The sequence below is a fragment of the Colwellia sp. SU-HH00943 genome, assembly GCF_057546125.1.
Map to the genome: position 1 here is coordinate 57,672 of NZ_BAAJLW010000001.1, position 115,343 is coordinate 173,014.

Below are 115,343 nucleotides of genomic sequence, written 5' to 3' on the forward strand. Positions count from 1 at the left end.
ACGACAATAGAGTTTCGGTTAAGCTTTAATAAGCTTTTCATTAATACAAAAAAATTCTTTATCTTATTCATTATTACTTACCTTAGTCTTTAATACCTGTTAGATATAATTCCTCATACTTAGAAATTACAATATTATGATCAAATGCTTGCTTAACTTTATCAATTGCTCCTAAGCCCAAATCAAGCCTAAGGCTTTGATCTTTTATTAAAGACTCTACTTTATTAGCAATTTCATCAGGTCTATTTTCAACTAAAAAACCTGATACTCCATCATCAATTAATTCAGGTATTCCGCCAACATTGGATGCAACTACGGGAAGGCCAGCTGCCATGGCTTCTAAAACAACAATTCCAAAAGTTTCAGTATCAGGAACATGAATAAAGATATCCGCTTTAGATAACAGTACTGGTACATCCCCCCTTTCCCCCAAGAAAGTAATTCTGTCCCTTAAACCTAATTTATCAACATATGAAATCAATTCGTTTTTTTTGATCCCATCCCCAATAAATTGCAATTTAACATTTTCATAGTCCATAAAAGTTCGACTTAAAGAATCTATTATCCTTTTGTGCCCTTTATAGCCAGTCATAACTCCTACACTTACGAGATTAATAACCTCAACTTTTTTGTTAATTTGTTTACTCTTCACTAAATTAGTAACTGGAGTTGTTTTTATATTCACAAAGCCATTATGAATAACTGTAACTTTATTTTCTTTAACCCCTGCTGAAACTAATATCCCTTTAACAAATTCAGATACAGCAATTAGTTTACCAGGAGCATATTTATAGTAATTTTCTTTACCACGACCATGTATTGTTGTATAAACAGCAACTTTTCTTCTACAAAACAATGCTGCACAATACATTAAAAGTGTTGTAATTAGATTATGCCCATGAACTACATCAATATTAAATTTATTGATTATTTTTCTTATTTGTAATACCACCCTCAGCATATTGATTACTCCTCTTTTCTCTATTAGAAGCTCCTCAATAACTATAGAAGGTATCCCAACCTCTTCAAAATTTCCATGTAACGCACCACCACCACTAACAGTATAAATTTGGTGGCCTTTTTCTTTCAAAGCCAAAGCACTTTTCAGCATTACAATGCCTGGCCCACCTAATTTAATATCTGACCGCCCATACAATATATTCATTTTTTAACCTTAAATGCTCATACCTTTTTCAACACAGGGGTAAGTCCAAACGAAAATGTAGAAATATTCATTTTAAAAAAACTATAACCCGCCATAAATAAATTCCAAAAAACTATCATTAACATAGAGAGCCATGCTGCACCTTCAAGCTTATATTCTGAAATAAATATACTGCCTAAAAGTAGAGCCATAAAACTAGCGCCCATAAAGCCAAATAAAACCACCATTTGTCTACCTGATATAATTAAAAAAATCGCACAGGGTCCACAGAAAGCGTTTATTAGTTGTCCAAATACCAATATTTTCAAAGTGCTTTTACCTACAATAAACTCTTCACCATATAGTGCTAAAATATATTCAGCTCCCCAATAAATCACAGTAAAAAAAATAAGTGAGATTGCAAAAGCTAACCTTGAGGATAATCTGATAAGATTTTGTGTTTCAGTAAGGTTTTTAGCAGCCCAAGCTTGTGCCAATTTAGGCTGTAAAGGACTATTTACAGCAGTTAATCCAATTACTAGAATATTTACTAAGTACAAACAAGATTGAAAAACACCTGCACTTTTAGTTCCTAGAATATTACTTGTAATATACAAAGGAATTTGAGGCTGTAAAATTGTAAATAAGCTTATTAAAAAAAAAACAGTAGATGTCTTTATTATTGCTTTAGAGCTTTTCTCACAATCATCATGATGATTTTTTTGTACCGAACCTTGAAGGTACTTTGACAATACAATAAAGGTCCAAAAATACGCAAAGAACTGAACAATAAAAGCTTCACTTACACTGAAAGAGCCACTAAAAAAAAGTAAGATTAAAGTTATTAACAGTATTGTGGAAGGTCTAATCAATAAATCAGGTAAGTCAGCTATTATTACTCTACCTAATCCCCTTAACAATGAAGCTCTTACAATATTTAATGAAATTAAAGGCACAACAAAAAAAGCGGTAAACCACCCTATTACTGTTAAATCCGTCCAAGTAACACCTAATAAATTACTTTGAATTAATCCCCAAAAAATTATTAAAGCCAAAAGAGTGATAAATAAAGTTAACCTATCTGCTCTTCTGTATAAACCACCAATCAAATTAAAACGAGAAGAAGCAGCTAAAATAGCAACTTCCTTAGTATAATAACTCCCCAATCCCAAACTAACTAAGGTCCCCATCAAAAAAACTAACGAGAAAACAATTGAATAGACACCAAAGTCAGATGCTCCCAACAGTCTAGCTATCAGGATCCCTACTAAAAAGTTAACACCTGCACCAATAAATTTTAAAAATAAACTTTTAAAGGCTATTATTATTAAAGCTTTCTGTTTAAACATTAAATCTAACTTTCTATTTATTTAATAACACAAGAGAAAAAGCCTGATTTAAGTAAACTTACAGACATAATAATCAATGAAAACATTAGCGACTAGTTGCTATATTAATTTCATGCCCATATTTTTGAAGAAGAGCATGCTGCTTTGCCTTTTCTAAATCACTTCTAACCATTTCTGAGCACATATCTTCAACAGTTATTTCAGGCTCCCAACCTAGATCCTTTTTAGCTTTTGAAGGGTCCCCTAATAAAGTTTCAACCTCTGCTGGTCTGAAATAATGAGGATCTACTGAAACAATAACATCTCCAACTTTTAACGCTGGCGCACTATCACCTTCAATAGCTGCTACAACTGCTATCTCATCAACACCTTTACCTTTAAAGTCAAGCGTCACACCAAGCTCTTTAGCTGATAACCGAACAAACTCTCTTACTGATATTTGTTTTCCTGTTGCGATTACATAATCTTCAGGTTTATCTTGTTGCAACATCATCCACTGCATTCGAACGTAATCCTTTGCGTGACCCCAATCACGCAAAGCATCCATATTTCCTAAATGCAAACAAGTCTCTAACCCTTGAGAAATATTGGCTAATGCTCGAGTTATTTTTCGAGTAACAAACGTCCCGCCTCGTCGAGGGGACTCATGGTTAAATAGAATTCCATTACAAGCATACATCCCATATGCTTCGCGATAATTCACCGCAATCCAATAAGCATACATTTTTGCTACAGCATATGGTGAGCGCGGATGGAAAGGAGTACTTTCTTTCTGTGGTATTTCCTGTACTAGACCATACAATTCTGATGTTGAGGCTTGATAAAATCGAGTCTTCTTTTCTAAACCTAAAAAACGAATAGCTTCTAACAACCTCAAAGTGCCTAAAGCATCTACATCTGCAGTATATTCTGGGGACTCAAATGAAACGGCAACATGTGACTGAGCACCTAAGTTATATATTTCATCAGGTTGAACTTCTCTAATGATACGAATTAAATTTGAACTATCAGATAAGTCTCCATAGTGAAGAAACAATTTTGTTTCATCGTTGTATCTGTCCTGTTCTATGTGATCTAGTCTTTCTGTATTGAAAGAAGATGAGCGGCGTTTAATACCATGGACTGTATAACCTTTATCTAACAAAAACTCAGCTAAGTAAGAACCATCTTGACCTGTAATTCCCGTAATTAACGCAACTTTACTCATTTAAAACTCTCTCAAACTTAATTTTTTAAAATAAAATAGGATTGTAAGGAAATCAAAATTGCTTAATCGATTTCCAGACTTCTTTTAGCCAGTATACTGGCAATATCAAAATCTAATCGCACATCAATATCAATTGAGCGCTCTGAAGGCATGATACTTGCCTTTATATTTTTTGTATAAACCCTTGCTTTGTGCTTTTTTAAAAATGTTACTCTATAAGCATAAACAGCACCATTTAAACGGTAGTGTCTAGGTAAATCTTGGCTACGAGTATTACTGAGCTTTTTATCGATAAAATTACCTAAATTAAAATCTTCAGGTAAAGTATTTGCCCATAATGGGCTATGCTCACACTCACATAACGTTACAGATCCATCTACCCCATCTTGGGCCAACAAACTGATTGCAGCATCTATATCATAAGAGCTTCTTAAAGGTGATGTTGGCTGTAACAAAACGATTATATCGGTATCTGACAACTGAAGTTCATTTATCGCGTGTAATAATACATCATCCGTCGAAGCTGTATGATGAGATAATTCTTTAGGCCTATAAAATGGAGCTTTAGCTCCAAAACTTACAGCTATATCCCTAATAACATCGCTATCAGTACTGACATAAACCTCATCAATGTATTGAGATTTTAAAGCTTCATCAACTGTCCAAGCAATAAGTGGTTTTCCGGCTAATTCAAGAATATTTTTATTTGGTAATCTTTGACTTCCAGCCCTAGCAGGAATTAAAGCAACAACCCTGTGCTGATTAAGCATTTTGTTCGATTTCCCTTAAATCAAGATTTGACTTAATGCAGCCTATTACTCTATTAGCTATATTTTTAACGTCATCTTCAGATAAATAAACAGAGGTCGGCAAACTTATTCCATTATTTGAAACTTTCTCACTCATTCCCTTTAAATTAGTGCTGTATTCTAGGAAGGGTGGCATTTTGGACATTGGATAGAATACAGGCCTGGAGTCAATACCTTGTTTTCCTAACTTTTCTATCAGCAAATCTCGATCTATAAAGCAAGATTTTTTTATCAAGGCTGTGAATAACCAATAGCTTGACTGATATTCATTCTTATAAAGTTGCACATTGAAATAACCTGATGATAGTAAGTATTTTTCATACCATGAAAAAAGTAACTTACGCTTTTCTCTAAAGCTTGGCAGCTGCTCAAATTGTGCGCATCCAACAGCGGCCTGTAAATTAGTCAACCGATAATTAAACCCAACAACATCATGCCAATATCGCTTCCCTGGAGTCATTCCATGATCCCGTAATATTTTGGCTCTTTTGTAACTTTCTTCATCATTAAAGGTTACAGCACCACCTTCGCCACAAGTAATAACTTTATTGCCAAAAAAAGAAAAAGTCCCTGCTTCACCAAAAGTACCAACATGTCTACCTTCTATACTTGAACCCAAAGCTTCGGCACAATCCTCAATAACCAGTAGATTATGCTTGTTTGCTATTTCCATAATTCCTCGCATTTCACAAGGAATACCATATATATGTACGGGCATGATAGCTTTTGTTTTATTAGTGATACTTTCCTTTATCCTTTCTAGAGATATATTCCAGCTTTGCTCATCAACATCAACAATTACAGGTATGGCTCCAGCTAGGACAACCGCATTTAAAGTAGCTCCAAAAGTAAGATCAGGAACAATAACTTCGTCCCCCTCCTTAATTCCTAAGGATACTAATGCTAAGTGAAGAGCAACAGTACCATTACTTACAGCAAGTGCATATTTTGCACCAGTGTATTTCATAATTTCATCTTCAAATTTTTGGACGTACTTACCCTGCGAAGATATCCAATTTGTTTTAATACATTCCGTTACATATTCTAATTCATTTCCACCAAGTAATGGTTCAAGGACAGAAATACGATGCAACCTATGGATGGAAGCAAAATCAACAACATAGCCTTTACTATCGATCAATGGAATGAGTTTGATTCGATCGCTCAAATGTGCCTGAATAGTCTCATTGGTTGCTTTATGATCTAACGCTATATACTGCTCGTTAAATATATTTTCTACGGGAGTATCAAGTGCAACCTTTCTAATTAATGAACGACGTATGTCACCATCTGTAATAATACCTTTTAGTTTTAGGTCTTCAACAACAAATAAAATTCCTTGAGCATTAGCATCAATTTTTTTAAGGGCACAATAAATTGACTCTTTTAAGTCAATGCAAAGGTCTTTAAGTTCTAACATTTGGTCTCCAAATATTTAGCAACAAGCTGATATTGATTATGTAACTTAGCAATATTTTTTTCATAAACTTCAATAGAGTAATAGTCAAGATCAAGCTTAATATGCTCAAAAAACCAAGCATCTTCTGTAAAACCTTCATTAGTGTCAGCTTCACCATTATTATCACTAAGGTGCACCCCTTTTATAATACTTTCAAAATTTTGAAGGTATTTTTTTGCACTAAATTTTAATGAATTAGCAGAGACCTTTAAATGCGCAACATCAGCAAGCAAGTGGACATTAGAGGCTGTCGAACTAAAGATGTATTCAGTTTCTTTTTCATCAACCATTAGTAATGGGTTCTCATTAAAGTTCTGCAGATTCTCAAGTGATAACACATTATTTTCAATGAGTAATGAGACATTTAAACTTCTTGCAAAATCGGCAAGCTCATTAACTTTGGCTAAAAAATTTTGAAGACCTAATTTACGCTTTATTAGCTTATTTAATTTTATATTTTTTCCTAACTCATTGACACTCGGATCAAGTAAATAGCCAGCATGAAAACTATAATACGAGCAGCCAAATTCTGCTGATAACTTTATTGCATTTTTAGCATGTTCCATACTCATTCGAGTTATTTCAGCATTGTTACTAGCTAAATTAAAAACAAACGGCTCTTTAGGAACAGGAAAATAATTATGTAAAGCTATATCAAACAAATTATTAACATTTCTTAAATCATTAATTAAATTTGCTGTGTATAAACCTGATGAGAGTTCAAGACCTTTAACAACATTTGAATCAAAAAATTTTGACACTTCAGTAAAAGATTTATTCGAAAAACCACCTGTTGATAAATAGAGCATTTTATTTAACCTTTGCGGGTGCACCGACTAGCACCTGATTTTCTAACTTTATTGATTTAGTAAGAACTGCACCAGCACCTATTGTGCAATATGAATTTATACTTATATTAGGTAAGACATTAGCTCCGCCACCTATAAAGCAATTATTAGCTATTCTAGTACTTCCGCACATAAGTGACATAGGGCCAAGGTGGTTATTGTCTCCTATGAAGGCATTGTGTTCAACAATTGAAGCTGTGTTAATTAAGTTATTATTCCCTAGTTCGACCATTGAGTTTAAAACAGTATTGTGTGCAACAATATTACCGTTGCCCATTTTAACAGTCCGATCAATAAAGGTATTTTTTGAAATAAAATTAGGTGTAGATAAGCCCATTTCATTTAATCTTTTATAAATACTTGCTCTTTCTTCATTATCACCAACTGCAATTGCAAAGTTATAGCTTTGATATTCATCTAATTGATCTTCAATTAAAGCCAAGTTTGCAATTACCGAATAATTACCTTTTGTTTCATTTGTATTAAAATCCAAACCTGTATCTATCAACCCGACAATTTCATACTCATCTCTAGATTCAATAATTGAGATTACTGAATAACAATGCGAGCCACACCCAACAATCAAACAAGGTTTATTCACTAAAAAAATCTCCATATGCTAACATAGAGCCAGCGTTGATCTGCTTCGTTGAACGGTTACCTATAATATTTTCAAGTTCTGATTCATATATGCCTGTTCCTGGCCTTTTTAAAGTAAAGTGTTCTTTTGTGAATCTCTCACCTTTAGCAATATCTCTTTTTAAAAATAAACTTTTTCGAGAAACACGCTTCATTTGCATTTCTTCACTTTGAACTTTCTTTTCGAAGTGACCGAGTGACTTTTCTGTTATACGTATTGCAGAAACAAGCTCTTCAAATTCTTTTGGGTTACTAGAAGCTTTATGGTCTGGGCCATCCATATTTTTATCTAAAGTAAAGTGCTTTTCTACTACTGTGGCCCCAAGTGCTACTGACGCTACAGCTGGTATAGGACCAACGGCATGATCAGAATACCCCACATCACAACAAAATGCATTTTTAAGAGTATTCATTACATTTAAATTTAAGCTTGAATATTGGCAAGGGTAGTTTGAAACACAGTGTAATAAAGTCAATTTACAATTATGCTGCTTATAAATATGAACCACTTTTTCAATTTCCCCTAGAGTCGCCATCCCCGTAGAAACAATGGCATGTTTTGCATTATTTGCAATATATTCCTGTAAACTCAAATCGACGATATCTGCAGACGCCGTTTTAAAAGTAGTTACCCCTATTGAAACGAGAAAGCTCGCACTTTCAATATCATAAGGGGTAGAAATAAACTCTATATCGTTTTCTATACAATATTTCAAAACAGGTATATGATCATCGTAAGAGAACTCTAATGATTTAATCATTTCGTAATGTGACTCGCCTTTCGAGGTAGTTGACTCTTGATAACTAACTTTAGGCGTTCCCGCACTAACTAGTTTCTCTGCTGTAAAAGTTTGAAACTTAACCGCATCTGCCCCTACTCTTTTTGCTTCATCAATCATTTCTTTTGCTAAAGTAACATCTCCAGCATGATTTACGCCTATTTCAGCAATAATTTTAACTACCATGACTTCCTCTACTTAAAACCTTTAGGTGATAATCTTTATTAAGTATAAATACTTACTTTAATACTAAATGACAAACTTTCAGCTAATAATTAACTAGCTTCTTCCATACTTATCTTCAAACCTTACAATATCATCTTCACCTAAATATGATCCTGTTTGCACTTCAACCAACTCTAAAGGTAATACGCCTGAATTTTCAAGTGCATGTACTTGGCCTATAGGTATATAGGTTGACTCATTTTCAGTCACTAAAAAGGATTTATCACCGATAGTCACTTTTGCCGTGCCTGAAACCACTATCCAGTGTTCTGATCTATGGTGGTGCATTTGCACTGACAATTTTGCACCTGGCTTTACTGTAATCCGTTTAACTTGATCTCGTTGACCAAAATCTAATGAATCGTATTTACCCCATGGTCTATAGACTTCACGTTGATGCTTATGTTCATATCGATTGTCAGCTTTTAATTGATTGACAATTTCTTTAATATCTTGCACTTTATCTTTATGAGAAACGAGTACTGCATCTTTAGTTTCAACAACTACTAAATCATCAACACCTACAGTAACTACTAATCGGCTTTGCGCATTAATATAACTGTTAATGGTACTATGAGAAATAGCATCGCCTTGAGTAACATTACCTTGTTGATCTTTTTCATGAACTTCCCATAACGAAGAAAATGAACCAATATCACTCCAACCAGCATTTAAAGTCACTACAACAGCATGTTCAGTATGCTCCATTACAGCATAGTCGATAGAGTCATCAGGGCATTTTTCAAAAATTTCTGAGTTAATACGAGTAAAATCTAAATCATGATTTTTATTACTATAGGCTTCTTTACATACAGTTAAAATTTCAGGAGAGAATCTTGCTAACTCTTCTAAATATCGCGATGCTTTAAACATAAACATACCGCTATTCCACAGGTACATACCAGAAGCTATATATTTTTCTGCAGTAGCTAAATCAGGCTTCTCAACAAAGCTTGCAACTGTATAGACTTCTTCTTTATGAGATTGAATACCACCATGTTTTATGTAGCCATAACCTGTTTCAGCCCGTGTAGGCACTATACCAAAAGTGACCAGTTTCCCCTGCTTTGCAAAAGCAGAAGCTGAAATAATTGATTTCTGAAAAGCATTATTATCAGTAATAACATGATCTGCAGCTAACACTAATAACAAAGGATCGTCACAATTTTCTATGGCCGAAAATGCTGCTAACGCGATAGCTGGAGCAGTATTACGCCCCATAGGCTCAAGAATAATATCACTCGCTTTTGTCTCATTCTCTCGTAATTGTTCAGCAACAATAAAACGGTGTTCGTTATTACAGATGATGATTGGCTCTCCGCAAGTATCATCTAAGCGATTAATGGTATCTTGTAATAGGGTATTTTCAGTTATTAATGAAAGGAACTGTTTAGGGTAGAGCGCACGTGACAATGGCCATAGTCGGCTTCCACTGCCACCAGACATAATTACTGGTAATATCATTTAGTTTATTTTTGGTAAAATACATTATTTTTTAAAGATTGTACTAGAGTCTTTGCTTTATTACAGTAATAATTATTAAAAAATATGTTTGGTTAGAAAATAAAATTTTCATTAATTGATTGTCAGTAAGAAATTCACTTACTTTTAATCCCTCTTTGAACAGATTATGGAAGTTCGACTCTCCCAATAGTTCTAAGTAAAAATAACGAGTAGCCTGAATTTACAAACTCATGATGAGTAGGTGCAACTACCAGCAATTTAATTATTATTCGAAAAATAACGAATAAGTACAATTAAGACTGACAGCATACCGCCAAGCATGGTACCTAATACCACTATTAAAGCTCGTTTAGGGCCAGACTTCTCATCTGGTACTTGGGGGGGATCTATGGTTTTCAGTACATATTCCGCTTTAACTTGTGTTAGCATCATGTTTTTTGTTTGTTCTTCAATAAGCTGATAAAAAACAGTTTCCATGCTAGCAACATTAGTGTTATCAAGTTGTTTGGTTAAGTAATCAATAGAATCTTGTGCTTCTTTTTGATCTTGTTCCCGCATATATTCATTAACATCGGCAATTAACCAAGTTAACCACTGCTGTGCCATAGCAGGTGAATAGTATTCTATCGTGATAGTCACCATTGAAGAGGTTTTATCTTGTGATACAGAGAGTAAATCAGAGAACTCTTTAAATGCTTCCCATGACGATGGTATCGTCTTTTTAGGAGCACTAACTTCACGAATCCATTTTTGACTGCTCTCATCATATAATTCATTATCTAAAATCAAGGTATCAGATGCCATATCCCATTTTTCAGCAGCCATTATGGGTACTAATAAATCATGTTTAATTATGAAATTCTCAATAAAAGAGCGCGATTTAATAATTTCTAACGCAAGTGCTGTTTTATCTCCACCGCCGCCACCTAGATTAATACCAGCCATACTTGCCAAACCACCAAATTGACCTGCTAGAGCAGCTAAACCACCAGCACCACCCTCAGCTGAAGCTGGAGCTAGTATTGCAGAAGCGTTGTAGACATTAGGTTTTGATAATGCGAAAAAGATAGAAGCGACAGCAAAAATAAAGCTGATTGCAATAATGGTAAATTTACCAGCCCAAATAGCACGCCATAATTCAGCTAAATCTATTTCATCATCTTGTGACTGGTTTTGTTGCATTTGGGATAAAAGCAATTGTTGTTGCAATATAGCGGTGTTATCTGAAGAAAACTGATTTTGATCGTGCGTTCTTTGTGACTTGTTATCCATATTATTTTGGTCGTTATTTTCTATTGTTTTAGACACTTATTTATTTCACCAATCAAAATTTTATGCGATTTGTTAAGGGGGATTTCGCTTTGCCTCCAGCCTTAACAAAAGATGTCGTATTATAGGGGAGTTATCTGGTTGATGTAAAGGGGAATAGGGTTTTACTCACCCTTCGACAAGCTCAGGGCAAACGGCTACGCGCTAATGAAAGTAATAACTTAAAATATTCTGCCTTTCCGTTCATCCTGACCATAAGAAACGAATAGTCGAAGAACAACAAACTCAGGGCAAACGGATATGCGTTAATGGAAACTATGATTTAAAAAATCATATCTTGCTCTGCCGCTCATCCTGAGCATGAGGAACGAATAGTCGAAGGGCGACAAGCTCAGGGTGAACGGTATATATTCTATTTGAGTAAGTTTTAGATTCTTGTTTTTGGTAAACAAAACCACGATTTGCCAAAAAGAAAAGTTAATAAGCAAATTATAGAAACCATAAAGATATAACTAGGCTCTGGTATTTTCATAGCGTCAGAGTTATTACTAAGGAAACTTTGTCCAACATTTACACTACCAAAAGTACTTACTTGTGGAGCGGTCCATGAGAAGTTTTGATTTAAGCCTGTAAGTTGTAATGAAAAGCCAATAGGCGTGTTACTTGGCTCAAATGCACCAATGTCAGTACTTATCAATCCATCAGCAATCCCTGAACTGGCAGTAAAAGCCCCTTCATAAGAGATAAATTCGATAATATTTTGATCTGAATCCGCCAGTACAATGCCATCAGGTGAGCCATTTTGAATACCAGTAATATTCACTGCAGCAAAACCAAAGCCACCAGAAGAGTCATTTAATAACCAATCAGAAAAAGTATGAACTTTATATTCCTCACCATTGCTACCATTATAAAAGTGCAATGACCAACCAGCTAAATTTAAACCTGCAACACCAGCGACTTCGACAAATTCGCCTTGATCGCCACCACTATTATCATAGTGTATTTCATTAATAAAAGCGTTAGACAGCGGGCTTGCTTCAACCAATATTGGTGCAAAAACGTGAATAAATAAACCAAGAAAAATAATAAAAACAATTGCGTGATATATACGAGAAAACCATTTGTATAGCATAGTAAATTCCTTTTATTTAATTTACGCTCACTCCATGTGAGTACGTTTCATCACTAAAGTTAGCAAAGGATTTTTAAAATGCTAATTTATTTTTAAATTTTTTGTAGAAGGTAAAGAATTAGTTTGTAAATTATAAGTAGAGAGGCTCAGGGCGAACGGTTAAGCGTTGATGAAAGCAATGACTTAAAAAATCACCTCCAACTCTGCCGCTCATCCTGAGCATGAGGAACGAATAGTCGAAGGACGACAGGCTCAGGGTGAACGATTCAGAACACCCTTAACCTAATACAAAACCTTAACTTTTATCTATATAAAGTTTAACTTAAGTTAAATACCGCTGATAGCTGCAATAGCTACTGCCGTGTTATACATAATGGTTGTTGCGCTAGTCCATAAAGTTAAGTTATTCATGTACTCTGAATCTAACGGTACAACAACGGTATCACCAGGTTTCATACTTGAGCCATTATTGCTCGAAAACCAGTTGCCACTTTCAACCATTCTAATACTACCATTGGCAGCAATAATATATATTCTGTCTTCATCCGCACGTTTTTTACTGCCACCACTTTGTGCTAGATAGTCCTCAGCGGTTAAGTTTGCATCATAAATATGCGATGAAGTCACTTGTACTTGCCCAATAACATTCACTGAATTTTTCAGTGTTGGTACATAAAGTACATCACCATTTTCCAGTAGTACATCATAGTCTTTTTCTTTGATGACCTTGGGTAGGTCTAACACTAAACGGCCAACAGGTTGCAACTTGGTTAAGTCACTCAGCATTGTTTGTACTTCGGCATACGACTGTGAATAATTTTCATCAGATAAAGATTTAGACGCCATTTCAACGCGTAGATCACCAGCTAACTTTATGAGATTTTGCTGCTCTAACTCTTTTAACTTAACTCGTGTAAACACTGAGCCTTCTTGATGAGCGAAACTGGTAAAGCCACCAGCTTTAGCAATTAAGTCGGATAAACTTTCACCGCGACGAATAGTATATTTACCAGGAAAAACAAACTCGCCACGCAACTCAACTACATGGTTTTCGCTCCAAGCAGGAATTTGATGAACATTCAATCTATCTTTACTTTGCAATAAAATATTTTCTTCTTCATTACCCTGCAATGCTTTTGCTAAATCAACGGATAAAGATCGTTTATTAACTAGTTGACTATTCACTTCATTGCGCGTTATTTCTGCTCGGGCTAAATAAGCAGATTCATCCAAGCCGCCAGCCGCTAAAATCAAGTCATTTACACGAGCATTAACAGCTAACGGATAAACCCCTGGAAACTTCACTGAGCCATCAATTTCAATCAATTGAATAGCATTACCTTTACCACCTTGACGTTTAAGCTTTTGAATAATAGGTAATAACAATCGTTGACGAGAGAAAATAGTTAATTCTTTTACATCTACCTTTTCTTGAAGATTTCCTCCGGTCATCTGAATAATCGATTGATTAACTAAATCAGCATTTTGCTGCTCTTGCATTTGTAATTCAGATAACTTTTCTTTTCCGCCGTATTTTTTCCAGAACTGCTTAGTTTTAAATTTATCTTTTGCTAACTGTTGTTCTTTCTTCATAAGTTCTTCTTGCGTATAGGCAAGCATATCAAGACCAACTTTGCTTTCGCTAAGTTTCTCCACTTGTGAAAAAATCAATATTTTATCATTAGCCTGTAACTCAATATTGTCTGATGATTCAGGATTGGCAATAGCTTTTGCAAGTTCAAACTGAAGTACTTCAATATTACGGGCAAGATCAACTTCACGAATAATGAGGGTGTAATGTAAATCAGCATTAGCTAACAGATGAGAATTTACATCAGGCAATAAATCCGTCACTCGTTGACCTTTCTGCCATTGATACTTACCTGGACGAGTTATCGCACCAATCAAAGTAACAGATTGTGTAAACATATCTGCGGCTTTCATCACTCTAATTGCATCACCAGCCTGTGCTTTTGTAGCAAGCTGTTTGCTATCAGAAAAATCTACATTTTTGACACTACGTAAATTGTTAACATTATAACGTTCAATAATGGTTGATTTTGCATAGGCACTTGGTAATAAACCACCTGCCATAGTTACAACATCTTCAAAACTATCATTGTTAACTAATTCATAAATTGCTGGACGACGCACTTCACCTTCAATAGAAACGGTATCACCTACAGGCGCAATAAACACAACATCGCCAGACTGCAATAAAACATCATCACTTGAATCACCTTCAATCAGTAAATCATACAAATCTAAGGTTTTAATCAGCTTTCCTGCACGTTTTAATTGAATATTACGTAGGCTACCGATATCGCTAATCCCACCAGCAGCAAAAATTGCATGAGTAATACTTGAAAGGGAACTTAAATTATAAGGGCCTGGCTTATAGGCATCGCCTAATACAAATACGCGCATAGAACGTAAAGACGCCATTCCTACAACAACATCAACACCAATAATCTTTTCTTTAATTCGAGCAATCAACAAACGTTTCATTTCAGCAAAAGATAGCCCAACCACTGAAAAAGGGCCGTGCTGAGGAAAAACTATATTTCCTTCTCTGTTAACTTCTAACTCAAGTTCATTACTTTCTTTACCGAAAATTTGAATAGAAATTCTGTCACCTGGTGCAACGACATAATCAGCCGGAATAGCAATATCCATGGTTGGTGCAAACGTTTGTGGTGCATTGGCAAACACCTCATAACCAAACGGTTTTAATACTTGTACCTGTCCAAAATCTGCATCTTCTTCAGATTTTCCTTGTTGAATCGCATTACCCTGCCCATCAAATTGCGTGCCTCTTGGGTAACTTGCCGTGTTTGTCTGTTGTGTTGTTGAGCCAGAAGATGAAATTTGTGACTGTATGGCGCTAATATCAACACCCATACTTTTAGCAAGCGCTCGTTGTTGAGATTGAGGTAATTTTTTAAATTGCTCTATTTGCGCTTGGCTCACTTGTGCCGAAACAGAAAAAGAAAGCACAAATGAAATAAAGATAAAACAAGAGAATCTTGACAAGGACGTGAATTTTTTCAGGGAATTTTTTATAGAGTTAATCATTTGCGCAAAGAAGTTCCTATCATGCGTTATCATTATTAACCTTGACATCAGAGTCAAAGTGCTAGTGAGATATAAATTAGCAACGCAGGAGTTTATCAGTATATTTATACGCAAACAATAGTATTTCACGGGTTCTGGTTAATCAGATATATTCAACGAGCTTCTTCGTCTGGGCTAGGTTTACTATCCTTCGACAAGCTCAGGACGAACGGCTCAACTTAGAAACTAATTGCACTGTGCCTGTTTACTCTTAGCCTGCCGAAATGCTATTTCCTTCAACCGTTTATTTTGAGCCTGTCGAAGAGCCACTCACTTCGCCCGTTTGCTCTGAGCCTGTCGAAGAGTCCTCATAAAAAATATAGGCTGGGTAAATAACACAAAAAAATTACAACGATGTAATAGAAAGGGAAAGATTTCGCTACACATAACAAAATCGTCACAAGTTTGATCGTCATTCGAACTTGCCTTTAAAAGCCAGCACAGGTATAACACCACATTGTATACATTTTTTATCTGTTCGTTAGCATTGTTATTAAATGATAACGACCACATAAAAAATACGAATTAACGCAATTATGTCTTCATAATATAATAAAGAAATTAGGATAAATTTTTATGACTCAACCTAATGCAGGTACATTTTTTGGTCAACCCGAAGGACTAAAAACCTTATTCTTCACAGAAATGTGGGAGCGCATGAGCTATTACGGCATGCGTATGTTATTAGTTTTATTTATGACCGCAACACTTCAAGAAGGTGGTTTAGGTTTAACTGTAGCTTCTGCCGCAGCAATTTATGGTCTTTACACTGGTAGCGTCTATTTTATGGGCTTACCTGGTGGCTGGATTGCTGATAGATTAATTGGTGGTCAAAAAGCCGTTTGGTATGGCGGTTTAATCATCATGATTGGCCACATTATTCTTGCTATTCCAAATGAGCACACATTTTTTATAGGTTTAGTGTTTGTTATTTTAGGTACTGGATTACTTAAACCAAATATTGGCGCGCTAGTTGGCCAACTCTACACAGACGAAGATAAAAGAAGAGATAGTGGCTATGCTATCTACTATATGGGTATCAATATTGGCTCTGTTATTGGTTACACAGTTTGTGGCTATTTAATGGAAGATCAAGAAAACTTTGGCTGGCACTGGGCTTTTGGTGCTGCTGCAGTTGGTATGGCTATTGGCTTAATTCAATATCGCAGAACAATTGGTAACTTAAACTCTGCTGGTGCCGCACCTACTTCTCCAATGACACCTAAAGGTCAAAAAACTAGCTGGTTAGTAATCACAACCCTATTAATTACCCTTGTTGCTGTAATGAGCATGATAATGACTGGCGCTTTAACGGTTGATCCTATCGCTATAGCACAATACGTAGCAGTTACTTTTACCTTAATGTTCTTTTTATATTACGGTGCTATTTATTTCGGTGGTAATTTAACCGGTAGTGAAAAGAAACGTTTATGGGCATTATTATTAGTTTGTGTCGCATCTGCATGTTTCTGGTCTGGCTTTGAACAAGCTGGTTCTTCTATGAACTTATTTGCACGTGATTACACAGATCGCTTTGTCGGTAGTTTTGAAGTTCCAACAGGTTGGTTCCAATCACTTAATGCTATTTTTATTGTGTTACTTTCACCATTCTTTGCTGCGCTTTGGATTAACCTAGGTAAACGATTAGTGAGCCCTTCATACGGTATTAAATGTGCCGTTGGTTTAATCATTATGGCAAGTGGCTTTATTGTAATGTTTTTCGCTGCTCAGTATGCTGCTTCAGGTATGAAAGTTGCGCCTTATTGGTTAGTGGCAACCTACTTTTTACATACTGTGGGTGAATTATGTTTAAGCCCAGTAGCATTAAGTGCTGTAAGTAAGTTATCTCCACGTCGTTTTGCCGGTCAAATGATGGGTGTATTTGTATTAACCTACTCAATTGGTAACATTATTTCAGGCTTATTAGCGGGTAATTTTGATCCTAACCGTATTGATCAATTACCTAATTTATACATACAAATTAGTTTATTCAGCATCGGCATCGGTATAGTCATTCTACTTATTGCTTTTAGAAGTCGTTTTTGGGAAAACTTAGCTGAAGAAGAAGAGAAGGAAGCAAAAGAGTCTACGGCTCCTGCTTCAGCATAATATTTAAGCCTAAGTTTAATAAAATAAGATAAGCGGTGAATTACTCACCGCTTTTATTTTGGCTTTAAGATTAAATGCATAACCGATAAAGTATGACGAACAATACATAACCGACAAAACAAGCAAACATGGACAACTCAACTATTAGCCGTAAAGACCTTCGTCATCATGTACGAAATCAACGCGCCTTATTAACGCCTCAATTTCAGCAAACATCAGCTCAACAGTTAGTTGCTCAACTCAACCCTCACCCTTTATTAAACAGTGCTAAAAAAGTTGCCCTTTATCTAGCTAATGACCATGAACTTGATCCACAAGCGTTAATCAACTGGTGCTGGCAAAACAATATTAAAACCTATTTACCTGTTATCCATCCTTTCAACAAAGGTCAGTTACTGTTTCTTCATTATCATCATGAAAGTCAATTAATGGCAAATCGCTACAACATTTTAGAGCCTAAATTGAATGTTAATGATGTTGCGCCAACTACCGATATAGATATCATATTCACACCTCTGGTTGCTTTTACTAAATCAGGAGAGCGTTTAGGCATGGGTGGTGGTTATTATGATAGAACCTTATCTTCTTGGTATAAACAAATTAAACAATCAAGCCATAGCTCAAACACTAGCGAAACTAGCATTAAACCCTACCCTATAGGCTTAGCTCACGATTGCCAGTTAGTTGAAAACATACCTACGCAGGCTTGGGATATTCCATTACCTGAAATAGTTACCCCGACACAAATTTTTAAATTTTAGCCTCTTAGTATTACTCTCAAAATCATCTAACCATCTTCTTTTATTAACTGCTATAATTCTGTCCAATTTAATTACTTCTATGACTAATAATCTGGTAACGATTAGTCAACTTCTCCGTTAAGGTAAATTTAATGACTCAAGATGAAATGAAAAAAGCCGCTGCAATAAAGGCATTAGAATTTGTTAAAGATGACACCATTGTTGGTGTAGGTACAGGTTCAACCGTAAACCACTTTATTGATGCTTTAGCAACAATCAAAGACAAAATTACCGGTGCGGTATCAAGTTCAGAAGAGTCTACTAAACGTCTAGAAGCCCATGGAATAGAAGTATTTGATCTTAACAGTGTTGATGATCTCGATGTATACATTGACGGCGCTGATGAAATTACTAAACACATGAGTATGATCAAAGGTGGAGGCGCCGCTTTAACTCGTGAAAAGATTGTTGCTGCGGTCGCCAAAAAGTTTATTTGTATTGCAGACAGTTCAAAACAAGTTGAACTACTAGGTGAATTTCCTTTACCTGTTGAAGTCATTCCTATGGCGCGCAGTTATGTTGCGCGTGAGTTAGTCAAACTTGGTGGTGATCCTGAATATCGTCAAGGTGTCATTACTGACAATGGCAATGTAATTCTTGATGTTCATAATTTACAAATCCTTGATCCTAAAAAACTAGAAACCGATATAAATGCCATTGTTGGCGTAGTGACTAATGGTTTATTTGCCCAACGTGGCGCAGATATCTTGATTTTAGGCAGTGAAAGTGGCGCAACAGTTATTCAATAAAACATATGCCGTTAGCTACTTAACAATCTAAAGTAGAACAATTAATACTTTAGAGTTGTTACACTATATGTTATCTTAGCCAAATTATAGATATCTAGCCGTCTAAACTGATTTACATTTTAGACTAAAATGACGAATTAACTTTATAAGCGAAGCCAAACCTTATGAGCACAAATCAAAATTCATTAGCAAAAGACAAAATTAAAATTTTACTTCTTGAAGGCGTTCATCAAAGTGCCCTTGAAGAATTAAGATCGCAAGGTTATTCAAATATTGAGTACCTAAAAACGTCATTATCAGAGAGCGATTTAATTGAAAAAATTGCCGACGTACACTTTATTGGCATTCGTTCACGTACACAATTAACAGAACACGTTTTGAGCCATGCAAAAAAATTAGTGGCTATTGGTTGTTTCTGTATTGGCACCAACCAAGTTGACATCACTGCTGCACAAGAGCTAGGTGTTCCAGTATTTAATGCACCGTTTTCAAACACACGTTCTGTAGCTGAATTAGTGTTAGGTGAAACCTTATTACTATTACGTGGCATCCCAGAAAAAAGCGCCAAAGCTCACCGTGGTGAATGGTTCAAATCTGCCCTCGGCTCAGTCGAGGCAAGAGGTAAAACTCTTGGTATTATCGGCTATGGTCACATTGGCACACAATTAGGCATTTTGGCTGAAACCTTAGGCATGCGTGTTCGCTTTTACGATATAGAGACAAAACTTCCTTTAGGCAACGCTAGCCAAGCTCCTTCATTAAGTGCTTTATTAGGTGAAGCCGATGTGGTGAGTTTACACGTACCAGAAACACCGCAAACTCAAGATATGATTGGCGCAGCTGAATTTGCCGCAATGAAATCAGGCGCAATTTTTATTAACGCTTCACGCGGTACAGTTGTTGACATTGAAGCGCTTGCTGAAGCATTAGCAGAGAAAAAAGTTGGCGGTGCCGCTATTGATGTATTCCCTGTTGAGCCAAAAGGTAATGACGAGGAATTTGTATCAGCACTGCGTGGTTTTGATAATGTTATTTTAACGCCACATATTGGTGGTAGTACAAAAGAAGCCCAAGAAAACATTGGTTTAGAAGTAGCTAGCAAGCTAGCCAAATACTCAGATAATGGTTCAAGTTTATCAGCAGTAAACTTCCCTGAGGTTTCACTGCCTGAACATATCAATACAAGTCGTTTACTACATATTCACCACAACCAACCAGGAATATTAACGCAAATTAACCAAGCGTTTGCTGAACATAGCATTAATATTGCTGCTCAATATTTACAAACTGATGATAAAATTGGTTATGTGGTTATTGATATTGAAACAGAAAATAGCGAACAAGCGTTAAAATCGTTAAAAGCCATCGATGGTACAATCCGCGCTAGAATTTTACACTAGTTAGATTATCCCTATTGATAAAGGGAGTTTATTTCAGCTGTACTCATAGCATGAGTAAGAGCATTATCAAGCGAATAAACTTCCCTTTTACTGCTGAGCGTCAGGTTGATTCTCAGGTAATGCCAACTGAAATGCCTCTAATTTATTGCAATTATCAACCACTCTATTGATATAAGGATATGCACTCATATCCACTTCAAATCGATGAGCATTATACACCTGTGCTGTTAGGCATATATCAGCAACAGTAAGCTGATCTTGAAAGCTATAACAGCCTGCACTTTTCACCAATTGTTTTTCAATAGCATGAAAGCCAACGGTCATCCAATGATCGAGCCAAACATTTTTTTCTTGCGCATCTAACTTTAAGTCTGAAGTTAAGTACTGTTGAACACGTAAATTGTTTAAAGGATGAATTTCACACGCAATATCTAAACAGAACGCTTGTACTAAAGCCCGTTCTTTCGCATCAAAAGGATATAAGGACAAGCCAGAATAATTCTCTTCTAAGTAATCAATAATGGCTAAAGATTGGTGTAATTTCAGTGAACCATCAACTAGGGTTGGCACTAAATGGTTTGGATTGATAGCACTGTATTCGCAGCTATGTTGTTCACCACCATTTTTCACTAAATGCACAAACTCATTATCAAATTCAATCCCTTTTAGGTGTAGAGCAATTCTGACTCGATACGCTGCAGTAGAGCGCCAGTACCCGTATAGTTTCATGTGTAAAACCTTTTTATAATTTTATTACTGAACAGTTTTATAAGGCAACCTCAGAGAAAATAAAGCTATACTGCTCTTCCTATTTAAAAGCAAGAACAGTACAAATACAGTACGTTTATCTATTAATTTTAAACGGCTTTATATTCAACAACTTCTTGGTCAATGGCACCGAAAATACTCAAGCCATCATTGTCAAACATTTCAATGCGTACGGTATCTCCAAAGCTCATAAATTCAGTGCTTGGTTTTCCATCTGCAATAATTTCCAACATCCTTTTTTCTGCTAAACAACTTGATCCCACAGAACGATCATAATTAGAAATAGTACCGGAACCAACAATACAACCGGCTGATAAAGGACGCGTTTTTGCTGCGTGAGCAACAATAGTTGGAAAATCAAAGGTCATATCAACACCACAGTTGGGTTGACCAAATAACTGGTCATTTAGGTGTGTCGTTAAAGGTAAATGTAATTTAGCGCCATCCCATGCTTGCTCAAGTTCATCAGGCGTTACAGCAACCGGAGAAAAAGCACTTGAAGGTTTAGAAGCAAAAAAGCCAAAGCCTTTCGCTAACTCGCCTGGAATTAAGTTACGTAAGGAAACATCATTCACTAACATTATCAGTTTAATGTGCTTAGCGGCTTTTTCTACTGAAACCCCCATAGGAACATCATCAGTGATCACTGCCACTTCAGATTCGAAATCAATACCAAAATCAGTTGAGGCCACATTAATATTATCGCGAGGGCCAATAAATGCGTCAGAGCCTCCTTGGTACATTAAAGGATCTGTCCAAAAAGTTTCTGGCATTTCAGCATTTCTTGCTTTACGTACTAATTCAACATGATTGACATAAGCACTACCATCAGCCCACTGGTAGGCACGCGGCAGTGGCGACTCACAACGACTTTGTTCAAATTCGAATGTATTGATGATATCCCCAGCATTTAAAGCTTGATAAACTTCTGTTAATTGCGGGGATACTTCATTCCAGTTATCCAGTGCTTGCTGCAATGTTTCAGCGATATCAGAGACAAAAACTGCCTTATCAAGCGCTTTGCTTACCACAACCAATTGCCCATCACGGGTATTATTCTTTAACGTAGCTAACTTCATGAAATAACCTTAATTTCTTCTACTCATAGCTCATATAAGCATATTTATTTTCTCTAAATCAGAGTTTACGAGTAAGTCAGTCGATGTCACAAGTTATGGATAAATAGAATTAAGAAAAGCGCGGAAAATTATCTTTACATACTTTTTTCCACTTTGATTAACGGTCAGTTGTATAGCTATGAAGAAGTTTTATAAAGTGCCCTGAACTAGTGAATAGCACACTTTGAAAAAAATATTATGAAAAGTTGAACTATTTTAGAAAAGCACACTCTTACTTAACAGTATTGTTTTCCCTTAGTGTTTCATGTTTTTATGCGCTTATTTTTTAAGCGCATTTTTTTTGCCTGAGTTTTAGTTAAATTCGTTAAAGCGAATAAACATTAAATAAAGTTGAACTATTCCAGAAAAGCACACTCTTACTTAACAGTATTGTTATTCCCTTAGTGTTTCATGTTTTTTTATGTGCTCATTATTGAGCGCATTTTTTTGTCTGAATTTTAGGTAAAGTTACCATGCGTTTTATCACTTATCTGTAAAGCAAATAAAAATAAAATAAAGTTGAACTATTCCTGAAAACCACACTCTTACTTAACAGTATTGTTATTCCCTTAGTGTTTCATGTTTTTTTATGCGCTTATTATTAAGCGCATTTTTTTTGCCTGAGTTTTAGTTAAATTATTTAAAGCAAATAAAAATAAAATAAAGTTGAACTAATTCTGAAAACCACACTCTTACTTAACAGTATTGTTATTCCCTTAGTGTTTCATGTTTTTTATGCGCTTATGTTTAAGCGCATTTTTTTTGCCTGAATTTTGAGTTTTAGGTGCTAGTTTTTATGAGCTTTACCATGAAACACGGGAATGGTTATTCCCTCTCTCTTTAAGTCACGTTTCATGTTTTTTTACGCTTATTATTAAGCGCATTTTTTTGCCTGAATTTTAGTTAAATTATTTAAAGCAAATAAAAATAAAATAAAATAAAGTTGAACTAATCCAGAAAACAACACTCTTACTTAATAGTATTGTTATTCCCTTAGTGTTTCATGTTTTTTATGCGCTTATGTTTAAGCGCATTTTTTTTGCCTGAATTTTGAGTTTTAGGTGCTAGTTTTTATGAGCTTTACCATGAAACACGGGAATAATTATTCCCTCTCTCTATAAGTCACGTTTCATGTTTTTTATGCGCTTATTATTAAGCGCATTTTTTTTGCCTGAGTTTTGAGTTTTAGGTGCTAGTTCTCATGAGCTTTACCATGAAACACGGGAATAGTTATTCCCTCTCTCTATAAGTCACGTTTCATGTTTTTTTATGCGCTTATGTTTAAGCGCATTTTTTGCCTGTTTTTTCCTGATTTTAGGAAAAGAGCTGTGTAAGTGAAAATTAAGATTGGAAATAATCGGCTAAAAAGTCGTCGAAACTCAGCTTATCATTTGCTTCAATTTCAACTTGAGCTTGACGAGATCTTTCAGTTTCGTCGATAAAGAATTGCTCTGAATAATACTGATAACCTCTAGCTAATGCTTGTTGGCGATATTCAATAGCCTTATCTAAGGAGTATTGAGAAAGACTTTGTTCTTGCTCAAGAATAATATTTAGAATTTTTGCAGACGGTGTTAAAGATGCGTCGTTAACTTTAGCGCGTTCTCTAGCTAGAGCTGTACTGTATTGCTCACTCTGATACGCCTTATCTAGCAACTCAGCAACCGATTGCATATCATCAAACAGTTCATTTCCCCACTGTTTAACTGATTTTTGAGTCACTACTCCTTGGCAATTTGCATCAGATAGCAAGAGCTCAGGATCTCGACCTCGCATCACAACATCATTCATATTATTCTCAAGATGTTGCTGCGCATTACAATCCAACTCTTCATTGTCCACAAAGGCACAGTAAGTTAAAAAGATATCTAAAAAATAAATCTGTTCAATGCTAATACCTGTATCTGTAAAAGGGTTCACATCCAGCGCACGTACCTCTATATATTCAACACCACGTTCACGCAAAGCTTGTGATGGCTTTTCACCAGACTTGATGACTTGCTTGGGCCTTATAGGCGCATATAGCTCATTTTCTATTTGTAATACATTGCTATTTAGTTGTTGGTATTCGCCGTTTACTTTCACCCCTATATCCGCGAATTTATTAGATTTTAGAGCAATGGCATTTTGCACACCGTCAACATAATCATGTAAATTATTATAGCAAATACGTAAATTTGATTGTTCACTACTGGTATAGCCTAAATCGCTCATACGTAGTGATGTAGCATGCTCTAAGTATAAGGCGCCACTGGGTGATTTTTTAAAAGGTAACTTGTGCTCTTTCCCTTGTAAAAATGAACCACACAGGGCTGGCGAGCTGCCATATAAATACGGTATTAGCCAGCAAAAGCGCTTATAGTTTCGTAATAGCGAAAAGTAACGTTCAGAAATAAAGTCTTTTATCGGCGCTTCATTTTCATGCAATACTTGTTGTACTTGCCAAAAATCTTTTGAAAATGAAAAATTGAAATGAATACCTGCAATCACTTGCATCATTGAGCCATAACGATTTTTTAATCCCTGTCGATAAACCGTCTTCATTTTACCGATATTTGACTCACCATAGTACGCTAAGGGAATTTTATTATCGTCGTCAACAAAGCACGGCATGCTCATTGGCCATAATAGTTCGCCATCAATATTAGCAAAGGTAAACTTATGAATATCTTGCAATTGAGCAATAGCCTGCTCAGGAGAGTGACTTACGGGCGTAATAAATTCTAATAATGTTTCTGAGTAATCTGTGGTGATGTAGTTATGTGTCAACGCTGAACCAAGCGATTCATAATGAGTTTGTTCTGACAATTTTCCTTCAGTAAGAACGCGTAATGTTTCACGTTCAATTCCACGGCCAATGCCTGCTAAGGCGCTTATATTACTCTCTTGATTATATGCTGCGATGTAATCGTTTAATGATAATGTCAAAATTAGCCCTGCGCTTAGGATAAAAGAAGATAAAATCCCCTTATTTATAATGTTTTATAAATGAGGGGCTTTTATTGATTTTCAATAGCTAAGTAAATTAATTTTACTTAGCCTGAACTCGGTTTAAGAGATATTTTACCACTTGAAATATAGCAAAAAATACTCTATTAACTTTCTAGCTTGATAGTTTTATTTAATTCAAGGCAAATTACGCGTCAATAGCAGGTCTATTGCAAGTAAATTTAACGCCGAAGTAAAGAAAATAGCTGCTAGAAAAACATTTATTAAGCCGAATTCAGGTTACTTAGCAAGTTGTAGCTCAACAATGTCTAATTTCAGTTTATCTAACTGCGGTCTCACAACATTAGCATCACCAACAACAATCCATTGCATAGGTTTACTTAATTGCGTTTTAGCGATGTTATTTAACTGCTCAAGTGAAATGTCTTGAATGATCTCACTTTGTTGTTCACCATAATTTTCTGGTAAATCAAATTGTAATAACTGTCTTAAAAAACCGCTTTTTTGGCTTGGTGTTTCATAGCTTAATGCCTCATTTTGTGAAATAGCTTGACGCATAAAAGTGACTTCAGCTTCAGTTAACCCCTGTTGCTGATAGTTATTAAGTTCATTCATTATTTCAACCATAGCATCAAAAGTATGTTCTTTTTTCACACTAGCACCGGCTTGGAAAGTCCCTAAGGTTTTTCCTGCTGAAAAGTAACTAGACGCACCATAAGTGTAGCCTTTATCTTCTCGTAAGTTTAAATTTATACGACTATTAAAAGCGCTACCTAATGGGTAGTTCATTAACGTTGCTTTAAAGTAATCTCCTGTCGCATCGTAAGTCATTGCTCGGCGTGAATACTTAATGACGGACTGACTGGCCTTCGGTAAATGAACAAAGTAAAGTTTATCCGGTGTTACCGCAGGAAAACTCGAAGTAGTAGGAATAGTATAATCATTACCTTGCCACTCCTTTAGATAACTCAATTTTGGCAATATTTCACTTTTGCTAATATCCCCCACAATCACTAAAGACGCATGCTTTGGTGAAAAGTATTGCTGATAAAAACCTTTAATATCATCAAGTGTAATTGCCGAAACAGTCGCTTTTGTACCATTACCTGGTAAGCCTACACGATTATTTTCGCCATAGGTTACTTGTTTTAAAGCTCTATAGGCCAAAGTACTAGCATCTTTATTCCCCAGCTCAATACTTTGAATTAATTGGTTTTTGACGCGGTTAAAGTCAGCTTCTTCAAAAGCAGGGTTTAACATCATATCCAACATTAACAATAAAGTAGCATCAAGGTTTTTAACCAGTGATTTAACTTTTACATAAGTATTGCGCCCTGATGCACCTATAGATATATCACTACCTAACTTTGCTAGCTCATTTGAAAGCTCTTCTTTAATATAATTAGTCGTTCCTTCATTCATTAAGGAAGCAGTCAGTGATGCTAGTCCTGCTTTTTCGATAGGATCAAGCAGGGTACCACCTTCAATACTTAACAATAAACTTACCGTAGGAGTTTCACTGTTTTTGGTGGCAATAACTTCAATGCCATTATTAAAACTTTCACGCCATAATTGAGGTACTTCAATGACTGGATTAGCCCCTGCTTTTGGCATTACAGAGCGATCAAAACTGCTGGTATTTTTCATGATAGGGGTATCAAGTACCGCTAATTCAGGTGGGTTACTGGTATCAGGCAGCTTAAAATTATTCTCTTTAGCGGCTAACTGCTGCTGCCCAGGTGGGTAAATGGATAATACTGCCGCTCCTTTACCTTTAATGTACTTGTGATAAACACGCATAACATCGGCTTTAGTGACTTTATTGTAGCGAGTCACTTGTGCTTCAGTGTAATCGGCATTACCTAAAATAGTTTGAAAATGCGCTAGAGTTGATACTTTGCCTGACACACTTTGTAAGCCATAAATCGTATCAGTTTCAATATTTACTTTAGTTTTCAATAAGTCATCATCATTAACACCACGTGCTTCAAATTCAAGTAAGGTGTCATTAATCACCTGCTCAATGTTAGCCAACGCCAGCCCTTGTTGTGGGTTTGGCAAGGCATAAAAGCTCATTTGACAACTTAACTCTTTACACGGGTGGCTAGCACCAGCTTGCACTGCCACACCTGACTTCACCAAGTTCTTATAAAGTAGGGATGTTGGGCCATTACCGATAATATTAGAAAACACATCAAGTGCGGCTTCATCTTCATGCATGCCATACACAGTAGGGAAACTAATATAAAGTAAAGGTAAAGAAACATTATCTTCAAATGAGTAATAACGATTTTCTGCCAGTGTCGTAAATTGTTTTTCGATATTTTTAACTTCAGGGCCTGATTTTAACTCGCCAAAATATTTATTGATCCAAGTAAGTGTTTGCGCCTCATCAATATCACCACCAATGGTTAGTACCGCATTATTAGGTCCATACCAACGACTAAAAAATGCTTTTAAATCCGCTAGTGTTCCACGATCTAAATCAGACATATAACCGATAACAGGCCAAGAATAAGGATGCTCTCTTGGGTACATCATTTGATTAATGGTTTCGCCTAAACGGCCATATGGGCGATTATCAACATTTTGCCCTCGCTCATTTTTTACCGTAGCTCGTTGAATCTCAAATTTTTCAGCAGTAATGGTTTCTAATAAAAAGCCCATTCTGTCTGATTCAAGCCACAGCATTTTCTCTAATTGGTTTCTCGGTACCGTTTGATAATAATTAGTTCTATCCGTATTAGTTGTCCCATTTAACGTGCCACCACTTTGAGTGACAATTTTAAAGTGTTGCTCATCAGCAACGTTTTTAGAGCCTTGAAACATCATGTGTTCAAAAAAATGAGCAAAACCTGACTTCCCTAATTGCTCTCGGGCTGAACCTACATGGTATGTAACGTCTACATGTACCAAGGGATCTGAATTATCTTGATGCAAAATAACAGTTAAGCCATTAGCTAATTTATATTTTTTAAAAGGAATCGTTAAACGCTCTTCTGAAGCTTCTACCGTTTTAACTAGTGTTACACCAGCAGGTAAGGTAACAGAATCAACTGCTGGGCTTTCACTTTGCTGACTTGTACAAGAAAATAATAATGTGGTAACAGCCACAACACTTAGGCTGGAGATTAAATGAGATATTTTTTTCAAAATAACATCCTGTAAGTAGAGTAAAAAAATTGGGATTAAATTATCATAGCACGTAAAAAGTCACTAAGTAGAACTAATAAATGTTTAAAATTATTACACAAACAGCAGATTTTGTGGTGGTAGCTAAAAACGCTAATGTCAATTTTCATGACGAAGGTGAGCTTGGCACAGGCTTGTTTTCACAAGTCAAAGCATACCTTAAAGAACACCACAAAATCACCGAGCTGTATCCCGTGCATCGCTTAGACAAAATGACTTCTGGACTCATTATTTTTGCCACTTCACAGCAAAGTGCACAAGTATTTTCAACATTGTTTGAACAACATTTAGTTGAGAAGTACTACCTTGCCATTAGTGATAAAAAACCTAATAAAAAACAAGGTTTAATCAAAGGTGATATGAAAAAAAGCCGACGAGGCATGTATAAGTTAATGCGCAGTATAGAAAACCCTGCCATCACACAATTTTTCTCATACCCCCTTGAGCAGGGAAAGCGGTTATATCTATTAAAGCCGCATTCAGGAAAAACTCATCAGTTAAGAGTAGCGCTAAGTAGTATTGGTGCGCCGATAATTGGTGACAGCCTTTATTACTCAAACGCACAAAAACAAACATTATTAGAGACTGACAGGGGTTATTTACACGCTTTTGCTCTACGGTTTGAGTTTTTAGGAAAACATTACCATTTTATCTTACCGCCAGCTGAAGGGGCGTTATTTTCAGCCGGTATCTCAGTCAATAAAATTAAGGAAATTAGTCAGCCTTGGCTATTGAATTGGCCAAAGCTATAACTAACCTGAGATTTGCATAAGCAAAGCGTTTCAAGCGGTTATTTTTACTGTCTTCTTCGTTAAATTTACTTGCAATAGACCAGCTATTGACGCGCAAATTTGCCTTGAATACAGCAAAAATTCCTCTCTAGAAATGTCAAACAAGCCTAAGCGTTTGATTTAATAGGCGTTGCTCAATTTCTTATACAAACCTCAGGTTAACTAATACTTTACTATCATCAACGAAATTTTATAGCGAATGCCAAAACACCAATGCGATGGCACTTGGGCAAACAAACTTAGTATACCAAGGCCAAATTTTCCAGAACAAGCGATGCTCTACAGCTTCATTCCCTTGTTTGAGTTCTTTTAATACTTCATTACACTGCCATATCCAACCGACAAAAATACAACATAACATCGCAATCAGTGGCTGTCCGTAAACCGTTGAAATGGAAATAACCAAACCAAAAAGCACGTCAAAATTAAAAATAATAACGGTACTTAACAGAAAAATTCCCAAACCAATTAAAGTGGTCGCTTTTTTGCGCTCTACTTGGTGACGCTCAACAACAAAAGAGACAGGCCCTTCTAGCATTGAAATAGATGAGGTTAATGCGGCAATAGACATCAGCACAAAAAAACCAAACGCGACAAATAAACCAATAGCCCCCATACCAGAAAATAAACTCGGTAAAACATCAAACACCAAACCGGGACCAGAAATCAAACTACCGTCAGCAGCAAAAATAGCCACACCTTGTGATTGAGCTACATACATTGATGGAATAATTAATAGACCCGCTAAGAAAGCGATAGACACATCTATGATGGTAACTTGTGCACCTAGGCTAACGAGGTTTTCTTTTTTAGAGATGTAAGAGCCATATATGACCATGACACTCGTTCCTAACGATAAGGAGAAGAATGCTTGCCCTAAAGCACTGATCAACAAGTCAGGATCGAAGACACGAGAAATATCAGGACTTAAATAAGCAACAAAGCCCTCTCTTGAGCCATCTAAAGTAAAAACATAAATAATTAATAAGATTAACAAACTGATCAACATGGGCATCAAGCGTTTTGACCACTTTTCAATACCTTGTTCAACACCACGGCGAATAATTGAAATGGTTAACAGCATAAATAGCGCAGTAAACACGATATCACGTGCAACCGTTTGTGCGGTTAGCCAAGTAGAGGCTTCACTATAACCCAATAATTGTGTCACAGGCTCTACGGCATAAGACATCATCCAGCCAGCTAAAATGCCATAGAAACTTAAAATTAATGCTGCACATACAATGCCACCAAAACCGACAACAAAAGCGAAGCGTTTTTGCAGCATATTACGTGATATTTTCTCCATCGATGTCACAGCATTCGCTTGCCCAAAACGACCGATTAATAATTCAGCCATAAATGCAGGGTAAGCTAAACAAAATGCTAAAACCAAATAAACCAATACAAAAGCAGCCCCACCATTACTGGCTGTTTGTGTTGGAAAGCCCCAAATATTACCTAAGCCAACGGCGGAGCCCGCTGCCGCTAAAATAAATCCCATGCGCGAGCTGAAGCCGCCTCTTACTTTATTCATTAATTAATCTCATTAAATAGTTCTTTTAATTATAGTTTTGTACGAACATTAATTTTCTAGCTTGATAATTTTATTTAATATCTGGCAAATTTCTCGTCAATAGAGAGCTATTGTTAGTAAATTTAACGCCGATCTAAGTAGAACCAGTTGCTAGAGAAACACTTGTTAAGTAAAGCTCAGGGTAATTTACTTAAAAGTTGGTAAAAATAATAGAGTATGGTTAATATATTTAGCTTAAAAATAAAAATAACCTCAAAACAAATACATGGAAAAGTAATGTTTAAAAAATCGATCTCGAAAAAATTCACCTCAAGAATACAATTAAACCTTTTATGCTTACTCATTTTCACTTGTTTTACTAGCAACTTTGCTAAAGCGAACAAAGAGGAAACGTTAACACCTTTACCTATAGAAGCCTATGGCAGCTTACCTAGAATGAGCAGAGTAAAGCTTTCTCCAAGTGGCGACGCTATGGCTATGATAGAAAATCACGGCGGCACCCTTATTTTATCGGTATACGACTTTACTACCGATATTAAAAGATCGGTATTACGCGCTGACAATATTGATGTGCGACTTAACTGGTATGCATGGGGTAACGATGATATTTTACTTGTCAGTGCTGCCTACCCTACTAGAATTCGCCAGACAAAATTTACCTCTACCCGATTATTAAAATATGACTTAACAAATGATAAGGGAGTTAAAGTATTAGTTAAGCCCAAAGCTGATAGGAAAGAGCGAGCTGCACAATTTCAAGACAATATTGTCAGTTTTCTCCCCGATGAACCTGATAAAATTTTAATGGCGATAGATTTTGAATATGCTAATAGACCTACCCTTTATAAAGTTAATATTCGCACAAACAAGCGCTCTAGAATAAAGCAATCAAGAAGTTATGTTGTAGACTGGGTAGCCGATCAGCAAGGTAAGCCAAGAATAAGCTATGGAAGAGATGAAACAAAAATTTTCTACCGCTTATATGATAAAAAAGGCAAAAAACTTCGTGATCTATGGTCTTATGAAGTGTTTGAAAAAAATGTAGTGCATGTTTTAGGTTTTGATTTAGATCCTAATATTCTCTATATTCGGGCCCTACATGAAGGACGTTACGCAATATTCAAAGTAGACCTACAAGATTCTTTATTAACCCGTGAGTTGGTTTATGCCGATCCAAAATATGATGTGGATGGCTCATTAATATATTCTCCCAAAACAGGCGAAGTCGTAGGTTTTGATCATGGCAGTGAAGGTGACAATAAAACCTACTGGGATAAAGGGTATATTGCATTGAAGAGGGGGTTAAATAAAGCTATTCCCGATTCAAAAAATACTATTATTAGTATGTCTAAAGACCTTAACAAGTACATTTTATTTTCTACCTCAAACACAACCGCAGGTGATTACTATTATGGTGACAGAAAAGCAAAACAACTCAACTACATAGCCAGTTTATATCCTGAGATTAATGAAACCAATTATGCCACTAAAAACTTAGTTAAGTACAAAGCAAGAGATGGCCTTGAAATTGAAGCTTATTTAACCAAACCTGTCGGTAGTGATAGCAATACTAAACTGCCCGCCATTATATTGCCTCATGGTGGCCCTATGGCAAGAGACTATGGTGGTTTTGATTATTGGTCAGAGCTTTTTGCAAATCGAGGCTACATAGTATTTCAACCAAATTTTAGAGGCTCATCAGGTTATGGTTATGAGTTTGAAATGGCTTCTGTTCAAGGCTGGGGAAAAGCAATGCAAGACGACTTACAAGATGCCGTGCATTGGTTAACCGAACAGAACATCATAGATAAAGATAAAGTCTGCATCGCTGGGGCAAGTTATGGAGGTTATGCCGCATTAATGGCCGCCGTCAAACACGGTGAAAATTTTAAATGTGCAGCCAGTTTTGCAGGTGTGTCTGATATTGAGTTAATTGTCGATAATTCTCGTCGTTTCACCAATAATGAAATAGTAGAAAAACAGTTTGGCACTGATGACGATGAGCTAGAGAAGGTTTCCCCTGTGAACTTTGCCCAAGGTATTAATATTCCAATATTATTAGTACATGGAACAGATGATAGGATTGTTCCAGTTCAACACAGTAGGGACATGTATGACGAACTTGAAGACTATGATAAAAACGTTAAATACGTGGAAATTGAAGATGCAAATCACTATTTAAGTGTGCAAAAGCATAGAATTCAAACTTTAGAAGCCATGGTTGAATTCTTTGACGAGCATTTACAGTAATTTATAGCAATACAACAAACCCAAAAAAAAGCCCAAGCTAATAGTTAGTTTGGGCTTTTATTTTTACTAATTATACAACTGTGAGTTATTCAACTTCCGGACGCATATGCGGGAATAAAATAACATCTTTGATGGTTGGCGAGTCGGTAAATAACATCACTAAACGATCAATACCTATTCCCTCACCCGCTGTCGGTGGTAAGCCATGTTCAAGCGCGCGGATATAATCTTCATCAAAATGCATAGCTTCATCATCACCAGCATCTTTCTCTTCAACTTGTTTCTTAAAACGTGCTGCTTGGTCTTCAGCATCATTTAACTCAGAGAAGCCATTGGCTAATTCACGGCCGCCCACGAAGAACTCAAATCTGTCAGTGATAAATGGGTTGTCATCATTACGACGCGCTAATGGAGAAACTTCCCATGGGTATTCTGTGATAAATGTTGGTTGCTCTAATAAATGCTCTGCAACTTCTTCAAAGATTTCGCAAATATATTTACCTGCCCCCCAAACTTTAGCAGCATCACCTTCTTTAACACCCACTTGTTTCGCCATCGCTTTTATAGCGTCGAAATTGTTTTCAGGATCACGCAATGCTGCTTCATCTAGATGCGGTGCATATTTTAAAATAGCATCTACCATAGACAAACGCGCAAAAGGCTGACCAAACTCATAGAAAATTTCTTTGGTCACTTCACCATCACTGTTTTTAACCGTATTTCTAACTTGCGTTGTACCTAATACATCTTGAGCTATTGTACGTAACATATCTTCGGTGAGGTTCATCAAATCATTGTAGTCTGCGTAAGCTTGATAAAACTCGATCATAGTAAATTCTGGGTTATGACGAGTCGATAAGCCTTCATTTCTGAAGTTTCTATTAATCTCAAATACACGCTCAAAACCACCTACAACCAAGCGTTTTAAATAAAGCTCTGGCGCTATGCGCAAGTACATGTCGATATCAAGAGCGTTATGATACGTTTGAAATGGTTTAGCGGTAGCACCACCAGGAATCACCTGTAACATAGGTGTTTCCACTTCAACAAAATCACGTGTTGTTAAGAAGTTACGAATACCATTCACAATTTGAGAGCGCATTTTGAAAGTATTACGGGTATCTTCATTAGTAATCAAATCGACATAACGTTGACGATATTTTGTTTCTTGATCGGATAAACCATGAAACTTCTCAGGTAATGGACGCAATGACTTGGTTAATAGTTGATACTCATCCATATTGACATAAAGATCACCTTTGCCAGATTTATGCAAAGTACCTGTGACACCAATAATGTCGCCAATATCTAACATGCCCCAACGCGCTTTAATGTCTTTTTGAACATCTTTGGCGGCATATGATTGAATACGACCAGTCATGTCTTGAAGCACTAAAAAAGGACCACGCTTTGCCATGATACGACCGGCGATACTATAGGTTTGCGTTTCTGCCTCTAATGTTTCTTTATCTTTATCACCATGAGCAGCTTGAATATCACCAGCATAATCTTTACGCTCAAAGTCATTTGGGTGACCATTAGCAGGACAGTTTTCACGGATTTTATCTAACTTACCGCGTCGCTCTGCAATCAGCTTATTTTCATCTTGAGCCGCAGGCACTGGTTGAACTTTATCATTCATGGGTTTTATCTACCTTAATCTTAAATTTTTATAAACCAGACTTTAAGCTGGCTTCAATAAACTTGTCTAAATCACCGTCGAGTACCGCTTGAGTATTGCGATTTTCAACGCCGGTTCTTAAATCTTTTATTCGGCTATCATCTAATACGTAAGAGCGAATTTGACTGCCCCACCCTATATCTGATTTACCATCTTCTAAATCTTGCTTATCTTGATTTTGCTTTTGAATCTCTAACTCAAATAACTTAGCTTTGAGCATTTTCATCGCACTTGCACGGTTTTTATGTTGTGATCTATCACTTTGACATTGAACAACCACACCGGTTGGCTCATGGGTAATTCTAATTGCCGAATCTGTTTTATTTACGTGTTGCCCACCTGCGCCTGATGCCCTAAAGGTATCGGTACGCAAATCGGCTGGGTTAATATCAATATCAATATTGTCATCAATTTCAGGGTAAATAAACGCCGATGCAAATGAAGTATGGCGTCTTCCTGAAGAATCAAAAGGTGACTTTCTCACTAACCTATGTACGCCCGTTTCAGTTCTAAGCCAACCATAGGCGTATTCACCCGTATACTTAATGGTACAACCTTTGATCCCTGCTACATCACCTGGAGTAGTTTCGACCACTTCAGTTTTAAAGCCATGCGCTTCACCCCAGCGTAAATACATACGCATCAGCATTTCTGCCCAATCTTGTGCCTCGGTGCCACCTGAGCCAGATTGTATATCCAAATAACAGTTATTACTGTCTTGTTCACCTGAAAACATACGGCGAAATTCTAACTTCACCAATAGCGCATCTAAATCTTCAACTTCAGCTTGTGCGTCATCAAAGGTATCTTGATCTTCTTCTTCAACCGCTAACTCAACTAAGCCTTCTATGTCGTCGCACCCAGTTTCTAAATCTACAATGGTGTTAACAACCGCTTCTAAATCACTGCGTTCTTTACCCAGTGCTTGTGCTCGCTCTGGCTCATTCCATACATCGGGTAATTCTAATTCACGCGATACTTCAACTAAACGTTCGGCTTTAACATCATAGTCAAAGGTACCCCCGAAGTAAGTCGGCACGTTCACGAATTTCTTTTAATTTATTTAAGATAGGGTTTATTTCAAACATAAGCCTTCGAGCATTTGCCTTTAAATATAGTCTTGGAATAAAGCCATTTAAGGCGTAAATATTCCAGCTAAAAAATAGTCGGGCATTGTAGCTTAATTGGGCGGGCAAATAAATGCTTTTTTGGGGTGTTAGCGGTTGCTTTTAATCACTTAATTGACAAGTACAATGTGCTTAACCATTAATTGCACATTACGTTTACCGCGAAATTCATTAATGTCGATATGATAAGCCAATTGTACACGTTTAGCTGCTGTATTTGGCCAAGCGTGGGTATCGATATTAAAAGCAATACCATCAAATACTTGTTCGCCTTTTTGAACCACTAGTTTTAAGTGCTTTTCGCCAACAATGCGTTGCTGAATAAGGGTAAATTCATCATCAAATAATGGCTCTGGAAAGAGTTGTCCCCATGGACCTGCATTTCGCAGCTGTTCAGCAAACGACAATGTCATGTTTTCAATGGGCAGTTCACCATCACTTAACAGCACTGACGTTAAATGCTCTTTCGTTAGCCACTGCTCAGCTACATCATTAAAAATTTGCTGAAATTTAGCAAAATCTTTAGCATAAATTGATAATCCTGCGGCCATTGCATGGCCACCAAATTTTAAAATGAGCGTAGGGTGCTGACTGGCGATATGCTCCAGTAAGTCTCTAATATGTAAACCTGGAATTGAACGGGCTGAGCCTTTAATCTCCATAGTTTCACTTGTGTCATCATTACCGTTGGCAAAGACAATACAGGGGCGATGAAATTTTTCTTTTAAGCGTCCAGCAACAATCCCAATAACACCTTGATGCCAATCTTTTTGATATAGGGCGATAGCACTTGGTAATGTTTTGTCATCAAAGTTGAGTGACTTGAAAATGCTTTCAGCCTCAACTTGCATACCTTGTTCAATTTCACGGCGAGCTTTGTTCAAATCATCTAAATCGCGCGCCATTTGTCTAGCGCTGGCTAAATCGTCTGCAAGCAAGCAGTTTATACCGTAAGCCATGTCATCTAAACGGCCAGCAGCATTAATACGTGGTCCTAATGCAAAACCAAAATCACTAGCAACCAACTGACTTTGATCGCGATTAGCAATATCAATTAATGCTTGTATACCTGGACGAGTTTGACCAGCTCGAATACGTTTCAACCCTTGGGCAACTAAAATGCGGTTATTAGCATCAAGGGGAACAACATCTGCAACCGTGCCAAGCGCCACCAAATCAAGTAATTGTGCAATATTAGGCTCAGCTATTTTTTGTTGGGAAAAATAATCCTGTTCACGACAATATTTTCTCAAGGCCAGCATTAAATAAAATGCCACACCAACTCCAGCTAATGCTTTACTTTCAAAAGGACAATCATCTTGGTTAGGATTAACAATTGCATCAGCTTTAGGTGTGCTTTGCCCAGGTAAATGGTGATCAGTAATAACCACTTTCAAGCCAAGCGTTTTAGCACGGTCAACACCAGCTATACAGCTAATACCGTTATCAACAGTCACCAATAATTGAGCCCCTTGCTGAGCTGCAATATCAACAATTTCAGGTGTAAGGCCGTAACCGTATTCAAAGCGGTTAGGGACTATGAAGTGATGATTTTGACTGCCAAACATAGTCAGTGCTGACATCATTAACGCCGTACTTGTAGCGCCATCCGCATCAAAATCGCCGACTATAACAATATTATGGTTTTGCTTTATTGCAGAAAATAATACTTCACAAGCCGGAATTAAGCCTTTTAATTGTGCGCTTTCACTCTGTACACCCAATAAATTTTTAACTTGATGATCAAGCTCTTGAGCACTTTGAACACCACGACTGGCATAAATTTGCTTTATAACCTTCGGTAAATGTTCAGGTAAGTGAGCATCACTAACAACCGGCCGCCGAGATATTGTTATGGTCATTACAGCAAACTTGTCTTAAAGGCTCATTAACAATTGCTTTAATTTTTCCGGCGGTTGATACCCCGGTATCATCATGCCATTTGATAACATCATTGCAGGCGTACCATTGACACCGACTTGACGGCCAAATAAAAACTGTTCTTCTATAGAAACATCACAAATTCGATAAGCGATATTCTGACTATTTTTGGCAGCGGTCATTGCCGCTTTAGGATCTTCTGCACACCAAACTGAGCGTAAATCTTTATAGCCATCTGTTAAGCCGCCCGTACGACTTCTGATCCCTGAACGTGGGTAAGCTAGATAACGAAAAGTAATACCAAGATCATTGTATTCAGCCATTTCCTTATGCATTTTTCGACAATAGCCACAGGTAATATCAGTAAAAACAGTAACCACATGTTGCTCATTTTCAGCAGCAAAAACAATCATATCATCTTCAAATTTCGCCATACTTTCGACACGCATCTTTGCCAAACTTTCTTCGGCTAAATCAGTGACCTCTGTAGCTATAGCGTAAACTTTACCCTGAATAAAGTAATCACCATCATAGCTTGAATAAAACAATCCTTGATTAGTTATCAATAACGCAATACCGGGGACTGGAGTCTTTTCCACTTTTTCAACTTCAAGGCCTAGTCTGTCTTTAATTTTTTCTTTTAAAAAATCACTATTGAGTTGTGTTTGATCGGGGGCTTGCAACTTCTCAGAACGATTTTGTTCAGTTTCATTATTTGCTACAGCAGTATTATTCTTAACAAAGAAAGCTCCTGCTAAAATTGCGGCTATTGCAGCAGTAATGAATACTTTATTAAACATATTTTACTTCCTAAACTTACGTCAATTATTGGCCGAAAATTATCGTTGTTATTTTTTAGACCGTTTGAATGGCAATGAAATTACAGACCTTGCCATGACTTTGCAAGATTAACTTTGCAACATTAAATTGAATTGTACTAAATGCTTTTGCTAAAATCGCCACAATCTCACCTTATAATGAAAATTAGGTTAAAATTTAATGAAAATAGGTTTATTTTACGGCTCGACTACGTGTTACACCGAAATAGCGGCAGAAAAAATTCAAGCGTTTATCGGCGAAGAGCTTGTTGAATTACACAACATAAAAGATGAACCACTCTCCAATTGCCTTGCTTATGACTTAATAATTCTTGGCATTTCTACTTGGGACTATGGCGAATTACAAGAAGATTGGGAGTCTTGTTGGCAAGATATATCAACTCTTGATTTAAGCAATAAAACCGTTGCCTTATATGGCATGGGGGATCAAATCGGTTATAGCGAATGGTTTCAAGATGCCTTAGGTATGTTACATGAGCAAGTAATAGCACAAGGAGCAACATTGATAGGTTATTGGCCAAATCAAGGTTATGAGTTTACCGCCTCAAAAGCACTTAATGAAGATGAAAGTCAGTTTGTTGGATTGTCACTAGATGAAGACAATCAATACACGTTAAGTGAACAACGTATCGAACAATGGTGTGAGCAAGTATTAGTCGAGTACTCCGAATTATAAGTTTCGAGATAAAAGCTACACGTTATCAAGAAAAAACACTATAATTGCCACATTATTGATATTCCCCAACTTTAGTGACCCCTTGTATGTTTGAGCAATTTGATCTCGACTCTGAATTATTAGCCGCAGTAAAAGCATTAGGCTACAAAAAACCAACTTCTATTCAAGACTTGGTCATTCCACATGCTATGACAGGTAAAGATGTATTAGCCTCTGCCCCTACAGGTACAGGTAAAACTGCTGCATTTTTATTACCTGCCGCTCAACACTTATTAGATTACCCTCGTACAAAACCAGGCTTCCCAAGAGTACTAATTTTAACGCCAACCCGTGAATTAGCAATTCAAATAGGTGATGACAGTGAAAAAATCACTGAGTTAACAAACCTTAAAACAGGGGTGATCACAGGTGGTGTAAATTATGGTAGCCATAGCGACATCCTAAATAGCACCACAGATATCCTTGTAGCAACACCAGGTCGGTTATTAGAATACATAGACAATGAGCAATTTGATGTACGTGATATTGAAGTGCTGATACTTGATGAAGCCGATCGTATGTTGGATATGGGCTTTCGTGACACCATCAATCGCATCGTTGCAGAAGCTCGGTGGCGTAAACAAACCATGCTATTTTCAGCAACGCTAGAAGGTGCTGGAGTTATTCGTTTTGCCAAAGATGTACTTACGGATCCCGCATTTGTTGAATCAAATCCGTCACGAAAAGAAAAAGCTAAAATTCATCAATGGCTACACCTTGCTGATAACGCCAATCATAAACTTAAATTATTGGTAAACATACTTAAGCAAGAGGGTGTTGAGCGTACGGTCGTTTTTGCCAACAAACGAGAAACGGTTCAATACTTATCAGGCAAATTATACGCAGAAGAGTTACCTTGTGTTTGGCTTGAAGGAAAAATGCCTCAAGACAAGCGTAACAAAGCCATTGAACGCTTTAAAAGTGGTGAAATCAAAGTATTAATCGCTACAGATGTTGCTGCGCGAGGGTTAGATATCAATGATATTAGCCATGTTATTAACTTTGATATGCCGCGCAAAGTAGATATTCATATTCACCGTATTGGCCGCACAGGTCGTGCTGGCGCTAAAGGAACAGCTATATCTTTAGTTGAAGCACATGATATGGCTGTAATAGGTAAAATTGAGCGCTACCAAAATGAACGACTACAACGTCGTGTGATAGAAGAACTTCGTCCTCAACACAAAGAAGCTCGAGTAGCCAATAAAAAAGCAAAAGTTAAGTTAACTACCGCTCAGAAAAAAGCAAAAGCTAAAAAACAAGCAAAGAAAAAATTAAAGAAAGCCAAATCATAACGGTTACCCTGTGAGTGTCACTAAAGTTATTAAATAATCTATTAACCTAGTTTCACTCACCTATAAAGGCCAAGAGTGCTTATCACCCTAAAGAAAATCAACGTAAAATTAAATAATTAAACATTAACTATCACTCCTCTCTATACTAACGCAAAATAATAATTTTACCTATTAAAAAACAAATACTTAGCAACCTTAAACTCTTTTCTTGAGATTAATACTTAGACTTTAGTGATAAAATAAGTTTACACTGAGTTACTGATTGTTTTTTATAAAAGAAAAATGACTAAAAAAAGTAGCAATAATAAAAATAAACTTTCTACTATCTTTATCAACTATCAAAAAACCATTAGGGGCTTTGTAAGTCGCATCGTTAAACCTGATGAAATAGACGATATTGTACAAGAAACTTTTGTACGAAGTTATGAAGCTAACCTTAAACAAGAAATTAAATATGCTCGTAGCTATATGCTTAAAACGGCTAAAAATTTAGCTTATAACCATAACGCTAAATGGGATAATAAATTTAATGATTCTATTGATGACTTTTTAGACCCTCCCACTGAATTAACCAGCTCCAATTTTGAAGATGATTATGAATCAAAAGAACGGTTTTTATCATTCTGTAAAGCAACAGATAATTTATCAGGTACAGTTCGTAAGTGCTTTATTTTAAAAAAGGTTTATGGTTTGAGCCAAAAAGAGATAGCTCAATACTTACAACTTAGTGAGAGCACAGTTGAAAAGCATGTAGCAAAAGGCTTGCTAAAAAGTGTACAATATATGAATAAGTTGAACTATCCCATAGAAGAAAGTTCTAACATAAAAATCAACTGCGTCAAAAAGAAATCTAATGAAAAATAAAGCAATAAGTTAGAAACAACTTATTGCACTAATGAGTAAGTAAATTAAGTATGCGAACCAATAATGTCCGTCAATTTCAATCTAAGGAACAAATCCAAGAGCAAGCATGCCTTTGGATTAGTCGTATGGATCGTGGCTTAAGCAGAAACGAGCAGCAAGAATTAGTGGCCTGGTGCAATCAAAATACAATTCACCACAGCACATTACTTGAAATGGCATCTTATTGGGACGATGTTTCTGTATTGAATGAGTTAAGCGGTTTATTTCCTCTAGAAAAAGTAAAACGTAAAAATACTTTTGCTTCTATTGCGGTTGCAGCAAGTATAGCTATAGTGTCTTTACTTGGCACTAATGCATTAATGAACCAGTCATTTTTGCCTTTTCTACCTTCATTTAATGAACAATCTCTAACTCAACTTAAAACACTCAGTAGTCCAATTGGTGAACAGAACAGCTTTACCATGAGTGATGGTACACACATTCAATTAAACACTGACAGTATAGTTGAGGTAAATTACACCGCATCATATCGCCAACTTACGCTAATAAAAGGTGAAGCGAGGTTTGATGTTGCTAAAGATAAATCACGCCCATTCACAGTAACTTCTGGTAAAAAATCATTTACCGCTTTAGGTACCATTTTTAATGTACAAAAAGATGACGATCAAGAAATGGAGCTAATGGTTACTGAAGGTCGAGTGTTAATAACTAAAGCAAATGAAGCTATTGAGATCATTAGAAAAGCACTTTTATCCTCTGACAAAATGGTAGAGCAACAACTACCTGGCATTATTGTTACCTCAGGTGAAAAAGCAATTATTGAACAAAACATTGCCGCACCTGTACAGAAGGTATCATTAGATCAAGTTCAACGAGATCTTGCTTGGCAACAAGGTATGTTAATCTTTGATGGTGAGTCTTTAGCTAATGCTTTAACAGAAGTGAGTCGGTACACATCAAATCAATTCGAAATATTGAATCCTCAAATAGCAGATATTAAGGTCTCTGGTTATTTTAAAGCTAATGATGTAGATGGTTTACTTTCATCGCTAAATAGTAACTTTAAAATTAGTTTCACTAAGAGTCCTAACAACACAATTTTATTAGATATAGCCCAATAAATTAGGGCTACTCACTTAAAACATTCTATTTTTTTTCTTATAAATAGCGAGCAATAATTGCTGGCTATTTACCCTCAATTAGCTTAATTTAGATACTTAAAAATAAATAAAAAAAATATAGAGGATTTCTCCTGCTCACTTGTTTATTAATACTGCGCAGTTGGCGAAAGCAGTTTCGTCTGTTTCAAAACGCAGCTAGATCAAAAAGCATTTTTTACATTTTCATTAGCGTGTTTATGATAAATGCTTCACCTGTCTATGCTGAAGATTTGATCCGCTTTGATATTGACAAACAACGAGCTGACAAAGCTTTAATTGCATTCGCTCAAAAGGCAAATCAAACGATAATATTTTCTTTTGATTTAACTAAAAAGCACCAAGCTAATGCATTAAAAGGATACCATTCAGTTTCGACAGGCCTAAAAAAATTATTAAAGGGCTCTGGCTTAATCGCTGTTGTTAATAACTCTGGTCAACTGAGCATTCAAGTTGATAAAAACAATAGAGGAATTACAACAATGAAAAATAAAACAGTAAAAGCTGCGTTAGTACCAATAGTATTAGGCGCTTCAAGTCAAACAGCTCTAGCTCAAGAGCCTGCTCAAGTAGAAGAACAAGAAGTTGAAAAAATATCCATAATAGGTAGCCGTGTTGCTGGGCGTTCTGCAGACGATCTTCCAGTACCCGTTGATATACTTTCAGCTGAAGCGTTAGCGAATACTGGTCAAACTGAAGTAGGTAGAATGCTACAAGCAATTGCCCCTTCTTTTAACTTTTCTAGTTCATCTATTAGTGATGGTACCGATGCGCTTCGCCCTGCAACGTTACGTGGCTTAGGTCCGGATCAAACACTAGTACTTATCAATGGTAAACGTCGTCACCAAGCAAGTTTAATACATATTAACACCTCGGTTGGTCGTGGTACCGCAGGTACAGATATGAATGCTATTCCTGCTGCTTCGATAAAGCGTATTGAAGTATTACGTGATGGTGCTGCAGCGCAATATGGTTCAGATGCAATTGCAGGGGTTATAAATATTGTATTAAATGATGCTGAAGATGGCGGTAAAGCGGCAGTATCTTATGGTGAATATTCTGAAGGTGATGGTGCAACCACTAACATAGACCTTTCTAAAGGCTTTGCTTTAGGTGATAGCGGTTATTTAAATACAACATTGAATTTCCGTGATAGAGGGTTTACAAATAGGGCGGGATTACATGGTTCTTGTCAGTTCTCTGGTTGTACTGAACTAGCTGATGGCAGTATGTTATTAGGTGATCCTCGTGAAGCGACAGCAACCCGAAATACATTTAGAATTGGTGATGCAGAATCGAGTCAATTTGGACTAACAGTTAATACTGGTTATCAACTGGGTGATGGTGAGCTTTATGGTTTTATCACATACTCTAATCGTGATAATGAATCAGCTGCTTTTTTCCGCCACAATGCCAACAATGGCGGTAATGCGCCGTTACAAGACGGTGATGCGACGATTCCCGCAGGCTTTTTACCTAAGATAAACTCAGATATTAAAGATGTATCATACAATTTTGGTTATCAAACTGATTTCGATAATGGAGCTAGTTTAGATTTATCTTATACCTACGGTCAAAACAATATTGACTACACAACTGGCGATACCATAAACTCATCTTATGCAAATTCATTGCAATATAATGCTGATGGTTCACTTGCGGCTATTACTCCTGATGAGATAAGAAACGCGGTTCCTCGTGAAGCATTTGCATACGGGTTAGAGTTGGCTTTATCAACATTAAACCTCGATTATACTCAAGACTTTGATTTATTTTCATTAGCTATGGGGGCAGAAATACGTACAGACTTCTATAAAGTGACTCCTGGTGATGAATATTCTTATCGTGATTATGATACTGTGCTGGGTTCAAGTTTATATCCAACAGACCGTAGTGCTGGTACTCAAGGGTTTGGTGGTATAGGTCCGATTTCAGAAGTTGATGAAACACGTAATGTTATTTCTTTTTATGCTGATGCTGAAGTGGAAGTTACCGAAGACTTTATCGTAAGTGGTGCAGCTAGGTATGATGATTATGATGGCTTTGGTGATAGTACTAACTTTAAGTTAGCAGCTAATTGGTCTATCACAGAAGATATTGCTATTCGTGGTGCAATGAGTACAGGTTTTAGAGCACCATCAATGCAGCAGTTATATTTCAATAATATCAGTACTCAATTTGTAACGAATCCAGATGATCCTACTGGCGATCAAATTGCCGTACAGGTAGGTACATTTAGAAATGATTCGAATCTAGCACAAGCTATTGGTATACCTGAGCTTAAAGAAGAAGAAGCAACTAACTTCAGTTTAGGTACTGTTATTCAAGTGAGCGATAACATTAACATTACTATCGATTGGTATTCAATTGATATTGATGATCGTATTGTGATTAGTAATAAGTTAGGGCAAGGGTTATCTCCTGCTCTAGATGCTGCCTTAACTGCCTCTGGCGCTGGCGCTGGGCAGTTCTTCCTCAATGGAGCTGATACCGAAACCTCTGGGGTAGATATTATTGCCACATGGAATACTGAGTTGCTTGGTGGTGATTTAGATTTAACTTTCGCAGCTAACTTTACTGAAACAGAAGTAGTCAGTATTTTTGCACCTGAAGATAGCGGCTTAGGTGATATTCCTCCTGAAGAAATTTTTTCAGAACAAGATATCTCTATTATTGAAGAATGGCAGCCTCAAGATCGCATTAGCTTAAGTGGCTTATACAATATTGGTGACTTTACCGTTAATTTAGCGTTTAACCGTTACGGTGAGTACACTATTACAGACGGTGGAAGACAAACTTATGGTGCTGAAGTCTTGACTGATTTACGTGTTAGTTATCAGCTAACTGAAAGCTTGTCTTTTAATGTTGGCGGTAATAATATTTTTGATGTCTATCCTGATAAAAATGAAATTGGTAACTCTCGTACTGGTACCATTGTTGATGGTAATGGCAACGTAATTGTAAATAGTCCTGGAGTATTTACGTATTCACGTCGCTCTGCACCATTTGGATTTAACGGCGCATATTTCTATGCGGGTGCTGAATACAAGTTTTAGTTAACGAAAACGAAAATCACAATTATAGCCGCTACTAACTTTAGCGGCTTTTTTATTTCTAAGATCTAGTAACTACCGCAAGCTTTGCTAGAATTGATATTAAACCACACTTATATTTAATGCTCTTATAATGCACCCCAAATACTCACGTGTACTTCGCCTGTTAACCGTATTATTTTCTCTTTTAACTATTTTTCCTGTCAAAAGCGATTCGTATAAAGAGCTTTGGAAAGCGGCAGAGATAGTTAAATCGCCAAATGATAATTATGTAAAACTCTCAGGACGATTACAGGCTGATTCAGCATGGTTTGACGGCAATAAAGGGAATTATAATGATATTACTTGGCGTCGTTTTCGATTTGGCTTCAAAGGGAAATATCAAAACTTTACCAGCACCATTGAAGCGGACATCAAGCTAGATGAGCCTATAGATAATTGGTACAACCGCTTAACAGATGCCAACATAAAATATAAAGCCAGTGATGAATTAACGCTGACTTTTTTAAAACATTCTGCAGGCTTTACCTTAGATGGTAAAACATCATCTAAAAGGCTACTCACGCCGCAACGAAATAATGTCACTAATAATATTTGGTTCACGGATGAGTATTTTTCAGGCGTTAGTGCCAAAGGTAATATTTCAGAAAACCTAACATACAACGCTGGTGTTTTTGCAAGTGATGATTCCGATGAAATAGGCTTTAACGACGCTAGCTATTTTACGTTATTAACATTAAATAAAACCTTTTCCAGCTCCACTTGGTGGGATGGTGGTGATATCAGTATTGACTATGTTTATAACGATACTCACCAAAATGCTGGCACAGCTAAACTTTCTGCCATTTATAATATTTCGGGCCACTTCAACCTAAACAACTGGGTACTTGCCCATGACTTTTCTTATGCTCAAGGAGATTTAGGACAAAGTGATATGCATGGCATAGTTATTATGCCTTCTTACCAACAATCTGAGTTAATACAATGGGTAATACGTTACACTTATTTAAACAGTACTGATGAGAATGGCTTAAAACTTGGTCGATATGAGAATAAAATTGTTAACGATAAAGGCGATAAGTATCAAGAATTATATGCAGGCGTAAACTGGCTTTTATATCAGCATAAGTTAAAGCTGCAACTTGGTTTGCAATATGCTGACATGCAAGATAAAGCTAATGATGGCGGTGAATATCAAGGTTGGGGAGTGACGTTAGCCTTTAGAAGTTATTGGTAGTATTTTTTAGTCACCACTAAAAAATACTACCGTTTTAAAACAGGTTTCAGTTACTTTTCTGTGGCAACAAAACGATAAATTTTTGCACCAAGAAAACCACCAATAAGAGGTGCAACCCAAAACAACCAAAGCTGAGTTGTCGCCCAATCTCCAACAAATAACGCCACGCCAGTGCTACGTGCAGGGTTAACAGAAGTATTCGTCACTGGAATACTAATCAAATGAATTAGTGTCAAACATAAGCCAATAGCAATAGGGGCTAAACCTTTTGGTGCTCGCTCATCTGTCGCGCCCATAATGACAAAAATAAACATCATAGTCAGAACCACTTCCGCCACTAAGGCAGCCGTCATTGAATAGCCACCAGGGGAGTGTTCACCAAAACCATTAGAAGCAAAACCAGACGATAAATCAAAGCCAGACTGACCACTCGCAATAAGATATAAAACACCCGCTGCAACTATCGCTCCCACCACTTGAGCAATAATATAAGGCATCAATTCATTTGCAGGAAAACGTCCCCCAGCCCACAAACCAACAGAAACTGCGGGGTTTAAATGGCAACCAGAAATATGCCCTATAGCATAAGCCATCGTAAGCACGGTCAAGCCAAATGCTAATGATACTCCTAATAAACCAATACCAACCTCTGGAAAACCTGCAGCTAAAACCGCACTACCACAACCACCTAATACTAACCAAAAAGTGCCAATACACTCAGCCATATACTTTTTCATTTTTCCTTCCTTAGTTCATTTTGCGTTAATTGGGGTAAACGTTCTAAAGTGCGATTTAAACTAGATTATTTTTATTGTGCCGCTTTTAACGTTTTGTAATATAACTATTTATTAACCAAATAAGTCACCTAACTTACCTTTTAACTTATCAGTAGCCTTGTCCTTTAACTTTTTCTTCTGCTGCTTAACAACATCTGAATTTTTTAAGGCATCTAGAGCACTGTCAGTGTCATTTAATAAAGCCTCAAAATTAATCAGCTCTTCTTTTCCTTGGCTTTTCATTTTTAAACTTTCTGAAAGTTTTTCATTTAAGCCAGCATTTACTTTGCCTTTGAACTCACCTAGTTTATCAGCAATTTGTTGTTCAAAAGCGCCTGCTAATGCATTATCTAAAGAAGATGACATGGAAATATCAGGATCACTTATCTCGCCGTTTATATTGATATCTGCAGTTAAATTATTCATTGACTTAAAAGTATCAAGTAACATGTTGGCGAAGGTACTTTTAGCTTGCCCTTGATACGTTGCATTTTTCAACGATAAGTGGTTTACACTCTCAATATGATTAGATTGCGCATTTTGGCTAAGGTTAAAACTCCCTTGACCCGATAAGTCCCCCTGGCTTAGTGTTAACGCTAATGACTCACTTTCGTTAAGTGTGAAGTTTTCTAATGCTAACTGTGTAAAATTCCAGTCGCCTTCCCCCGTCATGTCACCTGATTTAGTCATTTCAAACTGACTATTAATTTCCATTTTACCTGTTGAAAGTAAGTTGCTTGACGTAAATACCAATAAACTAGGTTTAGCTCTATACCAATGTTGATGGGTTAATTCGCTGCCATTGATAACAAAATCACCTTGCGCTAGCACAATGGAAAGTTTGGCTTTTTTAATGAGAAATTCCGGCAAAGGGTTTTCTTCATCAAAATGTATAAAACGACCTGTTGAGCGACTTTGCTCTACGTGCACCGCCTCATCATCAGAGCTAGATAACATTGGCGCGATACGTTGATACATACCTTCAGCTTTTTGGTAATAGCCACGTGCTTTATCGCCAAAAAGAATATGAGCAAAATCTTCTGTATTGACGCTATCAAGCTGATATTTACTTTCAATATTTTTCCAATCAGCGTTAGGGGCGTTTTTCAATGTTGCCACTTGCTTAGTTAGGCGCTCTTTTGAAGCAGCTAATTGAACCTTAGCTTTTTTCACCGTTGCTTTATCAGCATTAAATGATTTTTTCAAAGCATCAAACTCAGCTTTTACTTTGTTAAAATCAGCTAAGCTTTTCACTTTCATTTTACCAATAGCTTTTATTTTCTCTTGATAAGCTTGAAGTTTCGCTTTGCTTGGCAGGTTACTTTTTAATTGTGCTAGTTTCTCACTTTCTTCTTGATAACTTTGCTGTAACGCTTTTGCCGCTTTAACCGTTAATAAATCATCGGTGGCTAATAAGGTCTTTACGTCAGGTAACTGTAAATCAACAGCAGGTAATAATGATGTTTCCGTGTCATCAGTTTGTTTATTTTCTTCATTGTCTTGACGGTAAACTTCACCTGCATTTTCACGTTTAGTCATAAATTCAAGCGAACTGACTTCAAGTTGCTCAATAATGGTTTTTCCTAACAAATATTGCCATAAATCAACGCCAGCACTCGCTTGTTTAAAGCTAAATAAGTTATGGCTTGGTTGCTCGACATCCGTCGCTTGAAAACCATTTATCGTTACCATCAGTGGTGAATAAGCTAAATCAACAGAGTCAACATTAACTTCAGCACCCAGTAACATCCCTCCCCCTTGTTCTATACCTTTTTTAACCAGTGTTTCAGCGAAAAGGTATAGCAAAGTGATGATGATTGCCATGACGACAACAAAACCAATTAATCCCTTGAAGCGAATAAACTTTTTAACTCCTTTATTATTTACTGTTGAGCTCATAGCGCACCTCCAAATGAGCTATCTTGCCCTGAAAATTGTAAATATAGTCGATAAAACTTAGATGCTTTTAGCGCTTTAACAATGCGGAATTTTTCGAAAAAAGTCATGATATGAGTTCGGTATTTTTCAATAATAAATGTCGAAAAGAAATATAAAGGCACAGCTAAAATCACACCTAATACTAATGCCCCGAGCGTGTAAGTATTATGCCAATGAGCGAGCTTGAAAAAGGTTGATTGGTAAAGTGTAGTGAATAACCCCGACAAACCATTGGCTGTTAGTAAAGACTCACCTACAGAAACAATAACAGGAGAAAGCAAGTAACTTACTCCAGAGAAGAAGCCCATTGATAAAATAAAGCTACCTAAATGAACTCTTATCAACATCACAAGAAAGAGAATAATAACATTGTGTAAAGTTAATAAGGGCGACAAGCCCACGATAAAGCCCAATGAAATCGCCAAGGCAATTTGTCTGATTGAGCTTTCAGAATTGAGTGCTGAAAATAGTTTTGCTAATAGCGTTAACATTGAAGTTCCTTTTATTCATTGGTGATAAAGCATTAGTTATCACACACTGGTTATCACTTAACTAAAAAATAGCGTAACCCGTCATTACTGCATAGTGCTTAACGGGCTAGTGTTACTAGACTTCCTTACGGGTAAAAACCAGATCATTACCTTGGGTTAAATCAGCATTAAAACCATAACCAGCCAAATCAAACTCTTTTAATTGCTCAACATCAGTTAATTGATTTTGAATGATATACCTTGCCATTAAGCCACGTGCTTTTTTGGCAAAAAAGCTGATCATTTTATATTGACCATTCTTCCAATCTTTAAATTGCGGTGTGATCACTTCAGCATTTAATGACTTTTTCTTCACTGCTTTAAAATACTCATTAGAAGCAAGGTTAATCAACACTTCATCATCCTGCTCACTTAAGGCTTGGTTCAATTCCTTAGTGATGATATCCCCCCAAAATTGATACAAATTACTTCCTCTAACATTATCAAGTTTGGTGCCCATCTCTAAACGATATGCTTGCATCAAGTCTAACGGTTTTAATAAGCCGTATAAGCCAGATAAAATACGAAAATGCTTTTGTGCAAAGGTGAAATCTTCTTGTGAGAAAGTATTCGCGTCTAGACCTGCATATACATCTCCGTTAAACGCTAATATGGCTTGGCGAGCATTATCTGGTGTAAAGGGTAAAGACCACTCCCCAAAACGTGCAGCATTTAAACCGGCTAATTTGTCGCTTAATTTCATTAGAGAAGCTATTTGATCAGGTGTTAGCTTTGCACAACGCTCGATTAAGATTTCACTTTCAGATAATAACGTTGGCTGACTGTATTCTTCAGTTGCCAAAGGGGTGTCAAAATCAAGTTTTTTAGCTGGGGAAACAACAAGTAACATAGTATTTTTCGATATTTAAAAAAGAGATTAAAGATAATGTATTTATACCACCAGTATAACACAGGGTAAATGTAAAATTGTTTTTAACTGAATGAGGGGTTTGGAACTATTTACTTATAAATAATTCTGCGAATTAATAAGAAATAAAGGACAAATAACGTACATTGATTACTATATGTAGTAGTATGCAACCAATAAAATTCAACTATTTAAAATTTCTAGTATTATTTAAGGTATTGTCATGACAAACACCCCTTCTCAACTTGAGCAATTGAAGCAAATGACTACTGTAGTTGCCGATACAGGTGATATTGAAGCCATTGCAAAATTTCAACCGCAAGATGCTACAACCAACCCGTCATTGCTATTAAAAGCAGCTGCTTTACCTGCATACCAAACATTACTTAATGATGCGGTTGCATGGGCAAAGCAGCAATCAAACGATGCTAAGCAACAAGTTATTGATGCAGCAGATAAACTATCAGTATTAATTGGTTTAGAGATATTAAAAATTGTCCCTGGACGTATTTCAACAGAAGTTGATGCTCGATTATCATTTGACACGCAAGCTTCAATCACTAAAGCGCACAAGCTCATGGCAATGTATAACGAAGCTGGTGTGACAAATGATCGTATTTTAATCAAGCTTGCATCAACATGGGAAGGTATTAAAGCAGCCGAACAACTTGAAAAAGAAGGTGTAAACTGTAACTTAACACTACTTTTCAGTTTTGCCCAAGCAAGGGCTTGTGCTGAAGCAGGTACTTACCTTATTTCACCTTTTGTTGGTCGAATTCTTGATTGGTTCAAAAAAGATACTGGTCGTTCTGAGTACGCAAGTGATGAAGATCCAGGCGTTGTTTCTGTAACCAGCATTTATAATTACTACAAAGCGCAAGGTTACAATACGGTGGTTATGGGTGCTAGTTTTAGAAATAAAGGTGAAATTCTCGCTTTAGCCGGTTGTGATAGATTAACCATTAGCCCTCAGTTAATGGACGAGCTAGCGCAAAGCACAGAAACAATTGAGCAAAAATTATCCCCAGGTAATGTTCAAGCAAACAATGATGCGCCATTAACTGAAGCAGAGTTTCGCTGGCAAATGAATGATGATGCGATGGCAACAGAAAAACTTAGTGAAGGTATTCGCAATTTTGCTATCGACCAAGTGAAACTTGAAAAGCAATTAGCAGAGCTTTTATAACAATTAGTTCCCAAAGGTTGCGCCATTAATTGGTAGTAAACAATCACACTTCAAAACGTACAATTTTTAACTAAATTGTGCGTTTTTTATTTGCATCGTTTAAAAAATGTGATATTAAAAAGGGGCAGTTGATTTGTGTTTACCATTTAAGGGGTGTTTTATGGATAATTTAAACCAAGTATTAGAATCAATTAGTCAGCCAGCAAAAGGAAAAACATCGTCCAATAAAAAAAGAAAATGGCGTGAAATAGAGCAACTTAGAGATAAGTTTCAACTAGAAAAAGAACTGAAAGCATATGACGACTCACTAGAGCACATGTTAGAAGAATTTTAGTTAACACCAAGTACTTATACTCTACCACTTAAAACCCAGCTTGCTGGGTTTTTTAATGCCTAAGTCACAGTGTTATGCTTCAAGCAGCTATACATTGACAACATTAAAACACCCGTTTAAATTAGCTGTATTATTCTTTTACACATGACTTAAGCATGCCTGACACTATCATAAACTTTGTACATGCCAACGGCTTTCCTGTTTCCAGTTATCAAACTCTCTTTAACTACTTACCAGTACAATACAAAGTTATTGGTCATGAAAAGTACGGTCATAATCAAAAATACCCTGTTAAAGATAACTTCCAACCTCTGGTTGATGAGTTAATTGACTATGTAAAGCAGCAATTAAGTAAGCATAACCAAAAACAAGTTATTAATGTTGGGCATTCCTTTGGTGGCGTAATCTCATTTATCGCAGCATGTCAGCAACCGCAACTATTTAAAGGAGTGGTAATGCTTGATCCACCCGTTATCACAGGCACTACAGCCATTGCGATGAAATATATTAAGAAAACTAAACTGATTGATAAATTTAGCCCCGCTGGTAAAGCAAAGAATAGGCGAACACATTGGCCTTTAGGCACAGATATAGCCAAGTTATATGCAAGGCGAAATCTATTTAAAAACTTTGATAAACGTTGTCTCAATGATTACGTACAACACGGTATTGTCGAGCGAAACAACCAACTTGAACTCGCTTTTGATGCACAAGTTGAAGCGGATATCTTTCGCAATCTCCCTGAAAACTTATCTAGTTACAAAAATAAGCTCACCGTACCAACCACTTTGCTATATGCGGACAAAACAGATGTTTGCCCGCATATTTTCTTTAAGAAGTTCGCTAAATTAAATGAAAAAGTAACTTTAACAACAACACATGGTGGACACATGTTCCCTTTGGAGCGACCTGAAGACACTGCAAAGCTGATCACTAACATAATTAGTCAGTGGTAAGTTGCTTAATAATTAAGTTAAGTTAACCTGAGCCCAGCTTAGTGTAATGTTACTTATACTCTAAGATTAAACAACAAGCAGAATACCCTGCGCCGAATGAGCACAGTACAGCTTTATCACCTGGATTTAAGCCGTCATGATGTTTGTGTAGCGCAATGATACAACCTGCAGAGCTGGTATTGGCATATTCGTCTAGAATAATTGGCGCTTCACCAGCTTTAGGATCACGTTCTAACACTTTCTTGGCGATAAAATTATTCATATTGATATTAGCTTGATGTAAATAAAGACGCTTAATATCACTCGGAGCAACTTGAGCTTGCTTCATTTGTGAAGCAATTAAACTAGACACCATAGGAAGCACTTCTTTAAATACTTTACGACCTTGCTGTATAAAGTATTTATCATCTGCAAATTGAGATTCAGGACTACATGGATTCATATAGCCGATATTACTGCGAATATTATTTGAAAACTGCGTTATTGGCTGCTCACCAATGATTTTAAAAATATGCTCACTTGTCGCTGTTGACTCATGCTCAATAATTGAGGCCGTAGCCACATCACCAAAGATAAAATGGCTGTCTCTATCACGATAATTAACTTGCGGTGAAAGAATTTCAGGATTAATCACTAATACGGTTTTCGCAGTGCCACTTCGAATAGCATTAGCCGCATTAATAATACCAAAAGTTGCTGCCGAGCAGGCAACTAACATATCAAATGCCCAACCACCACAACCAAGAGCATGTTGTATTTCAATCGCCATGGCAGGATATGAGCGCTGTGTATACGCACAAGCAACAATCACTAAATCAATATCTTCTGGTGTTTTATTGGCTGCAGCCATAGCCTGCTTAGCAGCTGCCACACCAATTTCAGCCTGAAGAGAAAGTAATTCATTGGCTCTCTCTGTGAAAGTGGGGCGCATGATATCAACATTTAAAATATCATCTTTCGCCATGACATAACGACTTTTAATACCCGATGCTTTTTCTATAAAAGCACTGCTAGAATAAGATAACGCTGTTACATCACCTTGTTCAATGCCTGAGGCATTTTCAGCATTAAACTTATCAACATAGGCATTAAAACACGCAACCAACTCATCATTTGAAATGCTTTCAGCCGGGGTAAATAAACCGGTACCACTAATCACTACAGACATGTAATTTCTCAACTAAATCGCTTTTCCAACCCTTTATAACAAGACATCAAAATAGCTATATGAGGGTTGAGAACATTTTAAAAGGTATGACCACTAGTGTATTAGATTAACGCAGTTTTGTCGATTAACGTTCAGTGTTCCAACTAAAAAGGTATGCCCCAAGTGCTAAGAAAACAATACTCATCATCAGCAAAATATTAACATGATAGCTAATATCCCCCAATGACGCGCCTTCAGTTATCACTTTTCTTGCACCCGCAACCAAATGCGTTAGCGGTAGAAAATCAGCGAAAAACTTTAATGCTGGCGGCGCACCTTCTAAGCTAAACCATACACCTGAAAGCATCATCATAGGCCATGAGGTTAAGTTTAATAAACCGCCTATAAGCTCTTCACTTTTACTTCGACACGCCACTAACAAACCTAAACTGATTAAGCAAAATGCCCCTAACATACCAATAATAATAAGATCGAAATAACTGCCTAACATATAAAAATCAAACAGAAAATTACAACCGCTATAAACAACAACAGACATAAACATCACAATAAATAAGCGTGATAATAACTGTGCAGACACAAACTCAAATGCTGATAAAGGTGTTGCTTTTAAACGCTTAAGTACCGCATTTTTACGATAGCGAACAATAACGTAGCCAACACCAAATAGGCAGCTGAACATCATATTCATCCCTAAAATTCCGGGTAACACCCAGTCAACATAACGAATTTTTTTTCCCGATGTTACCAAACGAGTATAATTATTTAGCTGATCATCAAATATTTTTTCTACTAAATAACTTTTTGATGATTCTTCATTCACCCAATATTGTTTAGATTGACTGCTTATCACTATATCTAGCGTATGCCTTGATAGTTTTTCTTTGGCAACATCAACACTTTCATAGTCCACAAAATCAATAAAACGCGTTTCCCTTAATCCTGTTTTAGCTATTTCACCCTCTGCCAGAGATTCTTGGCTAACAATACCCACTTTATAGGCTGAGCGCCCATCGCCTGAAAATATGAATGAAAAACCAACCAGTAATAAAATAGGAAAAGCTAGGTTCCAACCTAAAGAGGATTTATCCCGAAAAAACTCAATATTACGGGCTTTAAATACAGCAAAAAATCGTTTTATGTTCATTTGTCTGCCCTCAATGAATGCCCTGTTAAATGTAAAAACAAATCATCTAAATTTGCAGACTTTACATGCAAGCCATCAAGAGAGACATTTTTCTCCATAAGTAAGGCTAAGGTTTGTTCAACATTGTTAGTGGTTATTTCAATGCGTTCCCCCTGTGTTTGCCAAGCATATTCATTGGCTAGCGCTTCGGGTATTTGCTGTTTTGGTAAATAAATAAACACTTCAGTAAAGTGCTTACTTAACAGTTCATGCGGTGTGCCTGATTCGATAATTTTGCCTTGATCCATAATCACAATATCATCACAAAGTTGCTCAGCTTCATCCATATAATGCGTAGTTAGAATAATCGTTTTATCCCGGGCTTTTATATTTTTTATGAGTTGCCAAAAGTTTCTTCTCGCATGAGGATCTAGCCCCGTTGTCGGCTCATCTAAAAAAATAATGTCAGGATCATTGATCAAGGCTAACGCTAATAATAAACGTTGCCTTTGCCCACCTGATAGCAGGCGATTATCTCGATCAAGAAAATCGGCCAGATCACAAAGCTCAATCAAACTTTCTTGCTCAAGGGTATGTTGATAAAACGATGAGAATAACGTTAAAGTTTCTTTTACCGTTAAAAAGTCTTGTAGTGCAGTATGTTGAAATTGAATACCTATTTGCTGTGAAATACTGGCATCAACCGCTTTACCTTGATATAAAACTTGGCCAGCACTGGCGGCAATTATACCTTCCATTATTTCAATAGTGGTGGTCTTCCCTGCTCCATTTGGACCTAATAAACCAAAGCAATGTCCCTTTTTAACGCTAAAGCTTATATCATCAACCGCCTTAACATCTTTATATTGCTTGACTAAATTCTCGACACAAATAGCAATATTCACGCATTAAACTCTCTTACAAATAGTCCATAAAGAATATTGTACTTAAATAATTATTAATGGCACTTTATTTTCTCTACTTATTACTCATACAAATGATAACAATTCTTATTTGCATTTAATTGGTAATTGTTTTATCTTTGTTAAAACCTTAAAAAAGGAGAATAATAATGGCTACTCATACTTTAAATTTGGCTGAAGAAAGTAAAGTGCAAGTAGAGTTATCTGCTGACTTACTGATGCAACTTTTTAACTCAGGATTATTACATTGCAGTGATTGCAAGTGCTTAAATACTGATGCCAAAAAGGTTTTATGGCAGGCGGCACTAGCAAGCAGTGCTAATTCTGCATTAACACATGAGGATAAATTATGTGCTTAAAAGCATCTCAAGAGTTTTCACAGTTGGAGACTTGGTTATCAATATTAATCTCAACCTATAAAGAACACCCAAGCCTTAGCTTAGCAAAAACAATTAATTACTATCTTAACCGACTATTACATCATGACGATATCGCACACTGTGGTAGCAAGCGATGTGATTATTTAATTATGCAAAAATTCTGGTCATGGCAAAGTTATCATTCATCAGTAAATGGATTTAACACTTGCAATTAACTGCTGCTCTAACGCTTTTTTTCCAGTGAGGTGATGCAGCTGACAAAGCTCTGCAACAGATTTTTTTTGTAGAATACGTTGAATCAATAAAGCGAAGCTACTTCCCTCAAACTTTATTTGCTTTGTCTCCCCTTGATTCACTAGTTGAGTTTTCAACCAAACATATAAACTAAACGAACAATATGCGTATTGCCGGTAACCTTTGGTATAGGCAATAACATTTTGTTTATCCTGTTCAGATAGACTGAGTAACATCTCATTAGGGCAATGACTTAAAATTAATGCCACTAAGTCAGCCGCTAACTCTTGATAATCATCCGTTAATAAAAAATCAAAACTTCGATAAAACTCATTATTTACTCTAGTTTCTAATGTTGGCGATTTATCGCTTATGGCTTTTAAAACTAAAACTGAGTGTTCGCCGCTGGCTTTATCTTTAGTAAAACCTAATCGCGCAATGTGGTAGTTATCTTGTAGCCAAAAAGCCAATAAATTTTTAGTGGCGCCAAAACTTGAAGCTAAAAAGTCAACTTGTTGTGATTGAGCAAATTCAGAGATTTTCCTGAGAAAGTATTTCCCTATCCCTTGCTGCTGTAATTGCACATGTACTGCAATGCGTATTACACGTAAATAGTGAAATTCAAAAGCGTTTTCTACACCACATTGGGTTAGTAAAGATTGAGGAGCAAAGTGATTAGTTAACCTTTTTTGACCACGTTTAACAGCTGTTATATCTTCTGCTTTGACGTTGTTTTTAAAGTAAGTTCCCTCGTTTATTAGCATGGCCACTGCCACAACACATCGTTTATTATTCTGATTCGTAAATAAGGCAACCAATTGTACATGCGGGTTATCAAGCAACATTTTCACATCGCTAGGTTTTGTTTGATAGTGAGCAGTTACCAACACTGAAACCACTTGTGACAGAAGCGCTTCATCTTCACATAGAGTTTTTGGGCTAAGGTGCGCAAAGGTTAAATTATCCTGTATCAGATCTTGCTTAATTAAATTCTCTTCATCAGTACTCAAGACTTCAAGCTCGGCATTAAGCAAACAGGTATCAAATATCAATTGTTCCAGCGGATCATCAATGCTATAGCGAATAGGTTGATGAATATGCATGCTTCGCCATTGAGGGCATAAACGTTCAAGGCTTTTTAAAAACTTCAAAGTAAAGCCTCTGCCTGCCCCTTCATAACCATGTACTGTACTGGCAAAAACAACGCGGTGGTAACTAAGTACTAGTTGCTCAAGAAGATAAACAGGAATCGAGGCTGCTTCATCAACCAATAACAAGCTTGCTTTAAGGTTATGCTTAATTAATTGATCAACAGCAACAAACTCAACGCGGCCATGGAGATAGTCAAAGCCACTTTCATAACTTTGCCCTGATGGTAAGCTCACAGCAAGCTGATCAAAAAACACCTGTAAAGCGTCAACACTAGCAGCGGTCACAATAATATGTAGTGGGTTATCTTTTTGGGCATTTTTTAAGAGTTGTGCACTTGCTAGCGCTAAGGCAGATGACTTACCTCGCCCTCGATCAGCGGTTAAAACTAATGGTCTTTTTCGTTTACCATTAAGAACTTTTAAAATAGCGTCAACCGCCTTAACCTGCTCATGTGTCACACAGGCATAATCTAGCAGCTTTTCTGAAGTTTTCGTTTTTGAAACAGGCGTTTGTATACTTGACTTATCTAGGAGTGGAAGCTCAGGTAAAACCATCACTTGCTGCTTTACTATCACATGCGATGACTTAGCATTTATCAAGTTTAAAAAGCGTTTTAAAAAAAGGCTTTCTGTAAACGCTTCATCGTCTCTAAAAATTAAAAACAGCACACCACCGGCAACAATTGTGCCTGAGAGTGCCGCTAAGGCATCAATAGGGAACTTATCATGACTAAACACAACATAATCACTCTCTCGCCCAAGTTGATCGCCAAAGCGCTGTAAGGAAATGTTTGGCGCAATCAGATGGCTATCAGCATATATTAAACTGCGCTTTTCTGTGGTTTGCGAAATTTCTACAATTTTAGCAGCAGACAACAATGAGTGAGCCCATATTTCATCACCAACAAGCACAACTACTCGACGTTCATTTAACGCCAAGGCTTGCTGCTGAAAATCTTGCAACCAGGTAATGAAGACTTCATCTTTCATAATAATGTCTGCTAATACTTTAATGCTATATAAGACAACAGTTTAACAAGCAATCTTAAGAGAAAGTAGAAAAATCTATTGAAAATATTTTATTACTTGCCTATGTTGATTAGTATCTACACTGACAACATTTCATATTTTTAGTGAGTAAAGCTGATGGTAAGTGATGACGATTTTTTAGATGATATTGATGCTAGCGATGATGACAGCGAACAAATAGCGGATATTGAAACCAATGAGTTTGCTGAGAAAGAGGCAAAAGAGCAGGCACAAAAAAATTTGTTAGCGAGAAAACGCATTGATGAACTGATGGAGAAAAAAAGGCTTAAAGAGTTACTTGATGATGAGGACGATTGGTAACGCTCAACATACCAAAAACTAACATTCGTGTTTTTTGAACAAATGCAGTATGGTCTAACTACGTTCAATAACAATAAAGCCTTATTATGATCAAAACTAGCAAAGCAAAATTAAGTAAAAACCTCCTTCTACTCCCTTTATTATTGGCTTGTACTTGTCAACAGATACAAGCCAACACCCTTACTCATGGCGATGAAGTAAACAGCTTAGCAACGAAAGTGGAAGCCGATGTTATTAAATGGCGCCGTCATTTCCATCAGTATCCTGAGCTCTCAAATAGAGAGTTTGAAACGGCTAAAACAATTACAAAATTTCTAAAATCTCTAGGGCTTGAAGTGCAAACAGGTGTAGCAAAAACAGGCGTTGTGGCTGTATTAGACTCAGGAAAACCAGGGCCAGTTGTAGCATTACGGGCAGATATAGACGGTTTGCCTGTAACAGAGAATGTTAACTTACCCTTTGCCTCAAAAGTTAAATCTACCTTTAACGGACAAGAAGTCGGTGTTATGCACGCGTGCGGACATGATACGCATATTGCTATGTTAATGGGGGCAGCAAAAATATTGACCTCAATGAAAGATAAATTACACGGTAAAGTTAAATTTATCTTTCAACCCGCCGAGGAAGGAGCACCCGCAGGTGAAGTAGGCGGCGCAGAAATCATGGTCAAAGAAGGCGTATTATCTTCTCCTGATGTAGACGTGATTTTTGGTTTGCACATTAGCTCAAATAAAGATGTTGGTACTGTGCATTATCGCGCTGGTGGTATTATGGCAGCAGTTGATCCCTTTAAGATTGTTGTTCATGGCAAACAATCTCACGGTGCTTACCCGTGGAATAGTGTCGATCCTATTGTAACCTCAGCCCAAATAATCATGGGATTACAAACAATCGTTAGTCGTGAAGTAGAACTAATAGATAGCGCTGCCGTTGTTTCTGTAGGCAAGATACAAGGTGGTAATCGCTCAAATATTATTCCTAATGAAGTAGAGCTTATTGGTACTATCCGCACCTTGAATCCAGACATTAGAAAACATATACATAAATCTGTGCATAACAAGGCCTCTAGCATCGCAAAAAGTATGAATGCTCAAGCGACAGTAACCTTGCCACTGGATTACAGCTATCCAATCACTTATAACGATGAAAAGTTAATGGCTGATATGCTGCCAGTATTACAAGCCACGGCTGGAGTAGAAAACACCAAAGTAACCAACCCAGTAACGGGTGCTGAAGATTTCTCTTTCTTCCAAGAAAAAGTGCCTGGCTTATACTTATTTGTTGGTGGAAAATCAAAGAGTACACCAGCAGAAAAAGCTCCTGATCACCATACCCCTGAATTTGAAATAGATGAAAGCGGTATGAAGCTAGGCGTTAAATTACTCACTAATTTAACGCTAGATTATATGGGTAATCATCATTAAACTAGAGGCATAAAAATGGCTAGATAGTATTATCTAGCCATAAAAGTCAATTCTAGAGCTCTCATTCACCATGACATTATTTGAAAAGCTACGTTGTTTATTTACCTTTGGACAAGGTGTTGCATTACCCTTACCTGAAATTCCTACTGATTCCACCCCATTTCCATTATTTAATCAATGGTTTGAAGATGCTAATAAAGCCGGCATTCTATTGCCAGAAGCGATGTCAGTAAGCAGCTGTAGTCCTGACGGACAACCAAGCAGTAGAATGGTGTTGTTAAAAGCCTTTGATGACGAGGGTTTTGTTTTTTTTACTAATTATAACAGTCGAAAAAGCCATGAATTAGCAGATAACAGTAAAGTAGCCCTATTATTTCATTGGAATGTTTTACAGCGACAAATACGTATTGAAGGGTGTGTTGAAAAAGTGACAGCACAAGAATCAGCTGATTACTTTCATAGCCGTGATAGAGGCAGCCAAGTGGGTGCTTGGGCGTCAAAACAAAGCCAAAAGTTATCTCATCAAAATGAACTTAAAGATCGAATGCAGCACTTTAGTGAAAAGTATGCTGAAGGTGAAGTACCCCACCCCGAATTTTGGGGTGGCTGGAGGGTTAAACCAAGCTATATTGAGTTCTGGCAAGGCCGTGCAAATCGCTTACATGATAGAGTATGCTTTGAGAAAAAAGACAATAGCTGGCAAAACTTCAAGTTACACCCTTAAAAACGTACAAATAACAAACTCAGGGGGTATCTCGCATTGTGCTATGTTAGCCTCTCAATCAGCTCTCCTTACCGCTAGTCACCATTTCAGGCTTAGGGCATTGAGGTAAATTACCCTGCTCTTTTTTCGTAATATAAAGCTTCTCAGAAACACGTAAATGTTCACTGAGCTGTTTAATGCGCGTTTCGTTTGCAGGGTGAGTAGACATAAACTCAGGCGGTGAGCTTTTACTTAACTTAGCCATATTTTGCCATAAGTGAATGCTTGCTTTGGGGTCAAAGCCAGCACGTGCCATAAGCTCTTGGCCAACAATATCAGCTTCACTTTCATGGGCTCTACTATAGGGCATCACCAAGCCATATTGAACACCAATACCTAATCCTGCAACCCATAATCCTTTGTTGTCTACATCACTCGCCCCTAAGGCTATAGCTGCCACCATCATACCAACGTTTGATAATTTATTAGCTGACAAACGCTCATTTGAATGATGTTCAAGCACATGCCCTACTTCATGGCCAATGATGGCCGCAAGTTGATCTTGATTTTCAGTAACATGCAAAATACCTGTATAAACACCAATTTTACCACCAGGTAAAGCAAAGGCATTTACTTGCTCAGAGTCGAAAACCACAACTTCCCACTCTCCTTGATGAGCTGAGGCAGGTACATAAGCGGTTACAGAACTGGCAACACATTGAACAAAGTGATTGATATCTATATCACTACTAATAGGTGTTTCTTTTTTCATTTGCTCAAAAGAAACAGTGCCCATATGATTGAGCTCGGATTCAGAGTACAGCGATACTTGTTTGCGACCTGTTGATGAGGTAGAGCAAGCATTTAAAAATAATAAACAAAAGCAGAAGGTTAACAGAGGTTTCATACACATAAGAAGAAGCTAAATACGAATAAGGCATTGTACTTTATTTGTCACGTTAAAATACAGTGAGAAATTGTTCAAAGTAAGTTTATGCTGAGAATTGAACAATAAAAAACCGAGCATAGCTCGGTTTTTTATTTAGTAAGGAACTTACCTTACTATAATCAAATATTGCTTTATTAAACTTTACGTTTACGACTTGCTGCTAAACCTAATAAACCAAGGCCTAATACTGCGATCGTTGAAGGCTCAGGTACCTGAGTAAGGGTTAAATTTCTAAAACGAACATCTGATCCACCACAACCATTTGCTGCATCACAATCATTGATAAAGGTGATTGTAGAAAATGAATTAACACTGGTTAATTCATCTAGGTTGATTTCAAAATGCTGCCATTGGTTACTGTTAGCAGTATATTGAACAGCATCACTTCCCCAACTCTGAGAGCCAAATAAGTTGAAAGCATCATCAGAAGAAACACCATTAACTGATAAGCCAGCAATTTCAGGCATAAATTCACTAGCACGGAAATCAAAAGAAAGAATAATATTACTATCTAGCTCAGCTAAGCTTAAACTTGTTTCACCAATTGCATCTGCTAAGTCAATTGAAAACCAAGCATTTTCATTTAGTTTAAGAACAGAGCCGTTCCACATCCAAGTATTCATTGTTGACTGATTTTGACCTGCAACTTCAGTAATATTGCCGTTCAGTCTAAGATCATGTAAATCAATATCCCATGACTCAATTACACCAGCGTTTGCTGCCGACATCCCCAAAACTAACGAAAGAGAAATCCCTTTTACAACTTTGATTAAATTCATTTTTAAACCCTTATAAAAACTTTGCTCTGATTAAGCAATACAACTATATGTTACAACAATAAAAGCAAAATACAGGCCAAAACAAAAAACTTCTTACTTTTCTTGTGATTAGAAGGTTAAACAGTTATAAAATTGAACAAGTGTAAAACAATCCGACAAAAGACTTTGAAATGATTACATTTTATTAACATCAAAAAAAACGCTAAGACAAGCTTAGCGTTTTCATTATCCGTTTATCAGGTAAAAGTTATTAACCAACTAAAGCTAATAAAATACCTGCTGCTACTGCTGAGCCTAATACACCCGCAACATTCGGTCCCATAGCATGCATCAACAAGAAGTTATGTGGGTTAGCTTCTAAACCTACTTTATTAGCAACCCTAGCAGCCATAGGTACAGCAGAAACCCCTGCTGCTCCAATTAGTGGGTTGATTGGAGTTTTAGAAACCTTATTCATAATTTTGGCCATAAGAACACCAGAGGCGGTACCAATTGAGAAAGCCACAGCACCTAGCCCTAATATGCCTAACGTTTCTACATTAAGGAAAGCTTCTGCACTTAACTTTGAGCCAACACCTAAACCTAAGAAGATGGTAACGATATTTATTAACTCATTTTGAGCCGTTGAACTCAAACGGTCTACCACTCCACACTCACGCATCAAGTTACCTAAACAGAACATACCAACTAATGGTGTTGCTGCCGGTAAGAAGAAAATTGTCATTAACAATACACCAAGTGGAAATATAACTTTCTCAATTTTAGTCACTGGGCGTAATTGTGCCATTTCAATTTTACGCTCTTCTTCAGTCGTGAACGCTTTCATAATCGGTGGCTGAATAATAGGTACTAACGCCATATAAGAGTAGGCAGCAACCGCTATTGCCCCTAGTAGTTCAGGCGCTAATTTAGACGCCAAAAATATAGCAGTAGGACCATCGGCACCACCAATAATAGCAATCGCAGAGGCATCCTTTAACGTAAACTCAATCCCCGGTACGGCATTAAGTACAATAGCGCCAAATAAAGTAGCAAAAATACCAAACTGAGCGGCAGCACCTAGCAGTAATGTTTTAGGATTAGCAATTAAGGCACCAAAGTCTGTCATGGCTCCTACGCCCATAAAGATTAATAGTGGGAAGATACCCGTATCAATCCCAGCATAATAAATATAGTGAAGTAAGCCACCCACTTCTGAAAATCCAGCCACAGGGATATTCGTTAAAATTGAACCAAAACCCATAGGTAAAAGTAAAAGCGGTTCAAAATTACGAGCAATAGCAAGATACAATAAGCCACAGCCAACCAGCATCATGATTACTTGGCCTAACTCAAAATTTGCTAAACCTGTAGATAACCACAGTCTATGTAACGATTCCATGCTATCCCCTATGAAAAGCTTAGTAAGGCTTCACCAACTGCAACGGCATCACCTTCTTTAATATGTAAGCTAGTAATAACACCTGCATTGGCTGCGCGTACTTCAGTTTCCATTTTCATCGCTTCCATAATAATCACGACATCACCCGCTTCAACACTATCACCTTCAGACACTAAAACTTTGAAGATATTACCCGCTAGAGGCGCATTTAATGTTTCTTCTGCAGAAATAGAAGCTGACTGCTTTATGGCGTCATCACCAGCTGGATGAGTGATTGATTCAATTGAGCCACCTGGGGCAACAACTACATCATATACTTTACCATCAACACTTACTGCGTAACTTTCAGGATCAGTTGCAGACACGGCTTGCGCTGCACTTTCTACTTTCGGTGTTGCTTTTGTTGGTACAGGCTCAAACGCATCAGGATTATTTCGATTTTCTAAGAACTTCAACCCTATTTGTGGGAATAAAGCATAAGTCAAAACGTCATCAATAGTATCATCAGCCAGTGCAATACCTTTCTCAGAAGCTACACCTTGCAGCTCATCTGAAAGTTTATCCATTTCAGGATCAAGCAAGTCTGCCGGACGACAAGTAATAGCTTCTTGACCATCTAATACACGGTTTTGTAGCTCTGAGTTTACTTCAGCAGCTGTTGAGCCATATTCACCTTTTAATACACCAGCAGTTTCTTTAGTAATTGACTTATAACGCTCACCAGTTAGTACATTAAGCACTGCCTGAGTACCAACAATTTGAGAGGTTGGTGTTACTAGTGGAATATAACCTAGATCTTTACGTACTTTTGGAATTTCCGTTAATACTTCATCAAACTTATCTGAAGCACCTTGTTCTTTTAACTGGTTCTCCATGTTGGTTAACATGCCACCAGGTACTTGCGCCGTAAGAATACGCGCATCAACACCTTTTAAGCTTCCTTCAAATTGCTCATATTTTTCTCTAACTCCTCTAAAATAAGCTGCAACTTCAGCCATTTTCTCAATATTAAGGCCAGAGTCACGCTCCGTTCCCTCAACAATTGAAGCAATCGTTTCCGTTGGAGAATGACCATAAGTCATACTCAACGATGAAATAGAAGTATCAATTACGTCAACACCACTATCGATACCCTTCATTTGTGTTGCCACACTTAAACCTGTCGTTGCATGACAATGTAAAGCGATAGGCAAAGAAACGGTTTCTTTTAATTTAGAGATTAATTCAGCAGCATCATAAGGTTTTAATAACCCTGACATATCTTTGATACATAATGAGTGAGCACCCATATCTTCAAGCTGCTTAGCCATAGTTAACCAACCTTCAAGCGTATGCACTGGACTTTCGGTATAACTTAAAGTTCCTTGAGCGTGTGCACCTACTTTTACTGCAGCTTTAATAGAAGTTTGTAAGTTACGCACGTCGTTCATTGCATCAAAAATACGGAACACATCCACACCATTAACATGAGCGCGCTCAACAAATTTTTCTACTACGTCATCAGCATAATGGCGGTAACCTAAAATGTTTTGACCACGAAATAACATCTGTTGCTTAGTATTTGGCATAGCTTTTTTCAAAGCTCTAATGCGCTCCCACGGATCTTCACCAAGGTAACGAATACAAGAATCAAAGGTTGCTCCACCCCATGACTCAATTGACCAATAACCTACTTCATCTAATGTTTTTGCGATAGGTAACATATCTTCTAAACGAAGACGTGTTGCTAAAATTGACTGATGCCCATCCCTTAAGACAACTTCGGTAATACCTAATGGCTTGCTCATGACTATGCCCTTATTTTATATTTTAAATTCTATTGAGAGTTTTTTTGGCGATAGCGAGTTACCGCTCCGCTGATTGCAGCAACAACAGCAGGTGAAACTTCACCACTGGCTACTTTCTTTATTTGTTTCGCTGAGCGATTACGACTTGGCGCTACAGGATCGGGAAACGTAATGGCCAGCTTTGCTAATACAGTATTAATAAAAAGTATTAATATACTTAAAAAAGCAAATACAAAAACCATACCGGCAAGCATAAGTGTACCAGCCTCTATAAATTGCTGTTGCATTTCGTTCATTATTTGTTCTCATTTTTAAATTTCAGAAATTAGAATAATCACTCCAATAATTAAAAACAAACATTTTTTCGCAGTTTCATAAAAATAATTTCACGTCAAGAGGTAAAAGAAGAAATATTCAGCCTTTTTTGCTTGTTATTCATTTCAAATTGCATAAAAGACATATTGTATACAATCCTAATTCAATAATTATCAGGGATAGAGATAAGTTATAGCAAACAATATACAATATATGATTTGGTTTTTTATTCATTTAAGGTGAATAATAGTGATAACCATGGAACTACTTACCCGGCTGATAAGTGTTACACCGCTGACTTTAGATGCTTGTTCATATTATTTATAGAGCATGTTTATAATATCATCAAGCGCTCTAAGGCTTAGTTTAGTGAGTTCTTGTCGAAGCCGTAAATCGCCCCACTTATGCTCATAAATTCGATTAACTACTTGACGATAAAAACTAACCAATACCTAGAAAGTTTGATGTGATTTCAATAATCACACTCTATAAATAATTCAAACAAGACTGGCTAACTTTGAAGGGTTTCCAACAAAAAACCAATAACAAGATTAGAATAAAGCCGACCTAGAATGAGAGTTTATGGAAATAAAGGTTTAACTAAGATTCGAGACTGAGTTCGTTAAATAATCAGTATAGTTTTTCAGCTTATACAGATAAGCGAGTTGAGCTATATCATTCATCGATAGATTTGCACCGACAGAATAGCTAATAGATAGAACACAAATTTAGGGCATAAAAAAACCTAGCATAGCTAGGTTTTTTTATAATCAAAGTGGCGGACGCGGCAGGAGTCGAACCTGCGACCGCCTGGTTCGTAGCCAGGTACTCTATCCAGCTGAGCTACGCGTCCGCGGTCTAAAAATTTCTTTATACAGCTTTAATAGTAGCTGTTATTACTAACTTAACCACTTTATTAAATTAATAAAGTGGCGGACGCGGCAGGAGTCGAACCTGCGACCGCCTGGTTCGTAGCCAGGTACTCTATCCAGCTGAGCTACGCGTCCGCAATAAACTATTTTTTCAATCTTAGTTAAAAGATTTGCCATTGATTACCTAGGTAAATAATGGCGGAGAGGGAGGGATTCGAACCCTCGATCCGGGATAAACCAGATACTCCCTTAGCAGGGGAGCGCCTTCGGCCACTCGGCCACCTCTCCAGTGGGTGCGAATATTAATGGATCTTAAAAATAAGTCAAACATTTTTGCTAATTTATTTAGCTTTTTATACTGTTTGTTGACAATTCAAACAAAAACATCAATTTTCAAGCATTTCCTTTTCTTAGGGGAATAAAAAAGCACCATATCTAATGGTGCTTTTTAATGAACATATAAATTAATTTATTGATAATTATACGTTGCCTGATGCCTCACTATCGTCCTTCTCAGCTTGAATACGCATATAAATTTCTTCACGATGCACTGAGATTTCTTTGGGCGCATTAACACCTATTCGTACCTGATTTCCTTTAACGCCTAGGACAGTTACGGTAACTTCGTCACCTATCATTAATGTCTCACCTACACGCCGTGTTAATATTAACATATACATCTTCCTTTTTTCTAAAGTTAAGAATCACTAAATAAATATATATAAGCTAGTAATATATGAAATTAGTATGTTTTTCCTTCATACCTCTTAAGTAATAGTAAATATTCAGGAAAAAGCCATTTTTTTGATGAACTTAAGCTCCTGTGCTTAGAGCTCACCAAATGTAGTAAGTATTCTAACAAGCTTATCTTAACCTTGAATAGAGTTAGGAAGTGTTTTTTTATGTTATTTTAAGTTTTAATATGTACGGTTAACACACTGTTAACATTAGTTTTTAAAACGTTCTGATTTAAGTACAAACATAGAGAGTATTTATTCATTTGATAAAAAAATAGCCAATGAATTACTTCTATTGGCTATTTTTAAAAATGATTATTTAGATTTAAGCTAATTTTTCAGTTAACCAAGGTTTAACGGAAGCTAAAGCGTCAGTAATATTTTCAGGTTGACTACCACCCGCTTGTGCCATATCAGGTCGGCCACCACCTTTACCACCTACTTGTTGAGCTACCATATTAACAAGTTCTCCAGCTTTTACCTTTCCAACTAAATCTTTTGTCACACCGGCAATTAAACCAACTTTTGAACCATTAGCTGTTGCAAGCATGATAATTCCTGATTGCATTTTATTTTTCAGCTCATCAACCATTCCACGTAATGCTTTACTTTCTACGCCATCTAAGTCAGCAATTAGTACCTTAATACCATTTATTTCAATAGCGCTATTGATTAAGTCTGAGCCAGCTTGTGCCGCTAATTCCTGCTTAAGAGAAGCTACTTCTTTTTCAAGTGTTTTTGAGCGAGATAATAATTGCTCTACTTTTGCATCCACACTAGCTACATCAGACTTAACTAAGCTTGCTACTTTATTTAAAGTTTCACTCTGATCATTGATATAAGCCAAGGCTGTTGTCGCCGTAACAGCTTCAACACGTCTAACACCAGCAGCAATACCTGATTCAGAAACTATTTTTAATAAACCGATGTCACCTGTGCGTTCAACATGAACACCACCACATAACTCAATAGAAAAATCACCTAAAGTAACCACTCGAACTTCATCGTCATATTTCTCACCAAACAGCGCCATTGCGCCTTTGGCTTTCGCTTCTTCAATATACATTGATTCAGTTTCTTTAACGTGATTTCGGCGAATCTCATCATTAACCAATTGCTCTACCTGATAAAGCTCTTCTGCTGTCACGGCTTCAAAATGAGAGAAATCAAAACGAAGCTTTTCTTCATCACATAACGAGCCTTTTTGAGCAACATGATCACCTAATACTGTACGTAAAGCTGCATGAATTAAATGCGTTGCCGTATGGTTTTTTACAATGGCTGCCCTGCGGTCTACATCAATTTCAGCTTTAACACGTCGGTTAAGGCCCATATCTGTTTTAGCAACCCCTTTGTGCGCAAAAGCGTTACCTAATTTAATTGTATCTTCAACTTCAAATACACCGCCATCAAGGTGTAATAAACCGCTATCACCTACCTGACCACCAGATTCAGCATAAAACGGTGTACGATCTAAAATAACTAAACCATGTTCACCAGCTTTTAATTGCGCAACCGCTTCTTGATCTTCATTATTGAAAAGTTCAACAATGGTCGAAGAATAAGCATTATTATCATAACCTTTAAAATCAGTTTTATGATCAGATTTCAACTGTTGGTTGTAATCAGTGCCGAAGTTACTCGCTTGCTGTGCGCGTTCTCGCTGTTGAGCCATTGCAGCATCAAAGCCACTATGATCAATATTTAATTGACGCTCACGCGCTATATCTGCAGTTAAGTCCGCTGGAAAGCCATAAGTGTCATACAATTTGAAGACATCATCACCGTTAATCGTGTCGCCCTCTAAATTATCGAGTATTTCTTCAAGTAACAACATACCGCGATCCAATGTGCGGCCAAATTGCTCTTCCTCAATACGTAACAGCTTTTCAATCGTTGCTTGATGCTGAAGTAACTCAGGATACGCTTCACCCATTTGTTCAACTAACGAGTTCACAAGCTTATAGAAAAAGTGCTCTTTCGCTTCTAATTTATGGCCATGACGAATTGCGCGACGGATAATACGACGTAATACATAACCTCGACCTTCGTTTGAAGGTACAACGCCATCAACAATTAAAAAGCTACATGAACGAATATGATCACTGATAACACGCAATGATTTATTATCGAGATCAGTACAAGACAATAATTTGGCCGTATCTTTAATCAACGCTTGGAAAAGATCTATTTCATAATTGCTATGCACATCTTGCATAATAGCGGAAATACGCTCTAACCCCATGCCAGTATCAATAGACGGGTTTGGTAGTGGCTCCATATCACCATTAGCTTGGCGATTAAACTGCATGAAAACGATATTCCAGATCTCAATAAAACGATCACCATCTTCTTCTGGAGAGCCTGGAGGACCACCCCAAATATGTTCGCCATGGTCATAAAATATCTCTGAACATGGACCACAAGGGCCAGTATCACCCATAGACCAAAAGTTATCAGACTCATATTTTTTATCTGGAGACTTATCGCCAATACGAATAATTTTCTCTACTGGCACCCCTATCTCATCTTTCCAGTACGTAAATGCTTCTTCATCACTTTCATAGACAGTCACCAAGAGTTTTTCTTTAGGTAAGCCTAAAACTTGTGTGAGAAATTCCCATGCATAACTGATGGCATTTTCTTTGAAGTAGTCACCAAAACTAAAGTTACCCATCATCTCAAAGAAAGTGTGATGACGAGCAGTGTAACCAACATTCTCTAAATCGTTATGTTTACCACCCGCGCGAACACAACGTTGTGCTGAGGTTGCACGAGTATAGCTTCGCTTTTCTGCACCCAAAAAAACGTCTTTAAAAGGAACCATGCCTGCATTGGTAAACAATAACGTTGCGTCATTTCCAGGTACAAGCGAACTACTTTTAACGATTTGGTGTTGTTTCGTGGCAAAATAATCTAAGAATGCCTGACGTACTTCAGCGGTGCTTTTAATCATGGGAACCTTAATTAATCTATCTATTTATTCAGTTAGTACTTACTAATGTTTATGCTATCTATCGCAAAAATTTCATCGCTAGAAAAGCCGCGATACTGTAAAAAACGAATTCTTTTCGCTTTCTCTTTTTGTGCGCTTTGAGGGTCTTTTGCCTCAAATTCATTAAAGCGCTTATTATACGCAAGCTCGGCTTGAAGATACCAATCAATTTCGCAATTTTTCTGCAATTGTTGAATAATTGTTGTACTAACCCCTTTTTGGGTTAACTCATTGGCAATATAACGCCAACCATAACCTCGATTTACGCGATATCGACAGGTACTTTCTGCAAAACGTAAGTCAGATAAGTAATCTTTTTCAAGCAAGAACTCAATTGCCATATCAATTTCATCTTGTTCAAACTCTCGCGTCGATAATTTTTGCCTTAATTCATTCTCTGAATGTTCTCGACGAGCAAGTAAGCCAACGCCACATTGTAATGCGGTTTGCTTTTGATATTTTTGCTTTGTTGATTTTTGCTTTTCTTCTGTCATCACTTTGACTGGCTATTTGAACTATTAAACCGTGAATTTTTAAATTCTGTTCACTTAAACTCTAACCGCTTAAACCTTAATCGTTATAGCAAAGTCAATTGCTTGTCGAGATACGCTTCTATTGCTTGATCTTCTTCAGCAAAACCTAAGGTTAACCCAACTAATCGAATACCTCGGTTTTTAGCGCGCTCAAGTGCTTTTGGCAATAAGGCCTTAAAAACTTCCTGCTCGGCAGTTAAGCTTTGTTGCTCTACAGTTGTCTGGTTAAAATCATTAAACTTTAATTTGATACCCTGACGAACTATTTTCCTGCCTTTAACTTTCTCAAGCCTGACGAGTAACTTAGGATAAAGCTGCTCAATAACGGCTAAGCAATCTACTTCAGAAAAAATGTCAATCGCTAAAGTTGTTTCAATCGCTAATGACTTTCGCTGTCGACTAACCACCAATTCACGGTTATCTATACCATGTGCTTTCTGATATAAACTGCTAGCAAACTTGCCAACAATGGTCGATAACTTAGCGACAGAAGAAGCTCTGACATCGGCACAGGTGGAAAAACCAAACGATTCTAATTTTTGAAATGTCTTTGGCCCTATTCCTGGAATTTTCTTAAGTGATAAATGTTTCACAAAATCTGTTACTTTATCGGGTGAAACGACACACTGACCATTTGGCTTATTCTCATCGCTGGCAATTTTAGCAATAAATTTATTCGGTGCAACACCCGCTGATGCCGTTAAATTCAATTCATTGAAAATATCTGCCCTTATTTGCTCAGCTATTAAGGTAGCACTTCCTTGGCATTGTGGTGAGTTAGTGACATCAAGAAACGCTTCATCAAGTGACAGCGGCTCAATAATACTGGTATAACGCAAAAAAATTTCACGAATCTGTGCTGACACTTCTTTATACACCGACATACGGCCATGTACTATGGTCAACTCAGGACATAACTGTTTGGCCTTCAGCGCAGACATAGCCGAGCGAACACCAAATTTTCTTGCTTGATAATTACAGGTACAAAGAACACTGCGGGGGCCGTCGCCCCCAACCGCTAGTGGGATATTTCGATATTCAGGAAAGTCACGCATTTCAACGGCTGCATAAAAGCAGTCCATATCAATGTGAATTATTTTCTTAGTAGCAATCTGTTCCATAAAGACAGTGTACTGAGTTTTTATACAGTGTCAATATGGCGTGATTATAATTACTTATGCGCTTTTTATTTAGCTAAGATGCTTTAGGTTATTTAGCGTTCTCTGCAAATGCTTCTACTTGTTGCCAAACACGCATTAAGTTACCCGACAATAGCTTTTCAATATCTTGCTCACTGTAACCGCGCTCTAATAAACCTGCAATTAAATTAGGGTAAGTCGCTACATCTTTTAATGTTTCAGGAAGAATTCCGCTAACGCCATCAAAGTCTGAGCCTATGCCTACATAATCTATACCCACAAGTTTAATCACGTGATCATAATGATCCAGCACTTGCTCTAAAGCGCCTAAGTCATAAGGGTTAGCCAATTTATACTCTTCTTCAAAAGCATCTATTTTAGCGATATCAGCTTCAAGTTCTTCATTTAAGTTATGCTGTTTAATAAAGTCAGCTTTTGCCACTTTAAACGCTGCACTTTGCTCTCGATATTTTTGCGAGGTAAAAATACCACTGAAAGTCATTTGAATAACACCACCATTTTTGGCTAGCAATTTAATCATGTCATCAGACATATTTCGCTCAAAACCAGGGGTAAAGAAGCGTGCTGAAGAGTGTGATGCGATCACAGGTGCTTTACTGATTTCCATGACTTGATAAAAAGCCTGATCTGAAATGTGTGAAACATCTACCATGATGCCAATATTATTCATTTCAACAATCAGTTGTTTACCAAACTCAGTTAAACCTTGTGCAGGACGGTTTTCATCATAAGAAGAGTCAGAGATGTGATTTGCTTTGGCATGAGCTAAAGTTATATAACGAACACCGCGATCGTAAAAATGTTGTAGGTTTGCTAAATCCCCTTCAATCGGGCTGCCATTTTCTATACCTAAAGGAAGTGAAATTATCCCCTTATCAAAGTTCTCTTGCACTTGCTTGGTTGAGTAAGCTAAAGCAAATTTATCAGGTGATTGCTTAACAATAGCTTCAATATCGTCAATTAATTTATCGGCAAGGGCTTTGCTACCACCTGTTTCTTGCAGTTTTGATGGAATATAAATAGACATAAATGCAGCATTTAAACCACCTTCAACAGCTCTTGGGTAATCAAACTCCCCTTTTGCAGTCGCGTGACTCACATCTTCATACTCATGATCTAACCGATAAGGCACGTCAATATGTGTATCTACAATCAATGTTTCTTTGGCAATTTTTTTAGCTATTTCCGCTGTAGTTGGTGCGGTAATTTTTTCAGCTTTCTCTGCAACTGGCGTTTTATCTTCACAAGCGGTCAGTACTAACGTAGAGCATAATGCAACGAGCGCTATTTTATTGAACGAGAATAATTTCATATCTTGCCTTTTTATCATTGTTTTAAGGGGGGAAGTGCCATGTGTGATAGTGTTCAAAAAAGATCAAACTCACATGGCTATACTGTGATGATAGTTTTTTTATCTAACGCTAGTCAATGACTGATTAGTGAATAAAAAAGCCATTATATTTGAATATAGTGAAGCAAACTTTACTTCAAGGACTCTTTACTTTAAAGACTCAAGTGTTGGCGCCAATACGTTTATCAGCGAATCAATATGATCATCACGATCATTTAATGCGGCGATATAATGATACTCCTCACCCCCTGCTTGCATAAAAACTTCACGGTTTTCATGCTCAAGTTCTTCAAGAGTTTCTAGGCAGTCAGCACTAAAAGCTGGGCTAATAATAGCAACATGCTTATGACCGCTTTTCGCCAAGTTTTCTAGGCTTTCATCGGTATAAGGCTGCAACCATTTCGCTTTACCGAAACGAGATTGAAACGCCATAACGACATCATCTTTTGATAAACCTAATGGTCTTATAGCTAGTTCATCAATCAGTAAGTCTGTGGTCTGCTGACAATAATCATAATAAGGATCACCCCACTGATAAAATAACTCTGGCATCCCATGATATGACAACACTAATTTATCAGGCTTGCCATGAACATTTAAGTGTTCGCTAATGGTATTCGCTAAGGCATTAATATAAAGATGATTATTATGATACGTGTTAATAAAATGCAGGCTGGGCACATAACGCCATTTTTGTAATTCTTTACTCATCGCATCGAATGCTGAAGCAGTAGTTGGACCCGCATATTGAGGGTATAACGGCAGTACTATCAGGTTATCAACACCCGCTTGTTGAAACTTTTGCAAAACCCGACTCATAGATGGCTCACCGTAGCGCATAGCAATATCAACCATGACACTGTCACCATATTGTTGCGCTATTTTTTCTGCCACTTTTTCTTTCTGTGCTTGGCTAATGACAATTAAAGGAGCGCCTTCTTCAGTCCATACACTTTGATAGAGTTTTGCTGATTTCTTCGGACGTACACGTAAAATAATACCGTGTAGGATAATCAACCAAATTAACCTCGGAATTTCAACAACACGAGGATCGGATAAAAACTCTTGTAAATAGCGACGAACTGCACTCGTTGTTGGCTGTGAAGGCGAACCTAAATTCGTTAACAATATCCCTGTTTTTATAGCGTTTTGCTCAGTCGACTTTTGTTTAGCACTAAAACGTGACTTCATTTTATCTTTCCATTACTCAACTAGGTCATTAATAACTAATTCAATAGTCTCTTGCTCATCTACAGCAATATTGAGGGTTTCACCTTTAAAATCTCCAGGTTTAATACCCACATCACCTCGTTGAGAAATTATTGCAAAAATATGGACTTGCTCGACACTGCTTAAATTATTTTGTGGTGTCATTGCTTGACTATTATTTAATGTCACTACTTTAGGTAAGTCACTTGCCATCAATTTAACCGCAGCAAGCGGCATACGTTGACCATTAGTTGGTAAAGCGTAAACGAATACAACTTTATCTTCCCCTTGAGCAAGCTGCTCAGTAATTTCAGCAGATAACCTCACATTAATTTGTAAATTAGGGCCTGCGACTTCAGCAACTTCTGGGGTTTCTATCGGTAAAGATAAACGATTTTTCGCTTCATTCACCGCTTCTTGTATTGCTTCAATGTTGACACCTTGTCTATTACTATCAAGCACTCGCTGCCAATAATCTATAGCCTGTTGGTAATTTTGGCCAATAAAGTTGTGCATACCAAGCAATATATTGGTTGAAGGGTCGTTAATGTCGAGTGCTAAGGCTCGATCAATATATTCTTGTACATTGGCATCGATTTTCTGATTATTTTTATAATAATATGCTTGTGCAATGGCACCTATTAAATCCGCATGTTCCCCTTCTATGCGAATAACTTGCTCATACGCTTTAACGGCTAAGTCAAATTCGCCAGCACCAACAAACGTTTGGCCAAGGTTATACCAAGCTTCACCATCATCAGGGTTTTCTTCAAGGTGTTGCTGCATTTTTGCAATATAGTCGAGTATTTGCTGTTGACGTGTTTGCTCTTGCTGTTCAGCCGACATACCCTGCTGAGCCTCATGAGCTGGCACAGGTGTGCTTACTAAATTATTAAAAGAATCTTGTTTTAAGTACAAAGCTACGCTAAAAGCCACAATAAAAATAGATAAACTAATAGGCCAAATCGCGCTAAATGATTTAACCTCTGCTGTGGTTTCTGAGTTTTGCTCCGCAGATGCTATATCCTGTAATAAACTATTATCTAATTCAGCAAGCAAGTATTGATAATTTTCTTCATCAATGCCGCCTTCGGCGAAATCTTTTTCAATTTCGGCTTTATGCTCATGATATAAGCTAATGTTAGTTTGTGCGCGTACTCCTTGTTGAATAGAAGTAACAATATTTGCTTGTTGTTGTGTCTTGTTTTGTTTAATAAAAGGTACCCAAATCACCCACAACAATAAGGCAATAAAAACAAAAAGGATTAATACAATTTCCATAATACTGACTTACTCTTGATCTTTACTTTGTGGTGAAGGGTTAGTTATTTCATCTGGACTTTCAGCCAATAACTGCTTTAATTTTGCTTGCTGTTCGCTATTTAAAGCCAAGTCTGCTTTGCTTGCCGGCTTTTTGCGTAATATGACAATGACAACAATCACACCGATAAGAATTAACAAAGCAGGACCAAACCAAAGTACATAAGTAACCGCTGAAACACGTGGACGGTATAAAACAAACTCGCCATAACGACCGACCATAAGGTCGACAATTTCAGCATCAGATCTACCTTCAATCAACAAGTTATATAAATCGAGTCTTAAGGCTGAGGCAACCGTTGAATTTGAATCTGCTAAGTTTTGATTTTGACACTTAGGGCAACGTAACTCTTTACTTAATGCTTGAAATCGAATTTTGGTCACTTCATCTTGAAACTCAAAAGTTTCAACGGGGCTAGCCTGACCATTATTTACAACAAAAAAGCTGGTAAAAATCACGGTAAGTATTATTAAAACTTTATTAAACATTATTACTTACCTTGTTGTTTTTCAGCGACTATTTGTTTAATTAATGGCTCAAACTCTTTACGCCACACACGTGTATCTATTGGACCTGCAAAACGTTTTCGAATGATGCCGTTATGATCAATCACAAAAGTTTCAGGCGCGCCAAACACACCCAATTTAACCCCGAGTAAACCCTCGTCATCATAGATAGAAAACTGATATGGATCTTTATAATGCGTTAACCATTTTATAGCTTCTTCACGCTCATCTTTATAATTTAAACCATAGAGTTTCACATAGGTATTAAGCTGCGGGTTATTCGCTATTTCCAATAAGTAAGGATGTTCATGCTTACATGCTGGGCACCAAGTCGCCCAAACATTTAGCAAAACAATATCACCAGCTAAGTCAGCTTGAGTAACTACCTTATTCTCATCTGTTAACGTCGACATAGAAAAATCAGGCATGGTTTTACCAATTAACACCGAAGGAAGCTCTTGAGGGTTTAATGATAAACCACGATATAATACAGCCCCCAAAGCAATCACTAAAATAAGGGGTAAAAAACGAATAATCTTATTCATTTATGAACTCTCCGATACAGCTTGAATACTCGGTTTTGCCTTCGCAAGGTTAGGCGTTTGTTGATGATTCTTTTTAACTTTCGCACTTTGCTTAGCACGATAGCGTTTATCCAACATAGTTAAAATACCACCTAAAGCCATAAATATCGCGCCCAGCCATATCCAGCGTACAAAAGGTTTATAATGTACGCGAATAGCCCATGCGCCCCCCTCTAACGGATCGCCAAGTGCAACATAGATATCACGGAATAAGCCAGGATCAATACCTGCTTCTGTCATCCCCATAGTTTGTACTCGATACGCGCGACGCTCAGGTTTTAACAAGGCAATAAAATCACCCTTTTTATAAACATTAATTTGCCCTTGCTCAGCACTATAGTTAGGGCCTTCTACATGCTTAATGCCATTAAACTCAATTTCATAACCAGACACTTCAACACGTTCATGCACTGACATTCTGACATTAGTTTCGTTTTCATAACTCGACACTATGGTAACACCAACAATAGTCACAGCAATACCCGCATGCGCAATGGTCATACCCCAATGGCTTCGTGAAGGTTTGAGGTTATTACTATACTGGTTAACAAGTTCTTTGACGACGACAAGAAAAACCCACATTGCTAATGTCATGCCCATAGCAACTAAAGCATCGAATTCACCACCGTATATAACAGGGAATAACAAACCAAAAACAATACTAATAACTGACGGTTTAACTATTTGTTTACGGAGTTCTCCTTGCTTTGCTTTTTTCCAACGAATAAGCGGGCCAATCCCCATGATAATAAACAAAACACTCATGATGGGTACGAACACAGCATTGAAATAAGGAGGTCCAACCGAGATTTTTCCATACCCTAACGCATCAACAAATAATGGATATAAAGTACCTAACAGTACGGTTACTGCAGCAATAACTAAAATAATATTACACAGTAGCAGTGCTGTTTCACGTGAATAAAGGGCAAATCGACTAAAGCTTGCCACATTGCTTGCTCTCAACGCATATAAAGTCAATGATCCACCAACAGCAATGGCTAATAGCATTAAAATAAAGACACCACGCGTTGGATCAGCAGCAAATGAATGCACTGATGTTATCACACCAGAGCGTACTAAAAATGTGCCTAGCAAGCTCAAACTAAAGGCAAATATAGCTAAAAGTACTGTCCAGTTTCTAAAAGTACCGCGCTTTTCAGTTACCGCCAAAGAGTGAATTAATGCAGTACCCACAAGCCAAGGCATAAAAGACGCATTTTCTACTGGATCCCAAAACCACCAGCCACCCCAGCCAAGTTCGTAATAAGCCCACCAACTACCTAAAGCAATCCCTAAGGTAAGAAACATCCACGCACCAACCGTCCAAGGACGAGACCAACGTGCCCAAGCAGCATCCATTTTGCCAGACATTAACGCCGCTACAGCAAAAGCAAAAGCAACAGCAAAACCTACATAACCTAAATACAGTAGTGGCGGATGAATAATCAAACCAACATCTTGCAACAATGGATTAAGATCACGTCCTTCCATTGGCACATTTGGCCATAAACGATCAAATGGATTAGAGGTTAACAACGTAAAAGCAATAAAACCTACCGCTATCATACCCATAACGGCTAACACTCGGGCAATAAACTCTTGCTCTATATCTTTAGAAAACTTAGCGACAGCCATAGTCCATGCTGTTAGTGAAAATACCCATAATAATAAGGAGCCTTCATGACCGCCCCAAACAGCACTAATTTTAAAATAATATGGTAAGTGGGTATTGGAGTGACTGGCGATATACTTAACGGAAAAGTCATCTATAACAAAACTATATCCCAAAATAACAATGCTAATGGCAGTAAAAATAAACATACCAAAGGTAAGCGGCTTAGCATAAGACATTAACTTTTGTTGAGAACTATGGACGCCTACTAAAGGAATGATGCTTAAACACAATGCAAATGCTAAGGAAATTACCAAAGCAAGGTGCCCTAATTCAGGGATAAGATGAGGTATTATTTGCGGTACCGTATCAGGTATCATTTACTTCTCCGAAAACTTATTTATCGCGGTTACTCTGCATAGTTTGCCATGAGTATTTTAGTTCAGTTAAATTATTTTTAAATAGAGCTGATATAGTGCTACACAATTACATGGCTGCGCAATTCTAGCATACTTTTTTTAATGAAAAGCTTAATATATCGTTTCATGTCACTGTGTTATTTGTTTCTTAATGTTACAATTTTGCTCACGTTATTTGTTATTCGCTTTAAAGGACACTATGGTATGATATTGTCCTTTATAAGAACACGATCTAAATCAAAAACGATATAAGTCAAAAGCGATCTAAGTCAACAAATCGTTGACTAGCATCAGTTAGAATTTGTCGAGTATCAACATTAAATGAGTATTTGTTCCTTTGTCAGCCAGTAATACAAACATCAATACCGAAGTTACGCAACCCGCTTTACTCAGTACTTGTAACCTAACGTGTATTCGTGAGGAACGTCTCTTATTCGATCAACTAAGCACTACCATTAATGCTGGTGACATTGTTCAAGTAGAAGGTCCTAATGGCTCAGGAAAAACCAGTTTATTGCGCATATTAGCCGGCTTATCACAACCTTATGAAGGTGAGGTTTTTTATAATGGCAACGCCATAAATTCACATCGTGAAGAGTTTTATCAAAACTTACTTTATCTCGGACATTTACCTGGCGTAAAAGGCGAAATGTCGGCACAGGAAAACTTGAAATTTAACCTAGCTCTTCATGGTTTCCATGAAAGCGAAGCGGAAATAGAAGACACTTTATCACAAGTGAACTTAACAGGTTTTGAAGACAGCTTAGCCTCTCACTTGAGTGCAGGCCAACATCGACGTATCTCATTAGCACGCTTATACAAATCATCTGCAAAAATTTGGATTTTAGACGAACCTTTTACCGCGATTGATAAGCAAGGTGTACAAGCGTTGGAAGCACGCTTTAAAAATCATATCGCACAAGGTGGGTGTATCGTGTTAACCACCCATCAAGACTTACTTACCTTTGAGCCATCTCAAATAAAAAAAATCACCTTAGACTATGCTTTTGATGCATATACAGAGTAAAGGGAAATAACTCCTCTTATGGCAACAACAGATTTAACTTATCGTGCAGTATTTTCGTTAGTTCTTAAGCGTGACTTAACTATTGCCATGCGCCATAAAGACGACATTATTAATCCGTTACTTTTTTTTGTGATTGTTATTACGTTATTTCCATTAGGTATCGGCCCTGAAATACAAACATTAAGCCGTATTGCTCCGGGCATTATTTGGGTTGCAGCCTTACTATCTACATTACTGTCTTTAGATAGGCTTTTTAAGTCTGATCACCGTGATGGCTCACTAGAGCAAATGCTATTAAGCCCACAACCAATATTTATTTTAGTGCTAGCGAAAATATTTGCTCATTGGCTTATTACCGGCCTGCCACTTATTTTAATGTCGCCCCTACTCGCAGTACTGTTACATTTAAATGAGCAAAGTTATGGTGCATTAATGTTAACATTATTATTAGGAACACCTATTTTAAGCTTACTCGGCGCTATTGGGGTTGCACTTACTGTAGGTATTAAAAAAGGTGGCGTACTACTGAGTTTATTAGTTTTACCCCTTTATATCCCAGTATTGATTTTTGCAACCAGTGCTATCGATACAGCAGCGCTTGGCTTACCCTATAGTGGTCAACTTGCTATAATTGCCGCACTATTTGTAGGTTCATTAACGCTTGCCCCATTCGCTGTTGGGGCAGCATTAAAAGTCAGTACTAATTAACTATTGATATTAAAAACATATTAGAGAAGAGCATAGTTTATGTGGAAATGGTTACATCCCTTTGCAAACCCAGAAGTGAGTTATCACTTTGCAGGAAAGATACTCCCCTGGTTAAGTGGCATAGCAGCATTGTTATTGTCTATAGGCCTTGTTTGGGCGCTAGCCTTTGCTCCTGCCGATTATCAACAAGGTGATAGCTTTCGAATTTTTTACATACATGTGCCGGCTGCATCACTCTCTATGGGGATTTATGTGGGTATGGCAATAGCAGCTTTCACCTCTATGGTGTGGCAATACAAATTAGCAGACGCTTCAGCAGCAGCAATGGCCCCTGTTGGTGCTGTGTTCACTGCCATTGCATTGATTACCGGTGCTGCATGGGGTAAACCTATGTGGGGAACATGGTGGATATGGGATGCTAGACTGACGTCTGAATTGATTTTACTGTTTTTATATTTAGGCGTGATTGCACTGCACAGCGCCTTTGAAGATAAAAATTTAGCTGGCAAAGCCGCAGGCATTCTAACCTTAGTAGGAGTAATTAATATTCCTATCATCAAGTACTCTGTAGATTGGTGGAATACCTTGCATCAAGGCTCAACTGTAAGCAAGTTAGGTAAACCTTCCATGTCTATAGATATGCTTTGGCCATTCATCTTTTGCTTTTTAGGCTTTGTTTTACTCGTTTCTGTCATCATTTGTATTCGATTTCGAAGTGAGATTTTAGCCCGTAATAGTATTCGCCCTTGGGTGAGAAATTTAGTCCTTGAACAAACCACGGCTATGGAGCGTAAATAATGCAATTTGACAGTTTTAGCGCATTTCTTGATATGGGTGGCTATGGCTTTTATGTATGGCTATCTTTTGGTATCTCGGCATTACTCATTACACTGCTACTTGTTAGCTCAATTGCTGAACACAAAAAAGTCATTAAAAATATAGCTGCTCGTCAAAAACGAGAAGACAAGTTACGCCAAGTTCGTAAACAAGCAAAAAGTGCCAATACCATGAACACAGTATCAACCGAAGAGGTATCTCCATGAATCCCCGCCGTAAAAAACGTTTAACCATAGTCGCTTCAATTCTGATCGGCATAGGTGTTGTTGCAGGTTTAGTGCTTTACGCATTAAGTCAAAATATTGATTTATTTTATACCCCTTCTGAAATTACCCAAGGCAAGAAAGACTCAGGATTAAAGCCAAGTATTGGCCAACGTATTCGTATTGGTGGTTTAGTGGTGCCAGGCAGCGTTAAGCGCGACCCAAACAATTTAAAAGTAACCTTTAAATTAGCTGACATGAAAATGCCTATTGTTTTCAGTGAAGATGACCCAATGATTTCAGTGTATTACGAAGGTATTTTGCCGGATTTATTTCGCGAAGGACAAGGGATTGTTGCCAATGGTACGTTAACAAAAGGTGATTCAGGTGCTTTACACGTAGATGCCAGTGAAGTCTTAGCCAAGCATGATGAAAACTATATGCCTGCTGAGCTAGCTGATGAGAAAGGCCAACATTATGACAAGCTTGAATACAGTGAAAAACAACTAAAAAGTCAGAACTAAGAATAAATTAAGAACCCGTTTGCCTACCGACAGCAATCAATTAAAGCGTTATTGATAACTTGTGGTAAACGGGTAAACCCTTCACTATCTGCAATGAGCGTCTAGCTTCATACAAGCATTAAGCTTCAGGCTTACCAGAAAAATAGATTCTTTATAGAGGCAAGAAAAGGTGACTTTAGGTAAGCCACCTTGGACTAGGCTACATAGTTAACCGATAAAATACGATCTCCTACTTTATTGAGTATTTGGATCTCACCATCACATACCGCAATAATTGACTTACCCTCTTTAAATTCTTGGGGAATAACAACCCTACCATCTTCATTCTGCTTGAAGGTTTTAACCTTGTGATGCAACTCTAGGCCGTCATCACGATAATATATTATTGTTACTTTGCGTTTCATATAGGTATACCACTTTGATTTTTATAATTCGAGGGCATATCCGAAATATACACCAATACCTAAAAGAGTAAATAAAAACATCACTAAACAGACCAGATTTATATAATCAGGTTATTTAATGAGCTACCACACTGATTTCAGATAAAAAAAACAATTATTTAGGGCATAAAAAAACCCTGAGTCAATAATTAACTCAGGGTCGATCAAATGACCGTTTAACGCACCCTCAACTTTCAGAGTTAACAGCTCTTTAAATAAAGCTACAACTCAGACCGCAGAGCTTTTTTACGTAACCAAGTATAGGGGACAACTTAGCTACATAATAAGGTCGTTAGAAATAACGTTTAAGTTATTTCCAACTTTTCATTGTGCAGCCTTTCACTGCATAAAATAAAATAAATAAATAACAAGGGAATAACACTAAGTAGCCACCTTGCTCAGCCAAACCTGTTGACGTTGAAGCAATACTCCAAAACATTGGACCAAAGGCGCCACCGGCGATACCCATAATAAGTAATGCTGAGCCAACACTGGTCAGTTTACCCATACCAGATAACGCTAATGGAAAAACAGCAGGCCAAACAATAGCGTTAGCAAACCCTAAGAAGGCAATAAGAAGTAATGTATCAGGCAACTCAATACCACCTAATAAGGTATTAGCGATAGCAAATGAGTTGTTATCACCAAACACAATACCTGCCGTTAATAACAAACCAATAATTGCAGAAACCATTAAGGCTTTTTGCTGAGAAATCACACGAGGAATAAGTGCAATACCTAATATATAACCTGCCACCATACAAAGCATGGTGTAAGACGTCATCATAGTGTAATTCTGAACGCCTAGTGACAACGCGAAAGTACCTATGGTATCGCCGGCAATTACTTCTGCTGCAACATAGAAGAATAAAGCTACAACACCGAATGCTAAGTTAGGGTGAGATAAGGCTTCTTTAACATGACCTGAATGATCTTCATCACTATCCGCTTCATCTTCTAATTCTGGTAATGGCGACTTTTTCACGGCTAAGGCTAACAATCCTAGAAATACCGCCATACCTAAATAAGGAAATACAAGCGAGTTAGCCATATCATCAATTTGAGCTTTAGTTAACTCACCACTCACGTCTTGAAAACCACTTAAAATTAACGCGGTAAACACCATTGGAGCAACAACACCAGCACCTTTATTTAATATCCCCATAATAGATATACGTGCAGCTGCTGACTCTTCTGGCCCAATACGAACAACATATGGGTTAACAGCCGTTTGCAATAAGGTAATACCCGCGCCCATAACTAATTGAGCAAATAAAAATAACGCAAAGATTTGAGTTTTAGCAGCAGGAATAAACAATAAACCCGCTATCATCATAGTAGCCATACCCAGGGCCATACCTGTTTTGTAGCCTACTTTACGAATTACAGCGGCTGAAGGTAAAGCGGTAAAGGTTACCGCAATGTAAAACGAAAATAGAATTAATGAAGCTTCAAATGGGGTTAACTGCAAAATTTGTTGTAAATAAGGCATTAAAGAGCCATTTAACCAGGTTGCGAAACCCAATATAAAAAACAGACCCGCAACAATAATCATAGGTAGAGCATTACCTTGTTGCTTTTCTTCACTCGCTTGCGTAGCTAACATGTCAATTATTTCCTCATTTAGAATTTATATTCAACTGAGCTAATTAAGCACAGCATGAACTTATTATTAGTAATCTTGTTTTTTATTTTTTTTCTTACTTTTTTACTTAATTTTTTACTTACGCTTATATAAAGCTTGGCCAGCAATCCAAGTTTCACTGACGTCTAAATCATCATCCAATATTAACAAGTCAGCTTGCATACCTATTTTCAACTCACCACGATTTAACGCTTGATTAGCATATAAATATTTTGCTGGATATAAGCTAGCCATTCTTAATGCCTCATCCAAAGGTACATTTAATTTAATATGGGTATTTTTAACGGCTGTTGCCATATCTAAAGAAGAGCCGGCTAACTCGCCCGTTGTAGAAGTTAATTTACCCTCTTCTACATAAACTGTTCTGTCGTATAACGGAAACTGAGTCATGTCAGTGCCAACAGGTGGCATTGCATCAGTCACTAGGAATATGCCACCATTGGGCTTTGCGTTGATGGCCAATTGGCAGCTGACATAATCAACGTGATGACCATCCACAATCAAGCCTGCTTGTGTATTGTCATTATAAAATGCACAACCAACAACGCCCGGTTCACGTCCTTGAAATGGAGACATAGCATTAAATAAATGTGTAAACCCCGTAGCACCCGCATCAACCGCATTTTGTGCCGTTGAAAAATCTGCATTGGTATGCCCTAAGCACACTTTAATGCCAAGCTCTGTCATGCGAGTTATATCATCTGTTGATACTGTTTCTGGTGCTAACGTCACCATCACTTGACCAATATCTTGACGCGATAAGACTTGCCATTCAGTATCAGAAATAGGACGAATTAACTCAGCACAGTGTGTGCCTTTTTTAGCCACTGATAAATGTGGCCCTTCAAAATGAATACCGAGAATACCCGGCACTTTTTGTGCGATAGCTTGTGCTGTTGCTTCAGCTGCCTGTGCCATTACCTCAACTTTATCGGTAATTAAAGTAGGCATCATAGCCGTGGTGCCAAACTGTGCATGAGCAGACATCATAGTTGTCAGTTTTTCTAACGAAGGGTTATCGTTAAATAACGCACCGCCACCACCATTAACTTGTAAATCAATATAGCCAGGAACAACCAAACCATTAGCTTTAACATCCACATGCTCTATATCTTGATCGATAGCAGTGATAACGCCATCAGTGATAGTGAGAACTTGATCATCACAAAAATTTTGACCATCAAATAGTCTTGGCGCGTAAAGTCGTTGGGTAGTCATAATTTTAATCTCGTTAACAGCCACTACCAATTAAAGGGCTTTTTGCTCATTATTTTGTTCAGCAAGCTTTTGCCTAGCAAATAGTACCGCCCCAACTTCTGGAGGGCTTAACGGCTCAGATAATTGTTTTTGTATATCTGTTGCTAGCCAAGGTATTAATCGAACAGACAAACCACCTAGTAGAGAAATTCTTTCCGCCTGTTTGTTGATTAAATTTATTGCTAAGTAATTGATATATTCAGCTCCTTCTTCAACAATTGCTAAAGCAGCTTTATCCCCTTGCTCTGCAGCATCAAAAACTAAATTTGCTAATTGCGCATAAAATGTCGCCTTTTTATCAGCTACAATTTCCACAATTGACATAGCACTTGAACAACCAAGCTTCTTTAATAAAGGGGCATTCATTAACGACGGCTCTGCAAGACCATCTAACGAAAGTAAAACTTGCTTTGTTGCTTGTAAACCAAACCAAGCGCCACTGCCTTTATCCCCTTGTGGAAAACCATGTCCACCGATTAATGTTTCTTGTTCATCAATACATGAAAAACCACAAGAACCAGTACCCGAGATAACCACAGCACCATTTTGATTATGATGCGCACCTAAGCAAGCAATCAATAAATCATGTGCTAAAAACATTTGTTTAAACGGGTTTTGCCATGCTTGCATTTCATCAAACAGAGCTGGAATATTCACACCAGCTAAACCTACACCCGCATATAATTCGTTCAATGGAACATCTACTAAACCAGCATCTTTTAATGCCAACTTTGCAGACTCAGTAATTGAGTTAGTTGCTTGTTCAAAGCCATGTAACGGATTTCCCGGCCCTGAAATACCAGTCCCTAAAATATCATTATTTTCATTCATAACGATGGCTTTACACTTGCTACCACCACCGTCTATGCCTAAAAATAATTTTTTATTGTCACTGCTTGTGAACATATGAACCTCAAAAATTCTCTTAACTACTCAGTTATTGATTCAGTTATTGATTATTTACATTATATGCGAATTAACGACTAACAATAAGTAACTAGTATCATACTAATCAAAAATGACAGCGTTGTCATTTGTTTTTTTGTAATTTTTAATATTAATGTGAATAGCCCCCCTCTTTACTAGAGCAAGGCTATGATTTTACAGTTAAAGTTAAAACTTACTCAGGTAAAATTTCTATTTAACTTGCGTAGTACGACTAACACGTAAACCGTTTTTACTACGACTTCGTACACTAACCTCACCTTTAACAGCTACAGGCTGAGAATATACTTGCCAACTTCCTTGTGCATCTTGATACTCAATCCCTAAACCAGGGAATGCAATATTAGCATTTAATATTCCCTGCTCAACAACAGCGCCAACCGTAGGCAGGCGGTAATCAATATCGTCAAGCTCTAGCTTAGCGAACTCTTTCTCACCCAATGTATGGGCGAATAAGTGCCAATCATCATCTCTTGATTGCTTTAACTTATCAGTAAAAACATTAGTATCTTGGCTGTATTTTGCCCCCTGATAATTATAAGGCACTGCCCAGCTAGGAACATGCCACGCACGCTCAGCTAAAGCGAGTAATCTTGGAAAAACCTTATGTTCAACAAGAGAGTCTGTACGCGTGTTTTCACTCCACAATTGTCCTTGAATACCTAAATACTTTTGGCCTTGTTTTAAAGGTGTTTTAGTATCATCAGCAACATACGGATTGTCTTCTCTATCTAACCAAAATTCAGCATGAATCGGTAAATTATCAGGCATAAACTGGAACACCTTCTCTGTGTTTATATGACGAGATGCCCAATAATAACCATGTTCTTTCGGATCAGATTCATAAGGAAAGTCAAAATACAAAGCATCAGGTGTTGAGATAACAATTTGCCAATCACGGTTTGCTAAATCATGCACTTTATCGTGACCACCCCAAAACAATACATCCCAAGCATTTGCTTGTACTATTGCAGGCATATTCTCTTTTCGCGTGTGTGACATCCCATCACTCCAGCCTGCAGTTTCAATATTAAGATCAGATAAAATATCAGCAACTCTTTCAATAAAGTAAGCCCCTAGCTCACTCATATCAGTTACACCTTTATCATTGTTAGCGACAAACGCTTTACACGCTGGCGATTCAAGCCAAGCTCCAGCCGTTTCATCAGCACCAATATGATAACGAGTAAGTGGCTGTCCTGCATCAGCATGCATTTTTTTCACTTGTGTCATTACTTCAATAACAAAGTTGTACGTAGACTCTAAGCAAACGTTCATGGTGTTATCATTATAATATTGCACTGATGAATATTGCGTTGTATCGTCAAAGTCATCTAGCAAAAATTGTTTCGCTTTTTCTTCGTCTTCCAATGCTTGATACTTTTTATAACGCGCTGTCATGGCCTTCATAGAAGAGCGCGAGTGACCAGGCATATCTAAAGAAGGAATAACTTGGATATGACGTGCACTGGCAGCTTGTAAAATCTCTGCATAATCTGCAACGCTATAATAACCATTCACAGCGGAGCTTGTATCAACACCTGCGCCTAATTGTGGTATCAGACAAGTTTGCTCTTGCGTATCAAAACAACGTTGGCTCGCAATATCCGTTAATTCAGGTAGTGATGGAATTTCTAATCGCCACCCTTCATCATCACCCAGATGTAAGTGCAACTTATTCAGTTTATAAGCGGCCATTTGATCTAATAACGATAAAATAAACTCTTTCGAATGAAAGTTTCGTGCAACATCAACTAACATACCGCGAAAAGCGTAATATGGTTCATCTTCAACATTCACGACGGGTAACTCTGTACTACCAACGGTATATAAACTGGCTAAAGACTGTAGGCCATTGAACACACCTTCAGCATCTACCCCTTTAATTTCAATCCCTTGTTGTGAAACAGATAAGGCGTAGCTGCCAATCGCTTTTTCATCATTCTTTGCTACCGTAAGTGTTAATGGCAAGCCTTGTTCACTTTGCTTTAACCCTAAACGCGATAAACGCGACAAAGCTGCCTCAACATCGGCTTGCTCAACATGCTGATAAGTAACATTTATCCCGTTGCTGACATCAATCGTTCGGTTAGAAACTTGAATATGCTTAGGCGTTGGAATAATTCGACTCGCGACAGCAATCTTATTACTAGCCGCTGCTTCACTCGTTGCAAGGTTTCTTTGGTATAACTGACTGCTAGTCAACCAAGTTGTCTTGTCATTGCTAGTACGTTTAAATTGTGTAGTCTCATCTTGAAAAGGCACCACAAATGGAAGTTCTTCTAAACCAGATTCTTTATCAAAATTCACTTTGGTACTAGCAACAACTTTAGCTGCTAAATCATCGGCATGAACTATATAGTTTGGTAATGCATCAGTTTCAGATAACATCCAGAAATTAGCTCTAAAGATAACCGTTTTAGTTTCACCAGCAGCAAAGCCACTAAAGTTTTCCTTTAAATTAACTCGATGTAAATCGCCATTTAAGTGCTCAACAGTAAACTCCTCACCTTGTGAAGACTGCACTGGAGATATTTGGCTAAAGTAAATCGCCCATCCCTTGCTATTGATAGCTTCTTTAGCTGTAAAGCTCAGTTCCACTTCAAAACATGCGCCATCAGCAACTTTTTGATCACACTTATCTGAAGGAATATTCGTTAACTGTCGATATTTAATATCAAGACCTTCAGCAATAGCATCTATGGCTGCTTGCGTAGGAGCAACTAATGCCACAGACTTTTCCTCTGACACTGCACCTTGACTAGCATGATTTACCGCTTGTTTATCTTCACCACAGCCCGACAGTGCAAGCACCAACGAGAGTGTTAATGAAGGCAAAAGTAATGATGATAACAAAGGTTTATTCTTATTCATGTTATTAGCCTATTCCTGCTGTTTAATTAAAACAAGGATTAAAAAATATAAATATAAAAGCGTTCTAGTCTCTACTATCCACAATTTTGACAGCGCTGTCAAAATTAAATACCCTAGTACAGAAAATAATTATTCACTGTGTTATTTTACTAAACAATACGATAAAGAAATTGCTAAATAAAAGAGCTTCTTATGCAAAAAACAATCACTTTACGCACTAAGAGCGACAATGTGCCATTAATCATAGACACTAACTTGGCATTAGAAAAGTTACATCAAGCCATTCATAAACAAGATGCAGATACCGCTCTTGATTACGGCCTACAGATAATTACCCAACAGCCCGATTTCTTACCTGCATATGAGCCAATTTACAAAGTATTAAGTTTTCAACAAGACTATAAGTTATTAGAGTCTATATCAAAAAAAGCATTGTCTCATCATAGTGAGCATGCACTTAGTTACCAAACACTGTCGAAAGCTTATCGTTTTCAACGCAAGGCAAGTTTAGCTATTTCAGCGTTAGAAAATGCCGTTAGGTTATCGCCTAAGCAGGTCGAATGGCGCAACGACTTAGCAATCATGTACAAAGAGCAAGGAGACTTTGGAAAGGCCATAACTGAGTTTGAAGAGTGCATCAATCAAGCACCCGATTTCACTCTACCTTACTGGCATCGCAGTGACATTACGCCGCAACTTAAGGACAGTTACCTTGCTAAGTTGGTCACCATATTAGAAGAAAAATCGCACAGTGAAAGAATGAAGATCTACGCTGCTTATGCGTTATTTAAGCATTTCGACGCAACTAAAGATTATGACAAAGCATTTAATTATCTAGCGTTAGGCGCTAAGAAACAAAGAAGCCAATTCAATTATAACCACCAAGCTGAACTGAATGAGCATGACAATATTATCAAAACTTTTGGCAAAGATTTTTTTGATAACGCCAACGAAGGCATACAAACAGCTAATCAAACTGTAGATAACTATGAAACTGATGAAGATAGTAATAATGCTATTTTTATTTGTGGCCTCCCCCGCTCAGGTACCACCTTGGTAGAACAGATTATCTCAAGCCATAGCCAAGTAGCTGCCGGTGACGAGCTTTTTGAATTAGCAAAAGCAACCCAGCAAGTATTGCAAAAGGTAAAACCAAAGCAAGCTTTTCCTTATTGGGCCAACGAGCTATCCATTAAGCATTGGCGAACCATTGGTCAAGAATACTTAACACTAACCAAGCATTTACAAACAACTAAGTATTTAACCGATAAAATGCCGCTAAATTATAAGGCAATTGGCTTAATTCATTTATCGCTGCCTAACGCTAAAATAGTATATTGCAACCGACCACCAATGGATTTATTACTGGGTGCCTACAAACAAATTTTAGAGCAAGGCAATAGGTATAGTTATGATCTAGACGAGCTTACTTCGATGATCATTGCACAAGATAAGCTCATGAAACATTGGCAAAAGTTGTTACCCCATAAGATTTTCACACTAAACTACCAAGCATTAATTAGTGAGCAAGAAAAAACAACACGTGAGTTACTCAGTTTTTTAAATTTACCTTGGCAAGATGCCTGTTTAGCGTTCCATCAAAATAACAGAACTATTCACACATTAAGCAATGCCCAAGTAAGAAAACCGCTATTTAACAATTCTTTAAACGCTTGGCATAAATATCAGCGTCAATTAAAACCTTACGCTGAGCAGATGATCAGCGCTGGTTTAACTGTTTAAATAATTGATGCTTTGGAAATAAAAGACAACAACGTGCCTTAATATCGCAGGTCGTTTTCCTAGCGTGTTTGTAGGCCATATTGATAAATTTTATCAATCAACTCTCGATGTTTAGGTAACTTATTTAGCGCCATATCTGTGTGTTGTTTAATACTAGCAAATACTTGCTCAGCCTGTTCATCTTGAGATAAACGCTTTTCAAAACACGTTAAATCGGTAGTAAAATCCATACCATAGAGAATGTATTGATAATTTTCTAAATTAAAAATATCAAATTTACTGTTAAAGTCATAAGCACTGGGGGGTTGATACTTCCACCGTGCTAAGCGCTCTTTTAAAGACTCGGGAATACTTTCACTTGCACGATTATCCAGCCAAAATTGGCTATCATCTCTTTTTGACAAACAATAATGGGCTTTAACAAAATCAATAACATTATCCCAACTTGTTCTGACACGCTGATTAAATTGTTCTGCAATTAATGGCATATCAACTTTACTGCTCGGGAATTGCTCCGCTAACATTTTTGCAGTGGCATCAAACACTAATAAACCTGTTGCTTCTAGTGGCTCAACAAAGCCTTGAGATAAGCCAAGTGCTACACAGTTTTTATGCCAAAACTTTTCTCGATAACCTATTTTCATTGGAATTAAACGACTATCAACACCTTCGGCCATTGGGCCAATATAATCCCTAAGCTCTTGTTCAGCCTGCTCATGTGATACATGTGATGATGAGTACACATGACCAATACCTCGACGTGCTTTTAAACCAATATCCCAAACCCACCCCGTTTGTAATGCCGTTGAAATAGTATGACAAGGAATATCTTGAGTTGGATCTTCATAAGGCACTTGAATAGCGACGGCGTGATCAACAAACAGTGTGTCACTTTTATCAACAAAAGGTACTTCCAGCTTTTCCCCTAATAAGAGAGATTTAAAGCCGGTGCAATCAACAAAGAAATCTGCTGATATTTCACCTTGCTCAGCCGTGATAATTGATTTTATCTCGCCCTGCTGATTTTGTAGCACCTCAGTAACTTGCGCTTGAATATGTTTAACCCCTAATTTATTCACCGCATTTTTAGTTAATACCGCAGAAAACTTAGTCGCATCTAAGTGATAGCCATAAGAGGCAGCCCCTTGAAATTCAGGCGTGGTAATCAGTTTAGGCGCCAACCCTGAATCACAAATTTGTCCTTGAATAGATAAGGTATCAACATAACTTTTTCCAGACTGCCTAATATTTTTTAGCCAGTATGCTGTTAAATCAATATTGCTAGTTTGAGGATAGTCAAATACATGGTGATAATAATGCGGTTTGCCAGCAACTGGGTTATGGGTCCAATCGACAAATTTAATCCCTTGCTTAAAAGTTGCGTCACAGTCACGAATAAATTCTGTTTCACTAATCCCTAAGTGTTGCAATGACTGTCTCATCATAGGCACAGTTCCTTCTCCAACCCCTATGGTAGGAATATTCGCTGATTCCACTAAAGTGACTTCAATACTATCAGCTTTAGAGGTGATCAGATTTTTAGCAAGATGATTTGCCGCTAACCAGCCAGCCGTACCACCGCCGACAATAACAATTTTTTTAATCTCACTTGCATGTGACATATGAATGACCTCTCAACACACTACAATACTTTAAAACTATTTATGTAAATTATATAAATAGTCTTTATGTGGCATCACTAATTGATTAACTTGATTCACTCGTCGATCAAATTCAGAGAACATTTTCTCAGAGTCATCAGTATTTGCCGTTAAGTGCAGCTGTGGAAAATAGTTCATGCCATATAGCACAGCGCGATAATTTTCATCAGAAAACATGGTGATATAACCACCTGCAATATCCATATATTCACAGGTTTTATGTTTCCAAGTCGCTAACTTTTCTTCTAACCCTTGGCAATATTGCGCTGTTTTTCCAACCTCTCGCCAAAACTCAGTATCATCTCTATCGGTAATGCAATAATGTAAAACAATAAACTGCTTCAAATCCTGATATGTGCCATTCATAATTTTATTGTAAGAATCACGTACGGCTTGATGAGTGTTTTTGCTAGTTAGGTGTGTCCCTAATAAACGAGCACTAGCATTAATCAAATGTAACCCGGTAGACTCTAGCGGCTCAATAAAACCGCCAGATAACCCAATAGCCACACAATTCCCTACCCAAAACTCTTTTAAACAGCCAATGTTCATATCTAGGTGCACAGTACGAAGCACCTCTTTTGGTGTTTCTGAGCCTTGATTTAAATACTCAAGCAATTCAGCTTCTGCGGCTTCTTTTGTTAAACGGTTACCGTCATAAACATAGCCAGTACCACGACGATTAACTAAATCTATTTGCCATACCCACCCATTAGTCAAAGCCGTTGCTTCAGTATACGGTTTAGGCTCTTGTGTTTCGTCGTAAGCAATTTGTACTGCAACGGCTTTATTACATGGCAACGCATCTTCAAACGATTGCCAGTTTTGCGCTCTTTCTTTAATTTGGTTAATTAACAGCCCTTTAAAACCAGTACAGTCAATAAACAAATCAGCAGAAAAGCTGCCTTGCTCGGTATTGACTGAAACAATATTTTCACCTTCAACATCAACACTCTCAACAATAGCTTTAACATGCTTGATGCCTGCAGCAACACCTTTTTTGGCCATAAAGGCAGCCATTTTAATAGCATCTAAATGATAACCATAAGGCACCACGCCTTCATAAGAGCGTGAGTTTGCATTTTTAGGTGATAAACCTTCTTTAATTAAATGAGAGGAAATCGAAATTGCTTCATCGTATCTTTGGCGCTCATAGCCTTTATCAAGTATCCAGGCAGAAGAAATATCTAGAGAACGGGCAATATTTTGTTGCTCGAAGGAATGAAAATACTCATGGGTAGAGCCATCTTGGTTTGGCTTCATCCAATTACGAAACATAATGCCTGTTTTAAGCGTCGCATTGGTTTCTTGTAACAACTCTCTTTCATCAAGCCCCATCGCGGCAAAATAACTGCGAATGCTATGCACTGTCGCTTCACCAACGCCAACCGTAGGAATATTAGGGGACTCAATCAGGGTTACTTCAACCACCTGTTTACTTTGGTTATAAAGCCTATTTAAATATAACGCTGTCATCCAGCCTGATGAACCGCCACCAACAATGGCGATTGATTTAACTTGTTCGTTACTCATTCCTCTCTCCTAAACTTAAAGGTTTTTACGCTTCACTTTTTAGTTGAGCTAAACGTGTTAACTGATGTAATGAACTTAAATGATGATAGATTGGTCCTAGGTAACCTCGTTGACGTAGCTCTAAAAAAGCTTCATCTGGTAATTCATTCAACACTTTTTCATCAACAAGATAAACCCCATTGATGGCAATCTCTTCGCCGTTTAATTTCATCGTCAAGTTTTGTAAGCTTAATAATGATTTTTCAACTAGAAACTCAATAAATGAACGCGTTGTTTGACTGTTTTCAAAATAACGACCTAGCGCATTTTTACGCTGTTGCATATAGTCGGTTTCATTACCCTGTTCATCAAATAATGACTCACCTTCATCAGTAGAAACAACATGACTGTCTTCTTTGATTGCAACCTGTAATTTAGTTTCGTCATTTTGGCTTGGCACCAAAGCAAATGGATGATGGGTGATTAATGCCGGTAAATAGTTAGATAACCACTTATCTTCACTATAAAACAAGTTTTCATCAGTAGTTAAACCTAAAAGTGCAACACTTTGAAATTCACCTGTTTGTGCATTTTTCACAAACAGAATTGGCATTTCCCCGCTGGCTTTTGAGAATTCATGCACAACCAGTGGCACAACTTGTTGCCCTTTGGCATGAAGGTGGTTATTAGATTGATTTATTTTAATGTCTTTATGGTTTTCAAAGCTTAATATATTTATCGCTGAAGTCATGAGGGTTCCTAGAAGTCAATTGGCAATATTTACCGTTGAGTGTTACTGAGAAAAACTATCTTTTCAACTGGTAATTTACTTTTTATATCGATAAAAAAAGGGGAGTTAAACTCCCCTTTTTACAGTTTTATAAGCTAAGCTCTTGCTTAGAATCTGATGCTTACACCAGCGTTCACACGTGTAGCCATTTCATAAGCATACAGTGGGAAGCCATCAGCAAAACCACTTGCATTAGTTTGGAAAGCATTGTTACCAAACTGCTCTGATGATTCACCTGTTAAGTTAACAACATCAAGTTTAACATCGATATTATCATTGATGTGGTAAACCGCACCTAAGTCAAATGAGCCAAAACCATCATGTAAACGGTTGCCGTATGCACCTTCTTCACGAAGCATGTATTCGCTACGGTAGTTATAAGATACACGTACTGAGAAGTCATCATTTTCATAGAAAGCAGATGCATTCACTACATGATCTGAACTATCACTTAAGAATGGATTTTGATCAGTGAAAGTATCATCGTCCGTATTAGTATCAGTGTAAGTGTAGTTAGCCATTAAACCAAAGCCGTTATCAAAATCTTGTTGATATTGAAGCTCTAAACCACGCACTTCACCGTCTTTAGCATTTTCTTTCTCTTGAACTGTCCAACCCCATGCTTCTTCATCTGGTCTCATAGTTCCACCAAAGTCAATTTCATCAGAAGTAGCGTGATATTCATTAATGCTAATGAAGTTAGATACATTTTTCATGAACACAGTTGCAGAAAGTAATGAACTTGGGTTGAAGTACCACTCAACACCTACTTCAAATTGATCAGCAAGGAATGGTTCTAAGCCTACATTACCAACAATCCAGTATTGATTATCGTGTAAATCATCGTTAGCACCAACAGCACTTGGGTTAACATACATATCATTGTATTGAGGACGAGCCATTGTACGCGCTGCAGCAGCACGAAGAATAACATCTTCACTTAAATTGTATGCTAAGTTAACACTTGGTAATATTTCAGAGTAATCACCATCTGTAGTTTTTTTAGCGCCACTTTCGTAATAAGTCGACGTAGCATCAGTCATAACATAACGCACACCAAAGTTACCACGTAAATCACCTGTATTGTAATTTGCCATTACGTAAACAGCTGTATTAGTTTCATCAATTTCACTGTAAGAGCCTAACTCTTCAGTTTCACCAACAATACTTGCTTTTGCCCAATCTTTAATTGCATTAGGATCAAAGCGTGAAATTTGATAATTACCATCACCTACATCAACAGTTCCTGTTCTTAAACCTGCTGTTGAAATACGGTTATCAAAACCATCAACTTGATCTAAGAAGAACTGACGAGAAGTCGTATTGTGGTCGCCGTAACGAACACCAGTTTTAACACTAGAAATAAAGTCGCCATCTAACTGATAAGTAAAGTCAGCTTGGAAGTAAGTTTCTTCATCTGTTTTTGGTGTTTTATTGAATGCCGAACCTGTACCCATAACTAATGAACCTGGATCATAATCAGCCATTGACTGACCACCAATACCATTTGGTAAGCCCCAAGTTTGTTTGCCGTTAGTAAAGTCGTAAGTACCACCTACGATTGGCGTGTTTACACCATCATCAACAACCATCTCAAAGTCTGTACCACCTGTAGATGTAGTTTGACCAAGTTGTACTTCTAATGTGAAAGAATCACCTTCATAAGTCGTTTTTAAATCTAAAACGTCAGAGTTCATGGTTGCTTCACGAGGACGCGCTTGATAATAACCTGTTGCTAATTGACCTTTAACAGCCACACCACGAGGATCAGCACAATCGCCACCTAAACATTCTTCAGGCGTGTTACCTGACCAAGAATGATCACCTTGCGTTAACCATAATGCATAGTTAGTGTTGTTCGCTTCCATTTTCATATCCATCGCATTTAATACGAAAGATAAGTTATCTGTTGGCGCCCACTCAATGGCAGCCGTTAATGCTGAACGTTTACGATCTTGTTCAAAAGCAACAGGGCCTGCACCCCATTCCCAGAATGCTTCGTTACCTTGACGTTGTAATTGACGTTCTTGCATAACAGCAGAAACCATCACACCAAAGTTTTCATCGCTATTTTTCCAGCTATACATACCAGAAAATTGTGGATCAACTGATTCTGAATCATCAGCATATTGCGCTTCAATTGATGCATAAGCAGTATTTGCATCTAACTGTAATGGTGTACGTGTATTTACAATAACAGTACCACCAACACCACCTTCAACGATATCGGCTTGTGATGATTTATAAACTTCTAAATCACCTACAATTTCAGAAGGTAATAATTCATAGTTGAAACTACGTTTTGCTGGTTCAAGTACAAACCAACCAGTAGAAGCAACATTTTGACCATTAAGTGTTGTTTTTGTGAATTCTGCACCAGCACCACGAATTGATACTGACGAACCTTCACCAAATTGACGTTGAATAGTAACACCTGGGATACGTGCTAATGATTCTGCAACGTTTTTATCAGGGAATTTACCGATGTCTTCTGAGCTAATAACATCAACAACGCTATCTGAAAAGCGTTTTGCGTTAACGTTTGCTTTTAGACTGCCACGAAGGCCAGTAACCTGAATTCTTTCAATTTCTTGATCTGCTGTTTCTTCGGCAGCCATAGCTAGAGGTGCAGCACCACCGGCTAGGATAAAAGCGATCGAGCTCGCTAATGCGCCTTTTTTAAATGTTTTTGATGACATCGACTTTCCCTTACACACGTTTGTTTTTTTTGAAAATGTAATTGAATACATTAGTAATATTATATTTCGCCTCAAGACAGCGCTGTCATATTTAATGACAACGCTGTCATAAGTAAGTAAAACCATACCGCTTATTTGTTAATTTTGCCAGAGGAATTTAACAAAAAATTACATATTAAAAGGATTTTCTTATGAAGAGTATGATTTTATTAAAGTTTTATTTTTAACGTTTGATGACGTAAATCAAATGTTTTTACTGTTTTTTACGATAAAGTGTATTGTTTTTCACTAAGCAATTAGCTTTAACTGACAATATGCTAACTGGTTAGTGAAATACAAAGGTGCTTTTCTTAACAAAAATTCGAAATTCGCATACAGGCGCTGCTCTTGCAAAACACCTGTAAAAAATCATTAAATAATGATTGTAAAAACAATCACAACAATGAGTTACTTTTTGGACTTTTGATAAAATGCCATCAAGCTAGCTGTTGAGCAATCATGCTGTGAAGAAACAGTATTATTTTCAAGCTCATTTTGTATTTCTGCAGCTAAACCTTTACCTAGCTCAACACCCCATTGGTCAAACGAGCATATTTGCAAAATAATACCTTGTACAAATATTTTATGCTCATATGCAGCAATTAAACTGCCTAAAGTTTTAGGATCAATGCGTTTTAGCAAAATTGTATTGGTTGGCCTATTCCCTTTATGCACTTTATGAGGCGCAACTTTATCAATGTAGTCTTGACTACGCCCTTTTGCTTTTAAATCAGCTCTAACTTGTTTTTCATCAACGCCAGCCATTAACGCTTGAGTTTGTGCAAAAAAGTTAGCCATCAATGTTTCATGATGCCCTTTTACCGGGGTCACACTTTCAACAGAGCCAATAAAGTCAGCAGGAACAACGTTATTACTTTGATGTAAATATTGATAAAAAGCATGTTGACCATTTATGCCTAGCTCTCCCCAAATGGAAGGTACAGTTGGATACTCAACTTCTGTGCCATCCCAACTCACCGACTTACCATTACTTTCCATTTCTGCTTGCTGTAAATACGCAGTAAGCATATGTAAAGTTTGATCATAAGGAAGAATAGCTTGTGATTGAGCGCCTAAGAAGGTGGTATTCCACACGCTTAATAATGCCATAATGACAGGCACATTATCTTTTAATGGCGTATCGATAAAGTGGCGATCCATATAGTTAGCGCCATCAAGCAGTTCTTTAAATTTATCAAAACCTAAATCTAATGCGATGGCTAGCCCTATGGCTGACCATAATGAAAAACGGCCGCCAACCCAGTCCCACATATCAAAAATATTTTCAGCATCAATACCAAAACCCATGGCATTTTCTTTATTGGCTGTTACGGCAACAAAATGCTTAGCTACCGATTTTTCATCAAAAGAAGCGCTTGTTAACCAATTAATTGCTGTGCGAGCATTGGTCATGGTTTCTGTCGTAGTGAAGGTTTTACTTGAAACAATAAATAGTGTTTTTTCTGGGCTTAATGGACGTAAAACTTCAACAATTTGAGCACCATCCACGTTCGACACATAATGCACATTAACACTACCATCGCTGTAATGTTTTAATGCTTCAGTCACCATTTGAGGCCCTAGATTAGACCCACCGACACCGATATTAACAATATCAGTAATGCGCTTTCCTGAATAACCTAACCAATGCCCTTGACGTACTTTATTGACAAAACCTTCCATTTTAGCCAATTGATTTTGCACATGATCAGTTACATTCTCGCCATCTATCATTAAAGGCTCATGACTATGTCGGCGTAACGCTGTATGTAATACGGCTCTGTCTTCAGTCTTATTAATTTTTTCACCTGAAAACATTTTATTTCGCCAATTACAAACTTCAGTTTCTTCTGCTAAAGCTAAGAGGCTATCAAGGGTTTCACTATCAATTAAGTTTTTTGAGTAATCAAGCAACATGTTTGGCAGTTCGATGGAGAATTTTTCAAATCGATGGTTATCTTGTGCAAACAAGGTATTCATGTGCTGAGATTTTTTATCTAAGGCAAGTTGTTGTAATTTTTTCCAGCTTGCTAAGTTTTGACGCGCTGACGCTGACATAAGTTTTCCTATTATTCAGGCAAGTAAAGAAATCAATTCATAATCTCAAATCATAACAGAACTTGATGACTATATTATGAAAATAATAAAAGTTATGTTACCCTATTAGAAAATGACAGCGCTGTCAATTTTAATTAGGTTGCTTTTTTACTTTCGTATCGGTAAAAACCGGTGAAAAAGATAAATTTAACTATTAATTATTGCTGCAAAGCGCAAGAAGCACTACCCTAGTGCAGATTAACTATTAGCTAGATGACAACAAGAATTTAAAGGCTAAGAAATATAGATGAAAGCAACCATTAATGATGTCGCCAAACTTTCCGGTGTTTCAATAAAAACAGTTTCACGTGTAATGAACAACGAGCCCTCTGTTCGTCAAATTACCCGTGATAAAGTTCAAGCGGCAGTAAAAGAGCTTAATTATCAGCCTAACTTAGCTGCTCGAAACCTAGCTGGCACAAAGTCATACACCATAGCTTATGTTTATGATAACCCGAATGCCTATTATGTTATTGATATGCAAGAAGGTATTTTGTCGGCTTGTCGCCAGCAAGGCTTTGAACTGTTAATTAACCCGTGTAATTCACAACAAGAAAATATCATTGAAGATATAATTAACACTGTTAAACAAGCCCGTGTTGCTGGCCTGGTTCTGACGCCACCTTTTTCAGAGGATCCTGAATTTGTCAAACGAATTACCGATATAGATATCAAAGTGGTTCGTATTATGTCTGGTGATGAAGCGCCTGATGAGTTAAGCCCTTGTGTCATGGTAAACGATAGGGATGCCGCACAAACTATCACACAACACTTAATTGATTTAGGCCATCATAAAATCGCTTTTATTGCTGGTGATGCTGAACATATGTCAACCATTGAGCGTTACAAAGGATATAGAAGAGCATTAAAGGCGAACAATATTGAATTTAATAAGCACTTATTAATTGAGGGTGAATACTCGTTTGAGTCTGGTGTTGAAGGTGCTCAAAAATTAATGTCGGTAGACAATATAGAAGCAAATCGCCCAAGTGCTATTTTCTCATGTAACGATGAAATTGCGGCAGGTGCATTATTTGCGGCTCGCTTAATGAATTTCAAGATTCCTGAACAATTGTCAATTGCTGGTTTCGAAAACAGTCCTTTCTCTCGCCAGACTTGGCCAAAATTAACAACAGCAGATCAGCCGAACAAAGAGATTGCCAAAAATGCAGCTAGCTTATTAATCAGCCAGATCCGTAAGCAAAAAACTCATAATGAAACAGCTCAGTATGTGCCACAACTTGTCTCTCGAGATTCGACGGGTAAAATATAATAGTATTTAAATAAGCGCTGAACTACACAGGGATTACAGCTAACACAGGGTTCAGTTACTCTGAGCCTTATGTTAATGCAAATATGAGAATGCAAAAATAATTAATATTTACGATTAAAAGTAGCTTTAGGGTTATATGTTTCGTCTATTTCTTTAATTCGCTCAAGGTGCTTACGATGAGCACGTCGAGCAGCATAGACAAAAATAGCAACAATGAAAACGATTGGTATTGCTATAGAAAAGGGTTCTTCTGTGAAAAAATTAGTTAGCCATTCCATGGGTAAAATCCTTAGAAAATTGTACAGGTAAACTTAGCTAAGCGCGTCAAATAACGTTAATCATACTATCTATTCTTCGAAGTAAGTTCCCCAACCATCATACTCCACTTGACATTGTTTTGCCAACTCGAACATTTCTTTTGTTTCAGCCTGCAAATTTTTAATATTGAGTACTTGTTCAGTCACGATATCAAAAGCAAAGATTTTATTACCGTTTTCAAGCTCAGCTTCTTCTGGCTCTTCTACTTCAAGGCCAAGCTTAAAAGCGGCAATAGCTGCTTTTTCTAACAACTCAAAATTTTCACTGGCAAAGTGATGTTCAATAGTATGATATACCTCTTCATTGCTGCCATCTTCGAGTAACTCTGTTACCAATATTTCAGTGTGTTCAAACCAATGCTGTAATTCATCGTTCATATGTTAGTTACCTTCTTTACTTGCCAGTTCACTATCTAATTGGTTAATTTTTGCTTGCATTAACGCATGGGTCTTATTGGTAATATCTCTAATTCCGTCTCTACTTTCATCTTCAACAGACACTGGCTCTAAAAATTCGATAATCACTTTACCACTACGCCAACGAGATAAATCAATTGTTTGATTCGTACTACTACTACAAATTGGAACAATTGGCACATTGGCCTGTGCAGCAGTGCGAAAAGCACCTGTTTTAAACGGCAACAACCCCCGCCCTTGGCTACGCGTTCCTTCTGGAAAAATCCATACAGACAACTTATTTTCTTTAATTTTATTAGCCGTTAAACTAATAGTACCAAGCGCTTTGCTCGTATTGTTTCTATCAATAAGAATATTACCTGTTAGCCAATACATTTGTCCAAAAATAGGAATCCATTTTAAACTTTTCTTGCCAATACTAACAGTGCCTGGCAACACTGCATTTGCCATGGTAAAAAGATCATAGCTATTCTGATGATTAGCTACATATACCACTGGACCAAGTTTTTTTACTGAAGCTGGTATACGTACTTCTACTTCAAAGCCTAAAATTTTTGTAATTTTCCCTAAATGTTTAGCTGAAAAATAGACATTATTACGATGGAAAGGCCGTATGATTGAATATAAACAAGACACTAAAGCTACAATAACAAAAGCAATAGACATTAAGATGAGTCTAAGAATGGTTAACAATGAGATTTCCTATAAAAGGTTAAGGTGGCGAGTATATACTATTGCTAGTTTTACCGCTCTACTTTTCTTCTGTATAACAAAATCAACCACTTAGTTTTACATCAAAAATTTTAATTGTTTTTATCGGTAATTTTACTTCCTTTTTCTTTTTTTTGACTATAGTTAATATACAGATTGCGCCCTTTTAAAAGCTGCTTATCTGTTCTATTTGATGTAACAAAATACCAAACAATAAAAAATACCGTTGTCTCTTATTATAAAATTTATTCTTCCAATAAAACAAAAGACATACGACAGGGAATATTATGAAGGTTTTGCTTTTTTCAACAGTAGCTCTATTGCTTTACTCATATGCAAGTACAGGTCATGCTTTTGAAAAAGACAATATAAAACCCTCTCATGCAGATTTATCCAACACTTTTATCATTAAGCCTTCACAACTTACACCGTTAACGACAGTTTATGATTCCTCAGCAACACTTGAGCATAGTGAATTAACTTTTAAAGAAAAACCACAAATTCAAGGAAAGTACACACTTGGGCTGGTCTCTATTGAAACAGGCTTAGTGCAACCTCAACAAACCTCAAACTGGCGTAAATATTATGTCTCAGGTGCAGTAACGCTTCATCAATATGATACTTTTCATTTGTCGTTAACTGCAAACTTTGAACAATTTAAAGAGACTGATATTAATTATTATCAAGCACCGATATTAATTAATAATAATGATACCGAGTTAAATTACAGCTACGGGTTAATAGGCAGCTATTCAATCAACTCAACTTGGCATTTTTCGGGGGGGATTATTCATTCACCAATAAAAAATGATACTACAACTTCTGTACTAGAAACCGATAATCATATGGCCTTGGTTGGTACCACTTACTCTTTTTAGTGACACCAACCAGAGATTCCTTATCTATTTTGACGATTAATCATCTATATTAAGCATATATCCTTGTCCCCAAATAGTTTCGATACGAACTTTTTGCGTCGCTTTGATCATTAACTTGTCACGTAGCTGAGATACTCTTACATCAACAGTTCTCTCACTACCATTATATTCACGACCAAGTAATGTTTGATAAATATAATCTCTACTCATAATTTTGCCTTCATTTTCAGCCAGTAGAGACAGTAGCTTAAATTCAAACAAAGTTAATGTAATAGCGTCTTTGCCAAGCTTACATTTGTGTGAATATGGGTATAAAACTAAATCACCTGCAACGATTTGACTATTTTCATCAATCACTTTAGGTTTCACATAACGCTTAAATAAAGCCGCGATTCTGACAGAAAATATATTCTCTGAAACAGGCTTAACCATATATTCATCTACACCTAGCTGAAAGGCAGAGACCTGCTCCTGTTCACTATCACGTGAAGTGAGAATAACTAACGGGCCAACAAAGTGCTTACGAATACTTTCTATAATGGACAAGCTAGCTAAGTCACTAAAACCTATATCTAAAATCACCATATCCGCATTAGTATTAACTAGGCTTTGTTCGATGTTTTTATCTCGAAGCATAGGCTCAACGTTATAATTACTTGCGCGTAAATGCCGCTGAAGGGTATTAGATAACACCTGATCATTTTCAATCAATAAAACGCGCTTACCTTGAAATCCGGAAGCTGCATTGTTTAATGTTGAATAATTAACTGACTGTTCGCTGTGCTTAGTTACTAAACTGTTTTTCATAACAATTCTCCTTACATCAAGTGAAAATGTATCTTGATAAGAAAATTGTAAAACACAGTTACAAAGTTAACTGTAACCTATTGTCAATGCTTAGTATTAATTTGTAATGCGCTAAAAATAGTCGATTAATAAAGTTAGCGGGGATCTGTTTGACTTACACCTTCTTTCATCTTTGCTTGCTGATAAAAGTCAACTAAAGCTTTGTCTTGGCTAAAGTCATAAAGATTACGGAATTTTGCCCAATCAAGAAGGCAGAATAAACAAATAGCTGGATAATGCCATTGTTCAAAGTCTCCGTCATCGATTGATTTTGAAAGTACCGACATTACTTTTTTAACTCGACCGTGCTGTAAATTAAAAAAGAGTTTATCTTCACTTGTGTCAATGTCTGAGCGGCCCAGTAATAACAAACTCACTAAAGAATCATTTGCTGCATCAATTAAAGTCAGTAAGTTTTCTTGCTGCCAAGATAAAGGTTTTTGTTGATACTTTTCTGATAAATAGCGAAAAATAACGCGCGAATCATAAATACATTGTTCATCATCCACTAAAGCAGGTACTTTTTGTGCAGGATTATTTTCAGTGAGTAACTGACGGTCTTCATTTGAAAATATATCCAAATTAACAAAATCAAAATCCGTGACATTAAGATGAATGAAATATAACCGTAATCGTCTTACAAAAGGTGAGGTAGTTGAGCCAATTAATTTCATAATATTCCCTAGTCCATAAAAGTAAAAATTAAATGATGCCTAAACCGCCAGTAATTAACAACCAAATAGCAAAAAACAATTTAAGACGCGTTGCTGACAAATGGGTAACTAAAGTTTTAGCAAATATACCGCCAAGCACAGCGCCAGGACCAGCAAACACGACTACTTGCCAATATACATCTTCTTTGACATGCCCAATGGCACTCCACACCGTAATTGCTGAAACAACAACCGCTGCCGCTACAGCCATATTAATATCAAAACGTCGTAAGATCAGGTATATCACTAATAATTCACCAACGCCTACGCTTAACCATGCGGTTATCGCACCACCAAAAAAACCGATCAACACAATTGCAATATAATCGAAGAGATATATTTGACTACGCTCTCGATGAGACTTTAATAAATAAATCGTTAAAATAATAAAAATGCCCAGCAATAAAGAAAACCAACTAAAGCTAGTATGCAATGATGCTGGTGAAGCAAGGTTTAATGAGAAAACGCTAGTAATGGCTACAATAGCCGCAATTGTGGTTACCGAAATAATACGTTTAAAGCCTTGCCATAAGCGTAAATCCCTTTTCTCAGTATGATAATGATGAAACCAAGTAACCGCACCTGCTGTCATACCAAAGCACTGAATAGCAAAGCTTGTGGCAATGGCTTGCTGCTCCGTAAAGTTTAATTTAGCAAACATAGGTATAAAAATAACGCCGCCACCTGCGCCGGTAGCGTTAGCAAAAATTGCCCCTGCAACGCCTAAAAAACTAAACAGCCAATAATCTAATAACTCTTGTAAAGGCTGACTAGTGTTATAGAGCATTAGCAACCATAACGACACGAAAATAATAAGAAAACGAGGATTAGTTAGACGAATAGGATTGACAGTAGACATAGAAAAATCTCAATAATCGTTATTGAGAATTAAATTTTTGCATCAAGTAATTTTGTGCTTCGCTCGATAAACAACTTTTTGAGAGATAACTTCTGCTGCTACGTTTATCGATCTCAAAAAATATAGTAAAACCTAACTCTGACTCTTTAATATCAGTCATGTTTTGCCATAAAATTCTGCCAGTGTGATAGTAAGATTCACTCAATACGCCTTTCTCATCAATAGTAACCGTCACTTCACTGTTAGACGCTTTTGAAAGCATTTGTCTTAACACCCACCATGGTTGATGATAATAAAGACTAACGGCTTCTAAAATCCCCAAACCAATAACAAACCAAGCAGCATAAGCGTTTACTTGTGTGAAAAGTAAAAGGTATAAACCAAACAAAGTTAAAACAATAGACTTAAAATAGGCTTTCCCTGAGCGTTCAACGGTATTAGTTTGGCTGTAACACTCATTAAAGTGTGGTTTATCTAGCGTAAATTTACTGGTATAAGAAGCTGTCATGGGGTGTCTTAAGCAATATGTTTGCAGAAATAAAAGCGAGTCTACCAGAAACTCACTGAAAAAGTCATTAACCTAACCTTAACTCGGTTTAAGAGATAATTAACCCATTGAAAGTTATTTAAAAATTAATTTATTAACTCTCTAGCTTGATAATTTTACTTAATTCAAGGCAAATTTCGCGTCAATAGCTGGCCTATTGCAAGTAAATTTAACGCTGAAGTAAGGAAAAATAGCTGCTAGAGAAATATTTATTAAGCCGAGCTCAGGTTAGCCTAACATAATCATGGTTAAACACATGTTCAAATGATCAACCAACGAGCACAGTTGTTGAAAATCTTCGGTGGGAATTTCTCTCTTACTGCGCAAATACTGGCCACAAATAACACCAATTTCTTTTTTGCCTATCACAACAGGAATTAGCACAATAGCGCCATTATCGATAAAATCTGCTAACTCTTTAGTGATTAACTCTCTAAATTGCCTATGAGTATAATCATTAATTAACACGGGAGTTTTTGATGCTAAAACACGAGCAATGGCATTCTCACTTTGTTGAATATGAATCACAAACTTAGTGAGATCTTTTTCTCCTAAGGCATTAAAAACAAAACGAGATTTCACCTTAGTTTTATCATCTGAAAGCATTAAAAAGCTACAACGTTCAAACTCAAATGCCTTTGCTGCATCCATTAACACTGTTTGAATATATTCATTCAAATCTCGGCTAGACTTCATTAACTTGGTTAATGTCATAAAAGAAGCGAGAACCGCTTTCTCTTTACTCATCTGTTGAAGCGAAGATAAATGCCTGCTAGCACCAAAGTCACTACCTTTAGGTAACACTTTGATTAAATCAGACAATACTTCGGCACCATAAGAGCTTAATAATTCTATCGCTTGCTCTCTCGTATGAGTAATACGAGCTTTTAACTGCTGCACGCTAATATTCATTATTTGAGCAATACTTTCCAGTAACTGCACAAACTCATCTTCATTGTCGCCAGGATGAGCGATAGTCGAACTTAACTTATCAGCAAAATATATAATTTTAACTTCATTAGTGCGGCTTTCAGGCTGATCTAATGCTTTGAGTAATAAGTCACTTAAATTCCATGTTGTTGCTAAGCCTTTACTCAAGGCATTAAAACTAGTGCCTATTTCTTTTTCACAATATTGATTAAAATCGGGACTATCCATATCAGTAGCATTTGCTAATTTATCAGCAAAGTCTCCGCCACTACTCCAAAAAGCAGTTTCACCAATACTGTATAATAAAGCGGCTAAGTAGACTTCTTCTTGTGTTTCTTCACTGTAATTAGGCACCATCATTTTCGCTAACATGGCCGCAAAAAAAGAATTCGCCATTAACTGCATTAGCTTTTCATAAACACGAAAATCTAAGCTCTTACTCGCTAATAAACTATCCACCAATTTAGCTGTTAAGCAAACATTTTTAACGGTTTGAATTCCCAAAACTACTGTTGCTCTCGATACCGTAGTGACCTTATTCACCCCAATGTGCTGAGCATTGTTAGCCACTTTCAACAAACAAGAAGACAAGGCTTGATCATGTAAAATAGCTTTACTTAATTTTGGTAAGGAAGACTTATCGTCATTGGAAAATTTATCGAGCATTTTTGCCGTAGATGTGATGGCTGGCAATTCAGTATTTGCAATCAGCTCTATCCATTGTTCTGTCGTTTTTGGCGTATGCTTAGTCATTCAATACATTCACTTGAAAAAGATACATTCAAATGTTTATACCACAGTAGTAGCATAAACATTTTTTGAATGCATAATAAACCGTACTCTTTTAACTATGCACGCAAATAACTGTATTGTCGAAATTATTTACTTAAATTTTCGTTAAAAACTACTTCGATCAATAAATTCTTTTTTCATCTGTCCTTTTTTAGCTAAGCCGTTTTCCATTGCTATACGCTGGTTTTTTCGTCCTAATAAACGTAACTGTGTAATACGTTCCCAAAGCAACGCCCCACGGGTATCTTTGCGCCATGTTTTCTTAAAAATATATTTAGCCGCTGCAACTGCATCAGGGCTTTGCTTAATAATATCTTGCGCTAAAGACTCGGCCGCGGCTAAAGGGGTATCGCTGACTTTAGATACTAAACCAAATTCAGCTGCCTCTTTTCCTGAAAAAAATCGTCCTGTCATTGTCAGCTCTTGTGCTATATCTACTCGAGTCAGTCGTGATAACGTCACCATACCGCTCATATCGGGGATCAAGCCCCACTTCATTTCTAGAATAGAAAGATTCGCATCAGGTTTGGCAATACGGTAATCACAACCTAAAATAATCTGCATGCCTGCACCAAAACAATTACCATGTACAACCGCGATCACTGGCATAGGTAAATCACGCCATACATGCGCAACTCTCTGAAACATATTATCTTTTCGCCAAGGAAGTTTAAGAAAAAAGCGCACAATCATAGATGGATGTTTAGCAACATAATTAAAGTCTAACCCAGCACAAAATGATGCCCCTTCTCCTTGCAAAATAACACAACGAATAGCTTTGTTTTTTTTAATACACTTAGCCGTTTGCACCAATTGGGTAATCATAGACTCGTCTAAACCATTGTGTTTATCAGGTCGGTTTAGTGATACATAGGCGATGCTATCTTCAACGCGAAATAAAACTCTGTCATTTGTCATCATGGTATAAACCTTAAAACTAATCGTGCTAATTAGTGTCGCACACTTCAACTGGTATAACCAGATGTAAGATTGTTATCTAATTACGACCTTGTCAGTATTCAACAGCCACGAAAAATCAATTTTTTTGTCCATTAAAGATAAAATTTATGGTAAAGTGCGCAAACGCACCTAGATAAATGTCATTGTAAAAAATAATAAGCCAAAGGCTAATCAATAGAGAAAACTCTATAAACAATGATTCTGTTCCTTATAAAAAGTATTTTTATAAGGGTAATAGTTTAATTTTTCTAAGGAAAAAACATGCAAGTTATTATTTTCGATGATGCGCAACAAGTTGCCGAAAATGCTGCCAACTGGGTAGCAGAAATAATCAAGCAAAAATCATCTCCTGTACTTGGTTTAGCCACAGGTAGTACCCCCATTAGTCTTTATCAGCAATTAGTTACTAAACATAAGGCTGGTGAATTAAGCTTTAATAACACATCAACCTTTAACCTTGATGAATACCTTGGTATTGATGCCAATAACGTTCAAAGCTATCGTCACTTCATGAATGAAAATCTATTTGATCATGTTGATATCGATAAAGATAAAACTTTTTTACCTGCTTGTGCACAAGGAGAAAACCCTAGAGTGCAAGGTGTAGCGTATGAAGAAAAAATTAAAGAATATGGTGGCATTGATTTACAAATTTTAGGTATTGGTGCAAATGGTCATATTGGCTTTAATGAGCCAACCTCAAGCTTAGCGTCTCGCACGCGTATTAAAACTCTGACCCAACAAACGTTAACTGATAACTCTCGTTTGTTTGATAAGGATGAGTTTCAACCAACATTGGCGATGACTATGGGTATCGCTACTATATTAGATGCCAGATACGTATTATTAATGGCAACGGGCGAGAATAAAGCGAAAGCCGTTAAAGATATGGTAGCAGGTCCCCTCTCAGCGATGTGCCCTGCATCTGCTTTACAAATGCATGAAAATGCAATTGTTTTACTTGATAAAGCGGCTGCCAGCCAATTAGAAGATCAAGAATATTACCAATGGGCAAACGATCAAAACATAAAAATTAATCAAGAATTTGGCCTATTTCACAATTATTAAGCTGAATTTAGATTAGTTAGTGTACAAAGGCTGTTTATTTACCAAACAGCCTTTTTTATTGCTTGTTTTTAACTACGTCACTTTTAATTAAGTCACTTTTAATTATGTTAATTTCAATTAAATCGTACTCATAAACTAGGCTGTTTTTTGTTAGCCTGTTGCTGGCCTGGCAGTTTTGTCGATAATAGCGCGGCTAAAATTACAAAGAGTGTTGATACCCAAAGACAAGCTTCTAAACCAAACTGTTGAAAAATTAGTCCTGACAAGACTGTGCCAATTAAGCGTCCCATAGCATTGGCCATGTAATAAAAGCCAACATCTAACGATACACCATCTTCCTTTGCTAAACTCACGATCAAATAACTATGCAGTGAAGAATTGATGGCAAATATTGCTCCGAAAAATAGTAAACCCGCTAACAAAGATACTTGTGGATAAAAATCAAAAGTTAATGCTAAGGCAATAACCGCTGAAGAAAATGCTAAGTAACTAGCCCATTTAACGGCATCAATAGCTGAAGGCACTTTACCTTGTTTCTTACCGGTAAAATTTGGTGCTACAGTTTGCACTATGCCATAACCAATAACCCAACAAGCCATAAAGCCACCAACCCACCAATGATCCCAGCCAAAGCTTGCCGCAAGGTACACAGGTAAAGCCACCACAAACCAAACATCTCTAGCACCAAAAAGGAACAACCTTGCTGCGGATAAAATATTAATTGATTTGCTCTTAGAAAAAACTTCATTGAATTTAGGTTTATTTTTCGCTTTACCAAGCTCTTGCTTTAACGAAATTAAACTGAAAATCCACACCAACAGCAACATAGCTGCCATGATTAAAATAGCGCCTTGAAATTCAAATAAGGTAAGTAATAAGCCTCCTAGAAAAAAACCTACTCCTTTTAAGGCATTTTTAGAGCCTGTTAACAAAGCAACCCAATGGTAAAGCTTATCTTGAGCATCGCTGGCAACTAATAACTTTATAGCGCTCTTGGCACTCATTTTATTGAGATCTTTGGCAATACCCGACAACGCTTGCGCTAACATGACATAAAACACGGTAAGCATGGAAGCGGGAGCAGCAAGCATAGCTAAAGCAATAATTTGCAATGCTAAGCCGATATTCATGGTTTTATTCAAGCCAACCCTTGCCGCTAACCAGCCACCAAGCAAATTAGTCACAACACCAAAAAATTCATAAAACAAAAACAGCATGGCAATATTAATTGGGCTATAACCTAACTGGTGAAAATACAGTACGATTAACATACGTAATGCACCATCAGTTAAAGTAAAAGACCAATAATTACCGGTAATAATCAGGTATTGTTTTACTTGGCTAGATAAGTCGCTGAACAAACTCATTAGTTAAGATCTGAGCGGCCAACCATACGGGCAATTTCAGCAGTACGATTTGCATAACCCCATTCATTATCATACCAGGCATACAACTTCAGCTGAGTGTCATTGACCACCATAGTTGATAGCGCATCAATAATACTGGAGCGAGGATCGGTTTTATAATCTATTGAAACTAATGGTCTTTCTTCATAACCTAAAATACCTTTCAACTCATTTTCAGCTGCTTGTTGTAGTAAAGTATTAACTTCTTCTCGGCTTGTTTTACGCTTTAATTCAAATACACAATCAGTGATAGACGCATTAGCTAGAGGTACGCGTACGGCATGGCCATTTAGCTTACCTTGTAACTCAGGGAAAATATGGGTGATGGCTGTCGCAGAGCCTGTAGTTGTTGGGATTAAACTCATGCCACAAGCGCGAGCTCTGCGTAAATCTTTATGAGGCGCATCTAAAATTGTTTGCGTATTAGTAATATCATGAATAGTGGTCATTGAACCATGCTCAATACCTATTTTTTCATGAATCACTTTAACTACAGGTGCAAGACAGTTCGTTGTACAAGAGGCGGCAGTAACAATAGGATGAACGTTTTTATCATATAAATCATCGTTAACACCAACCACAATATTAAGAATACCCTCTTCTTTAACTGGTGCTGTCACAACAACACGTTTTACGCCTTGCGCTAAGTATTGCTTTAACAAAGGAGTGCTTTTCATCACGCCTGAAGCTTCAATAACTACATCACAGCCTGACCAGTCTGTCTCGCCAATTTCTTTGTTTTGACTGCAAGATATCACTTTATTGTCAATCACAATGGCATTGTCTGTATGTGATGCTTGGTGATGCCAAATACCATGCACAGAATCAAACGTTATTAAATGCGCTAGTGTTTTGGCATCTCCTGCTGGATCATTTATATGTACTATTTCAACATCGTCCCAATCAAATGCAGCACGCATTGATAGACGACCCATACGACCAAAGCCATTTATACCAATTTTAATAGTCATGAAAATACCTAATACTTAAATAGTGAATGTTAAATAATAAAAAAGTTAAATAATTAAAAATTAAATTTTATTGGCTTCAAACCAATGTTTACTCTTATTAACTATCGCAACCAATGACAACATAATAGGGACTTCAACAAGCACTCCTACCACAGTCGCTAAAGCTGCACCTGAATGCAAACCAAATAAAGAAATAGCAACAGCAACAGCTAATTCAAAAAAGTTTGAAGTGCCAATTAAACAAGCCGGAGCCGCAATATTATGTGGCAGTCTCATCCACTTAGCTGCAAAATAGGCAAGAATAAAAATACCGTAGGTTTGAATCGCTAGTGGAATTGCAATTAAGCCAATAATTTGTGGTTGAGAAATAATGGTGTTGGCTTGAAAACCAAAAAGTAATACAACCGTTGCTAGTAAACCGAGTATTGACCAAGGTTTAATTTTGGCTAAAAAGTAACTCACCTCTTGTTCGTTTTTGGCTTTATTTAATTTCTGCCGCGTTAGCACTCCAAAGAAGAGCGGTAAAACCACATAAAGCACAACTGAAATAAACAAGGTTTGCCAAGGCACTTCAATGTCAGTTATCCCTAACAATAATGCTGCTATTGGCGCAAAAGCAAATATCATAATAATATCGTTAATGGACACCTGAACGAGTGTATAATTTGCATCACCTTTGGTTAATTGTGACCAAACAAAAACCATAGCAGTACAAGGGGCAACCCCAAGTAATATCATTCCAGCAATGTATTCTTGAGCTGACTGCGGATCAACATAATCTACAAATAAGCCTTTGAAAAACAACCAACCTAAAAACGCCATAGTAAACGGTTTAATAAGCCAATTAACAACAATAGTGAGCAGTAAACCTTTTGGATTTTTACCGACATCTTTGATTGAAGAAAAGTCAATCTGAACCATCATAGGGTAAATCATTACCCAGATAAAAACTGCAATGACTAAATTGACATGAGCGACTTCAAGTTTGGCAATAAGCTGAAATACTTCCGGTTGCCATAAGCCTAAACAAACACCCAATAAAATACTTAAGCCAACCCAAACCGACAAATAACGCTCAAACAATCCCATACCATTACTTCCTTATGAGCAGCAGCTCAGAATCCGCTCAGGTCGATCA

Annotated in this window: 97 protein-coding genes and 3 tRNA genes (2 of these 100 cut by a window edge); 29 read left to right on the forward strand and 71 right to left on the reverse strand. The window is 37.2% G+C overall.

Annotated elements, in window-relative coordinates:
- From AC27GZ_RS00230 to AC27GZ_RS00290, 13 genes are all read right to left on the reverse strand, one after another.
- Positions 1-71 carry the beginning of a putative capsular polysaccharide synthesis family protein gene (locus tag AC27GZ_RS00230; RefSeq protein ID WP_487092862.1) on the reverse strand. 739 nt of this gene lie to the left of the window's left edge, so the window shows 71 of its 810 coding nt (coding positions 1-71); its start codon is at positions 69-71; the stop codon falls past the left edge of the window.
- An 11-nt stretch (positions 72-82) separates the two neighbouring features.
- Complete coding sequence (locus AC27GZ_RS00235) at positions 83-1,165, reverse strand: glycosyltransferase family 4 protein (protein WP_487092863.1); 1,083 nt, start codon at positions 1,163-1,165, stop codon at positions 83-85.
- 17 nt (positions 1,166-1,182) lie between these two features.
- Positions 1,183-2,493 (reverse strand): lipopolysaccharide biosynthesis protein, encoded by a 1,311-nt coding sequence (locus tag AC27GZ_RS00240; RefSeq protein ID WP_487092864.1) that lies wholly within the window; start codon positions 2,491-2,493, stop codon positions 1,183-1,185.
- An 85-nt stretch (positions 2,494-2,578) separates the two neighbouring features.
- Complete coding sequence (gmd, locus tag AC27GZ_RS00245; protein ID WP_487092865.1) at positions 2,579-3,700, reverse strand: GDP-mannose 4,6-dehydratase; 1,122 nt, start codon at positions 3,698-3,700, stop codon at positions 2,579-2,581.
- 62 nt (positions 3,701-3,762) lie between these two features.
- Complete coding sequence (locus AC27GZ_RS00250; RefSeq protein WP_487092866.1) at positions 3,763-4,470, reverse strand: acylneuraminate cytidylyltransferase family protein; 708 nt, start codon at positions 4,468-4,470, stop codon at positions 3,763-3,765.
- Positions 4,463-5,929: an aminotransferase class I/II-fold pyridoxal phosphate-dependent enzyme gene (locus AC27GZ_RS00255; RefSeq protein ID WP_487092867.1), complete on the reverse strand. Its 1,467-nt coding sequence runs from the start codon at positions 5,927-5,929 to the stop codon at positions 4,463-4,465. The genes AC27GZ_RS00250 and AC27GZ_RS00255 overlap by 8 nt, the downstream gene beginning before the upstream one ends.
- Entirely contained in the window at positions 5,923-6,729 is an 807-nt protein-coding gene (locus AC27GZ_RS00260; RefSeq protein ID WP_487092868.1) for a TIM barrel protein, read from the reverse strand. Before AC27GZ_RS00260 ends, AC27GZ_RS00255 begins: the two co-directional genes overlap by 7 nt.
- A 49-nt stretch (positions 6,730-6,778) precedes the next feature.
- Entirely contained in the window at positions 6,779-7,417 is a 639-nt protein-coding gene (locus tag AC27GZ_RS00265) for a NeuD/PglB/VioB family sugar acetyltransferase (protein ID WP_487092869.1), read from the reverse strand.
- On the reverse strand, positions 7,410-8,420 hold the full coding sequence (neuB, locus tag AC27GZ_RS00270; protein ID WP_487092870.1) for an N-acetylneuraminate synthase: 1,011 nt from the start codon (positions 8,418-8,420) through the stop codon (positions 7,410-7,412). The genes AC27GZ_RS00265 and neuB overlap by 8 nt, the downstream gene beginning before the upstream one ends.
- A 93-nt stretch (positions 8,421-8,513) precedes the next feature.
- The gene (locus AC27GZ_RS00275) at positions 8,514-9,923 is read right to left on the reverse strand and encodes a mannose-1-phosphate guanylyltransferase/mannose-6-phosphate isomerase (protein WP_487092871.1); all 1,410 of its coding nucleotides are present in this window, start codon (positions 9,921-9,923) and stop codon (positions 8,514-8,516) included.
- Between the two features lie 258 nt (positions 9,924-10,181).
- On the reverse strand, positions 10,182-11,105 hold the full coding sequence (locus AC27GZ_RS00280) for a Wzz/FepE/Etk N-terminal domain-containing protein (RefSeq protein WP_487093807.1): 924 nt from the start codon (positions 11,103-11,105) through the stop codon (positions 10,182-10,184).
- A 514-nt stretch (positions 11,106-11,619) separates the two neighbouring features.
- The gene (locus tag AC27GZ_RS00285) at positions 11,620-12,327 is read right to left on the reverse strand and encodes a lamin tail domain-containing protein (RefSeq protein ID WP_487092872.1); all 708 of its coding nucleotides are present in this window, start codon (positions 12,325-12,327) and stop codon (positions 11,620-11,622) included.
- A 327-nt stretch (positions 12,328-12,654) separates the two neighbouring features.
- A complete protein-coding gene (locus tag AC27GZ_RS00290) occupies positions 12,655-15,402 on the reverse strand; it encodes an SLBB domain-containing protein (RefSeq protein ID WP_487092873.1) in 2,748 nt (915 codons plus the stop codon).
- A 615-nt stretch (positions 15,403-16,017) separates the two neighbouring features.
- Between AC27GZ_RS00290 and AC27GZ_RS00295 the strand changes: the two genes are divergently transcribed.
- The 4 genes from AC27GZ_RS00295 to serA all read left to right on the forward strand — a co-directional run bounded on the left by AC27GZ_RS00295 (position 16,018) and on the right by serA (position 20,499).
- On the forward strand, positions 16,018-17,550 hold the full coding sequence (locus AC27GZ_RS00295; protein ID WP_487092874.1) for a peptide MFS transporter: 1,533 nt from the start codon (positions 16,018-16,020) through the stop codon (positions 17,548-17,550).
- A 128-nt stretch (positions 17,551-17,678) separates the two neighbouring features.
- Positions 17,679-18,311, forward strand: coding sequence for a 5-formyltetrahydrofolate cyclo-ligase (locus AC27GZ_RS00300; RefSeq protein WP_487092875.1), 633 nt, complete (start codon positions 17,679-17,681; stop codon positions 18,309-18,311).
- A gap of 131 nt (positions 18,312-18,442) precedes the next feature.
- Positions 18,443-19,099, forward strand: a complete 657-nt coding sequence (rpiA, locus tag AC27GZ_RS00305; protein WP_487092876.1) for a ribose-5-phosphate isomerase RpiA — start codon at positions 18,443-18,445, stop codon at positions 19,097-19,099.
- A gap of 164 nt (positions 19,100-19,263) precedes the next feature.
- Positions 19,264-20,499: a phosphoglycerate dehydrogenase gene (gene serA / locus AC27GZ_RS00310; protein WP_487092877.1), complete on the forward strand. Its 1,236-nt coding sequence runs from the start codon at positions 19,264-19,266 to the stop codon at positions 20,497-20,499.
- A gap of 87 nt (positions 20,500-20,586) precedes the next feature.
- Here serA and maiA read toward each other — a convergent pair whose 3' ends face one another.
- From maiA to AC27GZ_RS00330, 4 genes are all read right to left on the reverse strand, one after another.
- A complete protein-coding gene (gene maiA / locus AC27GZ_RS00315) occupies positions 20,587-21,228 on the reverse strand; it encodes a maleylacetoacetate isomerase (RefSeq protein WP_487092878.1) in 642 nt (213 codons plus the stop codon).
- A 128-nt stretch (positions 21,229-21,356) separates the two neighbouring features.
- Positions 21,357-22,346, reverse strand: a complete 990-nt coding sequence (locus AC27GZ_RS00320) for a fumarylacetoacetate hydrolase family protein (protein ID WP_487092879.1) — start codon at positions 22,344-22,346, stop codon at positions 21,357-21,359.
- Positions 22,347-23,726: 1,380 nt separating this feature from the next.
- Positions 23,727-25,313: a glutamate--cysteine ligase gene (gshA, locus tag AC27GZ_RS00325; RefSeq protein ID WP_487092880.1), complete on the reverse strand. Its 1,587-nt coding sequence runs from the start codon at positions 25,311-25,313 to the stop codon at positions 23,727-23,729.
- A gap of 300 nt (positions 25,314-25,613) precedes the next feature.
- Positions 25,614-28,487: a M16 family metallopeptidase gene (locus AC27GZ_RS00330; RefSeq protein ID WP_487092881.1), complete on the reverse strand. Its 2,874-nt coding sequence runs from the start codon at positions 28,485-28,487 to the stop codon at positions 25,614-25,616.
- Positions 28,488-28,567: 80 nt separating this feature from the next.
- Here AC27GZ_RS00330 and AC27GZ_RS00335 point away from each other — a divergent pair, with 80 nt between their 5' ends.
- A complete protein-coding gene (locus AC27GZ_RS00335; protein WP_487092882.1) occupies positions 28,568-29,278 on the forward strand; it encodes a TIGR01621 family pseudouridine synthase in 711 nt (236 codons plus the stop codon).
- A 229-nt stretch (positions 29,279-29,507) separates the two neighbouring features.
- Here the strand turns inward: AC27GZ_RS00335 and AC27GZ_RS00340 are convergent, their stop codons facing one another.
- The gene (locus tag AC27GZ_RS00340) at positions 29,508-30,854 is read right to left on the reverse strand and encodes a sodium-dependent transporter (protein ID WP_487092883.1); all 1,347 of its coding nucleotides are present in this window, start codon (positions 30,852-30,854) and stop codon (positions 29,508-29,510) included.
- Between the two features lie 276 nt (positions 30,855-31,130).
- Here AC27GZ_RS00340 and AC27GZ_RS00345 point away from each other — a divergent pair, with 276 nt between their 5' ends.
- Positions 31,131-33,104, forward strand: a complete 1,974-nt coding sequence (locus tag AC27GZ_RS00345) for an alpha/beta hydrolase family protein (protein ID WP_487092884.1) — start codon at positions 31,131-31,133, stop codon at positions 33,102-33,104.
- 85 nt (positions 33,105-33,189) lie between these two features.
- On the opposite strand, the gene lysS is transcribed toward AC27GZ_RS00345, so the two are convergent.
- The 4 genes from lysS to dsbC form a co-directional block, all read right to left on the reverse strand.
- Complete coding sequence (lysS, locus tag AC27GZ_RS00350; protein WP_487092885.1) at positions 33,190-34,746, reverse strand: lysine--tRNA ligase; 1,557 nt, start codon at positions 34,744-34,746, stop codon at positions 33,190-33,192.
- 28 nt (positions 34,747-34,774) lie between these two features.
- Positions 34,775-35,873, reverse strand: a protein-coding gene (gene prfB, locus AC27GZ_RS00355; RefSeq protein ID WP_487092886.1) for a peptide chain release factor 2 whose coding sequence is annotated in 2 segments (ribosomal slippage) — positions 34,775-35,797 and positions 35,799-35,873 — 1,098 coding nt in all. Because the reading frame shifts where the segments join, the coding sequence is not laid out codon by codon here.
- 149 nt (positions 35,874-36,022) lie between these two features.
- On the reverse strand, positions 36,023-37,774 hold the full coding sequence (gene recJ, locus AC27GZ_RS00360; protein WP_487092887.1) for a single-stranded-DNA-specific exonuclease RecJ: 1,752 nt from the start codon (positions 37,772-37,774) through the stop codon (positions 36,023-36,025).
- Between the two features lie 15 nt (positions 37,775-37,789).
- Entirely contained in the window at positions 37,790-38,593 is an 804-nt protein-coding gene (gene dsbC, locus AC27GZ_RS00365) for a bifunctional protein-disulfide isomerase/oxidoreductase DsbC (protein WP_487092888.1), read from the reverse strand.
- Positions 38,594-38,792: 199 nt separating this feature from the next.
- Between dsbC and fldB the strand changes: the two genes are divergently transcribed.
- The 6 genes from fldB (at position 38,793) to AC27GZ_RS00395 (ending at position 46,953) form a co-directional block, all read left to right on the forward strand.
- A complete protein-coding gene (gene fldB / locus AC27GZ_RS00370; RefSeq protein ID WP_487092889.1) occupies positions 38,793-39,308 on the forward strand; it encodes a flavodoxin FldB in 516 nt (171 codons plus the stop codon).
- Positions 39,309-39,394: 86 nt separating this feature from the next.
- Positions 39,395-40,642, forward strand: coding sequence for an ATP-dependent RNA helicase SrmB (gene srmB / locus AC27GZ_RS00375; RefSeq protein WP_487092890.1), 1,248 nt, complete (start codon positions 39,395-39,397; stop codon positions 40,640-40,642).
- A gap of 282 nt (positions 40,643-40,924) precedes the next feature.
- The gene (locus AC27GZ_RS00380; protein WP_487092891.1) at positions 40,925-41,506 is read left to right on the forward strand and encodes an RNA polymerase sigma factor; all 582 of its coding nucleotides are present in this window, start codon (positions 40,925-40,927) and stop codon (positions 41,504-41,506) included.
- 50 nt (positions 41,507-41,556) lie between these two features.
- Positions 41,557-42,627: a FecR family protein gene (locus tag AC27GZ_RS00385; RefSeq protein ID WP_487092892.1), complete on the forward strand. Its 1,071-nt coding sequence runs from the start codon at positions 41,557-41,559 to the stop codon at positions 42,625-42,627.
- A 236-nt stretch (positions 42,628-42,863) separates the two neighbouring features.
- Positions 42,864-45,719 carry a TonB-dependent receptor domain-containing protein gene (locus AC27GZ_RS00390; RefSeq protein WP_487092893.1) on the forward strand — a complete coding sequence of 952 codons (2,856 nt, stop codon included), beginning with the start codon at positions 42,864-42,866 and terminating at the stop codon, positions 45,717-45,719.
- Positions 45,720-45,849: 130 nt separating this feature from the next.
- A complete protein-coding gene (locus tag AC27GZ_RS00395) occupies positions 45,850-46,953 on the forward strand; it encodes a porin (RefSeq protein WP_487092894.1) in 1,104 nt (367 codons plus the stop codon).
- A 50-nt stretch (positions 46,954-47,003) separates the two neighbouring features.
- Here the strand turns inward: AC27GZ_RS00395 and aqpZ are convergent, their stop codons facing one another.
- The 4 genes from aqpZ to yaaA form a co-directional block, all read right to left on the reverse strand.
- Positions 47,004-47,690 (reverse strand): aquaporin Z, encoded by a 687-nt coding sequence (gene aqpZ, locus AC27GZ_RS00400; protein WP_487092895.1) that lies wholly within the window; start codon positions 47,688-47,690, stop codon positions 47,004-47,006.
- Positions 47,691-47,801: 111 nt separating this feature from the next.
- On the reverse strand, positions 47,802-49,628 hold the full coding sequence (locus AC27GZ_RS00405) for a TIGR03545 family protein (RefSeq protein WP_487092896.1): 1,827 nt from the start codon (positions 49,626-49,628) through the stop codon (positions 47,802-47,804).
- Positions 49,625-50,158 (reverse strand): DUF2062 domain-containing protein, encoded by a 534-nt coding sequence (locus AC27GZ_RS00410; RefSeq protein ID WP_487092897.1) that lies wholly within the window; start codon positions 50,156-50,158, stop codon positions 49,625-49,627. Before AC27GZ_RS00410 ends, AC27GZ_RS00405 begins: the two co-directional genes overlap by 4 nt.
- A 115-nt stretch (positions 50,159-50,273) precedes the next feature.
- A complete protein-coding gene (gene yaaA / locus AC27GZ_RS00415) occupies positions 50,274-51,047 on the reverse strand; it encodes a peroxide stress protein YaaA (protein WP_487092898.1) in 774 nt (257 codons plus the stop codon).
- Between the two features lie 241 nt (positions 51,048-51,288).
- Here yaaA and tal point away from each other — a divergent pair, with 241 nt between their 5' ends.
- The 3 genes from tal (at position 51,289) to AC27GZ_RS00430 (ending at position 53,541) form a co-directional block, all read left to right on the forward strand.
- Entirely contained in the window at positions 51,289-52,251 is a 963-nt protein-coding gene (gene tal / locus AC27GZ_RS00420; protein WP_487092899.1) for a transaldolase, read from the forward strand.
- A 160-nt stretch (positions 52,252-52,411) separates the two neighbouring features.
- Positions 52,412-52,585 (forward strand): DUF3545 family protein, encoded by a 174-nt coding sequence (locus AC27GZ_RS00425; RefSeq protein WP_487092900.1) that lies wholly within the window; start codon positions 52,412-52,414, stop codon positions 52,583-52,585.
- A gap of 155 nt (positions 52,586-52,740) precedes the next feature.
- Positions 52,741-53,541: an alpha/beta fold hydrolase gene (locus AC27GZ_RS00430; protein ID WP_487092901.1), complete on the forward strand. Its 801-nt coding sequence runs from the start codon at positions 52,741-52,743 to the stop codon at positions 53,539-53,541.
- Positions 53,542-53,590: 49 nt separating this feature from the next.
- Here AC27GZ_RS00430 and AC27GZ_RS00435 read toward each other — a convergent pair whose 3' ends face one another.
- The 3 genes from AC27GZ_RS00435 to AC27GZ_RS00445 all read right to left on the reverse strand — a co-directional run bounded on the left by AC27GZ_RS00435 (position 53,591) and on the right by AC27GZ_RS00445 (position 56,740).
- Positions 53,591-54,709, reverse strand: a complete 1,119-nt coding sequence (locus AC27GZ_RS00435; RefSeq protein ID WP_487092902.1) for a beta-ketoacyl-ACP synthase III — start codon at positions 54,707-54,709, stop codon at positions 53,591-53,593.
- A gap of 124 nt (positions 54,710-54,833) precedes the next feature.
- Positions 54,834-55,856 carry an ABC transporter permease gene (locus tag AC27GZ_RS00440; RefSeq protein ID WP_487092903.1) on the reverse strand — a complete coding sequence of 341 codons (1,023 nt, stop codon included), beginning with the start codon at positions 55,854-55,856 and terminating at the stop codon, positions 54,834-54,836.
- Positions 55,853-56,740, reverse strand: coding sequence for an ABC transporter ATP-binding protein (locus AC27GZ_RS00445; protein WP_487092904.1), 888 nt, complete (start codon positions 56,738-56,740; stop codon positions 55,853-55,855). The genes AC27GZ_RS00440 and AC27GZ_RS00445 overlap by 4 nt, the downstream gene beginning before the upstream one ends.
- 167 nt (positions 56,741-56,907) lie before the next feature.
- Here AC27GZ_RS00445 and AC27GZ_RS00450 point away from each other — a divergent pair, with 167 nt between their 5' ends.
- Entirely contained in the window at positions 56,908-57,117 is a 210-nt protein-coding gene (locus tag AC27GZ_RS00450; protein ID WP_487092905.1) for a hypothetical protein, read from the forward strand.
- The gene (locus AC27GZ_RS00455) at positions 57,108-57,353 is read left to right on the forward strand and encodes a hypothetical protein (protein WP_487092906.1); all 246 of its coding nucleotides are present in this window, start codon (positions 57,108-57,110) and stop codon (positions 57,351-57,353) included. Before AC27GZ_RS00450 ends, AC27GZ_RS00455 begins: the two co-directional genes overlap by 10 nt.
- Here the strand turns inward: AC27GZ_RS00455 and AC27GZ_RS00460 are convergent.
- The gene (locus AC27GZ_RS00460) at positions 57,324-59,513 is read right to left on the reverse strand and encodes a tRNA(Met) cytidine acetyltransferase TmcA domain-containing protein (RefSeq protein ID WP_487092907.1); all 2,190 of its coding nucleotides are present in this window, start codon (positions 59,511-59,513) and stop codon (positions 57,324-57,326) included. The two genes, AC27GZ_RS00455 and AC27GZ_RS00460, sit on opposite strands and share 30 nt — an antisense overlap.
- Before the next feature lie 156 nt (positions 59,514-59,669).
- Between AC27GZ_RS00460 and AC27GZ_RS00465 the strand changes: the two genes are divergently transcribed.
- The 3 genes from AC27GZ_RS00465 (at position 59,670) to pdxH (ending at position 62,021) form a co-directional block, all read left to right on the forward strand.
- Positions 59,670-59,873: a PA3496 family putative envelope integrity protein gene (locus tag AC27GZ_RS00465; RefSeq protein WP_487092908.1), complete on the forward strand. Its 204-nt coding sequence runs from the start codon at positions 59,670-59,672 to the stop codon at positions 59,871-59,873.
- Between the two features lie 86 nt (positions 59,874-59,959).
- On the forward strand, positions 59,960-61,297 hold the full coding sequence (locus AC27GZ_RS00470; protein WP_487092909.1) for an amidohydrolase: 1,338 nt from the start codon (positions 59,960-59,962) through the stop codon (positions 61,295-61,297).
- 70 nt (positions 61,298-61,367) lie between these two features.
- Positions 61,368-62,021, forward strand: a complete 654-nt coding sequence (gene pdxH / locus AC27GZ_RS00475) for a pyridoxamine 5'-phosphate oxidase (RefSeq protein ID WP_487092910.1) — start codon at positions 61,368-61,370, stop codon at positions 62,019-62,021.
- A 58-nt stretch (positions 62,022-62,079) separates the two neighbouring features.
- Here the strand turns inward: pdxH and AC27GZ_RS00480 are convergent, their stop codons facing one another.
- The 18 genes from AC27GZ_RS00480 to AC27GZ_RS00565 form a co-directional block, all read right to left on the reverse strand.
- On the reverse strand, positions 62,080-62,907 hold the full coding sequence (locus AC27GZ_RS00480; RefSeq protein ID WP_487092911.1) for a M48 family metallopeptidase: 828 nt from the start codon (positions 62,905-62,907) through the stop codon (positions 62,080-62,082).
- 176 nt (positions 62,908-63,083) lie between these two features.
- Positions 63,084-63,728 carry a PEP-CTERM sorting domain-containing protein gene (locus tag AC27GZ_RS00485; protein WP_487092912.1) on the reverse strand — a complete coding sequence of 215 codons (645 nt, stop codon included), beginning with the start codon at positions 63,726-63,728 and terminating at the stop codon, positions 63,084-63,086.
- 250 nt (positions 63,729-63,978) lie between these two features.
- Complete coding sequence (locus AC27GZ_RS00490; RefSeq protein WP_487092913.1) at positions 63,979-65,109, reverse strand: sodium ion-translocating decarboxylase subunit beta; 1,131 nt, start codon at positions 65,107-65,109, stop codon at positions 63,979-63,981.
- An 8-nt stretch (positions 65,110-65,117) separates the two neighbouring features.
- Positions 65,118-66,896, reverse strand: coding sequence for a sodium-extruding oxaloacetate decarboxylase subunit alpha (gene oadA, locus AC27GZ_RS00495; RefSeq protein ID WP_487092914.1), 1,779 nt, complete (start codon positions 66,894-66,896; stop codon positions 65,118-65,120).
- Between the two features lie 29 nt (positions 66,897-66,925).
- Entirely contained in the window at positions 66,926-67,192 is a 267-nt protein-coding gene (locus tag AC27GZ_RS00500) for an OadG family protein (RefSeq protein WP_487092915.1), read from the reverse strand.
- Between the two features lie 795 nt (positions 67,193-67,987).
- A tRNA-Arg gene (locus AC27GZ_RS00505) sits at positions 67,988-68,064 on the reverse strand.
- A 77-nt stretch (positions 68,065-68,141) separates the two neighbouring features.
- Positions 68,142-68,218 (reverse strand) — tRNA-Arg (locus AC27GZ_RS00510).
- Positions 68,219-68,279: 61 nt separating this feature from the next.
- Positions 68,280-68,371, reverse strand: a tRNA-Ser gene (locus tag AC27GZ_RS00515).
- A 191-nt stretch (positions 68,372-68,562) separates the two neighbouring features.
- Positions 68,563-68,757 carry a carbon storage regulator CsrA gene (gene csrA, locus AC27GZ_RS00520; RefSeq protein WP_487092916.1) on the reverse strand — a complete coding sequence of 65 codons (195 nt, stop codon included), beginning with the start codon at positions 68,755-68,757 and terminating at the stop codon, positions 68,563-68,565.
- Between the two features lie 388 nt (positions 68,758-69,145).
- The gene (gene alaS / locus AC27GZ_RS00525) at positions 69,146-71,776 is read right to left on the reverse strand and encodes an alanine--tRNA ligase (protein WP_487092917.1); all 2,631 of its coding nucleotides are present in this window, start codon (positions 71,774-71,776) and stop codon (positions 69,146-69,148) included.
- Positions 71,777-71,808: 32 nt separating this feature from the next.
- Positions 71,809-72,309 carry a regulatory protein RecX gene (locus AC27GZ_RS00530; RefSeq protein WP_487092918.1) on the reverse strand — a complete coding sequence of 167 codons (501 nt, stop codon included), beginning with the start codon at positions 72,307-72,309 and terminating at the stop codon, positions 71,809-71,811.
- 83 nt (positions 72,310-72,392) lie between these two features.
- Positions 72,393-73,469: a DNA polymerase IV gene (gene dinB / locus AC27GZ_RS00535; RefSeq protein ID WP_487092919.1), complete on the reverse strand. Its 1,077-nt coding sequence runs from the start codon at positions 73,467-73,469 to the stop codon at positions 72,393-72,395.
- An 88-nt stretch (positions 73,470-73,557) separates the two neighbouring features.
- Positions 73,558-74,820 (reverse strand): dipeptidase, encoded by a 1,263-nt coding sequence (locus AC27GZ_RS00540; RefSeq protein WP_487092920.1) that lies wholly within the window; start codon positions 74,818-74,820, stop codon positions 73,558-73,560.
- 186 nt (positions 74,821-75,006) lie between these two features.
- A complete protein-coding gene (hemH, locus tag AC27GZ_RS00545; RefSeq protein ID WP_487092921.1) occupies positions 75,007-76,050 on the reverse strand; it encodes a ferrochelatase in 1,044 nt (347 codons plus the stop codon).
- A gap of 12 nt (positions 76,051-76,062) precedes the next feature.
- Positions 76,063-77,349, reverse strand: a complete 1,287-nt coding sequence (gene ccmI / locus AC27GZ_RS00550) for a c-type cytochrome biogenesis protein CcmI (protein WP_487092922.1) — start codon at positions 77,347-77,349, stop codon at positions 76,063-76,065.
- Positions 77,350-77,358: 9 nt separating this feature from the next.
- Positions 77,359-77,877, reverse strand: a complete 519-nt coding sequence (locus tag AC27GZ_RS00555) for a cytochrome c-type biogenesis protein (protein ID WP_487092923.1) — start codon at positions 77,875-77,877, stop codon at positions 77,359-77,361.
- 2 nt (positions 77,878-77,879) lie between these two features.
- Complete coding sequence (locus tag AC27GZ_RS00560) at positions 77,880-78,440, reverse strand: DsbE family thiol:disulfide interchange protein (protein ID WP_487092924.1); 561 nt, start codon at positions 78,438-78,440, stop codon at positions 77,880-77,882.
- On the reverse strand, positions 78,441-80,474 hold the full coding sequence (locus AC27GZ_RS00565; protein ID WP_487092926.1) for a heme lyase CcmF/NrfE family subunit: 2,034 nt from the start codon (positions 80,472-80,474) through the stop codon (positions 78,441-78,443). It abuts the gene before it with no gap.
- Positions 80,475-80,850: 376 nt separating this feature from the next.
- On the opposite strand from AC27GZ_RS00565, the gene ccmA reads away from it, so the two are divergent.
- Genes ccmA through ccmE form a run of 5 tightly spaced genes read left to right on the forward strand, consistent with a single transcriptional unit; the run spans position 80,851 to position 83,812 of the window.
- Positions 80,851-81,540 carry a cytochrome c biogenesis heme-transporting ATPase CcmA gene (gene ccmA / locus AC27GZ_RS00570; RefSeq protein ID WP_487092927.1) on the forward strand — a complete coding sequence of 230 codons (690 nt, stop codon included), beginning with the start codon at positions 80,851-80,853 and terminating at the stop codon, positions 81,538-81,540.
- Positions 81,541-81,558: 18 nt separating this feature from the next.
- The gene (gene ccmB / locus AC27GZ_RS00575; RefSeq protein WP_487092928.1) at positions 81,559-82,248 is read left to right on the forward strand and encodes a heme exporter protein CcmB; all 690 of its coding nucleotides are present in this window, start codon (positions 81,559-81,561) and stop codon (positions 82,246-82,248) included.
- 39 nt (positions 82,249-82,287) lie between these two features.
- Complete coding sequence (locus AC27GZ_RS00580) at positions 82,288-83,046, forward strand: heme ABC transporter permease (RefSeq protein WP_487092929.1); 759 nt, start codon at positions 82,288-82,290, stop codon at positions 83,044-83,046.
- Positions 83,046-83,291, forward strand: a complete 246-nt coding sequence (gene ccmD, locus AC27GZ_RS00585; RefSeq protein ID WP_487092930.1) for a heme exporter protein CcmD — start codon at positions 83,046-83,048, stop codon at positions 83,289-83,291. The genes AC27GZ_RS00580 and ccmD overlap by 1 nt, the downstream gene beginning before the upstream one ends.
- On the forward strand, positions 83,288-83,812 hold the full coding sequence (ccmE, locus tag AC27GZ_RS00590) for a cytochrome c maturation protein CcmE (RefSeq protein ID WP_487092931.1): 525 nt from the start codon (positions 83,288-83,290) through the stop codon (positions 83,810-83,812). Before ccmD ends, ccmE begins: the two co-directional genes overlap by 4 nt.
- A 194-nt stretch (positions 83,813-84,006) precedes the next feature.
- Here the strand turns inward: ccmE and AC27GZ_RS00595 are convergent, their stop codons facing one another.
- From AC27GZ_RS00595 to AC27GZ_RS00615, 5 genes are all read right to left on the reverse strand, one after another.
- Positions 84,007-84,216 (reverse strand): TIGR02922 family protein, encoded by a 210-nt coding sequence (locus AC27GZ_RS00595; RefSeq protein ID WP_487092932.1) that lies wholly within the window; start codon positions 84,214-84,216, stop codon positions 84,007-84,009.
- Positions 84,217-84,565: 349 nt separating this feature from the next.
- Positions 84,566-85,861, reverse strand: a complete 1,296-nt coding sequence (gene nagP, locus AC27GZ_RS00600; protein ID WP_487092933.1) for an N-acetylglucosamine MFS transporter NagP — start codon at positions 85,859-85,861, stop codon at positions 84,566-84,568.
- A 114-nt stretch (positions 85,862-85,975) separates the two neighbouring features.
- Positions 85,976-87,118, reverse strand: coding sequence for an N-acetylglucosamine-6-phosphate deacetylase (gene nagA / locus AC27GZ_RS00605; RefSeq protein ID WP_487092934.1), 1,143 nt, complete (start codon positions 87,116-87,118; stop codon positions 85,976-85,978).
- Between the two features lie 30 nt (positions 87,119-87,148).
- Positions 87,149-88,063: an N-acetylglucosamine kinase gene (nagK, locus tag AC27GZ_RS00610; RefSeq protein WP_487092935.1), complete on the reverse strand. Its 915-nt coding sequence runs from the start codon at positions 88,061-88,063 to the stop codon at positions 87,149-87,151.
- A 231-nt stretch (positions 88,064-88,294) separates the two neighbouring features.
- Positions 88,295-90,976: a family 20 glycosylhydrolase gene (locus AC27GZ_RS00615; protein ID WP_487092936.1), complete on the reverse strand. Its 2,682-nt coding sequence runs from the start codon at positions 90,974-90,976 to the stop codon at positions 88,295-88,297.
- Between the two features lie 192 nt (positions 90,977-91,168).
- Here AC27GZ_RS00615 and AC27GZ_RS00620 point away from each other — a divergent pair, with 192 nt between their 5' ends.
- Entirely contained in the window at positions 91,169-92,719 is a 1,551-nt protein-coding gene (locus tag AC27GZ_RS00620) for a tetratricopeptide repeat-containing sulfotransferase family protein (RefSeq protein ID WP_487092937.1), read from the forward strand.
- Between the two features lie 59 nt (positions 92,720-92,778).
- Here the strand turns inward: AC27GZ_RS00620 and AC27GZ_RS00625 are convergent, their stop codons facing one another.
- The 5 genes from AC27GZ_RS00625 to pgi all read right to left on the reverse strand — a co-directional run bounded on the left by AC27GZ_RS00625 (position 92,779) and on the right by pgi (position 101,478).
- Complete coding sequence (locus AC27GZ_RS00625) at positions 92,779-94,341, reverse strand: tryptophan halogenase family protein (protein ID WP_487092938.1); 1,563 nt, start codon at positions 94,339-94,341, stop codon at positions 92,779-92,781.
- Between the two features lie 36 nt (positions 94,342-94,377).
- On the reverse strand, positions 94,378-95,913 hold the full coding sequence (locus tag AC27GZ_RS00630) for a tryptophan halogenase family protein (RefSeq protein WP_487092939.1): 1,536 nt from the start codon (positions 95,911-95,913) through the stop codon (positions 94,378-94,380).
- 25 nt (positions 95,914-95,938) lie between these two features.
- Complete coding sequence (locus AC27GZ_RS00635) at positions 95,939-96,643, reverse strand: SapC family protein (protein ID WP_487092940.1); 705 nt, start codon at positions 96,641-96,643, stop codon at positions 95,939-95,941.
- A gap of 146 nt (positions 96,644-96,789) precedes the next feature.
- Entirely contained in the window at positions 96,790-99,381 is a 2,592-nt protein-coding gene (locus AC27GZ_RS00640) for a TonB-dependent receptor (RefSeq protein WP_487092941.1), read from the reverse strand.
- Positions 99,382-99,828: 447 nt separating this feature from the next.
- Entirely contained in the window at positions 99,829-101,478 is a 1,650-nt protein-coding gene (gene pgi, locus AC27GZ_RS00645) for a glucose-6-phosphate isomerase (RefSeq protein WP_487092942.1), read from the reverse strand.
- Between the two features lie 286 nt (positions 101,479-101,764).
- Between pgi and AC27GZ_RS00650 the strand changes: the two genes are divergently transcribed.
- Positions 101,765-102,790: a LacI family DNA-binding transcriptional regulator gene (locus AC27GZ_RS00650; protein ID WP_487092943.1), complete on the forward strand. Its 1,026-nt coding sequence runs from the start codon at positions 101,765-101,767 to the stop codon at positions 102,788-102,790.
- Between the two features lie 101 nt (positions 102,791-102,891).
- Here AC27GZ_RS00650 and AC27GZ_RS00655 read toward each other — a convergent pair whose 3' ends face one another.
- The 3 genes from AC27GZ_RS00655 to AC27GZ_RS00665 all read right to left on the reverse strand — a co-directional run bounded on the left by AC27GZ_RS00655 (position 102,892) and on the right by AC27GZ_RS00665 (position 104,217).
- Positions 102,892-103,068, reverse strand: coding sequence for a hypothetical protein (locus AC27GZ_RS00655; RefSeq protein WP_487092944.1), 177 nt, complete (start codon positions 103,066-103,068; stop codon positions 102,892-102,894).
- A 69-nt stretch (positions 103,069-103,137) separates the two neighbouring features.
- Complete coding sequence (rraB, locus tag AC27GZ_RS00660; protein ID WP_487092945.1) at positions 103,138-103,485, reverse strand: ribonuclease E inhibitor RraB; 348 nt, start codon at positions 103,483-103,485, stop codon at positions 103,138-103,140.
- Between the two features lie 3 nt (positions 103,486-103,488).
- Positions 103,489-104,217, reverse strand: coding sequence for a 1-acylglycerol-3-phosphate O-acyltransferase (locus AC27GZ_RS00665; protein WP_487092946.1), 729 nt, complete (start codon positions 104,215-104,217; stop codon positions 103,489-103,491).
- A gap of 305 nt (positions 104,218-104,522) precedes the next feature.
- Here AC27GZ_RS00665 and AC27GZ_RS00670 point away from each other — a divergent pair, with 305 nt between their 5' ends.
- Positions 104,523-105,113 carry a hypothetical protein gene (locus tag AC27GZ_RS00670; protein ID WP_487092947.1) on the forward strand — a complete coding sequence of 197 codons (591 nt, stop codon included), beginning with the start codon at positions 104,523-104,525 and terminating at the stop codon, positions 105,111-105,113.
- A gap of 36 nt (positions 105,114-105,149) precedes the next feature.
- On the opposite strand, the gene AC27GZ_RS00675 is transcribed toward AC27GZ_RS00670, so the two are convergent.
- From AC27GZ_RS00675 to AC27GZ_RS00700, 6 genes are all read right to left on the reverse strand, one after another.
- Positions 105,150-105,920 (reverse strand): response regulator transcription factor, encoded by a 771-nt coding sequence (locus AC27GZ_RS00675; RefSeq protein ID WP_487092948.1) that lies wholly within the window; start codon positions 105,918-105,920, stop codon positions 105,150-105,152.
- A gap of 134 nt (positions 105,921-106,054) precedes the next feature.
- Complete coding sequence (locus AC27GZ_RS00680; RefSeq protein WP_487092949.1) at positions 106,055-106,633, reverse strand: glutathione S-transferase family protein; 579 nt, start codon at positions 106,631-106,633, stop codon at positions 106,055-106,057.
- Positions 106,634-106,661: 28 nt separating this feature from the next.
- The gene (locus AC27GZ_RS00685) at positions 106,662-107,531 is read right to left on the reverse strand and encodes a sulfite exporter TauE/SafE family protein (protein ID WP_487092950.1); all 870 of its coding nucleotides are present in this window, start codon (positions 107,529-107,531) and stop codon (positions 106,662-106,664) included.
- 19 nt (positions 107,532-107,550) lie between these two features.
- Complete coding sequence (locus AC27GZ_RS00690) at positions 107,551-108,039, reverse strand: YcxB family protein (protein WP_487092951.1); 489 nt, start codon at positions 108,037-108,039, stop codon at positions 107,551-107,553.
- 267 nt (positions 108,040-108,306) lie between these two features.
- Positions 108,307-109,761: an HDOD domain-containing protein gene (locus AC27GZ_RS00695; protein WP_487092952.1), complete on the reverse strand. Its 1,455-nt coding sequence runs from the start codon at positions 109,759-109,761 to the stop codon at positions 108,307-108,309.
- A 144-nt stretch (positions 109,762-109,905) separates the two neighbouring features.
- Positions 109,906-110,721 (reverse strand): crotonase/enoyl-CoA hydratase family protein, encoded by an 816-nt coding sequence (locus AC27GZ_RS00700; protein ID WP_487092953.1) that lies wholly within the window; start codon positions 110,719-110,721, stop codon positions 109,906-109,908.
- A gap of 300 nt (positions 110,722-111,021) precedes the next feature.
- On the opposite strand from AC27GZ_RS00700, the gene nagB reads away from it, so the two are divergent.
- The gene (gene nagB, locus AC27GZ_RS00705; RefSeq protein ID WP_487092954.1) at positions 111,022-111,828 is read left to right on the forward strand and encodes a glucosamine-6-phosphate deaminase; all 807 of its coding nucleotides are present in this window, start codon (positions 111,022-111,024) and stop codon (positions 111,826-111,828) included.
- 128 nt (positions 111,829-111,956) lie between these two features.
- Here nagB and arsJ read toward each other — a convergent pair whose 3' ends face one another.
- The 4 genes in view from arsJ to AC27GZ_RS00725 are tightly spaced (at most 60 nt apart) and all read right to left on the reverse strand, a layout consistent with a single transcriptional unit that may run on beyond the window.
- On the reverse strand, positions 111,957-113,195 hold the full coding sequence (gene arsJ / locus AC27GZ_RS00710) for an organoarsenical effux MFS transporter ArsJ (protein WP_487092955.1): 1,239 nt from the start codon (positions 113,193-113,195) through the stop codon (positions 111,957-111,959).
- Positions 113,195-114,205 (reverse strand): ArsJ-associated glyceraldehyde-3-phosphate dehydrogenase, encoded by a 1,011-nt coding sequence (locus AC27GZ_RS00715; protein ID WP_487092956.1) that lies wholly within the window; start codon positions 114,203-114,205, stop codon positions 113,195-113,197. The genes arsJ and AC27GZ_RS00715 overlap by 1 nt, the downstream gene beginning before the upstream one ends.
- A 60-nt stretch (positions 114,206-114,265) precedes the next feature.
- The gene (arsB, locus tag AC27GZ_RS00720; RefSeq protein WP_487092957.1) at positions 114,266-115,294 is read right to left on the reverse strand and encodes an ACR3 family arsenite efflux transporter; all 1,029 of its coding nucleotides are present in this window, start codon (positions 115,292-115,294) and stop codon (positions 114,266-114,268) included.
- Between the two features lie 12 nt (positions 115,295-115,306).
- Positions 115,307-115,343, reverse strand: the 3' end of a protein-coding gene (locus AC27GZ_RS00725; RefSeq protein WP_487092958.1) for a metalloregulator ArsR/SmtB family transcription factor. It continues 323 nt past the right edge of the window; 37 of the gene's 360 nt are visible here — the last part of the coding sequence; its start codon lies beyond the right edge, outside the window — the gene reads right to left on this strand; the stop codon is at positions 115,307-115,309.

Excerpts from the sequence above, each read along its gene's own strand:
- AC27GZ_RS00235 (WP_487092863.1), bottom strand. The coding sequence starts at position 1,165 with ATGAATATATTGTATGGGCGGTCAGATATTAAATTAGGTGGGCCAGGC.
- AC27GZ_RS00240 (WP_487092864.1), bottom strand. The coding sequence starts at position 2,493 with ATGTTTAAACAGAAAGCTTTAATAATAATAGCCTTTAAAAGTTTATTT.
- gmd (WP_487092865.1), bottom strand. The coding sequence starts at position 3,700 with ATGAGTAAAGTTGCGTTAATTACGGGAATTACAGGTCAAGATGGTTCT.
- AC27GZ_RS00250 (WP_487092866.1), bottom strand. The coding sequence starts at position 4,470 with ATGCTTAATCAGCACAGGGTTGTTGCTTTAATTCCTGCTAGGGCTGGA.
- AC27GZ_RS00255 (WP_487092867.1), bottom strand. The coding sequence starts at position 5,929 with ATGTTAGAACTTAAAGACCTTTGCATTGACTTAAAAGAGTCAATTTAT.
- neuB (WP_487092870.1), bottom strand. The coding sequence starts at position 8,420 with ATGGTAGTTAAAATTATTGCTGAAATAGGCGTAAATCATGCTGGAGAT.
- AC27GZ_RS00275 (WP_487092871.1), bottom strand. The coding sequence starts at position 9,923 with ATGATATTACCAGTAATTATGTCTGGTGGCAGTGGAAGCCGACTATGG.
- AC27GZ_RS00280 (WP_487093807.1), bottom strand. The coding sequence starts at position 11,105 with ATGCAACAAAACCAGTCACAAGATGATGAAATAGATTTAGCTGAATTA.
- AC27GZ_RS00285 (WP_487092872.1), bottom strand. The coding sequence starts at position 12,327 with ATGCTATACAAATGGTTTTCTCGTATATATCACGCAATTGTTTTTATT.
- AC27GZ_RS00290 (WP_487092873.1), bottom strand. The coding sequence starts at position 15,402 with ATGATTAACTCTATAAAAAATTCCCTGAAAAAATTCACGTCCTTGTCA.
- AC27GZ_RS00295 (WP_487092874.1), top strand. The coding sequence starts at position 16,018 with ATGACTCAACCTAATGCAGGTACATTTTTTGGTCAACCCGAAGGACTA.
- AC27GZ_RS00300 (WP_487092875.1), top strand. The coding sequence starts at position 17,679 with ATGGACAACTCAACTATTAGCCGTAAAGACCTTCGTCATCATGTACGA.
- rpiA (WP_487092876.1), top strand. The coding sequence starts at position 18,443 with ATGACTCAAGATGAAATGAAAAAAGCCGCTGCAATAAAGGCATTAGAA.
- serA (WP_487092877.1), top strand. The coding sequence starts at position 19,264 with ATGAGCACAAATCAAAATTCATTAGCAAAAGACAAAATTAAAATTTTA.
- maiA (WP_487092878.1), bottom strand. The coding sequence starts at position 21,228 with ATGAAACTATACGGGTACTGGCGCTCTACTGCAGCGTATCGAGTCAGA.
- AC27GZ_RS00320 (WP_487092879.1), bottom strand. The coding sequence starts at position 22,346 with ATGAAGTTAGCTACGTTAAAGAATAATACCCGTGATGGGCAATTGGTT.
- AC27GZ_RS00335 (WP_487092882.1), top strand. The coding sequence starts at position 28,568 with ATGTTTAAAATTATTACACAAACAGCAGATTTTGTGGTGGTAGCTAAA.
- AC27GZ_RS00340 (WP_487092883.1), bottom strand. The coding sequence starts at position 30,854 with ATGAATAAAGTAAGAGGCGGCTTCAGCTCGCGCATGGGATTTATTTTA.
- AC27GZ_RS00345 (WP_487092884.1), top strand. The coding sequence starts at position 31,131 with ATGTTTAAAAAATCGATCTCGAAAAAATTCACCTCAAGAATACAATTA.
- lysS (WP_487092885.1), bottom strand. The coding sequence starts at position 34,746 with ATGAATGATAAAGTTCAACCAGTGCCTGCGGCTCAAGATGAAAATAAG.
- recJ (WP_487092887.1), bottom strand. The coding sequence starts at position 37,774 with ATGACCATAACAATATCTCGGCGGCCGGTTGTTAGTGATGCTCACTTA.
- dsbC (WP_487092888.1), bottom strand. The coding sequence starts at position 38,593 with ATGTTTAATAAAGTATTCATTACTGCTGCAATAGCCGCAATTTTAGCA.
- fldB (WP_487092889.1), top strand. The coding sequence starts at position 38,793 with ATGAAAATAGGTTTATTTTACGGCTCGACTACGTGTTACACCGAAATA.
- srmB (WP_487092890.1), top strand. The coding sequence starts at position 39,395 with ATGTTTGAGCAATTTGATCTCGACTCTGAATTATTAGCCGCAGTAAAA.
- AC27GZ_RS00380 (WP_487092891.1), top strand. The coding sequence starts at position 40,925 with ATGACTAAAAAAAGTAGCAATAATAAAAATAAACTTTCTACTATCTTT.
- AC27GZ_RS00385 (WP_487092892.1), top strand. The coding sequence starts at position 41,557 with ATGCGAACCAATAATGTCCGTCAATTTCAATCTAAGGAACAAATCCAA.
- AC27GZ_RS00390 (WP_487092893.1), top strand. The coding sequence starts at position 42,864 with ATGATAAATGCTTCACCTGTCTATGCTGAAGATTTGATCCGCTTTGAT.
- AC27GZ_RS00395 (WP_487092894.1), top strand. The coding sequence starts at position 45,850 with ATGCACCCCAAATACTCACGTGTACTTCGCCTGTTAACCGTATTATTT.
- aqpZ (WP_487092895.1), bottom strand. The coding sequence starts at position 47,690 with ATGAAAAAGTATATGGCTGAGTGTATTGGCACTTTTTGGTTAGTATTA.
- AC27GZ_RS00405 (WP_487092896.1), bottom strand. The coding sequence starts at position 49,628 with ATGAGCTCAACAGTAAATAATAAAGGAGTTAAAAAGTTTATTCGCTTC.
- AC27GZ_RS00410 (WP_487092897.1), bottom strand. The coding sequence starts at position 50,158 with ATGTTAACGCTATTAGCAAAACTATTTTCAGCACTCAATTCTGAAAGC.
- yaaA (WP_487092898.1), bottom strand. The coding sequence starts at position 51,047 with ATGTTACTTGTTGTTTCCCCAGCTAAAAAACTTGATTTTGACACCCCT.
- tal (WP_487092899.1), top strand. The coding sequence starts at position 51,289 with ATGACAAACACCCCTTCTCAACTTGAGCAATTGAAGCAAATGACTACT.
- AC27GZ_RS00425 (WP_487092900.1), top strand. The coding sequence starts at position 52,412 with ATGGATAATTTAAACCAAGTATTAGAATCAATTAGTCAGCCAGCAAAA.
- AC27GZ_RS00430 (WP_487092901.1), top strand. The coding sequence starts at position 52,741 with ATGCCTGACACTATCATAAACTTTGTACATGCCAACGGCTTTCCTGTT.
- AC27GZ_RS00435 (WP_487092902.1), bottom strand. The coding sequence starts at position 54,709 with ATGTCTGTAGTGATTAGTGGTACCGGTTTATTTACCCCGGCTGAAAGC.
- AC27GZ_RS00440 (WP_487092903.1), bottom strand. The coding sequence starts at position 55,856 with ATGAACATAAAACGATTTTTTGCTGTATTTAAAGCCCGTAATATTGAG.
- AC27GZ_RS00450 (WP_487092905.1), top strand. The coding sequence starts at position 56,908 with ATGGCTACTCATACTTTAAATTTGGCTGAAGAAAGTAAAGTGCAAGTA.
- AC27GZ_RS00455 (WP_487092906.1), top strand. The coding sequence starts at position 57,108 with ATGTGCTTAAAAGCATCTCAAGAGTTTTCACAGTTGGAGACTTGGTTA.
- AC27GZ_RS00460 (WP_487092907.1), bottom strand. The coding sequence starts at position 59,513 with ATGAAAGATGAAGTCTTCATTACCTGGTTGCAAGATTTTCAGCAGCAA.
- AC27GZ_RS00465 (WP_487092908.1), top strand. The coding sequence starts at position 59,670 with ATGGTAAGTGATGACGATTTTTTAGATGATATTGATGCTAGCGATGAT.
- AC27GZ_RS00470 (WP_487092909.1), top strand. The coding sequence starts at position 59,960 with ATGATCAAAACTAGCAAAGCAAAATTAAGTAAAAACCTCCTTCTACTC.
- pdxH (WP_487092910.1), top strand. The coding sequence starts at position 61,368 with ATGACATTATTTGAAAAGCTACGTTGTTTATTTACCTTTGGACAAGGT.
- AC27GZ_RS00480 (WP_487092911.1), bottom strand. The coding sequence starts at position 62,907 with ATGAAACCTCTGTTAACCTTCTGCTTTTGTTTATTATTTTTAAATGCT.
- AC27GZ_RS00485 (WP_487092912.1), bottom strand. The coding sequence starts at position 63,728 with ATGAATTTAATCAAAGTTGTAAAAGGGATTTCTCTTTCGTTAGTTTTG.
- AC27GZ_RS00490 (WP_487092913.1), bottom strand. The coding sequence starts at position 65,109 with ATGGAATCGTTACATAGACTGTGGTTATCTACAGGTTTAGCAAATTTT.
- oadA (WP_487092914.1), bottom strand. The coding sequence starts at position 66,896 with ATGAGCAAGCCATTAGGTATTACCGAAGTTGTCTTAAGGGATGGGCAT.
- AC27GZ_RS00500 (WP_487092915.1), bottom strand. The coding sequence starts at position 67,192 with ATGAACGAAATGCAACAGCAATTTATAGAGGCTGGTACACTTATGCTT.
- csrA (WP_487092916.1), bottom strand. The coding sequence starts at position 68,757 with ATGTTAATATTAACACGGCGTGTAGGTGAGACATTAATGATAGGTGAC.
- alaS (WP_487092917.1), bottom strand. The coding sequence starts at position 71,776 with ATGATTAAAAGCACCGCTGAAGTACGTCAGGCATTCTTAGATTATTTT.
- AC27GZ_RS00530 (WP_487092918.1), bottom strand. The coding sequence starts at position 72,309 with ATGACAGAAGAAAAGCAAAAATCAACAAAGCAAAAATATCAAAAGCAA.
- dinB (WP_487092919.1), bottom strand. The coding sequence starts at position 73,469 with ATGGAACAGATTGCTACTAAGAAAATAATTCACATTGATATGGACTGC.
- AC27GZ_RS00540 (WP_487092920.1), bottom strand. The coding sequence starts at position 74,820 with ATGAAATTATTCTCGTTCAATAAAATAGCGCTCGTTGCATTATGCTCT.
- hemH (WP_487092921.1), bottom strand. The coding sequence starts at position 76,050 with ATGAAGTCACGTTTTAGTGCTAAACAAAAGTCGACTGAGCAAAACGCT.
- ccmI (WP_487092922.1), bottom strand. The coding sequence starts at position 77,349 with ATGGAAATTGTATTAATCCTTTTTGTTTTTATTGCCTTATTGTTGTGG.
- AC27GZ_RS00555 (WP_487092923.1), bottom strand. The coding sequence starts at position 77,877 with ATGTTTAATAAAGTTTTAATAATACTTACCGTGATTTTTACCAGCTTT.
- AC27GZ_RS00560 (WP_487092924.1), bottom strand. The coding sequence starts at position 78,440 with ATGAATAAGATTATTCGTTTTTTACCCCTTATTTTAGTGATTGCTTTG.
- AC27GZ_RS00565 (WP_487092926.1), bottom strand. The coding sequence starts at position 80,474 with ATGATACCTGATACGGTACCGCAAATAATACCTCATCTTATCCCTGAA.
- ccmB (WP_487092928.1), top strand. The coding sequence starts at position 81,559 with ATGGCAACAACAGATTTAACTTATCGTGCAGTATTTTCGTTAGTTCTT.
- AC27GZ_RS00580 (WP_487092929.1), top strand. The coding sequence starts at position 82,288 with ATGTGGAAATGGTTACATCCCTTTGCAAACCCAGAAGTGAGTTATCAC.
- ccmD (WP_487092930.1), top strand. The coding sequence starts at position 83,046 with ATGCAATTTGACAGTTTTAGCGCATTTCTTGATATGGGTGGCTATGGC.
- ccmE (WP_487092931.1), top strand. The coding sequence starts at position 83,288 with ATGAATCCCCGCCGTAAAAAACGTTTAACCATAGTCGCTTCAATTCTG.
- AC27GZ_RS00595 (WP_487092932.1), bottom strand. The coding sequence starts at position 84,216 with ATGAAACGCAAAGTAACAATAATATATTATCGTGATGACGGCCTAGAG.
- nagP (WP_487092933.1), bottom strand. The coding sequence starts at position 85,861 with ATGTTAGCTACGCAAGCGAGTGAAGAAAAGCAACAAGGTAATGCTCTA.
- nagA (WP_487092934.1), bottom strand. The coding sequence starts at position 87,118 with ATGACTACCCAACGACTTTACGCGCCAAGACTATTTGATGGTCAAAAT.
- nagK (WP_487092935.1), bottom strand. The coding sequence starts at position 88,063 with ATGTTCACAAGCAGTGACAATAAAAAATTATTTTTAGGCATAGACGGT.
- AC27GZ_RS00615 (WP_487092936.1), bottom strand. The coding sequence starts at position 90,976 with ATGAATAAGAATAAACCTTTGTTATCATCATTACTTTTGCCTTCATTA.
- AC27GZ_RS00620 (WP_487092937.1), top strand. The coding sequence starts at position 91,169 with ATGCAAAAAACAATCACTTTACGCACTAAGAGCGACAATGTGCCATTA.
- AC27GZ_RS00625 (WP_487092938.1), bottom strand. The coding sequence starts at position 94,341 with ATGTCACATGCAAGTGAGATTAAAAAAATTGTTATTGTCGGCGGTGGT.
- AC27GZ_RS00630 (WP_487092939.1), bottom strand. The coding sequence starts at position 95,913 with ATGAGTAACGAACAAGTTAAATCAATCGCCATTGTTGGTGGCGGTTCA.
- AC27GZ_RS00635 (WP_487092940.1), bottom strand. The coding sequence starts at position 96,643 with ATGACTTCAGCGATAAATATATTAAGCTTTGAAAACCATAAAGACATT.
- AC27GZ_RS00640 (WP_487092941.1), bottom strand. The coding sequence starts at position 99,381 with ATGTCATCAAAAACATTTAAAAAAGGCGCATTAGCGAGCTCGATCGCT.
- pgi (WP_487092942.1), bottom strand. The coding sequence starts at position 101,478 with ATGTCAGCGTCAGCGCGTCAAAACTTAGCAAGCTGGAAAAAATTACAA.
- AC27GZ_RS00650 (WP_487092943.1), top strand. The coding sequence starts at position 101,765 with ATGAAAGCAACCATTAATGATGTCGCCAAACTTTCCGGTGTTTCAATA.
- AC27GZ_RS00655 (WP_487092944.1), bottom strand. The coding sequence starts at position 103,068 with ATGGAATGGCTAACTAATTTTTTCACAGAAGAACCCTTTTCTATAGCA.
- rraB (WP_487092945.1), bottom strand. The coding sequence starts at position 103,485 with ATGAACGATGAATTACAGCATTGGTTTGAACACACTGAAATATTGGTA.
- AC27GZ_RS00670 (WP_487092947.1), top strand. The coding sequence starts at position 104,523 with ATGAAGGTTTTGCTTTTTTCAACAGTAGCTCTATTGCTTTACTCATAT.
- AC27GZ_RS00675 (WP_487092948.1), bottom strand. The coding sequence starts at position 105,920 with ATGAAAAACAGTTTAGTAACTAAGCACAGCGAACAGTCAGTTAATTAT.
- AC27GZ_RS00680 (WP_487092949.1), bottom strand. The coding sequence starts at position 106,633 with ATGAAATTAATTGGCTCAACTACCTCACCTTTTGTAAGACGATTACGG.
- AC27GZ_RS00685 (WP_487092950.1), bottom strand. The coding sequence starts at position 107,531 with ATGTCTACTGTCAATCCTATTCGTCTAACTAATCCTCGTTTTCTTATT.
- AC27GZ_RS00690 (WP_487092951.1), bottom strand. The coding sequence starts at position 108,039 with ATGACAGCTTCTTATACCAGTAAATTTACGCTAGATAAACCACACTTT.
- AC27GZ_RS00695 (WP_487092952.1), bottom strand. The coding sequence starts at position 109,761 with ATGACTAAGCATACGCCAAAAACGACAGAACAATGGATAGAGCTGATT.
- AC27GZ_RS00700 (WP_487092953.1), bottom strand. The coding sequence starts at position 110,721 with ATGATGACAAATGACAGAGTTTTATTTCGCGTTGAAGATAGCATCGCC.
- nagB (WP_487092954.1), top strand. The coding sequence starts at position 111,022 with ATGCAAGTTATTATTTTCGATGATGCGCAACAAGTTGCCGAAAATGCT.
- arsJ (WP_487092955.1), bottom strand. The coding sequence starts at position 113,195 with ATGAGTTTGTTCAGCGACTTATCTAGCCAAGTAAAACAATACCTGATT.
- AC27GZ_RS00715 (WP_487092956.1), bottom strand. The coding sequence starts at position 114,205 with ATGACTATTAAAATTGGTATAAATGGCTTTGGTCGTATGGGTCGTCTA.
- arsB (WP_487092957.1), bottom strand. The coding sequence starts at position 115,294 with ATGGGATTGTTTGAGCGTTATTTGTCGGTTTGGGTTGGCTTAAGTATT.